This window comes from Pigmentiphaga sp. NML080357 (assembly GCF_002188465.1).
Classification (GTDB): Bacteria; Pseudomonadota; Gammaproteobacteria; order Burkholderiales; family Burkholderiaceae_B; genus Pigmentiphaga.
The window spans coordinates 1-113,750 of sequence record NZ_NINW01000025.1; the positions used below are offsets into that span (position 1 = coordinate 1).

Consider the following 113,750-nt stretch of genomic DNA (forward strand, 5'->3'; position numbering starts at 1 on the left):
CCGCCGCGCCGCCGGCCGATGCCGCGCCCCGGCCGGCGGGCGCCGGCGCCCAGGTTCCCGAACCCGCCGTCCAGCCGGTGCCGGAGGCAGCCTTGCCCCCGGCCGGGCAGGCCGCTCCCGCTGCGGTGCCGCCGGCGCCCGCCAAGTCCTCCTGGCTGGCCCGTCTCAAGAGCGGCTTGTCGCGCACCGGCCAGAACCTGACGTCGCTGTTCGTGGGCGTGAAGGTCGACGAGGACTTGTTCGAGGAGCTCGAAACCGCGCTCATCATGGCCGATACCGGCGTGGACGCTGCGCAATCGCTGCTCAAGGGGCTGCGCGAGCGCGTGCGCCAGGAACGCATCGAGGATGGCGACCGCGTGCGCCAAGTCCTGCGCGAACTGCTGGCCGAGCATCTGCGGCCGCTGGAGCGCCGTTTCGACCTGGACCGCCCCGCGCCCATCGTGACCATGATCGCGGGCGTGAACGGGGCCGGCAAGACCACGTCCATCGGCAAGCTGGCGCGCACCTTCCAGCAACAGGGCCGCCGCGTGCTGCTGGCCGCGGGCGACACCTTCCGCGCGGCCGCGCGCGAGCAACTGGTGGAATGGGGCAGGCGCAACGACGTGACGGTCATCGCCCAGGAGGGCGGCGACCCGGCCGCCGTCGCCTTCGACGCGGTCAAGTCCGGACAGGCACGCGGCATGGGCGTGGTGATGGTCGATACCGCCGGCCGCCTGCCCACGCAATTGCACCTGATGGAAGAGGTCAAGAAGATCAAGCGCGTAATCGCCAAGGCCGAGGCGTCGGCGCCGCACGAAGTGCTGCTGGTGATAGACGGCAATACCGGCCAGAACGCGCTGGCGCAGATCAAGGCTTTCGACGAGGCGCTGGGCCTGACGGGCCTCATCGTGACCAAGCTGGACGGCACCGCCAAGGGCGGCATCCTGGCCGCCGTGGCGGCCGGCGCGCAGGGCGTGCGGCCGGTGCCGGTGTACTGGATAGGCGTGGGCGAGGGCATCGACGATCTCCAGCCTTTCGTGGCCGAGGAGTTCGCCGGCGCGCTGCTGGGGAACTGAGGTCCCCGGCGGGCTGCCGAGGCAGCCCGTTCAGGCGACCCGCCGCGCCAGCCTGACCACGGTGACGCCGGGCACCAGCTGCCGCAGCGAAGGCATGACCAGCGTGCAATGATCGTACGGCGTGGTGATCGCCACGCCGTCCTGCCAGCCGATCACGGTGCCGGCCCGCTCCAGTTCCTCCAGGCCCTGCCAGGGCTGCGCGAACCGGAAATCCATGCTCTGCGCCACCACCGGCTGCGTCACTTCGATGGCCTGCTGGGTGTCCGGCCGCTCGCCGAACCATTCTCCCGGCTGGTCGCCGCTATCGACGATGCCCGAGGCCGACAGGAAGCGCGCGACCTGGTCCATCGCCACCGTCCGGCTTTCCAGCGCGCCGTGGTAGCCGCATTCGATCAGCAGCGAGCGCGTGCCGTTGTCCGCCATTTCCCCGAAGCGGCCGTAGTCGCGCATGCGCACGCCGTCCTTGTGACCGGCATCGACGATGATGTGGCGCGGCGCGCCCAGCTCACGCGCCAGCTCCAGGTTGCGCGGCTGCATGCCGGTCAGCAGCAGCGGGGCGCAGGGCTCGTGCATGGAGTGCAGGTCGAGCAGCCAGTCGGCCTGCCTGACCCAGGGCAGCAGCGCCACGGCGCGCGCGCGTTCGCGCGTGGTCGGCGCGGCGAGCTTTTCGTCGCTCCACACCCGGTTCATGTCCTCGTCGAGGTAGCGCGAGGCATCGTGGCGCGCGGCATCGAAGGTGTCGAAGGCGGCGAGGTTGCAGAAGGCCACCGTCAGCGATCCGCGCCGCGGCCTGAGGCCGGATTCGAGCAGGGTCTTGACCGCCCAGGCGCCGCACAATTCGTTGCCGTGGATCAGAGAGGTGATCAGGACGCGCCGGCCGGGCAGGCCGGAATCGAAATGCCAGACGCCTTCCACGCCGGTGTTGCCGGCGCGCACGGAGGACAGGTCGGGGACGGGTAGCAGAAAATCGTGTCCCGGCATGCTCATTCCTCGATCTTGGCGAACTCGACGATGCGCTTGTACTTCTCGGTTTCCTTGCGCTGGAACTTGGCCAGGTCGACCCCGGCCTCGGCCACGGTGGAGCCCGATTCCTGCATCTTGGCGCGGAACTCCGGCATCTGCAGGACTTCGCCGAGCGCGGTGCGCAGTTTCTTGACCACCGGCTCGGGCAGTCCGGCCGGGCCATACAGGCCGAACCAGATGTCCATGTTGACGTCCTTGAGGCCGGCTTCGGCGAAGGTGGGGATCTCCGGGGCGAGCGGCGCGCGCTCGGCCTGCATCAGGCCCAGGGGCACCAGCTTGCCGGCGCGGATGTTGGGCAGCGCGCTGGACAGCACGAACACGCCGAACTGCAATTGGCCGCCCATGATGTCGCTGGCCAGCGGCGCGACGCCGCGGTAGGGGATGTGCACCAGCTGGACGCCCGCGGCTTCTTTCAGGCTTTCGGCGGACAGGTGCAGCGCGGTGCCGACGCCCGAGGTGCCGAAGCTGAATTTGCCCGGATTGGCACGCGCCTGCGCGAGGAAATCGGGAATGTTCTTGACGGGCGAATTGGCCGAGGCCACCAGCACCATGGGCTGGCTGCTGATCATGCCTACCGGCGTGAAGTCCTTCAGGCCGTCGTACTTGACCGCCTTGTTGATCAGGCTGGCGATGGCCATTTCGTTGGACGCGCCCAGCAGCAGGGTATAGCCGTCGGCCCTGGCCTTGGCGACGCGCTGGGCGCCGATCGCGCCTCCCGCCCCGCCGACGTTCTCGACGATGACGCGTTCACCGATGCGCTTGGAAAGCGCATCGCCGAACAGCCGCGCGGTCAGGTCGGTGCTGCCGCCTGCCGGATAGCCCACCACCAGGGTGATGGGACGGCTGGGATAGTCGCCCTGGGCATGCGCCAGGGATGCCGCGCCGAGGGCACAGGCGGAGAGCGCGAGCGTCAGCGCGCGGCGCGAAAACGAAAATTTGTTCATGGATGGTTCCAGGCAGAGCAGTTGCTATGCCGCAATGCTTACGTACGATGCCCGCCGGGTGGTGCGGATGGCGCACATGGCGGTGCCGATTCTGCACTATCCGGATAAATGCCCCATTATGGGGCGGTGCGCTCGAAGCCACGCGCGTTCGCGGTGCGCGAGGGAGTGGCCGAAGCGATGCCTATGGGGAACAGGCCACGGTCTAGCGCGCGAATTCCGTCGCCGCCCACACGGCCTCGACCACGTCGGCCTGCCGTGCCCGAGGCCGGTACAGGCGGACCTCGAACGGCACTTCGTCGCTGCGGCCGCCCAGGACCACCATGTTGCGGCGCTGGCAGTCGGCCGCCACCATGGACCAGGGAAGCCAGGCCACGCCCAGGCCTTTCTTGACGAATTCGTAGACGGCGTCGGCCGAATCGCAGCGCAGGAACACGTTTACGCCGGCCAGCGGATTGCGCTCGAAATGTTCGCTCAAGAGCCGCTCCATCGACAGGCCGATGCCGTAGGCGATCAGCGGCGTTGCCTGGTTGCCGCCGATCAGACTGTAGCGTGGCCGGCCCTGCGCGTCGGCCACGCTGACCGGGACCAGCTTTTCGGTGGACAGCGTCAGGTGCCGATAACGGTGGCCGTTGAGCGGGACCGACAATGCGCGGTGCTCGTAGCAGCAGAGCATGTCGACCTTGCTCTGTTCGAGCAGCGCGGCGAGGTCGCTGGTCGCGCCGGTGATGATGTCGATCTGCGCCTTGCCGCGCAGAGGGCTGCGCGGCATGTGGGTGATGCGGGCGAGCCAGTCGGCCACCAGGGTGCGGGCCAGCGTGCGGCCGGTACCTATGCGCAGGCTCAATCCCTGGTTGGCGCCGTGGCGCTGGACCTGGGAGCGGGCATTGGCGACGCTTTCGACCGTGCGCTCGGCGGTCTTGAGCATGACTTCGCCTTCCGGGGTGAGCTGGACCGGCGTGCGATTGCGTTCCACCAGCGGTGCGCCTGCCCAGACTTCCAGCGCGCGTATGCGGCGGCCGAAGGCCGGATGCGTGACGTGCCGCAGTTCGGCGGCGCGTACGAAACTCTGCGTGCGGGCGAGCGCGATAAGGTCTTCGAAAAGTTTGAGGTCCATGAGCCCCGGATTTTACCGCCTCGGGGTGACGCGCCCGATCAGCCTTTCGCAACCGTAACAATTCGGCCCGCACGCCCGCCGCGGCCGGCTTGCGGGAAAACTGCGCCGTTCAATGCAGTATCTGGCTCAGGAACAGCTTGGTGCGGTCGTTCTGCGGCCGCGAGAAGAAGGCCTCCGGCGTGTTCTGTTCGACGATCTGGCCCTGGTCCATGAAGATCACCCGGTCCGCCACCTGGCGCGCGAATCCCATCTCGTGGGTCACGCACAGCATGGTGATGCCGGTCTCGGCGAGCGAGGTCATCACGTCCAGCACTTCCTTGACCATCTCCGGATCGAGCGCCGAGGTCGGCTCGTCGAACAGGATGATCTTGGGCGACATGCAGAGCGAGCGTGCGATGGCCACCCGCTGCTGCTGCCCGCCCGAGAGCTGCCCCGGATACTTGTGAGCCTGCTCCGGAATGCGCACGCGTTCCAGGAATCGCATGGCCGTCTCCTCGGCCTGCGCCTTGGGCTGCTTGAGCACCCATATCGGCCCCAGCGTCAGGTTCTGCAGGACCGTCAGGTGCGGGAACAGGTTGAAGTGCTGGAACACCATGCCGACCTCGCGCCGGATGGCCTCGATGTCCTTCAGGTCGCCCGTGAGCTCGATGCCGTCCACGACGATGCGGCCTTGCTGGTGTTCCTCCAGCCGGTTGATGCAGCGGATGAGGGTGGACTTGCCCGATCCCGATGGGCCGCAGATGACGATGCGTTCGCCGCGTTCCACGGCGAGGTCGATGCCGCGCAGCGCCTGGTACTTGCCGAACCATTTGCTGACGCCGTCCATCTGGATGATCGGCTGGGTGGATGGGGGCATGGCGGTATTCCTGTCAGGGGACCCGGTCTGGCGCGTGCGGGGGCTCATCGTTCCCCGCCCGTGCGCAGGCGCTTCTCCAGCGCCTGGCTGTAGCGCGACATGGCGAAGCAGAACACGAAGTAGATGGCGGCGATGAAGAGGTAGGCCTCCACCGAGAATCCCGGCCATGCGGCGTCGGCCAGCGAGGCCTTGGCCGACTGGGTCAGGTCGAAGATGCCGATGATCACCACCAGCGAGGTGTCCTTGAAGACCAGGATGAACATGCTGACCAGCGGCGCGATGATGATGCGCAGCGCCTGCGGCAGGACGATGAGGCGCATTTGCTGCCAATAGCTCAGGCCGATCGAGTCCGCGCCCTCGTACTGGCCCTTGGGGATGGCCTGCAGGCCGCCGCGCACCAGTTCCGCGAGATAGGCCGCGGCGAACATGACGATGGCGATCTGCGCGCGCAGCAGCTTGTCGATGCCGAAGCCTTCGGGCAGGAAGAGGGGCAGCATGACCGACGACATGAACAGCAGGCTGATGAGCGGCACGCCCCGGATCAGCTCGATGTAGACCACGCACAGCGCCTTGATCGCGGGCAGGCGCGAGCGGCGGCCCAGCGCCAGCAGCACGCCGAGCGGAAACGCCAGCCCCATGCCGAAGGTCGCCAGGATCAGCGTCAGCGGCAGGCCGCCCCAGCGCGTGTTTTCCACGTACTCGAGCCCCAGCACGCCGCCCCACATCAGGATGCCGGTAGCCACGAGCGCGGCGATCCATATGAGCGCCAGCCACTTGTTCCAGAAGCGCCGCAGGCAACTCGCGACCACCGCGCCGATCAGCAGCGCGCTGGCCACGAGCGGCCGCCATTGCTCGTCGTAGGGATAGAGCCCGAACAGGATCAGGCGATGCTTCTCGGCGATGAACGCCCAGCACGCCCCGCCCGCGTCGCGGCACGCCTGCGCCGACGAGGCCACGAAGGTCGCCCGCACCAGCCCCCACTCCACCAGCGCCGGCACGATCATCAGCAGCAGCCACGCGACCAGCAGCGTCAGCACCGTATTCAGCGGGGATGAGAACATGTCCCGGAACGGGCCTCCCCCTACGCGCTTCGCGCGCCCCCCGGGAGGCGGCGCCGGCGGACCGGCGGAGCCGGATCCGCTGCGCCCTGGCTCCAGGACGCCGTCGATGGTGGAAGGGCCTGGGCTCATCAGCGTTCGACCAGCGCCATGCGGCGGTTGTAGAGGTTCATGAGTACCGAAATGCTCAGGCTCACCGCCAGGTACACGGCCATGATGATGAGCACGCCTTCGATCGCCTGGCCGGTCTGGTTGAGCGTGGTGTTGGCCACGGAGACGATGTCCGGATAGCCGATCGCCACGGCGAGCGAGCTGTTCTTGGTCAGGTTCAGGTACTGGCTGGTGATGGGCGGGATGATGACGCGCAGCGCCTGCGGCAGCACCACCAGCCGCAGCACGGCGCCGCGGCGCAGGCCGAGGGATTCGGCGGCTTCCCACTGGCCGCGGTCAACCGACTGGATGCCGGCGCGCACGACTTCGGCGATGAAGGCGCCGGTATAGACCACGAGTCCGAACAGCAGCGCGGTGTATTCGGGGGTGAGCGTGGCGCCGCCGACGAAGCCGAAGCCTCGCAGGCGCGGCACGTCGAAATCCAGGGGCGCCCCGCCCGCCAGCCAGCCGGCCAGCGGCAGGCCGACCAGCAGCGCCGCGATCCAGCGGCCGATGGGGCGCACGTCGCCGCTCGCCTGCTGCCGCCGGCGCATCACGTGGGCCAGCGCGAGCGCAATCACGACCGCCAGCGCGAAGCCCGCGGCAGCCAGGTCGAACCCCAGGTGGTCGGCCGGCAGCGGCAGCTTGATGCCGCGATTGGAAATGAATACGCCGGGCAGCAGTTCGACGGCCTGGCGCGCCGCCGGCATGGTTTCGGTGATCAGCGCATACCAGAGGAAGAGCTGCAGCAGCAGCGGGGTATTGCGCATCAACTCCACATAGGCGGCCGCGAGCTTGGCCACCAGCCAGTTGCGCGACAGGCGGGCGATGCCCATCAGCGTGCCGAGGAGGGTGGCCAGCACGATGCCCACCACCGCGACGCGCACGGTGTTCAGCAGCCCCACCAGGAGGGCGCGCGCGTACGTGTCCTGCGGGCCGTAGCGTATGGGCGTCTCGCCGATGGCAAAGCCGGCCTCGCGGCCGAGGAAACCGAAGCCCGAGGCGATATTGCGCGCGGCGAGATTGGCCAGCGTGTTGGAGACCAGGAACCAGGCGAGGCCGGCGACGGCGGCCAGCGCCACGGCCTGGTACACCGCCGACCGGACCGAGGGATTGTTCCAGCTCAACCGGGACATGCGCGCGTCAGCGGATGGGCAGCGCGTACATCAGGCCGCCCTGGGTCCACAGCGCGTTGGCGCCGCGCTTCATTTTCAGCGGACTGCCCTGGCCCAGGTTGCGTTCGAAGCTCTCGCCGTAGTTGCCGACCTGCTTGACGATGTTGTAGGCCCACTTCTCGTCCACGCCCAGGTTCTTGCCCGCGCCGGGCGTCACGCCCAGGATGCGCTGCACGTTGGGGTTGGGGCTCTTCAGCATCTGGTCGACGTTCTTCGAGGTGATGCCGTATTCCTCGGCCTCGATCATGGCGTTGAGCGTCCACCGGACGATCGCCGCCCACTGTTCGTCGCCCTGACGCACCATGGGGCCGAGCGGCTCTTTCGAGATCATCTCGGGCAGCACCACGTAGTCGTCGGGATTGGAAAGCTTGGTGGTGCGGATCACGTTCAGCGCCGAGATGTCGGTGGTGTAGGCGTCGCAGCGGCCGGCGGCGAAGGCGCGCACCAGTTCGTCGAACTTGTCGATGACCACGGGCTTGAAGGTCAGCTTGTTGGCGCGGAACCAGTCGGCCAGGTTCAGTTCGGTGGTGGTGCCGGGCTGCAGGCAGATTGCCGCGCTGTCGAGCTCCTTGGCGCTCTTGACGCCCAGTTTCTTGGACACCATGATGCCCTGGCCGTCGTAGAAGTTCACGCCCACGCCGGTCAGGCCGAGCGCCGTGTCCCGCTGCAGCGTGATGGAGGTATTGCGCGGCAGGACGTCCACTTCGCCCGATTGCAGGGCCGTGAAGCGCTGCTGGGTATTGAGCGGGGTCAGCTTGAACTTGGTGGCGTCGCCGAACAGGGCGGCGGCCACGGCCTTGCACAGGTCGACGTCTATGCCGGTCCAGTTGCCTTTGCTGTCGGGATTGCTGAAGCCCGCGACGCCGGTGGAGACGCCGCATTGCACGAAGCCTTTCTTCTTGACTGCGTCCAGGGTCGGTCCGGCGTGGGCGGCATGGGCGGCGCCCATCATCAGGGCGGCTGCGAGGAGGGAGGTCAATGCTTTCATGGCGGTTCCTTGCGCGGGCGGCCCTGGACTATAAAACACCGTGGCCCCGGACCCCGTGAAATGAAGCGTACCGTAGCATGTGTTGGGTATGATGGAAACCTCGGGCCCTGTCGCAGCCCGCTTGCCCAGGTTACTATTTCGGCCTCATGATCGAATTCCAGCAAGTCTTCAAATCCTATGGCCGCGGCATCGATACGTTGGCCAACGTGACTTTCGGCATCGCCCAGGGCGAATTCGTCTTCGTGTCGGGACCCTCGGGGGCCGGCAAATCGACCCTGTTGAAGCTCATCGCGGGGCTCGACGTTCCGAGCCGCGGGACGGTGCTGGTCAACGGGCAGAACGTCGGCAAGCTGGCCGGCCGTTTCCGGCCCTATCTTCGGCGCGCCATCGGCACCATCCTGCAGGACGTGCATTTGCTCAACGACCGCAGCGCGTTCGAGAACGTGCTGCTGCCGCTGATCGTGACCGGCCATTCGCGCGCGGCCGCCTCCAAGCGGGCGCGTGCCGCCATCGAGCGGGTCGGCCTGTCGGGCAAGGACGCGCTGCGCCCCGAGGAACTGTCCGGCGGCGACCAGCAGCGGCTGGCGATCGCCCGGGCCATCGTCAACCGGCCGGGTCTCCTGATCGCCGACGAGCCCACCGCCAACCTGGACCGCGACAGCGCTCGCCGCATCGTCGAGGTCTTCCGGGATTTCAACCGCGTGGGTGTCACCACCATCCTGGCCACGCACGACGAAACCCTCATTGCCGACTACGCCACCCGTGTGCTGCTGGTCAACGCCGGCCAGGTCACCGACGGCGGCAAGCGGCAGCCGCGCCTGGGCGGGGAGGGACAGGCATGAGCCCGCTCATCCGCCAACACCGCTATGCGCTCGGCGTGACGCTGCGCCGCCTGCTGGCGCAACCCTTTTCGTCCATCGCCAACATCCTCGTCATCATGCTCGCCCTGGCCATTCCCCTGCTGGGTGCGACGGCATTGATGTCCTTGCGCCCGGTGGCCAACCACCTGGCCGCCGATCCGGAAATGACGGTCTTCATGCAGGTGGATGCGACGCCCGCCGAGACCGGCGCCGTGGCCGACCGCATCCGCCGCGACCACGCCAGCGAAATCCATGCGCTGCGGGTGATCAGCCGCGACCGGGCGCTGGCCGAGCTCAAGGCCAATCCGGCCTATGCGCAGGCGCTGGCCGTGCTGCCCGACAACCCGCTGCCCGACGCGATCGTGGTGACCCTGGAAGGGGAGGACCTCGCCAAGCGCTCGGCCAAGCTGGCCGAGATATGGAAGACCTGGGCCAAGGTGGACATGGTCCAGGTCGACAGCGCCTGGGTCCAGCGCCTGGAAGCCATCCTGCGCTTCGCCCGGGCGACCCTGCTGTTCCTGGCCCTGGTGGTGGCCGTGGCGGTATTGGCGGCTGTGTTCAACACGGTGCGCATGCAGGCGTTGTCGCAACGCGAGGAAATCGGCGTCGCCAGGCTGGTGGGGGCCACGGAATCCTTCGTGCGCCGGCCGTTCCTGTATCTGGGCGCCATCAGCTGCGGGGTGGCGGCGCTGGCCGCGATCGGGCTCGTGGCCGTGGTGCTGGATCCGCTCAATGCCGCGCTGGCCGATCTGGCGCGCAGCTACGGCACCGAGTTCGCCCTGCGCCTGCCGCAGTGGGAGTGGCTGGCGGCCTTCGTCGTGGGAGTCGCCTTGCTGGGAGCCCTGTCGGCCAGGTGGTCGGTCACCCGCAATACGCGGTTCTGAAGCGGGCTGGCCCCGGCCACGTCGACCGGCGCCGGGAGGTTCGGAGGCGCCGTCAGGCCTGCATGACGGAAAGATGACGTGTCATCGTTTTTCGGGGTGGGCAGCGCTACCATGGCGGGTCGTCCACCTCGCGGTCCGCCAGTCTTTCCCATGCTAGAACAAGAACTCAAGTTTTCCGTCCCCGCCACCTTTCGCAAAGCCGTCGCCGCCCAGTTCGCCGCGCCGCCCTCATCCGAGCGCGTGCACTTGCGGGCCCAGTATTTCGATACGCCGGACCGGCAGCTCGCCCGCCGGCGGGCGGCGATCCGGCTGCGCCTGGAAGGGCGCAAATGGGTGCAGACCTTCAAGATGGCCGGCGCTGATGCCATGTCGCGCGTCGAGCTGAATCATCCTTGCCCCGCGCGCAGACTGGACCTGTCCGTCTATGCCGGCACGCCCGCCGAGTCCGTGCTTGCCGGCCTGGATGCCGAGCTCGGCGTGCGGTACGAGACGGACGTTTGGCGCAGCGCCAAGGTGGTGCGCACGCGCGCCGGTGCGGTGGAGGTGGCGTATGACGTGGGCGTTATCCGGGCGGGCGGGCTCGAACTCCCGGTATGCGAGTTGGAGTTCGAACTCGCATCTGGCCGGCCGCCGGCCTTGTTCACCGTGGCCGGCCGGTGGCTGGCGCGGCATGGCCTGGTACTGGACCTGCGCAGCAAGGCCGAGCGCGGCGACGGCCTGGCCAACGCCGCGGCCCGTATCGAGGCGGCCGCGCTGGACCAGCGACCGGCGGTGCGCGAGGCCGAGATTGCCCGCTTCTGGGCGCCGCGTTTGGCCGAGAGGGTCGAGTTGGCGGCGCATGCTACGCCGTCCGAAGCGCTGGCGGCGATGACGGCCGAGTGTATCGAGCAGATCGCGCGCAACGCCTCGCCGCTGGCTGCTGCCGAGGCGCCTTCCGGCGTGCGACTGGGGGGGCCGGAACATGTGCACCAGCTGCGGGTGGGCATGCGCCGCCTGCGCTCGGCATGGCGCCTGTTCGAGGGCGCCGCCGAGCTGCCGCCGCAGCCCTTGCAGGAGGCCGCGCGCAAGCATTTCGCCAACTTCGGCCGGGTCAGGGACCAGGACGTCATGAGCGGAGGCGTTCTGCCGGCCTTGCTCGAGGCCGGCATGCCCCCTCTGCAGCTCGATCCTCCCACGGGCGTGGACGCCGGCGAGTTGGCTGCCGCGACGGATTTCCAGGCCTGGCTGCTGGCTTTGCTCGCCTGGAACGTGGGAGTGCGCGAGCAGCCCGCCGCGAGCGAGCCGTCCGTGGTCCGAAGTGGCCTGGCCATGCCTGCAACGCCAGCCTTTACCCAGGAAGACGCCGTCCCCGCCAAGCTCACGAACGTCGTCACCCCCCGCCTGCGCAAATGGCACACCCGCCTGGTGCGCGAAGGCAGGCATTTCGGCCGGCTCGACGACGAACGCCGCCATGCGCTGCGCAAGCTGGCCAAGCGGCTGCGCTATGGCCTGGTGTTGTCCGGATCGCTGTACCGGGACGAGCGGATACGCCGCTATCGCAAGAAGCTGTCCGCGCTGCAGGACATCCTGGGCGAGATCAACGATCTGGTCGTCGCGCGCGGGCACTACGCGGCGCTGACGGACGCGCACGGCCAGGCGTGGTTCGCGCTGGGATGGATCGCCGCCCGCATGCGGGAGCTGGAAGCGCAGGCCGAGGCGGCCTTCGTCGACCTCGCGGCGGTCAGAAAGCCCTGGAAGTAGCCGGGCCACGGTCCCGGAAGGCGCGAGGCCGCAGGCCCGCCTGGAACCAGGACACGAGGGTGCAGGCGTCGAACACGGGCAACCCGACCTCGGCCTCGATGGCCGCCGAGTGGACCGGGAAATTCGCACATTCGCTGACGATGGCGCCCACCTCGGGATGCCTGTCGACCAGGCGGCGGGCAGCCGCGACGAGCTCCCGCTCGTGCTGGGCCGGATCGATGCGCGGCCGGTTTTCCATGAGGTCGCGCACGAACGCCGACCCCGGCGGCAGGCCTTCGACAGGCGGCACGTCCGCCACCCCCACGCCCAGGAAGTGCGCGGGCGTCAGCGCCTGCGCCATCGGGGTGAGCACGCCCACTTTCCTGTCCGGCGGCAGCAGCGCCTGCACCATGGGAATCTGCAGCAGGCTGGACGTGGCGATGGGGACGGGGCAGCGCGCCGCCAGTTCGCGCTGGAGCACGGCCAGGAAGCCGCAGCTCGTCACGATGCCGTCCACGCCATGGGCGGCCAGTTCGGTCGCGGCCTGTACGAACAGGTCCAGGGTGCCGCCGGCGCCCGGGCCCGCCACCCGCGCGCCGGTGGCGCCCCTGACGACGGCATACTGCACCGGGAAGGGCCAGGTCGCCGCGTGGCCGATGTCTCCCGGGACACGCTCAAAGCCGGCATCCAGCAGGAGGATGCCGACCGCGACACCGTGTATGGGCCGGGACCGTGGCATGGTCAATCGACGAAGCAGTTGCAATGCTCGAAGGCGGCCGGAATGGGCTTGCCCAATTGGGCGAATTTCTTGCGGCTGATGAGGGCCGCATAGTCTTTCCTGCCCGGTTTGACCGGCGCCAGCTCGGAGGTCTTGCGGCCCTTGAGCAGTTCCGCCGCCAATTGCGCCGCATGCGCGCCCTGCACCTGGTAGGAGGCGGCATAAGACACCGCCACCACCCCTTTCTTGATCAACTCGGTCTCGGCGCTGAGGATGGGAATGCGATAGCGGTCGGTGACCGAGGCCAGCGCCGGCATGGAAGATTGCACGAGGCTCGATCCGATCGCGTAGACGAAGTCCACGCCGGCCAGCATCTGGGTACGCTGCTGCACGTCGATGGCCGAATCCACGCTTACCGCCTGCAGGTCCAGGCCTGCCCGCTTGGCCGCGCCTTCGATGGATTTCATCGCCACCACGTCGTTGGCTTCGCCGGGCGCGTACAGTACGCCGAACCGCCTGGCGTTGGGGAAGATCTGCCGGGCGAATTCCAGTACCGCGTCGTAGTCCATCGCGCTGGCCGATCCCACGAAGCGCGTGCCGCCCTGCTTCCAGTTCGGCACCAGGCCGGCGGCGACGGGATCGCTGATCAGCACGAACACCAGCGGAATGCGCTTGTCGGTGATGCTGGTGATGGCGGCCTGCGACACCGGCGTGGTGACGGTCAGGATGACCGACGGCTTGTTCGCCTCGATCTGGTTCAGGATCTGGGGAATCATGGCCGGCGTGAAGTTGGCGTCGCTGTAGACGAAGCGCACGTTCTTGCCGTCCACGTAGCCCAGCCTCCGCAGCTCCTCCTTGAAACCGGCCACGCTCTGGTCGAGCGCGGGATGCGGGCCGAAGTTGGCGATGCCGACGACGGTGGGTTCTTGCGCGTTGGCGGCGGCGCAGGCGGCCGCGAGGGCGGTGCCGGCCAGCAGCCGGCCGAGGGTCTTGCGGAGCACGGTAATCTCCTGCCGAGAGTGAAAGCCCGCGCGCCGCTGGACGCGCGAGCCGGGAGCGTCAGGCCTCGATCTCTGCCAACTCGGTCAACGGCTTGATGCCGCCCTCGTTGGCGATCAGCGCCCGCTTGCGCACATAGCGCAGGATGCTGGTCGCGCCGTAGCGCGAACCGCCCATGCCGGACATCTTGAAGGCCGTCTTTTCGCCGTCGAACATCATGCCTCGCTGGAGCTCCGTATCGTTGATGCTCACGCCACCGGCTTCCATGAGGGTGGCGAAGTCGCCCGCGGTGTGGGTATCGGGCCCGAACACGGCGCCCGACAGGCCGAAGACGGAATCGTTGACCAGGCGCGCGGCTTCTTCGACGGTCTTGAACTTCATGACGGGGACGACCGGGCCGAAAGTCTCCTCGGTCATGATCTTCATCGTATGGTCGACATCGGTGACGATGGTCGGATCCAGCCAGATGGCGCCGCCCACCGTCTCGACCTTGCCGCCGGACAGGATCTTGGCGCCGCGCGCGACGGCGTCCTGGAGTTGCGTCTCCACGATGGCGCCCTGGGCTTCGAAGATGAAGGGGCCGTAGTGGCCGCCGTCGCCGGCGGCGAAACTGCGCCTGAGCGTGGCGGCCTGGCGCAGCAGCTCGGCCACGAAGTCGTCGTGCACCGATGCGTCCACGTAGACGCGCTCGATCGCATAGCAGACCTGGCCGGTGTTGTAGATGGCGCTGCGCAGGATGCTGGTGGCCGCGCGGGCCAGGTCGGACCCGGCCAGCACGACGGCCGGGTCCTTGCCGCCCAGCTCCAGGAATGCCGGGATGAAGGCCTGCGCCGCGGCCACGGCGATCTTGCGGCCGGTGGCGATGCTGCCGGTGAAGACGATGGCGTCGCTGTTGGCGACCACGGCCTGGCCGGTCTCGGCCGCGCCGCGCACCAGCGTGATGATGCCGGCCAGTTCCGGCACTTCGTCGATGGAGCGCTGCAAGGGCTCGACGAAGCGAGGGGTGACTTCGCTGGGCTTGATCATGACCGCCGCGCCCGCGACCAGCGCGGGAATCGCATCGATGAACGACAGCACCAGGGGGAAGTTCCAGGGACTGATGACGCCGACCAGCGGGTAGGGAACCAGCGTGGTCTTGAAGACGATCTCGTCGTTGTGCGAGAACTTGCGGAAGGGCTGCGCCAGCACCTGCGGCGCGGCTTCGCAATACCCGTGGATGAAATGCTCGACCGCGCCCAGTTCCTCGTGCGAGATGCGCGTGCGGCCGGTATCCACGCTGAGCGCCGCGGTGATGTCGGCCGCATGGCGGCCCAGCGACTCGGCCCATTTCTTCAGGATGGCGATGCGGCGTTCCAGTCCGCCGGAGAACCAGGCGCGCTGCGCGTCGCGCGCCTTCTTCGCCTTGGCCTCGACCTCGGCCGCGCTGGTGGGGTCGAACCGGTAATCCATTTCGCCGCTGCGCGGATTCCGTACTTCCATGACTGCCATTGTTTCCTCGCTAGTGATTCCCATCGGGGATGGGGCGATCCTATGCGAAGCATCGGGCGGCCATCAGCTCGCGGCGCGCATCACTGCCGATTTCCTAGAAAAGGTATCTGTTTCCCAACGAGGCGCGAGGCTCTTTTCGGGGGGTACAGGCCCTAAGGCGTTCCCGGCGGGTTCAGCGGGTCGGCGTGGCGCGCCAGGATTTCCTCCGGGTTGCTCATGCGCCGGGCATCCTTGGGCGCGAAGCCGAAGTGCTCGCGGAACGAGGCGGTGAAGCTGGTCTGGTGCTGGTAACCGACGGCACAGGCCACTTCGTTGACCGACAGGCGATCCTGGATGAGCAGGTTCAGCGCCCGGTTCATGCGGTGGCTGTGGCCGAACTCGAATACCGTCATGCCGTAGAGGAACTTGAATCCCCGCTTGAGCTTGGAGGTATTGGTGCCCACCGCCCGCGCCAGCTCCGGGATGGTCGGCACGCGGGTCATGTCCGAGAGCATGATGTCGCGCGCCTTTTCGATGAGGCGCAGGTCGCGGGTGGAGAACACGCCGGGGGCGTTCTCGTTCTCGATGTGGTTCTGCCAGAGGTCGAGGGACGCGCACAGGATTTCGCAGGCCTTGGCCTCGGCGAACAGCAGGCGGCGGTAGCCCTGGTAGGGATTGGCGAGCAGCTTTTCGATGGCATGGATCACTTCCACGCCTACCGGCATCTGGTGGCAGGAGACCTGTTCGTTGCCGACCGCGTTGAGCTTCTTCTGGAACGAGTTGTCCGCGCCCAGCGACGCCTTGGCGAAGGCGTCGAAGTATTCCTGCGTGACGTAAAGGCTGACCGAGCGCCATGGTCCCGGACCGCAGTGCACCTGGTAGAGCATGTCGTCGCCCTGCTGCACCACCGTCAGGTTCGGCGATCCGATCTGTACCTGGCCCGATTCGGAGAACTCCACGCGGGCCGGGCCCTTGAGGATGAAGTGGAACTCGACGAAGCCTTCGGGCAACACGCTCTCGGTGCGTTCCTTGGCATAGTGGCAGCTCGTGATGACGAGGAAGATCTCGTCCCGCAGGCTGATCATCTCCCAGTAGCCTTCGGCCGGGTCGTCGGAAACGGCCACGCGCTGTCCGTAGAGCGCCGGGCCTTTCGCATGGGGCGCGGCGGCGTGCTCGGCGGTTGCCCGCAGGCAGTGGAAAGCCTCGGTGGTGCGGGCGTGCCGGCCCGCGAGCCGCGTCCTGAACAGGCCGTCGTCGCCGTGATCGGCGCGAAATGGGAAGATGCTCATCAACTCTCCGTGCGGTCGGAAACTCGCCGGGCCATACGGTACGGTGGGGCGGACCAGGGAACAATCGGGGCTAACACGCGTACGCCGCGCCGCCCGCCCGTGATGGCAAGCAGTTTCCATACCATCCGCGGATGCGCATCGCGGGGGCGGCCGTGCACCCGCGTTGTGCGCGGCAGGCGGCCGGCGCCCAAAACTTGTTCCGGAATCCTAGGTTTCGCTTCGGTCGGCACACAAGCGGGGCGTGGTGGGTTGCTATCGTCGGGTTCCTGTATCGAAAGCCCGTTATTCACCAATGAGACACTACCTCGACAAGCTGCAGGCCCGAGGAGAGCTGGTTGTCGTCCACAAGGAGGTCGATCCGCGTTTCGAGGCCGCGGCCATTGCCCGGCGGCTGCAGGACGAGTCGAAACAGGCCGTGGTGTTCACCCACGTCAAGGGCAGCGAATTGCCGGTGGTGATGAACGTCTACAGCGACCACCAGCGGCTGCGCGAAGTGATCCGCTGCGGCAGGAAGACCTTCTGCGAGCGCCTGGGCGAGGAGATCGCGCTGGCTGCCTCCATCGGGCAGGGCGGATGGGTGGAGGAAGAGGACGACCGTTCCGACTGGTGCGCCGGACGCCTGTCCGACCTGCCCATACTCACTTATCACGAACGCGATGGCGGTCCCTACATCACCTCGGGCATCTTCCTGGCCAGGCATCCGCACAGCGGCGTGCCCAACCTGTCGTTCCACCGGGCGATGAAGATCTCCGACGGCGAACTGAGGGTACGCCTGGGCAGCACGCATGACCTCGCCCGCTACCAGGAGGCGGCCGAGCGCGACGGCAAGCCGCTCGAGGCGGCGATCCTGGTCAGCGCCGCCCCGGAGCTTTTCATGGCGGCATGCGTGTCGCTGCCCCCGGAGGCCAGCGAACTCGCGCTGGCGGCGGCCATACGCGGCGGGCCGCTGCGCATGAGGCGATGCAAGACCATCGACCTGTCGGTGCCCGCGGCGGCCGACATCGTGATCGAAGGGCGCATCCTGCCCAACGTGCGGCGGCCCGAGGGCCCGTTCGGCGAATTCATGGGCTACTACGTCGAGGTCGGCGACAACCACGTCTTCGAGGTGACCCACGTCGGCTGGCGCAAGGGCGCGATCTTCCATGGGCTGATCTGCGGCTCGAAGGAAGATTTGCGGCCGCTCGAGGCGGCCACGGCCGCCCGTATCTACCAGGCGCTAAAGAGCCAGGTTCCCGGGGTGCTGGACGTGTCGTGCCAGCCCACCGTGATGAACACCATCATCAAGATCCGCAAGCAGTACGAGGGCCACGGCGCCCATGCCCTGCTGGCGGCCATGGGCGCCCACCTGGACTACAACAAGTTCTGCGTGGTGGTGGACGAGGACGTCGACATCTACGACATGGACGAGGTGGTCTGGGCGTTCGTGACGCGCGGAAGGGCGGATACGCGCAGCATGGTGGTGCCCAACGTTCCCGGGTTCTATCGCGATCCCCACAAGGACCACTGGGGCCGCCTGGCCCTGGATGCGACCCGGCCGTGGGGGCGCGAGGCCGAGTTCGCGCGCAAGCGGATACCGGGCGAGGAGGCGATCGACCTGGCCGACTACCTGGGTGCGCAGTGGGCGCCCGGATAATCCGCGCGGCTGCGCGGCGCGAGGCGCCTGGGAAATTCTTCGACATCGGTTCCCGGATCATCGAAATGGGAACTCGGTATGCAAAAAACAATTGTTTTTTTGCTGCGCCTGGCCGATGATTCCCTCCACGACCATGAAAGCGCCACCCTCCCTCCCCTTCGAACAGATCCCGCGCACCGACCCTCTTCCCGAGCGCATCTATCGCCAGATCCACGAGAAGATCGCCAACGGCGAGATCGATCCTTCGGTGCGCATGACCGAGACCCAGCTCGCGGCCATGCTCGGGGTTTCGCGCACGCCGCTGCGCGAGGCGCTCACCCGCCTGCGCCACGAAGGGCTGCTGGCGGCCGGGCGAGGCACCTCGGTGGCCTCGCTGTCGCGCACGGATCTCGAAGAGATCATGGAACTGCGGCTCTTGATCGAGCCCTACCTGGCCGCGCGCGCCGCCACGCTGGCGACGCCGCAGGGACTGCGCGCGCTGGACGAAGTCGTGCGGCGCGAAGTGGCTGCCCTGCCGCGGCCCGCCTTGCAGAAGTTCGTCATGGCCAACCACGATTTCCGCGTCGTGCTGGTCGGGTTGGCGGGCAACAAGCGGCTGGCGGAGGCGGCCAGCCGGCACGACAGCCAGATCCAGGCGCTGAGACGAGCCACCCTGGAGAAGAAGTCCAACCGCGAGACCGTCGTCCGGCATCACCAGCTGCTGGTCGCGGCGCTGGGCCGCCACGATGCGCAGGCGGCCGAGACCATCATGCGCGACCTGATGCTCCAGGCGCGCGAATCGATCCTGGCGCTGATTCCGGCGCCGCGGTCCTGAAGAGGAGAAACGTTCTTGTTGCGGTTGGGTATAGACATAGGCGGGACCTTCACCGATTTCGCCCTCGAGGCCAGCGGCGGCGGCACGACCCGGCGCTGGTTCCTGAAAGTGCTGACGACGCCGGATTCGCCGGAGCGGGCGGTGCTCGAGGGCCTGGACCGCATCCTGGCGGACGCGGGTTTCGCGCCCGCCGACCTGGATGCGGTGGTCCATGGGACCACGCTGGCGACCAACGCGGTCATCGAGCGGCGCGGCGCGCGCATCGCGTTCATCACCACCGAGGGCTTTCGCGATACCCTCGAGATGGGTACGGAAAGCCGCTACGACCACTACGATCTCTACGTCGACAAACCCGAGCCGCTGGTGCCGCGCGACCTGCGCCTGACGGTGCGCGAGCGCATGTCGGCCGCGGGCGAGGTGCTGCGGCCGCTCGACGAATCGGCGGTCGAGGCCTTGCTGCCGGTCCTGGACGCAGCAAGGGTCGAAGCGGTGGCCATCGGTTTCCTGCACAGCTACCGGAACCCCTCGCACGAGAAGCAGGCCGCGGCGGTGCTCGCGCGGCTGCGCCCCGACCTGAAAGTTTCTCTATCTTCCGAAGTCGCGCCCGAGATCCGCGAGTTCGAACGGTTCGCCACCGCCTGCGTGAACGCCTACGTGCAGCCGGTGATGGCAGGCTATCTCCAGCGCCTCGAGCAGGCATTGGCCGGACGCGGCGTGCGCGCTCCCCTGTTGCTGATGCTGTCCAACGGCGGCTTGTGCGAAGTCGACGTGGCGCGCCGCTTTCCCGTGCGCCTGCTCGAGTCGGGCCCGGCGGGCGGCGCCATCCTGGCGGCCGACGTGGCGCGCCGCCTGGGGATAGACCGGGCCTTGCTGCTGGACATCGGCGGCACGACCGCCAAGCTTTGCTTCATCGATGACGGCGCGCCGCAGACGGCGCGGTCGATGGAAGTGGCGCGGCTGGCGCGCTTCAAGGCCGGCAGCGGCATTCCGCTCCGGTTCCCCGTCGTGGAGCTGGCCGAGATCGGCGCCGGCGGCGGCTCCATTGCCCACGTCGACGCCCTCGGCCGGCTCCAGGTCGGTCCCGAGAGCGCGGGCTCGGTACCCGGGCCGGCCTGCTATATGCGAGGCGGCACGCAGCCTACGGTGACCGATGCGCACCTGGCGCTGGGGCGGCTCGATGCCGAGCACTTCGCCGGCGGGCGCATGCGGCTGGACGCCGCCGCGTCGCGCACGGCGCTGGACGGACTGGGCCGCACCCTCGGCCTGTCGGCCGACGATGCGGCATGGAGCATTTGCGAGATCATCGATGAAGGCATGGCCAATGCCGTGCATGAGCACGCGGTGGAGGTCGGCAAGGGCGTGGACGGCCGCGCCCTCATCGCCATCGGCGGCATGGCGCCGCTGCACGCCGCGCGGCTGGCCGCCAAGCTGGACCTGGACCGGGTGATCATTCCCGAAGGGGCCGGCGTGGGCTCGGCCCTGGGTTTCCTGCGCGCGCCGATCGCATTCGAGACCACGCGCAGTGTGCAGGTACGGCTCTCGGCTTTCGATGCGCATGAGGCCAATGCCATTGTCGAGGAACTGGCCGGCGAGATGCACCGCGTGGTGCGGCGGGCCGCGCCCGGCGCGGAAATCCGCGAGCAGCGCACCGCCTGGATGCGCTATCAGGGGCAGGGGCACGAAATCCGCGTCGTGCTGCCCGGGCGCCCGTTCGAGCAAGACGACGCGCGGATGCTGGCCGAGGCCTTCGAGGCCGCCTACCGTTCCTTGTACGGACGCGTCATCGCCGACGCGCAGATCGAAGTCCTGGGCTGGACGGTCCGGGTCGAAGCCCCGGTGGCCGAGGTCGCGCCCGTTGCCGCGCCGGACGCCATTGCGCGCCAGGCGGGACAGCGGCGGTTCTACGACCAGACACTGCGCGATTTCGTCAGCGGACAAGTCCTGCCGGCCGCGGCGGTGGCGCCGGGGACGACGCTGGCGGGGCCGGCCCTGCTCGTCGAGGACGAGACCACCATCGTGGTGCCCGCCGGCCTGCAGGTAAGCGCCACCGCCGAAGGCGACATCGTGCTGGATGGCGCCGCGGTGGCCGCCGGCCGGGCCGGACGCGACATGCCCGAGGAAATCAAGGCCCAGGTGCTCTGGAGCCGCCTGATCGCCGTGGTGGAAGAGCAGGCCCGCACCCTGATGCGGACGGCCTTCTCGCCCACCGTCCGCGAGGCCGGGGATCTCTCGGCCGGGCTGTTCGACCTGGAAGGACGGCTGATCGCGCAGGCCGTCACCGGCACGCCGGGCCACGTCAATTCCATGGCGGCGTGCGCCCGGCATTTCCTCGCCAAGCATCCGCCTTCCACCATGGCCGAGGGCGACCACTTCATCACCAACGACCCGTGGCTCACGTCCGGTCACCTGCACGACGTCACCGTCCTGTCGCCGGCGTTCCAGAACGGGAAGGTGGTGGGATTCTTCGCCTGCACCTGCCACCAGGTGGACATCGGCGGCCTCGGCCAGGGGCCCGACGGCCGGTCCGTGTATGAAGAGGGCCTGTACATCCCCATCCTGCGGCTGGCCCGGGGCGGGCAGTTGAACGAAGACCTGCTGGACATCGTGCGCGCCAACGTGCGCCAGCCGGAACCCGTGGTGGGCGACATCCTTTCCTATGTGACGGCGAACGAGGTCAGCGCCCGCCGGCTGGCGGCCACGCTGGACGAGTTCGGCCAGGACGGGCTGGCGCGCATCGCCGAGTTCCTGCTGGAGCGGTCGGCGGCCGGCATGCGGGCCGCCATCGAGGCCCTGCCGCAAGGGACGTTCACCTCGCACATGCGGCTCGACGGCTACGACCAGCCGGTCGACATCCATTGCGCCGTGCGGATGGACGGCAAGCGCATACGGGTGTCCTTCGACGGCACGTCGGCCGCCAGCGCCAAGGGCATCAACCTGGTGCTGAACTACACCCGCGCCTATGCCGCGTTCGGCATCCGGGCGGCGGTCGCGCCCGATGTCCCGAACAACGCCGGGTCGCTGTCGCTGGTGGAGGTGGACGCGCCGGTGGGATCCATCCTCAACGTGCAGCATCCCGCGCCGGTCTGCGCACGCCACATCATCGGCCAGTTCCTGCCGGAAGTGGCATTGGGCGCGCTGGCCGGCGCGCTGCCGGGACGCATTCCGGCGGAAGGCGCGGCGTGTAACTGGGGGCTGCAACTGCGCGGCGGCATGGAGGGCGGGGCGCCGTTCGAGATCCTGTTCTTCAACGCCGGCGGTTCCGGCGCCCGTCCGCAGGGAGACGGGCTGTCGGCCACCGCCTTTCCCAGTGGCATCCGCTCCATTCCCGTCGAGATCTGCGAAGTCGCGGCGCCTATCGTCATATGGCGCAAGGAGCTGCTGCCCGATTCGGGCGGTGCCGGCCAGTACCGGGGCGGACTGGGCCAGCGCGTGGAAGTAGCCACGCGCGACGGCGCGCCGTTCCAGGTATTCGGCATTTTCGACCGCGTCCGCAACCCCGCGCGGGGGCGGGAAGGCGGGGCCGACGGCGCGCCGGGTTGGGTGGGAACGGCGGCCGGTGCACCCATGCGCTCGATGGGCCTGCAGACGGTGCCCGCCGGCGAGATCCTGCGCATTGACGTGCCGGGCGGCGCGGGCTACGGCGAGCCGTCGCGCCGCGCGCCCGAGGCCATCCAGCGCGATCTGCGGCTCGGCTATGTGACGCCCGAGACCGCGCAACATTTTCATCCGGGCGCGGTCGGCTGACCGCGCGCACAAGCCAGAAAAGGAAAGGCACGACCATGCAACGACAGTCTGTCTCCATTCGTTTCCGCGCGCTGCTGGGCGCCGCGGTACTGGCGCTGGGCGGCACCGCCGCGGCGCAAACCCGGCTGGACATGGCCATCGCCTGGCCGCCGGGCAACTTCCACACCAAGAATGCCATGGCCTTCGCGGATGCCGTGGACAAAGCCACCGGCGGACAAGTGAAAATCACCGTCCACGCCGGCGGCGTACTGGGGCTCAAGGGGCCCGAGACCTTGCGCGCCGTGCGCGATGGCATCGTGCCCATGGCCGAATTCAACTCGCCGCAGCAAGTCGGCGATGCCCCCCTGTTCGCGCTCGAGGCCCAGCCCTACCTCGTGGCGGACTACGGCCAGCTGCGCGCGCTGCACGACATCATGCTGCCCGAGTACGACAAGCTGCTGGCGCGCTTCGGGCAGAAGCGGCTGTACATGACGCCGTGGCCGGAACAGTATCTGTTCAGCAAGAAGCCGGTGGCGGCGACCGCGGACGTCAAGAACATCAAGGTGCGGGTGACCGACCGCGTGACGTCCGAGCTGATCAAGCACGTGGGCATGTCGCCCGTGCAGATGACGTTCGCCGACATGATGCCGGCGCTGGCTTCGGGCGGGCTCGATGGCGTGACCACATCGGCCAGCACGGCCGTCGATTCCCGCTTCTGGGAGTTCATGAAGTACGCATACAAGACCAACCACGTGTGGTCGTCCAACGTGGCCACGATCAACCTCGCGGCCTGGAACAAGCTCGCGCCCGAGCAGCGCGCGGCCATCGAGAAAGTCGCGCGCGAGCTCGAGCCCGCGTTCTGGAAGGCGAGCCAGGAGGACGACGCCAAGTCCGTGGCAGTGCTGCGCCAGCACGGGATGCAGGTCGAACCCATGCCCGCCGCCGTGACCGCGGACTTGAAAAAGGCGGCTGCCGAGATGGTCGACGCCTATGGCAAGCGCACGCCGCCGGTGCCGGCCCTGCTCAAGCAATACCGCGACCGGGCAGGCGCTTCCCGATGAGATCCCTGCTCGACGGCATCGATCGATTGTCGCTATGGGGCGCGCGGCTGGCGTGCTGGCTCATCGCTGCCATGCTGGCGCTGATCCTGGCTGAAGTCCTCTCGCGCAAGCTGTTCGACGTGAGCCTGGAGTTCGCGTGGGAATACGCCAGCTACCTGCTGGCGATCTCCTTCCTGGCGGGCAGCGGGTACGTGCTGCGCGCGGGTTTCCACGTGCGGGTGCAACTGGCGCTGAACGCGCTGGCGCCCGGCCGGGCCCGTCTGCTCGACGGCATCGCGACCGCCTTTACCGCGCTGGTCGCCGGATTTTTCGCCTATGCGCTGGTGCGCCTGGCCTATGTGTCCTACGTGGACCAGACCCGCTCCTTTCTGCCCAGCAACTCCCTGCTGTGGCCGTTCCAGGCCCTGTTCGCGCTGGGCGCCGTCGTCCTGGCGCTGCAGTTCGCCGCGCGCCTGGTGCGCGTCATCCTCAACGAGCCCGCCGAGCTGGGTACAGCCGACGCCCCGCTCATCTCGACGGAATAGAACTTGCGATGACAGAAATCGCTCTCGTAGTAGCCGGCCTGCTCATCCTCCTGCTGGGGGCGGGCGTCTGGGTGGGGCTGGGGCTCATGGCGACGGGCGGGATCGGGCTGATGCTGTTCCGGTCCACTCCCGTGGAAGTATTGCTGGGCCAACTGTCGTGGAACTCTGCCACTGTGGCGGAGCTGTCGGCCTTGCCGCTGTTCGTGCTGATGGCCGAAATCCTGTTCCGGACCCGCATCGCGGCCGCGATCTTCGATGCGCTGGCTCCCTGGACCACCTGGCTGCCCGGCCGGCTGGCGCACGTCAACGTGGCGGCGTGCACCGTGTTCGCCGCGGTATCGGGGTCGTCGGCCGCCACGGCGGCAACGATAGGCCGCATCACCTTGCCCGAGCTGACGCGCCGGGGCTATGCCGGTTCGCTGGCCATGGGTTCCCTGGCGGGCGCGGGCACCATAGGTTTTCTCATTCCCCCGTCCATCGTGATGATCGTCTACAGCGTGCTGGCGCAGATCTCGCTGCTGGATCTGTTCCTGGCGGGCATTGTGCCGGGGCTGGTGCTGGCCGCCATGTTCAGCGCCACTATCGTGGTGCTGGTGCTGCTGCGCCCCGGCCTGGTGCCGGCCGGGCGCGAGACGTACTCCTGGGGCCAGCGCGTCGCCGCGCTGAAGAACCTGCTGCCCGTCCTGCTGCTGATCGCCGCCATCATCGGCTCGATGATGACCGGCATCGCCACGCCCAACGAAGCGGCCGCCGTCGGCGTGGTGGGTGCGCTGGCGATCGCCGCCGCCACCCGCGATCTGAGCCTGGCCGCCCTGCGCCAGGCCATGATGGGTACGGTATTCACCTCGTCCATGATCGGCCTCATCGTCATGGGCGCCGGCTTTCTTTCCACCGCGATGGGATACCTGGGCGTGCCGCAGGCGGTCGCGCAAATGATCGAGCCGCTGCACCTGGGGCCGGTGGGGCTCATCGTGCTGATACTGTGCCTTTACCTGGTGCTGGGATGTTTCCTGGACGGCATCTCGGCCATCGTCATGACCCTGCCCATCGTGCTGCCCTTGGTGACCGCGGCGGGCTACGACGCGGTCTGGTTCGGCATCTTCCTGGTGGTGACCGTGGAGATGGCGCAGGTGACGCCGCCGGTGGGCTTCAATCTGTTCGTGATCCAGGGCCTGACCAAGACCTCGGCCATGCAGGTGGCGCGCGCTGCCTTCCCCTTCTTCATCGCGATGGTGGTTTTCACCGGACTGATCGTCGCCTTCCCGCAAATCGTCATGTGGCTGCCCAACCTGAAGTGACCGGCCGCCTTCTGGATTCCCAACCATGAGAGACTACCTTTCCAAACTCCAGGCGCGCGGCGACCTGATCGTCATCGACCGCGAGGTGGATCCCGTCCACGAGCTGGCCGCGGTGGCGGTGCAACTGCAGCGCAAGTCCGGCAAGGCCGTGCTGTTCAACAAGGTCAAGGGCAGCGGCATGCCCGTCGCCATCAACGTCTACAGCAACCATGACCGCTTGTGCGAGATCATCCGCTGCGGCGAGAAGAACTTCTGCGAGCGGCTCGACGAACAGATCCAGGAGGCCGCCGGCGCCAAGGCCTGGCAGCGCGAGGCGCCGGAGGACGACTGGTGCAGCGGCAAGCTGAGCGACCTGCCGCTGCTGACGCACCATGGCCGCGACGGCGGCGCCTACATCACCTCCGGCATATTCGTCGCCAACGATCCCCAGACCGGCGTGCCCAACCTGTCGTTCCACCGCTCGCTCTATGTGTCGGACGACGAACTGCGCATACGCCTGGGCAGCTCGCACGACCTGTACCGCTACCAGCAGGCCGCCGAAGCCCAGGACAAGCCACTCGAGGCCGCCATCCTGGTCGGCGCCCCGCCAGAGGTATTCATGGCGGCGTGCGTATCGCTGCCGCCCGAAGGCAACGAGCTCGCGCTGGCGGCCGCCATGCGCGGCCAGCCGCTGGCCATGCGGCCGTGCAAGACCATCGGCCTGTCGGTACCCGCCGATGCCGAGATCGTCATCGAGGGACGCATCCTGCCCCATGTGCGGCGGCCGGAAGGCCCGTTCGGCGAATTCATGGGCTACTACGTGGAGGTCGGCGACAACCACGTATTCGAGGTCACGCACGTCTCCTGGCGGCGCGATGCCGTCTATCACGGCCTGGTCTGCGGTTCGCACGAAGACCTGCGCCCGCTCGAAGCCGCCACCGCCGCGCGCATCTACAAGCACCTGAAAGGCCAGGTCGCCGGCGTGCTCGACGTGACGTGCCGGCCGACGGTGATGAACACCATCGTCAAGATCAGGAAGCAATACGAAGGCCACGCCCAGCACGTGCTGCTGGCCGCGATGGGCTCGCACCTGGACTACAACAAGCTGTGCGTGGTGGTGGACGAGGACGTCGATATCTACGACATGGAGGAAGTGGTCTGGGCGTTCCTGACGCGCGGCAGGGCCGACACCCGCACCATGGTCATCAAGGATGTTCCGGGTTTCTATCGCGATCCGCACAAGGATCACTGGGGCAGGCTGGGGTTGGACGCGACCAAGCCGTGGGGGCGCGAGGCGGAGTTCGAGCGCAAGCGCATTCCGGGCGACGATGCCGGCATGGCCCTGGCCGATTATCTTGCGCCAGGCCAGCAGCTCTAGGTTTTCTTCACACGGTCTTGTGCGGCGCGCCGGGGCCGGGCGGGCGGTGGGGCGCAGCGAAGCCGGTCCCGCTGCGCGGGACTTCCCGGCGGGAACAGGGCCGGCGGGGCGGGCGCAGAACTCGGACCGGGATAGCCCACTGGGCTATCCCGACTGCCGTCCTCAAACAGCTGCGCCCTTACCTCCCCGCCGACCCTGTTCCCGCCGGCGGCTCCGAATGCGCCCCGCCGCCCGCCCGGCCCCGGCGCACCGCACAAGACCTGCACCGTTAGGCGCCTTGGCCAAATATGGGTTTCGGCACTGCCGTCTCTTTGAGTTGGGTTTGACCTCTCGCCGTATCCCGACCTGCGATCGCCACTGATCATCGCCGTAGTCCTTGGCCGGTGGGGCGGGGCGGCCCGCTCTCGGGGCGCATTCGGAGCCGCCGGAGTTGGCGCGGTCGGCGGGGAAGCAAGGGCGTGCATGTCTGAGCGCGGCAGTAGGAACAGCCCGGGGGGCTGTTCCCGCGCGAGTTCACGCCCGCCCCGCCGACCGCGCCAACTCCGGGAAGTCCCGGCGGAGCCGGGACCGGCTTCGCTGCGCCCCGAGAGCGGGCCGCCCCGCCCCACCGGCCAAGGACGGATCAAGAACTCAACTCTCCAGCAATTGAAGACTAAGCCATCTGCATGCTATCAATGTCGATTCAGCTAAGCGCCGGCCGCCCCGCATCTCATCAGGCGCTGCTGGCCCGAATCGCCCGCGACGGGCTGCGCCCGGGCTTGCGCCGCACCAGGCTGATCAGCGTCACGAGCACGAAGAGGGCCGTCACCATCTTCAGGTCCGAGGGCTGGAAACCAAAGGCCAGGACCAGCGAGATCAGCTGGAAATACACCACCGACCCGAGCACCGGCGCCGCGACCTGGCGGAAAATGGTGCGGTTGCCGATGATGGCCTCGCCCAGCAGCAGCGACGCCAGTCCATTGATGAGCGTGCCGAATCCCATATTGACGTCGGCAAAGCCCTGGTTCTGCGCCAGCAGCCCGCCGCCCAGCGCGGCGATGAGATTGGCCAGGCCAAGGCCAACCAACGTATAGGCCTTCACGTTGATGCCCTGCGCCCGCGCCATGGCCTGGCTGGAGCCGAGCGCGCGCATGGCCATGCCGTGCTGCGTGCCAAGGAACCAGAAAATCAGGCCGATGAGCACGACGTCGACCGCCGCCAGGAACACGATGCGGTTGGTCAGGCTGCCGTCGTCGCCGGGCAGGTAGGCGAACAGGTTGGGGAAGTTGAACAGCGCCGTATTGGGCTGGCCCATGACGCGGATGTCGATCGAGTACAGCATGGACAGGACCAGGATGCCGCACAGCAGCGTGTTGATCTTGACCTTCTCGTGGATGTAGGCAGTGGCACTGCCGCCGAGGAAACCCGCGAGTGCGCCGATCAGCAGCGCCGAGACCGGTTCGAGCCCGATCACCAGGCACTTGGCGGTCACGCAGGCGCCGAAGGCCAGCGTGCCTTCGCCGGTCATGTCCGCAAAGCTCAGGATGCGGAAGGGAATCATCACGGCGATGGCGATCAAGGCGTAGATGAGGCCCTGCATCATCCCCATGGGAACGAGGTTCAGAAACGTCGATAGGAAATTCATAGGGTTATGCCGCTGCGAGAAGATGGGATTCGTCGTCGAACGCGGCCACCAGGCGCTCGACGGTCATGCCGCGTTTCTGTTCGCCGGTGAGGTCGGCGATGATGCGGCCCTGCTGCATCATGATGAGTCGGTTGCCGTAGGTAATGGCATGGCTCATGTTGTGCGTCACCATGAGCGTGGTCAGCCCGGTCTCGGCCACCACGCGCGAGGTCACCTGCATCACTTTCTCGGCCGTCTTCGGGTCGAGCGCGGCGGTATGTTCGTCCAGCAGCAGCAATTGCGGTTCGCGCAGCACCGCCATCAGCAGCGACAGGGCCTGGCGCTGGCCGCCCGAGAGCAGGCCGGCCTGGGCTTTCATGCGGTTTTCCAGGCCCAGGCCGAAGGTCTCCAGCCGCGCGCGGAACTCGGCCATCATCGCCGTGGTCAGGCCGCGGCCGAAGGTGCGCTTGGCGCCGCGGCGCGCGGCGACGGCGAGGTTCTCCTCGATGCTCAGCGCCGCCGCGGTGCCCACCGAGGGATCCTGGAACACGCGGGAAATGTACTTCGCCCGCTTGTAGGTGGGCAGGCGCGTGATTTCCTGGTCGTCGATGCGGATGAAGCCCGCGTCCGGCAGGACCTCGCCGGCGAGCATGTTCAGCAGTGTCGATTTGCCGGCGCCGTTGCCGCCGACCACGACGGCGAAGTCGCCGCGCTGCAGCGTGAGCGAGACGCCGTCGATGGCGACGCGCTCGTCCGGCGTACCCGCATGGAAGATTTTCTGCAGTTGATGGACGTTTAGCATGGGGATGAAGCCCTGGTACGGAAGCACGTTCATTCGACGAAGCATGCGCAGTTGTCGAACGAAGCGGGGATGGCAAGGCCCAGTTCCTTGAACTTGGCCTTGTTGATGGTGACCACGTAGTCGTCCGGTCCGGGACGCGCGGCAGGAAGCTGCGAGGTGGGCGTGCCCTTGAGCACGCGGTCGGCCAGCACGGCCGCGTTGGTGCCTATCGATTTCAGCGACACGGCGTAGTTGGCGGCGGCCATGCCGCTTTTCACGAATTCGGTTTCCGAGCTCAGGATCGGGAACTTGAGCTGCTTGGCCGCGGCCGCCACGGCGGGGATGGCCGACTGCACCAGGTTCGAGCCGGTGATGTAGGCAAAACCCACGCCTCGTAGCAGCTGCGCGCGCTGCGGAATGTCGCCCACGGCATCGACGCTGACCGGCACGAACTTCAAGCCCGCGCGCTTGGCCGCCTCTTCCAGTTTCTGGGTGGTGACCACGTCGTTGACCTCGCCGGGGTTGTAGAGCGTGCCGAACGACGTGGCCTTAGGAAAGAGTTTCTTGCCGAAGGCGAGCGCGGCATCGAAGTCCTGCATGTCCGAGGCGCCGGTAAAGCGCGTCCCGCCTTGCTGCCAGTTCGGCACCAGGCCTGCCTTGACGGGATCGGTCACCATGGCGAACACCATGGGCGTCTTGCGGTTTGCCACCGCCGAGAGCGCCGTCTGCGAAACCGAAGTGGTGATGGTCAGGATCAGGTCGGGCGACCGCGACGATATCTGCGTGAACATCTGGGGCATCAGCGCCTGGGTGAAGTTCGCGTCGCTATAGACGTAGATGGCGTTCTTGCCTTCCACGTAGCCGCGCTTGGCCATCTCTTCCTTGAAGCCCTCGATGGTTTGCGCGATGGACGGGTGGGGACCGAGGTTGGCGATGCCGATCACGGTTTCCGACATGGCTGCGCAGGAGCAGGCGAGCATGGCTGCCGCGGCCGCGTGGAGGACGGCGGCGCGCGGGGAAAAGAGGCGGTGTTGGAGCATGGCGATGGACTCGGTGGAGGCCCCCGCGGCGGTCGCCGGCACGGGCGCTGTTGAGGGAAGAGAGCCTTGGAATGGCGAATTTTTAGCATCGAACAACGTGCCGTCCCCATGCGTAAAGGGACGAGTCCCGATCGCCTAGATGTTCTTGCTCATTTCCTAGATGGCGCATGCGACGCATGGCCCGGCCCGGCGGCGGGCCGCGCCCGCGCGGCAAATTGTGGCGATGCAACCCGGAATGCTAGGAAATCCGCACCGTGTGCGCCCGCGCTCTTGTTCGGCCGGTGCAACCTCCATAGTCTGCCCGGCGGGAAGGCGAGTCTGTGCGCCTTCCGGCGGTTCGCAAGAACCTCTCCTTCAATTCATCGAGAACACGGGGCCGCTTGGCGCGGAGAAAAGCATGAAGAAATGGTTGGTCGGGGCGGCCGCGGCGGTCGCATGGGCAGGGATTGCGCATGCGCAGTCCAACGTGACGCTTTACGGTTTCCTGTATAGCGGCCTGCGCTATGTGAACAACAGCGCCGGCCATAGCGTGACGGGCCTGGCGACGGGCCCTTCGCGCTGGGGGGCGCGGGGGACCGAGGACCTGGGCTCCGGCCGCTCGGCATTGTTCACGCTGGAGAGCGGCTTCGACATGAGCACGGGCACCTCGCGCCAGGGCGGCCGGCTGTTCGGCCGCCAGGCTTACGTGGGGCTGAACGACAACGCGCTCGGTACGGTGACCTTCGGGCGCCAGTACGACATGGTGGCCTCGTTCCTCGCTCCCTATGTGCCCACCGGCAAGTGGAACGGATACATGGCGCATCCGGGCGATGTCGACAACCTGAACTTCCAGTTCCGGCTGAACAACTCGGTGAAGTACGTGTCGCCCGTGATCAACGGCTTCCAGGCCGGCGCCGTCTACAGCTTCGGGGAAGTGGCCGGTTCGGGCAAGCAGAACAGCGCCCACAGCATGGGCCTGAAGTACAAGTCCGGCGACTTCTCGGCCGCCGCGGCCTACATGCGGGTCAACAACCCGGCCAGCGCCGTCTCCGAAGGCAACTGGAACACCATCCTGTTCCCCGCCCTGACTCCCAGCTCGCAGCGCAGCGCCGCCACCATCAGCCCGCAGTCGATGACTACCTTCGGCGTCGCGGCCGAATACCAGGCGGGCGATTTCAAGTACGCTGCCGCCTATACCCAGAGCCGCTTCGACCGGATGGGCGGGACGGTGGCGGGCCTGCCCGCGACCGACGTCAAATACCAGAACGTCGACGTGAACCTTACCTATTCCGTCAATCCCAGCTGGCAGCTCGGCGCGGGCTATACCTATACCTTCGGCAAGGTCGACGCGACCGGTTTCGAGCCCAAGTATCACCAGATCAACCTGATGACCAACTACTTCCTCTCCAAGCGCACCATCCTGCAACTGGCGGCGATCCACCAGCGCGCCGCCGGCGACGCCGAGAATGCCTACATCCTGTTCGGCAGCACCTCGGGCGCTTCGAGCACCCGCAACCAGACGATGCTGCTGGCTGGCATCTTCCACTTGTTCTGAACCCGTCCCGCCGCAGTGCGCCCGCCTCGCGGGCGCTTTTCCGCTCATGACCCTTCCGACTTCCTCCCGCACCGGCGCCGACATCCTGACCGACACACTCCATGGCTTTGGCGTGCGCCACGTCTTCCACATACCCGGCGAAGGCATCCTCGAGATGGTCGATGCCCTCGCGGCGCGCCATGCCGACATCCGGCTCACCAGCTTCCGCCACGAAGGAGGCATGGCCTATGCCGCCCAGGCGCTGGGCCAGGTGACGGGCCAGCCGGGGGTGTGCCTGGCTGCCAGGGCGCCGGGGGCGCTCAATACGCTGCTGGCCTTGCATACGGCCGAGACCGATGCCGCGCCCCTGCTCCTCATCGTCGGCCAGGCCGCCGCCGGGCAGGCGGGACGCGACCCGCTGGGCGGACCGGACCTGGGCGAAGTGTTCCGGCCGGTGGTCAAGAGCGTGCTGCAGGTGGGGGAGGCGGCGCGGGTGCCGGAAGTCCTGGCCCGGGCGTGGCAGGCGGCGATGTCGGGCCGCCAAGGCCCGGTCGTCGTGGTGGTGCCCGAGAACGTCATGCACGAGAACGCGTGCGTGGCGGACCTTCAGGCCCCCCGGCCCGTGCGCCCGGCGCCGCCGGCGGACGACATGGCCCGGCTGCAGGGCTTGTGCGCCGGTGCGCGCAAGCCCTTGCTGCTGCTGGGAGGCAGCGGCTGGGACGCCGCGGCGCTCGACCGGATGGCCGCGTTTGCCGCCCGTTGCGGCTGGCCGGTGGCGACGGCCTATCGGCGGGGCGACCTGGTCGATCATGCCGATCCCCACTTCGCCGGCGAGACCGGCATAGGCATCGATCCGGTGCTGGCCGAAGGGATTGCCCAGGCGGATCTCGTGCTGGCCGTGAACGTGCGCCTGGGCGAGATCAACACGTTCGGCGCCGGCGGCTTCGGGGGATTCAGGCTGCTCGACGCGCCCCGGCCACGTCAGGCGCTGGTGCACGTGCATGCCGAGGCCGGCGAATTGAACCGGGTGTACCAGGCCGACCTGGCGATCCAGGCGGATCCCTGCGAATTCGCGGCCGCCCTGCAGGCCCTGCCCGTGCAGGCCAGGCCGGACGAGGGCTGGCTGGCGGGCATGCGCGCGGCCAGGGAGCGCTTCGTGGGCAGCGGCGCCTGCGACGCTCCGATCGATCTGCGCAAGGTGTTCGAGCAATTGCGCGAACGGCTGCCGGCGCAGGCCGTGGTGACGGTGGGCGCCGGCGCCTATGCCGTCTGGCTGCATCGCTACTTCGCCTTGCGGCGCGGAGGGCGCATGCTCGGACCGAAGAGCGGCGCGATGGGGTACGGATTGCCGGCGGCCATCGGCGCGGCCCTGGCCGATGCCGCGCGCCCCGTGGTGGCGGTGGCCGGCGACGGCTGTTTCCTCATGCATGCCGAGGAGCTGGCCACTGCCGTGCAGCACGGCCTGCGGATCGTGATCGTCGTCGTGAACAACGGGGGGTACGGCGCCATACGCGGCAGCCAGTTGCGGCTGTTCGGCCGCGCGGTGGGGACCGACCTGCACAACCCGTCCTTCGCCGACTATGCGCGGGCGTTCGGCGCGCATGCCGAGCGCATCGAAGAGACCGGCGCCTTCCTGCCGGCGCTCGAGCGGGCGCTGGATGCGGCGGGGCCGTCCCTGCTGGAACTGGTCCTGCCCGCCACCGTGGGGAAGCCGCAATGAGCCGGTCCGTCATCGTCGTGGGCGCCGGCATTGCCGGCCTGACCGCCGCTTTCCGCCTGCAGCAGCGGGGCTTCCAGGTAAAGGTGCTCGAGGCGGACGACCAGCCCGGCGGGCGTGTGGCGCAGGGTCGGGCGGGGCCGATTCCGTACAACACGGGCGCCCGGCTGCTCTATCCCTTCGGCAGTGAACTGCAGGCCCTGATCGACGAGCTGGGCTTGCGCGATACCCTGGTCCCGCTCAGGAATCTCGGTGCGGATTGCCGCACGGACGACGCGACATACCGGATAGACCTGATGCCGGGCTTCGCGGCACTGCGCACGCCCGGACTGGGGTGGCGCGACCGGGCGGGGCTGCTGCGCTCGGGGCTGCACCTGGCCTGGCTGCGCGGACGCACCGATCCCGATCATGCGGCGTCGGCGCTGGCCTATGACGACGTAACGCTTGCGGACTACATCCGGAAGGTGGCCGGTCGGCGCGTGCTGGAGCGCCTGGTCGAGCCCGTGTTCCGGGGGACGCGCAGCTGGAATCCGGAGGACATCTCCGCCTCGTTCTACCTGAGCACCACCCCCAGCCTGTTGGGCCTCGATACGGTCCACGTGCCGCGGGGAGGCATGGGACGGCTGACCGCCGCGCTGGCCGAGAAGCTCGCCATCGAGTACGGAGCTCGGGTGACCGGCATCATGCGCGCGGCCTCGGCGGCTTCCGTCGTCAGGTATCGCCAGGGCGCCGGCGAATTCGAGGCCGCGGCGGATATCGTCGTCTGCGCGACCCAAGGGCAATACGCGGGAAAGCTGGTTTCCGGGCAATCGGACGAGGAGCGCGCGCTGCTGGACGCCGTGCGCTACAACAGCCTGGGTATCGTCCACTATGCGCTGCGCGGCGAGCTTGCGCCCGCCCTCGAGTTCTCGCTGCGCAGCCGGTCGACCCGCATCGCGACCTGGCAGCAGATGGCGGCGCCCGCCGATGCCGGCGAGGCCAAGTCCATCCTCTATTGCCAGTTGACGCCGGAAGCCGTGCGGGAGGCCCAGGAGCAGGGTTGCACCGACGATGTCGACTGTCTCTTGCGCGCCGAGATACGCGCCCGCATACCGGGTTTCGATCGGCGCCTGGTCTACCGATACAACCAGTGGATCGCTTGCAAGCTGCCCGTCTTCTATCCGGGATATGGCCGCAAGGTCGCGCGGTTCCTGGCCTGGCAGGGCGCCGAGCGTCGCGGCGTCTATTACTGTGGCGACTACCTGGCGCAATCGCTGGTGAATGGCGCCTGCCGCAGCGGCGCCGAGGCGGCGGCCGCCATCGCGCGGCATTGGCGATAAGGCGCGGCTATCCGGCACTGGCGGCGGTGGACAGCTGGGTTGGCCTGCTTGCGCCCGCGGGCATGGATACCCAGGCCAGGGCCAGACTGGATGCGCACCTGAACCACATCCTGCGCGATCCGGCTTTCGTCAGGCAACTGAACGAGCGCGGGTTCGACGTGCCCGCTGTCGATGCCGCGGCGTTGGCAGGGCAGGTCAAGGAAGAGCGCGGCCTGTATCGCCAGGTGATCGACAAGGCGAACATCCGGCTCGATTGAGCCGGATGCCGGCTTCGGCCCGGTTCAGGCCAGCACTTTGGCCATGGACGCGGCCACGTAGTCCAGGTTGGCCTCGAACAGTCCGGCCACGCACATGCGGCCGGACTGGATCAGGTAGACGCCGAACTCGTCGCGCAGCCGATCGACCTGCGCCGGGTTCAGTCCGGTGTAGCTGAACATGCCGCGCTGGTTGACGAAGTAATCCACGTCCAGGTCCGGACGCAGGGCGTGCAGTCGGTCGCGCAGGCCCTTGCGCATGGTATGGATGCGCGTGCGCATCTGCGCCACTTCGCCCTTCCATTCCTCGCGCAGCGCAGGGTCGTTCAGCAGGGTGCTGACCACCCGGCTGCCGAACAGCGCGGGGCTGGAGTAGTTCTTGCGCACCGTGGCCTGGAGTTGGCCCAGCACGCGGCTCGCCTCGTCGGCGGTGGGGCAGACCACCGAGAGTCCGCCCACGCGTTCGCCGTACAGCGACATGTTCTTCGAGAACGAGTTGCCCACCAGCATGGCGATGCCGCGGTTGGCCACTTCGCGCACGACCCAGGCATCCTCTTCCAGCCCATCGCCGAAGCCCTGGTAGGCCATGTCGAAGAACGGGATGGCGTTGCGGGCGACCAGCACGTCGATGATCTTGAGCCACTGCTCGCGCGACGGGTCGATACCCGTCGGGTTATGGCAGCAGGGCTGGAGCAGCACGATGCTGCGCTCGGGCAGCGTTTCGAACGTGGCCAGCATCTCGTCGAAGCGGATGCCGTTGGTGGCCGCGTCGTAGTACGGGAAGGCATGCATGGGGAAACCCGCGCCGCCCAGGATGTTGTAGTGGTTCTCCCAGGTGGGATCGCTGATCCAGATCTCGCTGCCCGGGAAATGCGCCTTCAGGAAATCGGCACCCACCTTGAGCGCACCCGAGCCGCCCAGGGTATGGATGGTCGCCACCCGGCCCTCGGCCACGGCGCGGTGGCCGGCGCCCAGCACGGTTTCCTGGATCGCCTTGCGGTACTGGGCATCGCCTTCCATCGGCAGGTAGACCGCGGGCACCGAGGTGTCGATGCGGTCGCGGGCCTGGCTCACGCTGCCGAGCACGGGCACCTTGCCTTCGCTGTCGTAGTAGAAGCCGATGCTGAGATTGACTTTGTGCTCGCGGGGATCTTTCAGGAAAGTCTGCACCAGCGACAAGATGGGATCGCCGGCATAGCGGGGAACGTGCTCGAACATGGAACAATTTTCCTTGGAACTATCGATCGATTATAGAGCGGCGCCTTTCAAGCGCCGCTCTACCCAGGGCACAGCGGATCCGGCTCCGCCGGTCCGCCAGTGCCGCCCCCTGGGGGGCGCGCGTCAGCGCGTAGGGGGGGTTACAAATTCGTTCTCATCTGCCAGAGCTCTGGGAACAGCACGACCTCCAGCATCTTGCGCAGGTAGCTGACCCCGGCCGTGCCGCCGGTCCCGCGCTTGAAGCCGATCACGCGCTCCACCGTCGTCACGTGGCGGAAGCGCCATTGGCGGAAGGCGTCCTCCAGGTCCACGAGTTTCTCCGCCAGCGCATACAGATCCCAGCAGGCATCCGGATCGGCGTAGACCTTCAGCCAGGCCGCCTCGACCGAGGCGTCGTATTGCGTGGGCAGGGTCCAGTCCCGCGCGAGGCGCTCCGGCGCGATGGCGAAGCCGCGCCGCGCCATCAGCATCAGCGCCTCGTCGTACAGCGAGGGGGCTTCCAGCGCCGCTTCCACCAGTGCCTTGCGCTCGGGGTGATGCGCATGCGGCGCCACCATCGCGGCATTCTTGTTGCCCAGCACGAACTCGATCTGCCGGTACTGGAACGACTGGAAGCCGGACGAGCTGCCCAGGTAATGGCGGAACTTGCTGTATTCCGACGGCGTCATCGTCGACAGCACCGTCCAGGCATGGACCAGCTGCTCCATGATGCGCGAGACGCGCGCCAGCATCTTCAGGGCCGGCTCCACCTCGCTGCGCTGGATACACGCGCGGGCCGCGAACAGCTCGTGCAGCATCAGCTTCATCCAAAGTTCGCTGGTCTGGTGCTGGATGATGAACAGCATCTCGTTGTGGTCGGGCGACAGCGGATGCTGGGCGCCCAGCAGCTGGTCTAGGCCGAGGTAATCGCCATAGCTCATGGACTTGGAGAAGTCCATCTGCGCGTTGTGCCACGAGGCGGGGGATGCGTCGGTGTCTTGCCGGGAGGCAGTCATGGAGGAACGTCCTGGACGATGGGTCGTTGAAACGGAAGCGGGGTGGTCAGCGCAGCGGCCGCAGCACCGCGCGCACGGGACTCGCGTCCAGCGTGGCGAAGCGCAGCGGCAGGGCAATCAATTCGTAGTCGCCCTCGGGCGCCTGGTCTAGCACCAGGCCCTCGAGGATGGCCATGCCCGCGGCATGCACCGCGCGGTGCGCGTCCATGGTCTTGGATTCCTGCGGGTCGATCGAGGGCGTGTCGATGCCGACCAGCCGCACGCCATGCCGCGCCAGGAGCGCGATGGCGGCAGGCGCGATCGCGCAAAAGCCGCTGTCCCAGTGCTCGACCGGATTGCGGGCATAGGTGCGCAGGAGCACGCGCGGCGGCAGGTCCGCCAGGGCGTGTTCGATATGGCGCGGTTCCACCCGCGGACCGGCATCCAGGCAGTGGATGACGCGGGCGGGGCCGAGGTAGGTGTCGAGTGGCACGGCGCCGATGGGTACGCCGTCGCGTGCGTAGTGCAGCGGCGCGTCGGCATGGGCGCCGGTGTGGGGCGACAGTGTCACGCGCCCGACGTTGACGGGACAGGCGCCTTCCATGCGCCAGACCTCGGCTTGCTGGAACGGGGTGTCGCCCGGCCAGACCGGGGTCGCGGGGGAAAGCGGGGGGCTGATGTCTATCAGGGGCATGGCGTCGCGGCTAGGGGGCGGCGTGCGCGGGCCGCGACGCCGTGTGTTCAAGCGGAATCTTATCGAAGCGGCCGTCGAATGTGCTGGCATTTTCGACGCCCGTGCAAGGCTGAATTCGAATAAAATTCGAAATTCAAAAAGAAAGTTGAAATCTAATGCGAATAAAATTGGACCGTCTCGACATGCGCATCGTCGAGTGCCTGCAGCGCGACGGCCGCATCAGCAACCAGGACCTGGCGGCCAAGGTCTCGCTGTCGCCATCGGCGTGCCTGCGGCGCGTGAAACTGCTGGAGGAAGCGGGCATCATCCAGGGCTACAGCTGCGTGCTGGACTACGCCAAGCTGGGCCTGGAAGTCGAGGCCGTGGTGCACGTGTCCATGCGCCACGAGGTGGAGGGGTGGCACGAAGCCTTCGTGGCCGCCATCAAGGACTGGCCGGAAGTGCTGTCCGCCCGCATCGTCACGGGCGGGGCCAACTACATGCTGGTGGTCAGGGCGCGGGACGTCAGCCACTACTCCGACTTCATCGTCAATCGGCTGTACCGCGCGCCCGGCGTGCGCGACATCGAGTCCAACATCGTGCTGGGCTACATCAAGCGCTCGGCCTCGCCCTTCGACGTGCTGGACCCGGAGTGAAACGGGCTACTTGTTGACCACCCCGAACGCCACGATCTCCACCTTCATGCCCGGCACGACCAGGGCGGCGACGGCCGCGCTGGAGCGGCTGGGGTAGGGCGCGGTGAAGAACTCGCGGTAGACCGCGTCGATGGCCTTCATGTCGTTGACGTCGGTCATGTAGATCAGCACCTGCGTGACGTCGTCCAGCGTGCCGCCCGCGGCCTCGACCGCCGATTGCAGGTTGCGGAAGGTCAGGCGGGCCTGGTCCTCGATCGGGCCGGTGTCGATGCTGCCGTCCTTGCGCACCGGACCTTGCGAGGTGAACAGGATCCCGCCGCTGCGCACCGCCCAGGAAAAAGGCTGGCCCACATCGGGCAGGCCGACGTCGATGACTTCTTTCATGCTGTTGCTCGCTTTCTGACGGAAAGCGCAGATGCTCCCATGAAATCGCGAGATTGCACAGGGCGCTAGCCCAGCGCCGCCTCGATGTCCGGCTTGATCGACTCCGGCTTGTCGGTAGGCGCGTAGCGCGCGACGGGCTCGCCCGAGCGGTCCACCAGGAACTTGGTGAAGTTCCACTTGATGGCCTCGGTGCCGAGCACGCCGGGCTTGGCGTTCTTCAGCCAGCGGTAGAGCGGGTGGGCCGACTCGCCATTGACGTCGATCTTGGCGAACATCGGGAAGGTGACGTCGTAGTTGAGTTTGCAGAAGTTGCGGATCGTCTCGTTGCTGCCCGGTTCCTGGTGGCCGAACTGGTCGCACGGGAAGCCCAGCACTTCCAGGCCGCGGTCGCGGTACGAGCGGTACAGCGCTTCCAGTCCCGCGTACTGGGGCGTGAAGCCGCATTGGGACGCGACGTTCACGATCAGCAGCACCTTGCCGCGATAGTGGTCGAGCGAGACTTCCTTGCCTTCGATGTCGCTGGCGGAAAAATCGTAGACGGTCGTCATGGCGGCTCCTGGGCTGGATGGGGTGCCGCGGCCAGGGGGGCGATGCATGGGGCCGCCGGCGCACGGGCGATATCCGGGAGGCGCGAGGCCATGTCAGGCAAGGCGCCCGTACCCGTCAGGCGGATCATCAGCGCTTCCCGGCGCGTCGTCAACTCCGCGGCGCACACGGCCGCGGAGTGGGGAAGGCTGGCGCGGCTGTGCCGGTGCCGCTTATTCGGGTTCGACGCCGGAGCGCTCGACCAGAGTTTTCCACCGTTCCATGTCGGCGCGGATGCGCGTCCCCAGTTCGTCGGGGGAACCGAGGGCCACTTCCAGGCCTTGCTGGCGCAGTGCGTCACGGACGTCGCTGGATGCGAGTGCCTGCCCGATGGCACGATGCAACCGCTCGACCACCGGGCGCGGCGTGCCCGCCGGCGCAAGCAGGCCGATCCAGGGCGCGAACGGGAAGTTGGCGTACCCCACTTCCTGCAGCGTGGGAATGGAGGGAGCCAGCGGCGAGCGGCGGTCGGCAATGACGGCGACCAGCCGCAACTTGCCCGCCGTGACATGGGGCAGCGCCACGTTCAAGGACAGCAGCGCGACCTGCACCTGCCCGCCGATCAGGTCGGTGACCAGGCCCGACATGCCCTTGTACGGCACGTGCAGCATGTCGATCTTGGCGGTCTGCTTGAACAGTTCCATCAGGAAATAGTGAGGTGTCCCAAGCCCTGGGGAGGCGTAGGACAAGCCCCCGGGGCGAGTCTTGGCCAGCTCGACGAGGTCGGCGAGGGAGTTGGCGGGCAGCGACGGCGTGACGGCAAGCGCCCACGTGCCGTTGGCTACCATGGCAATCGGTGCGAAATCTTTCGATGGCGAGAACGTGACGTGCTTGTACAGATACGGGAGCATCGTGATGGTGTCGGCGGTCGACAGCAGGGTGTGTCCGTCGGCGGGCGCCTTGGCGACTCCAGCGGTGCCGATGGTGCCGCTGGCGCCGACGCGATTCTCGACCACGACTGGCTGGCCCAGGGACCGCGCCATCTCCGGCGCCAGTTTCCGGGCGATGAGATCGCCCCCGGCCCCGGGCGTGTAGGGAACGACGATGGTGATCGGCCGCGAGGGAAACGGCTGCGCGCAAACGGTTCCCGTGATGGCGGCGAGCGCCGCGGTGCACAGTGCCAGGAAGTTCTTCATGTCAGGCCTCCTCCGTGCTGGCCGCCGCGCGTTCGCCATCCGGCTGCGGCGCGAGGCCGATCAGTCCCGCCATGTTGTCGTAGCAGATCTTGCGATGGATGTCGGGGGGCAGCGCCAGGCTTCGGATAGCCCGCAGTGTGTCGCGGATGAAGCCTGGTCCTCCTTCCGGATCGAAGGGGCAGTCGCTTGCGAACAGGACCTGATCGCCACCGAAGAAGTCGAGACCGCAGCGGATGGCCGACGCCGATCCGCCCACGGCCGTGTCGCCGTAGAACTGGCGGAAGCAGTCGACGGGGCGGGTGCCCAGCATGTCCTTGATGTAGCCGAGGTCTTCATCGGCCGTGCGCACGCCGATCTGGTCCCACAGGGTGCCGATGCGGCCCTCGAAGTAGGGAATCATCCCGCCCAGGTGGTGAGTGATGATCTTCAGGCCGGGCAGGCGCTTCAACAGTCCGGAGAACACCAGGCGCGCCATTGCCGCGCTGGTTTCGTAGGGCCAGCCGAGGACCTGCCATATCTCGAAACGCGACTTGTCTTCCGTCGGATAGTCGGCGAAGCGGCTGCCGCGATGCGGGTGCAGCCAGATGGGCACGTCGTGGAACACAGCCCGCTCGAACAGAGGCAGGAAGCGGGGATGGTCCAGCGCCACACCCTGCACATTGCTTTCTATCTGTATGCCGGCGGCGCCGAGTTTCAGCACCGCGCGGTCGAATTCCTCGAGCGCCGCTTCGATATTGTTCAAGGGCAGGCTGGCCACGAAGGCCGGAAAGTACCGGGGATGGCGGTCCACGAGTTCGGCCAGCCCATCGTTGCCCAGCCGGGCCAGGGCCGGCGACTCGTCCGGACCCACTACGTTGTCGGCCGAAGGCTGGGATAGCGAAATCACCTGCTGGTAGTTGCCGAAGCGCTTCATCATTTCGATCCGGAGCGGAACATCGTAGAGCATCGGCACTGTACCGAGGCGCTTGGCGATGTCGCGATTGGTCGAGAGCCGGGCGACCTGCTCCAGGTAGGCCGCGGGCATGAGATGGGTGTATGCGTCGAGGATGGGCAGGTCGTCCATCGGTGTCTCCTTTGTTTCTTGTGGTTTGGATGAGCGGAACGCGCGGTCAATCCGTGCGGGCGGCCCGGACATTGCCGCGGCCCCGCTGCGAGGGGCGTTCGTCCATGGTGTGGCGATCCCCTGCGCGGAAGACGTCGTCGTGCTGGAAGCCGTCGTAATGCTGGATCTCCCACCAGTTGTGGTCGAGATCTTCGAGGTAGAACGAGTACACGCCGTGCTGGTTCCTGATCGACAGGACCTGCCGGATTTCGTATTCCGCCTGTAGCGAGCGGGCGGCTTCCCAGGCGGCTTCCACCTCGCCGGGCGTGGCCACGTCCAGGCCCCAATGCTGGAACACGTTTGCAGGCCTCAGGCGCTCGCCCACCTCCAGGCAGACGATGTGGAACTTCATGCCGCAACGGATGGAGAGTCCGCGCACGGCATGGTGCACGCATTCCAGTCCCAGGAATTCTTCGTAGAAGCGCCGCGATTTCTCTATGTCGTAGCACTCGAGCGTCCCGTGCGAGAGCACGTAGGGGTGGACGATCGCGCCATCGTTGGGCGGGGCGAAGGCGGCATGGTCGATGCGTGGATGCATGGAGGGTCTCCCTCTTCGTTCGTGGTGGCGTCCCGCTATCAAGCCGGCGCGATGTCGTTGCTCAATACGCCGATGCCGCCGATTTCGACCTCGACCGTATCGCCCGGCCGCATGAAGACTTGCGGATCCCGGCCGAAGCCGACGCCCGCTGGCGTGCCGGTCAGGAGAATGTCGCCGGGCTGGAACCGGTACCACTGCGAAAAATGCGCAATCGTGTCGGCGATACCGTGAATGAGATCGCCCACACTTGCCGATTGCATGACGCGCCCATTCAGCCGGGTGACGAGTTGCAGCGACGAAGGATCGGGAACTTCGTCGCGCGTGGCCAGCACCGGTCCCATCGGGGTGAAGCCCGGAAACTGCTTGCCCATGATGTTGGTTTCCCAGCTCTGCCGCCCTTCGGCGGCCGTGCACGCGGCAAGCACGCCCGGCATCCAGTCGCGGGCCGAGACGTCGTTGGCAATCGTGTAGCCGGCGACATGGTCGAGGGCTTGCTCTGGCGCCACGCCATGGCACGTGCGTCCGAAGACCACGGCCAGTTCTCCTTCGTAGTCGACCTGCGCTGTGCGGGCCGAAACGGGAATGCGCGCACCGGGGCCCGTCACGCTGTCGGGACTCTTGAGGAAAGCGGTCGGATGCGGCGGCGAACCTCCGCCCATCTCCTGGACGTGGGAGCGATAGGCGCGCCCGGCCGCGAGAATCAATCGAGGGTCGGGAACGGGGGCCAGCAGTGGTGTCGCGTCGAGGCGGGTCAGGGCGCCGAGGCGTCGCAATCGCTCCTGCCCGTTCGCGTCCATGTTTTCCACTCGCCGGACCAGGCGATGCGCAACCTCCAGCCCTTCAGGGCCGGCGAGGAGGATGCCGCGCACGGTCGGCGGCAGCCAGGCTTCGATTGTGCCGGAAGCGGCGGCGCGGCCCAGGTGCAGAATCTCGCCGGATGCCACCATGGCGCCGGCCGTTCCTCCGGGGATTGCGTCGATCGTGACCAGCTTCATGGGGCCTCGCAGGGAAAAAGGGTATCGGGATCGCCGCCGGAAACCGCTCCAGGCGCGAGAAGGCTTTCAACGTGCGGAAATCATTGGAGCATTAAATGGTAGTTTAAACAACCTTTTCGGGCCGGCAAGAGCCCTAGGGAATTCCCCCGGGATGTATCGTCAGCGCGGTTCGGTCTTGAGCGTTGCGCGCTTGCTGACCCGACGGGCCACCGTGATCTTGCGATTCACTGCGGCCGAGGGCGAAGCGCCCGCGAGCGCGTTCTGGTAGACGGCGCGCAGCGTGCGAAATGTGGTTTCCACGTCGGCGTCCGGAATGCCGGTCAGCCATTTCCGCTGCAGCGTGCGCGTCAACGGCGAGAACTTGCGGACGATGGCCCGGCCGGCAGGCGTGATGGCCACACTCGTGGCGCGCTTGTCGCCGGGTTGCGCAGTGCGGACGACGAATCCGCGTTCTTCGGCGAGCGCCACGGTCCGCGACAGATACGACAGCTCCGCCCCGGTATGGCTGGCGAGCTCGCTCAGCGACTGATGGTCGCGATCGTTCAGCGTGGCAAGGACCCGCCAGAGGGAAAGGGAAATGTCGTCCACCTTCAGCTCGTCGCTGAAAGTGGCCTCGATGATGTGCGCGGCGCGGTGCAGCAGGTATCCCAACGAGTTTTCGAGGTGGTCGTTGGAACGGCTGTCTTTTTTTGCCATGAGTCGATGATGCTTGCGCGCGCTGGGCTTCCCGGGGAAGCGCCTAGCGCACGAGCTGGTTGATTTCGATGATGGGCATCAGCACGGCCAGGACGATCAACAGCACGAAACCCCCCATCAGAAGAATCATCAGCGGTTCCAGCAGCGCCGTCAACGCCATGGCGCGCCGCTCGACCTCGCGCGACAGCGTCTGCGCGGCGCGCTCGAGCAGTTCGGGCAGGGTACCTGTCTTCTCGCCGCTGGCGATCAGGTGCACGAGCAGCGGTGGGAAGGTTTTCTGCACCTGCAGGGCGGAGGCGAGCGATACTCCTTCGCGCACGCGCGAGGTCGCATCGTCCACGCTGGCGCGCAGCCGGTCGTTGCCCAGTGTCTGGCGGGACGCGTCAAGCGCGCGCAGCAGCGGCACGCCGCTGCCGGTGAGGATCGCGAGGGTGGAGGCGAACCGGGCGGCATCCAGCCCGAGGATGAAACGGCCGGCAAGCGGCATCTTCAACAGCCTTGTGTGCCATGCCAGTCGCGTGGCCGGCTGGCGCAGCATCATGCGCCAGCCGGTGAGGGCGGCGGCAAAGACGATCGCGACCAGCCATCCCCAACTGCGGACGAAGTCGCTCAGGCCCAGCATGACGCGCGTCAGCATCGGCAGTTCCTGCCTGGCCTGGGAAAAGGCGCTGACCACCTGGGGCACGACGTAGCCCAGCAGGAAGATGACGATGCCCACCGACACCAGGGCCACCACGGCCGGGTAGATGAAGGCGGTCAGGACCTTGGTGCGCAGCGCATTGCGTTCCTCGATGTAGTCCGCCAGCTTCTCCATGACGTGGGCGAGGTCGCCGGACTCTTCTCCCGCCGCGACCAGCGCGCGATAGATCTCGGGAAAATCGCGCGGCCGCGTCGCCAGCGCATCGGCCAGGCGGTGGCCCGCCCGTACATCGGCCCGCACGCTGGTCAGGACCTCGGCGATGTGCTTTTTCTCCGCCTGTTCCGCGGTGGCGGTCAGCGCCGCGTCCAGCGGCAGGCGCGCCGCGAGCAGGCTGGCGAGCTGGCGCGTGGCCCAGGCCAGCTCGGCGTCGGACATCCGGGCGCCGAACCATGCCCGCGATCCGCCGCCGCTGCGCTGCGCGCCGGCCTCTTCCACCGCGAGCGGCGTCAGCCCCCGCGCACGCAACTGCGCGCGCGCCGCGCGCGGACTGTCGGCATCGATCAGCCCGCGGTCGAGCTTGCCCAGGGCATCGGCAGCTTCGAAGCGATACGAAGGCATGTCAGTTCCTATACATCCCTGGTCACGCGTATGACTTCCTCCGGCGAGGTCTCGCCGGAGGCGATCCAGCGCTCGCCGTCCTGCCGCATGGTACGCATGCCGGCGGCTTGGGCGGCGTTGCGCAGTTCCTGTTCTCCCGCGCCCTCGTGGATCAATTGCCGTTGCGCGTCGTCCACCGTATAGAGTTCATGGATGCCGGTACGGCCGAGGTAGCCGGTATGGCTGCAGTTGGCGCAACCCACCGGCCGGTACACGGTGCGCCCGTCCGGTTCGGTATGCGGCTGCTTGCAATCGGGGCACAGGCGCCGGACCAGGCGCTGCGCCAGCACGCCCAGCAGCGAGGACGACAGCAGGAAGGGCTCCACGCCCATGTCGGTGAGACGGGTCACGGCCGACACGGAATCGTTGGTGTGCAGCGTGGCCAGCACCAGGTGGCCGGTCAGCGAGGCCTGGACCGCGATCTGCGCCGTTTCGAGGTCGCGGATCTCGCCGATCATGATCACATCGGGATCCTGCCGAAGGATGGCGCGCAGTGCGAGCGCAAAGCTCATGTTGATCTTGGCGTTGACCTGGGTCTGGCTGATGCCGGGCAGGTCGTATTCGATCGGGTCTTCCACCGTCAGGATATTGGTGGTCGAGGCATCCAGCCGTCCCAGGGCGGCATACAGCGTGGTGGTCTTGCCGCTGCCGGTGGGGCCCGTCACCAGGACGATGCCGTGAGGCTGGTGGATGAGCCGGTCCAGTTGCGCGAGCAGCCCGGCGTCCATGCCCAGGCGCGACAGCTCGAGCCGGCCCGCCTCCTTGTCTAGCAGGCGCAGCACCGCGCGCTCGCCGTGGCCGGTGGGCAGCGTCGACACCCGCACGTCGATCGGCCGGCCGCCCACGCGCAGCGCGATGCGGCCGTCCTGCGGCAGGCGCTTTTCCGAGATGTCGAGGTTGGCCATGATCTTGATGCGGGAAATCAGCGCCGCGTGCAGCGCCTTGCGCGGGCTTACCACGTCGCGCAGCGTCCCGTCCACGCGGTAGCGCACCACCGAATGGGTCTCGAAGGGCTCGATGTGGATGTCGCTCGCCCCGTCGCGCGCAGCCTGGGTGAACAGCGCGTTGATCATCCGGATCACGGGTGCGTCATCCTGCGTCTCGAGCAGGTCTTCCACTTCGGGGATGTCCTGCATCAGCCGCGCGAGGTCGATCTCGTTCTCGGCGGCCCCCACCACCGCCGCGGCATCTCCGGTGTCGGCGTACGCGGCGGTCAGCCGGGTTTCCAGCTCGGCGTCGGAAATCCGCGTGATCCGCACCGAGCCGTGGCGCCGCTGGATCTCGGCGATGGCCCATGCGGGCGTGCGCGGGCTGACCGTCAGCAGATTGCCCTCGGGCCGCATGCTGAGCAGCGCCCGCTGCGCCCGGGCCCAGGAATAAGGTAGAGGATTCATAGCCCCCCCCTACGCGCTGCCGCGCGCCCCGCAAGATGACGGCACTAGACCCAGGGCGCCGCGGATCCGGCTCCGCCGGTCCGCCAGCGCCGCCCCCTCGAGGGGGACGCGCGAAGCGCGGAGGGGGTGGGCCCTCATCGCGTCACGATCTCGGCCGCGTAGCCGAGATCCCTGAGTGCCGCCAGCGTGGAGTCCACCGTGACGCGGTCGCGCGCCACGCGCATCCGCACATCCCATCGCAGCGGATCGTCGTGTACCACGTAGGCGCTCATGCCGGCGTCGGCGATGCGGCGCGCGGCGAGTTGGGCTTCGTTCTCCGACGGTGCGCCGATGACCTGCAGCACCAGCGTCGGGTCGGTCGATTGCAGCGCCGCGATGTCGCGCGGGACGATGGTCGGCGGCACGTTGCCCGCGCCGGCGTTGCCGTTGGGGATGGGATCGCCCACGCCCGGCACGCGTGGCGGAAGCTGCGGCGCCTGCATGTCGGGCAGCAGCCAGTGCGAACCGGGTTGCGACAGTCCTTGCTGCGTGCGCATGTATTCGTAGCGGTCGATCATCAGGTTGCTGTTGGACCCGCCCTCGCGCACCACGTAGGGCCGCAGGAACACCATGAGGTTGGTTTTCGTGCGCTTGCGATTGTCGTAGCGGAACAGGGCGCCGATGCCCGGAATGTCGCCCAGGCCCGGCACTTTTTCGACTCCGCCGGTAACCTGGTCCTGGATCAGTCCGCCGATGACGATGATCTGGCCGTCGTCCACCAGGACGTTGGATTCGATCGCGCGCTTGTTGGTGATGATGCCGGCGCTGTTGCTGCGGCTGTCGTCGACGCTGCTCACTTCCTGGTAGATGGCCATCTTGACCGTTCCGCCCTCGGATACCTGCGGCTTGACCTTGAGCGTCAGGCCCACGTCCTTGCGCTCGATGGTCTGGAACGGGCTGACGGTGGAGGTGCCGGTGGTCTGGGCGTACTGGCCGGTGATGAAAGGTACGTTCTGGCCGATGATGATGCTCGCCTGCTCGTTGTCCAGCGTCAGCAGGTTGGGCGTGGAGAGGATGTTGGCGCCGGCCTGGGTTTCGAGGGCCCGGGCGAGGAAGCCCAGGTTGGTCACCTGGCCGATGCCCGGGATGTTGACCGAGCCCTTGGCGATGCCGATGCTCAGGCCCTTGCCGATGGAGCCGATGTTCTGCGCGGTGCCGATGATGTTGGAGCCGGTGCCGCCGAAGCTGGTCCCGCCCACCACCGACGTACCGTTGCCGGCGTTGAGATTGCCCAGCCCGGTCAGCCACTGGATGCCGAATTCGGCCGCCGTTTCGGCGGATACCTCCACGATCAGGCTCTCCACGAAGATCTGCGCGCGGCGCACGTCGAGCTGGTCGATGATCTCGCGCAGGCTGCGGTACAGCGGTTCCGGGGCGGTAATGATGAGCGTGTTGGTGGTGGCGTCCGCCTGCACGGTGGCGCCGCCGCCGGTGAAGACGGTGGAGCCGGCCTGCGTGGTCCCGGTACCCAGCGTGCCCGAGGAACCGCCCAGCCCGGTGGTGCCGCCCAGCGTGCCGGATGTGTTCGTATTGCTGGTGCTGGTGTTCAGGCTGTTCGCCGTGCTGTTGCCGCCCAGGCCGGTCGAGCTGCCCGCAAGCCCGCCGCTCATGCCGCTCAGGCTGCCCGTGCCGCCCAGCGTGCCGGTGCCCGACTGTCCGGTCAGCACGCCGCGCAGCACTTCCGCGAGCTTGACCGCTTCGGCGTTGCGCAGGTAGACGACGTGCATGTTGGTGGCCCGCGCCGAAGGATTGTCGAGCTTGGCGATCAGGTCGCGCGCGAGCTTGTTGCGCGCCGGGCTGCTCGCGCGCAGCAACACGCTGTTGGTGCGCGGGTCGGCCACGGCGGTGATGCGTTGCGTCGCATCGCCGCCCGTGCCCGGATCCAGCAGCTTGGTCACCATTGCCGCCACGTCCATGGCGATGCCGTTCTTGATCTCGATCAGGTCGGTGGCGATGGCCGACGGCGTGTCGACGCTGGCGATGACGTTGGCGATGCGCTGCAGGTTGTCGGCGTAGTCGGTGATGACCAGCGTGTTGTTGCCGGGGTAGGCGTTGATCGGATTGTTGGGTGCGATCATCGGCCGCAGTACCGGCACGAGGTTGGTCGCGCTTTCGTAGTTGAGCTTGAACACCCGGGTCACGAGCTGGCCGGCGTTGCCCGACGCGCCGCCGCTGGTGACGGGGCTGCCCTGCAGCTTGGCGTCCGCCTCGGGCACCACCTTGCTGACGCCGTCGACTTCCACAACCGCGAAGCCTTGCATGCGCAGCGCGCCCAGCAGCATCCGGTAGGCGGTATCGCGATTGACCGGGTTCTCGGACACCAGGGTCAGCTGGCCCTTGACCCGTGGATCGACCAGGAAGGTTTTGCCCGTGAATTGACCGAGCGCGCGCACCACGGCTTCCAGTTCGGTATTGACGAAGTTGAGCACCACGCCGTCGGCGGCCGCGACGTTGCTCGCGCCGGGAGCGGCGGCCGCGCCGGCCGGAGGCATGGCCAGCGCCAGCAGGGCCGAAGAGACCGCCGCAGCCAGTGTCCGGGCAAGGGGCGGCTGGGCCGGTCGGATTCGGAAAGAGGCTTGGTTGAGCATAGGCATGATGTTATCGGCCGATTTGCAGGATGGAGTCGTCTCCCGAGCGGCGGCCCAGCGCGGACAGCGTGCTTTGCAGCGCGGCGCGGGCCTCGGGCGAGGCATTGGAAGCGGGGCGGGCGACCCCTTTGAAGCTGAAGCCGGCGCGGGCGGTCCAGCGGCCGGTGCCCTCCATGGTCAGCGGCCCGGACAGCGTGGAAAGAGCGAGCGATACCGCGCTGCCGGCGTCCCCCGTCAGGCGTACGCGGTAATGGCCGATGGGCCGGAGCAGCGACAGCGCGGTGCCGGCGTTGCTCCATTCGGCGTCGAGGATCTCGCCGGCGGGAATGCGGCCGTTCAGGCGCAGCGAGGGCCATTTCAAGCGCAGCTCGCCGGTGGGCCGCAGGGTGTTGAAGGGCGCTCCGAGTTGCGCCAGCGTCGAGGCGGGCAGCTTCAGCGTACGTCCGGACATCAGGAGGCCGTTGGTCTGCAGTCGCAGGCTCAGCGGGCCGTCCAGCCAGGGATGGCGGATTTCCACCAAGGGGCCGCCCGCCCATTTCGTCTGCCATTCGACGGGCGTGGGCAGGGTGCTGCGGGCTTCGGGAAAGCCCAGCGCGAGCAGCGCGCTGCCGCGCCAGAGCGTTCCGGAGGCGTCGACCACGGCCAATGGCCATTGCGCGGGCAGGAGCGCGATCAGCCAGCGAGCGGGAAGCACCGCCAGGGCGGCCGCCACGGCGACCACGACGCACAGGAGTATCTTGAGCCAGGTGCGCATCAGCGGCCCTGTCCGGCCGTCGCCGGGGTAAATACCAGTATGCCGGAGGCCTTGCCGGTCAGCAGGCGGCCGTTCTCGTCTGTGGGGCGCTCGAGGTCCGCCTCGGCCAGCTGCAGGCGGGTCTGGCCCGGCACCGAGGCCAGCCATTGCATGAGACCGGCAGCCTGGACCTGGTCGAACGAGACCTGCCAGGCTTCGCCGGCCGGTCCCGATGGCGGCGACGCGGGCGTGACCTCGGCGGCGATGCCGGCGCGGTCGAGGCTGTCCGCCAGCGCCTGGCGCGTTTCTTCGGCCGTCATCCTGCCGCTGGTCACGCGTTGCAGGCTGCGCGCCTCGGCCGTCAGCGCGTCGACCCGGGCCGCCTGCGTGCGCAGCAGCGGCAGCTGTTTTTCCAGGTGGGCGTAGCGGGTCCAGGCCGGTTCCACGAACAGCAGGAACACGATGGCGGCGCCCGCCACGGCGCCGGCGATCGTGAGCAGGCGGCGCTCGCGCGGCGCCAGGCGGGCCCAGCGCCGGCTGGCGTCGGCGCCGAGCCGGACCAGCGCAGGCGGCATGGAGAGTCTGAAAGTGGGCAAGTTCATCGTGGCGGGTTGTCCTGTTGGATGCGCACGCCGGCTTGGCCTGCCGGCCGCGCGGCACCCTCCGCGCCGGCGCTCGCGGCCGACCGGATGATCCATTCGCCGTCGTCGTTGGCGACCTGCAGTCCCAGGCTCTGGGCACGCTGCGTAATGGCGGGATCGATCTCTTTCTGCGCGGCGGGCGTGGGCGCCGGCGCAGGCGATGCGGCGGGCTCCCGGCGCGGCATGAAGCGCCGCAAGCCCTGCGCTTGAGGCTGCTTGGGCTGGGCGGGCGCGGCGCCGGCCTTCTCGACCATGCCTATGCCGTCATCCACCAGCCGCAGCCGCAATTCGCCGGGCACATAGCGCAAGGCGGTCACGTTGTTCGAGGCGGCCGGCAGCAGTTGCGCGGCGGCCAGGGCCAGCGGCAGGAAGTCTGAAGAGCCGAACTCCCCGCCCGCGGCGCGCAGGGCATCGCGGCGCTGCTCCGCCTGCCGCAGCGGATCGAGCACCACCGGAATGTCCGGGAAGGCCGCCTTGACCTGCGCGGCCATGCGCTGGCGCAGGGCCGCCTCTTCGCGTCCCAGCTGCCAGGCGTGCACATTCAGGCCCAGGAGCCAGACCGCCGCCGCCGCGGCCGCCCAGGCCGCCGGCCGCCGCCACGGCGAATGGCCCCGCCGGTTCGGCTGCAGTTCGGGTAGCGCCAGCGACCAGCCCGGCGCGGGACCTTGCCATCGGGCCGCCGTGGGCAGGGCCCGGCGCTCGACGCCCGGCAGGTCGGGCCAGGCGACGGGCGGCGGGTCTATCCAGGCCACGACGGCCGGGCTTTCTTGTTCGAGCGCGGGCAGCAGCGCCGCCACCGCCGGATCGGCGTCGCTCGTGGCCAGCGGGTCGACGGCCCAGACCTGGCCGCTTTGCAGGCCCGTGCGCACCACGACGTGTTCGCCGCGCGCGAGCACCGTCCATCCCGTGTCGGTAGGCGGCAGCGCCAGCGGCGCCGGAATCAAGGCATCGGCCGGCAGGCCGCAGTCCGCCAGCAGACGCAGAGCACGCGCCAGCGGCTCGCGGGCGGTCCACGCCACGACCACGGAGCCGTCGCCGGCGCGCGGACCATGGGCGACGGCCAGGCTCTCGATGTCGCCCAGCAGCATGGGTTCGACCGCCCCGGCAACCGCGGCCGGCAGCCGATGCGCGGGCAAGGGCGGCACCGTGACCGAGGTCATGACGCTGTCCGCAGGGTGCAAGATGCCTTCGATCCGGCTCGGCGGCACCGCCGCCGCCAGTTCGGCCAGCGGCAGCTCCCCGGTGCGCTGGACCGCGTGCTGCCGATCGAGCAGCGCGAAGGCCACCCGTGAGTCGGCATGCAGCATCGGTAGCGCGGGCAGCTCTAGCCGCAACGTTGTCTTCAATTGGTCTCCCTTTTCCAGACCACGGTCGGTGAATTGGCATTGGCGCGCGATACGAGCGCCTGCATTGTGACGGCTGCGCGTTCCAGCGTCACGGTACCCGATACCATGAACCACTTGCTGGCCGTGACGATCTGCGAGTCGCTGATAGTAATGTCAGGATTGGCCAGGCGGTTGCCGAAATCGGCACGATCGTTGAACCAGGTGCCGGCGTTGCGTTGTTCGGTGATGGCGCGGGCCTGTCCCAGCGACAGGCCCGGGACGACCGCGGCGAGCACTTCGGGCGGCGCGGTATTGGCGTTGACCGCCGTGATTTCGGGAAGGACGGTGACGTAGGGCCGCAGGGCGTCGATGGTTTTCTCGTCGATGTCGGCGATGCCTTCCAAATCGTCCACCGACCGTATCATCGGCGCGCTCGGGCCCCGGCCCTGGTTCGCCTCCCCGTTCAGGCCGGTGCCCGTCTGCGTGCCCGTTCCGGTCCCGGTTGCGGTTCCCGTCCCCGCTCCTGTCTCCGTCCCGGTCCCGGACGACCCCGATGCCCCGGGCACCGCCTGCGCGCTGGCCACGCGCAGCGCGATTCGCGGCGCCAGGCTGCCCGGCAGGCCCAGCATGGCGCACAGGCGGTCCAGCACGGCGATCTCGGCGGGCTGCGGGACGCCGGCCTTGGCGAGATTGCGCAGGTTGTACTTGCCTTGTTCATCCTCGATACGCCCGGAGAACAGCGCTACCCTGTCGTCGCCCGGCCGGGTGACGCGGGTGTCGGCCACCGGCGTGGCCCAGAGTTCGCCCAGGCGGGTGGTGCTGTTGCGGCGGGCGTCCTCGCGCAGCACCAGCCGCGCCCAGTCCAGCCCCCCTTGCAGCAGCCAGCGGGCCTGGATGCGGGCCTGCTCGTTCTCGACCGCCCGCACCGCGGCCGCCTGCCGCTGGAAAAGTCCGGTCACCAGCACGGCCACGGCTGCGACGATCAGCAGGGCGCTGACCACCGCCATGCCGCGTTGCCGGGAGCGGTACGTCACCCGCGGGCGACCCAGGGCACAGCGAATCCGGCTCCGCCGGTCCGCCAGCAGAGGTCCCCCAGACTCGGATTCGGCAAGAGCCCGACGCTCCACACCGAGAAACTCTCCCAGACCCAGGGCACAGCGGATCCGGCTCCGCCGGTCCGCCAGCAGAGGTCCCCCAGACCCGGATTCGGCAAGAGCCCGACGCTCCATACCGAGAAACTCTCCCAGACCCAGGGCACAGCGGATCCGGCTCCGCCGGTCCGCCAGTGCCGCCCCCTGGGGGGCGCGCGTCAGCGCGTAGGGGGGGGACCTCATTCCAGCACCACCACGCGGCGATAACGTTCGATCCGTTCCCCGGTCCGGCGTTCGGCCGACAGTTCCAGCCCGGTGAATGCGGTGCCGGTGGCGGGGAAGGGCGGATTGATCCATCCTTGCCCGGGCATCCAGGCGCGTATGGCGAACCGCGTGATACCGGCCAGGATCGCCGCGCCGCCGCCCGCCGCGGGCAGCGGGTACTGGCGGGCCGACGCGCCGGCCGCGCGGCGCAGCACCGGTCCGTCCAGGAACCAGACGACGCGCTGCCAGGCCGCCGGATCGGCAGCGTCGCTGCGTATGATTTCCAGGGTGGCCGAGGCGTCCGGCGTTTCCTTGATCGTGATGCGCAGGCTCTGCGGCAGCGTGGACACGGGGGCCGGCTTGGAGCCGCCCTGGACGCCGCCGTCCAGCAGCGTGTCCGGTGCCCGCATGGCGAGATCGCGTTCGAGCTGGCCCAGCATGCGGATGACGTTCTCGACCTCGTCGGCGTCGCCGGCCAGCCGGCGCTGCATGGCGCTGACGTTTTCCAGTCCGCGCCACGAGATGATCGCGACCACCGCCATCAGGGCGATCGCCACCAGTACCTCGATCAAGGTGAAGCCGGCCTGCGTGCGCTTCATGGCAGGGCGCTCAGAAAGCCGTTGACCTGGGCCAGGACCCGGTCTGGGTCGCCGTCGGGATGGACGCGGATCATGACCTGGCGGATGTTGCTGTTGTCCGAATTGGTGAAGACCTGTTCGCATTGCATGGCCTGGCCCCCTTGCGGGCAGGCGACCACCTGGCGTCCGGGACTCGGCATGAGACGCGCCAGCCGCAATTCGGCGAGCTGGTTCTCGGCTTCGACCAGCGCCAGGGACTTGGCCCGCAGCGCCGCGTTGTTCTGGCCGATCATGCCGACCGCGCGCACCGAAGCAGCCAGCGCGACGCCGACGATGGCCAGGGCCACCAGCACCTCGACCAGGGTGAAGCCGGCGTCATTGGACCGCATAGCGTCCCGCCTCGTCGCGCAGGATGGTCACGATCGCGTCGGCATTGCGCAGCCGGACGACCAGCGGGCCGGGTATCCATTCGGAGGTGAACACGGGCGGGCCTGGAGGGTCCACCTGCACCGTGACCGGACCGTCGGCCCAGCGCCGCGGCCGCAGCAACTCGTCGCGGCCGAAGGTGTCCAGCGTGGAGGCGGAGGTGCCGGCGGCCAGCACGGCGCCCGGCGTCAGAGCCCGCGCACGGCGGACGAACCGGTAACCCTGCTCGTCCGCTTCCCACGTGATGCGGCGGCCGTCGGCCCGGACCTCGCCCTGGGCCACGGCAAACAGCTGCGCCAGGCGCTCGGCGTCGTCGCGCAGCAGCTTGCGGCGATCGGGAAACGCACGGATGGTGACCGCCGCGGCGGCGATGCCGATGATCACGACCACCACCATCAGCTCGATCAGCGTGAAGCCCCCGGTCCGCTTCGGCGTGGCGCGGCCGTGCCGCGCGTTGCCATGGCGCCGGGAATCAGAGGTCCCAGGAGCCAATGTCCGCATTGGCGTTTTCGCCGCCCGGCTGGCCGTCGGCGCCCAGCGAAAACACGTCGACGTCGGTACCGTGCACGCCGGGATTCAGATATTGGTACGGATTGCCCCAGGGATCGGCAGGCAGGCGGTCGAGATACTGCTTCCAGTTGGCCGGCGCCTGGCCGGTGGCGGGACGCTCGACCAGCGCGCGCAGGCCCTGCTCGGTGGTGGGGTAGCGGCCGTTGTCCAGGCGGTAGAGCTTGAGCGCCTGCATGATGCCGGAGATGTCCTGCCGCGCGGCCACCGCGCGCGCCTGATCGGGCCGGTCCAGCACCCGGGGGACGACCAGCGCCGCGAGGATGCCCAGAATGACCACGACGACCATGATTTCGATCAGGGTGAAACCCGCTTGGCGCCGAGGCCGGATAGAGTGTGACCGTGTCACAGCGTAAACTCCGTGTCGTAATTAGCGGCACTATTATCGCTGCTTTAGATGACAATTCATGATGCGGGTATCCCTGTCATATTCCTCCCGCAAAATGGAATGTTTTGATCCGCCGTGCCTGCACGGCGCTCGCCGGAGTCCCTGATGCGGGTATCCCCCAGTCTCCCCAAGTTGGCCGCCATCGTCGCGATGCTCGTTCTCGCGGCGGGCGTGGGCGTATGGGGCGCCGTCCTGCTGGCGCCGTCGCCGCCTCCCGCGCCGCCGACGGCCGTGAGCGACGGCAGCCTGCAAACGGATACCGGCCCGGTGGCGAACTGGTTCGGGACGGGAGCGGGGGCGCGCATCCAGGTGGTCGTCGCGGGATTGATCGCGGCGGGCCCGCGCGGTTCGGCGGTACTGGCGATCGACGGCCGGCCGGCCCGGGCCTATGCCGTCGGCGCGGAACTGGCCGACGGCGTCCTGCTGGCCGAGGTCCGGGGCACCGGCGTCGTGCTCGACCAGGGAGGCGAACGGGTCGAGATCGAAGCCGCCAAGCTGCCGCCCGTGGACGGCATCCGTAGCGTCGCGGCGCCGCGCTGAGGGTGCCGAACGCCGGGCGCGAGCCGCCGGCAACCTGTTAGTGCCCCGGGGCACAGCGGATCCGGCTTTACCGGTCCGCCGGTACCGCCCCTCGAGACTACAACCGGTGTTACAGCACCCCGCGGCGCATCTGGTCGAGCTCGATCGACTCGAACAGGGCCTTGAAGTTGCCTTCCCCGAAGCCTTCGTCGCCCTTGCGCTGGATGATCTCGAAGAAGATGGGGCCGATCACCGTCTGCGTGAAAATCTGCAGCAGCAGTCCGCCGCCCGGCGCGCCATCGAGCAGGATGCGGTTCCGAGCCAGGCGCGCGGCGTCTTCCCCGTGGCCCGGCAGGCGCTTGTCCAGCAACTCATAGTAGGTGTCCGGCGTGTCCAGGAACACGACGCCCGACTGCCGCAACGTTTCGACCGTGGCGTAGATGTCGTCGGTGCCTAGCGCGATGTGCTGGATGCCTTCGCCGTGATACAGGTCCAGGTATTCCTGGATCTGGCCTTTTTCGTCCTTGCCTTCCTCGTTGATGGGGATGCGGATGCGTCCGCAGGGCGAAGTCATGGCCTTGGACTTGACCCCGGTCACCTTGCCCTCGATGTCGAAATACCGGATCTCGCGGAAATTGAAGAGCCGTTCATAGAAGTCGGCCCATTCGGCCATCCGGCCGCGATGCACGTTATGCGTCAGGTGATCGATCATGGTCAGGCCGGCGCCGCGGTGGGTGGCGTCCTCGCTGGCCCGGGCCGGGTCCAGGGGCTCGAAATCCACGTCGTAGATGTCGATGTCGCCGATGCCGCCATTGCGGCCGTTCTTGCCGCGCCAGCGATCCACGAAGTAGATGAGCGAATCGCCGATGCCCTTGATGGCGGGAATATTCAGCTCCATCGGGCCGCTGCGGCCATCGAAACCCCAGGCGCCCAGCTCCAGCGCCCGCTTGTACGCCGCCGCGGCGTCGTCGACCCGGAACGCGATGGCGCAGATCGACGGGCCGTGCTGGCGCGCGAAGCGCTGCGCGAAGGAGTCGGGTTCGGCATTGACGATGAAATTGATGCCGCCCTGGCGGTAGAGCAGCACATTCTTGTGGCGGTGGCGCGCAATGGCCTTGAAACCGAGGCTCTCGAACACCTTGCCCAGGGCCGCGGGATCGGGGGCGGCGTACTCGACGAATTCGAATCCGGCGGTGCCCATGGGGTTGTCCCAGGGCTGGAAGTGGGTGGTCATGGCTGTCTCCGCTGCGGCGCTGCGCGCCTGGCCGATGAAATGATGTCAGGGAGAATTGTAGGAATTAAGCCGAGGCAAAAGATTCCAAAGATTGCCCGGATAGGCGGTATTCTGGCAATAAAATGCCAGATATGACGAATAAAAGGGGTGGAAATGGCTGAGATCGAACTCGATCGCACCGACAGGCGCATCCTGGCGGAATTGCAGCGCGATGGCCGGCTGACCAACCAGGAATTGGCCGAGCGGGTGGCGCTGTCGCCCAGTCCGTGCCTGCGGCGGGTAAGGCGGCTCGAAGAGCGGGGTGTGATCCGTCAATACATGGCCGTGATCGACGCCGAAAAGGTAGGGCTGGGTCTGCTCGCCTACGTCAGCGTGCGGCTGCAGAAGCACGTCAACGGCGGCCACGCGCCCATCGAACAATTCGCTCGCGATGTCCAGGGCTGGCCGGAGGTCGTCGCCTGCTACACCATGACGGGAGACATGGACTATCTGATGCGTGTCCAGGTGCGCGACCTCGCGCATTTCTCGAAATTCGCGATGGATACCCTCATGAAGCACCCCTCGGTGGTCGACATCAGGTCCAGCTTCGCCCTGTCCACCATCAAAGAGGCCGTAGCGGGGGTGGAGCTCCCCGCGGCGCGCTAGCCTGCGCCCGGCGCGAAGCCCGGGAGCGGGCCGCGCGAGGGCTATACCTGCAACAGCAGTTTGCCGATATGGTCGCCCGCCTCCATGTCGCGGTGAGCCTGGGCTGCCTGCGCCAGCGGATAGGTCTGCTGGATCACGGGGCGGATCGCGGTGCCCAGCAGCGGCCATACCGTCGTCCGGAGCGCCTCGGCCACCCGGATCTTCCGGTCCAGCGGCAGCGGGCGCATCATCGAACCCGTGATGCGGGCTTCCTTCTGCATGATGGTGCGCAGAGAGGCCTGCAAGGGAGCGCCCGAGCCGGCCGACAGGTGGATGATCCGGCCGCCGTAGGCCAGGGCCGCCAGGTTCTGCTCGGTATGACGGCCGCCGGACATGTCCAGCACGACGTCGGCCGACAGTCCTTCCCGTGCCATGATTTCGGCAAAGGCCTCGGTCCGGTAGTTGAACACCCGGGTGGCGCCCAGCGATCGGGCGAACGCCGATTTTTCATCGCTGCCGCTGGAGGCGTATACCGGATGCCCGAGCGCGCGCAACAACTGGATCGCGAATACCCCGATGCCGCTGGTCGCGCCGTGGATGAGCGCCGTTTCGCCGGGCTGCATGGCGGCCACCGAGAAGAAGTTGTACCAGACGGTGAATGCGGCTTCCGGCAGGCAGGCCGCCTGCTGCAGGGTCAGGCCGTCCGGCACGGGCAGCACCAGCGCCCGATGGGCTATCGCATATTGCGCGTAGCCGCCGCCATTGGTGAGCGCACACACTCGCGCCCCAGGCGCCAGATCCCGGACCTGACTGCCCACGGCCTCCACAAGGCCGGCCACTTCCAGGCCCGGCACGTCGGATTCGTGGGTGTTGGGGCCGCGGGAGCGCTGGCCGCAGTCGTGCCGGTTGACGCCGGCCCATTCGACCCGGATCAGCACGTCGTCGGGCCCCGGGGCGGGGACGGGCCGTTTTTCGGAGACGAGGACTTCCGGGCCGCCTGCGCGGCTGATGACGATGGTTTCCTGGAGCATTGCGGGAGGGTCCGATAGGGGTGGCAGGGCCGCTTGGCGCGGCGGTCGGGTTTTCGTCTATATTAGCGAACTGCCCTGGGGGCGGATACGGGATTGCCGGGAGGGTGAATTGACATTCGGTTCAAACTCCTTCATAATCTTTCGTTCCCCGGCGGAGGGGTGCCCGAGTGGTTAAAGGGGGCAGACTGTAAATCTGTTGGCCTTGCGCCTACATTGGTTCGAATCCAATCCCCTCCACCAAAGGCCTTTGCTTTCCGGTAGAAGTTTCGCGGGTTGGCCCGCGGTCGTGACCAGTGGCTTGAAGCGTGCTGTAACTCAAGCGGCTGGTCAAAATTTTGGCCGGATGGTTTGGGTTGCGGTGGGGTCCGCAGCAGTATCGGCAGTGCAAGTGGTAGGCGGGTGTAGCTCAATGGTAGAGCAGAAGCCTTCCAAGCTTACGACGAGGGTTCGATTCCCTTCACCCGCTCCAACGAGGTCGTCGCAGGCGCCCGGGCTTCCGGTGAGTGGCCGGACGGTCCGGTGGCAGTACAGAATTCGCCCATGTGGCTCAGTGGTAGAGCACTCCCTTGGTAAGGGAGAGGTCACGCGTTCGATCCGCGTCATGGGCACCAAGTTTCGCAGTTTTATCCAGTTCTAGCAGGCATCCAGAGGCGGGAGTCAGCCATGGCAAAAGGCAAGTTTGAGCGTACCAAGCCGCACGTGAACGTGGGCACGATCGGTCACGTTGACCACGGCAAGACGACGTTGACGGCGGCGATCACGACGGTTCTGTCGAACAAGTTCGGCGGAGAAGCCAAGGCGTACGACCAGATCGACGCGGCGCCGGAAGAGAAGGCGCGCGGGATCACGATCAACACGGCGCACGTGGAGTACGAGACGGAGACGCGTCACTACGCGCACGTTGACTGCCCGGGCCACGCGGACTACGTGAAGAACATGATCACGGGTGCGGCGCAGATGGACGGCGCGATCCTGGTGGTGTCGGCCGCCGACGGCCCGATGCCGCAGACGCGCGAGCACATTCTGCTGTCGCGGCAGGTAGGCGTGCCGTACATCATCGTGTTCCTGAACAAGGCGGACCTGGTGGATGACGCCGAGCTGCTGGAACTGGTGGAGATGGAAGTTCGCGAGCTGCTGTCGAAGTACGACTTCCCGGGCGACGATACGCCGATCGTCAAGGGTTCGGCGCGTCTGGCGCTCGAGGGCGACAAGGGCGAGCTGGGCGAGCAGGCGATTCTGCAGCTGGCGGCGGCGCTCGATTCGTACATCCCGACGCCTGAGCGTGCGGTGGACGGTGCGTTCCTGATGCCGGTGGAAGACGTGTTCTCGATCTCGGGTCGCGGCACGGTGGTGACGGGTCGTATCGAGCGGGGCGTGATCAAGGTCGGCGAGGAAATCGAAATCGTCGGGATCAAGGACACGGCCAAGACGACGTGCACGGGCGTGGAGATGTTCCGCAAGCTGCTGGACCAGGGTCAGGCGGGCGACAACGTGGGTATCCTGCTGCGCGGCACCAAGCGCGAGGACGTCGAGCGTGGCCAGGTTCTGGCCAAGCCGGGTTCGATCACGCCGCACACGGACTTCACGGCCGAGGTGTACGTGCTGTCCAAGGAAGAGGGCGGCCGCCACACGCCGTTCTTCAACGGCTATCGTCCGCAGTTCTACTTCCGTACGACGGACGTGACGGGCACGATCGAGCTGCCGAAGGACAAGGAAATGGTGCTGCCGGGCGACAACGTGTCGATCACGGTCAAGCTGCTGGCGCCGATCGCGATGGAAGAAGGCCTGCGCTTCGCCATCCGTGAAGGTGGCCGCACGGTCGGCGCCGGCGTCGTCGCCAAGATCATTGCTTGAGGTAGACCCCCCCATACGCGCTGACGCGCGCCCCTCAGGGGGCGAAACCGGCGGACCGGCAGAGCCGGATCCGCGGTTTCCTGGATCAGGAAGCGGCAGTGCAGGGGAGTGGTTGTAGTGCCAGATTTATAGTTTCCAGGGCCTCCCCTTAGGACTCCGGCCCTACCCAGGACGCCGCGGATCCGGCTCTGCCGGTCCGCCAGCGTTGCCCCTGGGGGAGCGCGAAGCGCAAGGGGGGGCTCCTATTAGGGGAATAGCTCAATTGGCAGAGCGTCGGTCTCCAAAACCGAAGGTTGTGGGTTCGATTCCCTCTTCCCCTGCCACTTCTCCCGGAGCTCGCGGGTTCTAGTCCGGGCTTCCGATTGAAGCCTGGTGTAGCGCCAAGCCGGCCTGGGTGTTTTGCAAGCACCGCTGGCGTCATGATTTGGCGCTTGCCCGGACGAAAAGATGTCGAATCCAAACGTCGAAACCGTAACAAGCACTGCCGACCGCATCAAGCTGGGCCTGGCCATCGCGGCGTTCGTCGCGGGCCTGGTGGGTTTCTACGCCTTGTCGAACAGTCCCACGATCGCTCGTATCGGCTCGATCATAGCCGGCGTGGTGGTTGCGCTGGTGATCGCATGGTTCAGCGAACCCGGACGTCGCCTGATCGCGTTCGGCCAGGATTCGGTCCAGGAAACGCGCAAGGTCGTCTGGCCGTCCCGCAAGGAAACCATCCAGACCACGGTCGCGGTGTTCGCCTTCGTGGTGGTCATGGCGCTGTTCCTGTGGGTTACCGACAAGACCATCGAGTGGGTGCTGTACGACCTCATCCTCGGTTGGAAATAACAGGGCGGAAGAAAGACAATGAGCAAGCGTTGGTACGTTGTCCATGTCTATTCCGGCATGGAGAAAAGCGTTCAGAAGGCGCTGACGGAGCGCATAGACCGCGCCGGCCTGCAGACTTCCTTCGGCCGCATCCTGGTGCCCACCGAAGAGGTCATCGAGGTCAAGGGCGGCCAGAAGTCGATTACCGAGCGCCGTTTCTTCCCGGGCTACGTGCTGGTCGAGATGGAATTGACCGACGAGACCTGGCACCTGGTGAAGAACACCAACAAGGTGACCGGGTTCGTCGGCGGCTCGGGCAACCGTCCCACGCCCATTCCCCAGCGCGAGGTCGACGAGATCTTGTCGCAGATGGAAGAGGGCGTCGAGAAGCCGCGGCCCAAGATCCTCTTCGAAGTGGGCGAGATGGTCCGCATCAAGGAAGGTCCGTTCACCGACTTCAACGGCAACGTCGAGGACGTGAACTACGAAAAGAGCAAGCTGCGCGTGTCGGTCACCATTTTCGGTCGGTCGACCCCGGTGGAACTCGATTTCAGTCAGGTCGAAAAGTCCTGATTCCGTATTCAGCCGGATGGCGCCCCACGGTCGGCGCCATCCGGCCTGCGGCGTTTGCGCCGCAAGCTGATCCGACCGTCAACCTCGGGGAGCAAACGAAAAGCGTTTGCGCTTGAACCCGAAAGGAGCAAAGCATGGCGAAGAAAATCGTCGGCTTCATCAAGCTGCAAGTGCCAGCTGGTAAGGCCAACCCCTCTCCCCCGATCGGCCCGGCGCTGGGTCAGCGCGGCCTGAACATCATGGAATTCTGCAAGGCGTTCAACGCCAAGACGCAGGGCATGGAGCCCGGTCTGCCGATTCCCGTGGTGATCACCGCCTATGCGGACAAGAGCTTCACCTTCGTGATGAAGTCGCCCCCGGCGACCATCCTCATCAAGAAGGCCGCCGGCGTCCAGAAGGGTTCGTCCAAGCCCCACACCGACAAGGTGGGCACCCTGACGCGCGCCCAGGTCGAGGAAATCGTCAAGACCAAGCAAGCCGACTTGACGGCTGCCGACATGGACGCCGCGGTCCGCACGATCGCTGGCAGCGCCCGCAGCATGGGCATCACGGTGGAGGGTCTGTAATCATGGCACGCTTGTCCAAACGTGTAGCCGCTCTGCGCGCCAAGATCGATCGCAGCAAGCTGTATCCCGTCGCCGAAGCGCTGGCGCTGGTGAAAGAAACCGCGACCGCCAAGTTCGATGAGTCCATCGACCTGGCCGTGCAACTGGGCATCGACGCCAAGAAGTCCGACCAGCTGGTCCGCGGCTCGGTGGTGTTGCCCGCCGGTACCGGCAAGAGCGTGCGCGTGGCCGTGTTCGCCCAGGGCGACAAGGCCGAGGCCGCCAAGGCCGCCGGCGCCGACATCGTCGGCATGGAAGACCTGGCCGAGCGCATCAAGGGCGGCCAGATCGACTTCGACGTGGTCATCGCCTCGCCCGACACGATGCGTGTCGTCGGCGCTCTGGGCCAGATCCTCGGTCCGCGCGGCCTGATGCCGAACCCCAAGGTCGGCACCGTGACCCCCGACGTCGCCACCGCCGTCAAGAACGCCAAGGCCGGCCAGGTTCAGTACCGTACCGACAAGGCCGGGATCATTCACGCCACCATCGGTCGTGCTTCGTTCAACGTCGAGCAGCTGCAGGCCAACCTGCTGGCTCTGGTCGATGCGCTGAACAAGGCTCGTCCGGCGACGGCGAAAGGTATTTACCTGCGCAAGCTGGCGGTCTCCTCCACCATGGGTGGCGGGGTCCGCGTGGACCAGGCCTCGCTGACGGCCAGCCAGCAGTAATCGCAGGACAACAGACTTTGGGCTGCACCGAGCGCGAGGCTCCGGCCGGATGCGAGGTGCTGCTGTCAAAGACCGCTGGAGTGAAACCGGGCGCCTGGCATCCAGGGATACCGGCGGATCTTAAAACCGCGACTCGCGGACAGGCATGGATTGCTGTCCGCCCAAGCACGGATCCAGCGCAGACGGCGCTCCCAGGAAGAATTCTTTATCCAAAGAAGTCGACCAGGTTCGCCGCATTCGGTTGACGCAAGGGGTGGTATCCCGAGCGTCTTATGATGGAGTGTTCAAACCGTGAGTCTCAATCGTCAAGAGAAAACGGTGGTCGTCGAAGAGATCGCGGCGCAGGTTGCCAAGGCTCAATCGATCGTTATCGCCGAGTATCGTGGTCTGGACGTCGCTTCCGTCACCGTACTGCGCAAGCAAGCGCGTGAATCGGGCGTTTACCTGCGTGTTCTGAAGAACACGCTGGCTCGCCGCGCTGTGGCCGGCACTCCCTTCGAGGGATTGTCGTCGCAGCTTACCGGTCCGCTGATCTATGGTATCAGCGCCGATCCGGTCGCGGCCGCCAAGGTGCTGTCCGACTTTGCCAAAACCAACGACAAGCTCGTTCTGAAGGGCGGCGCCATGCCGAACAGCCTGATGAACGTCGAAGGCGTGAAGGCCCTGGCCTCCCTGCCCTCGCGCGAAGAGTTGCTGGCGAAGTTGCTGGGCACCATGCAGGCACCCGTTGCACAGTTTGTGCGTACGCTCAACGAAGTTCCGACGAAGTTCGTGCGCGGCCTCGCGGCCGTGCGGGACAAGCAAGCGGCGTAGCCGCTTGCTTGCGGTGAAGGCTGGCTTGACGCACAGCGGCAAGTCGAGGCCCGAGGGGCCGGCCGGAACCGCAACGGGATGCATGGCTTGAGATAGCTCTGGTCAGCATCCCCCGGAATCTCGTGACACGAAGCGACACCCAATACCTGGTATCACATTCATTGGAGTTTTTAACAAAATGGCACTTAGCAAAGCTGAAATCATCGACGCCATCGCCGGCCTGACCGTGCTGGAACTGTCGGAACTGATCAAGGACCTGGAAGAGAAGTTCGGCGTGTCGGCTGCCGCCGCCGCTGTGGCCGTTGCCGCTCCTGCCGCCGGTGGTGGCGCTGCCGCCGCTGCTGAAGAGCAGACCGAGTTCAACGTGATCCTGGCCGACGTCGGCGCCAACAAGGTCAACGTCATCAAGGCCGTGCGCGAGCTGACCGGCCTGGGCCTGAAGGAAGCCAAGGACCTGGTCGACGGCGCTCCGAAGCCCGTCAAGGAAGGCGTTGCCAAGGCCGATGCCGAAGCCGCCAAGAAGAAGCTCGAAGAAGCCGGTGCCAAGGTCGAAGTCAAGTAATTCGACCCCTGCCGGTACCCGGTGGCCGCCCAAAAACGGCCTCCGGGTTTTTGCGTTTTTGGAAAACGGCTTTTAAAGGGCGTTTTTCAAGGCAGTACGGCCGGTTCGCGCGCCTGGCGCGCGAGGCGGCCGACGGATTTCCGGTGCGCAGGTGGGGATGATGCCGCCTGCGGACCCGAAACCCGTGCCGGGGGATCCCGGCAGAGGGGCACCGGCCATGCCGGCGGGTGGCCTCGCTGAGATTTCGAAGTCGTATTTTAGGACCATTACCCGTGGTTCACGCAACCTGAGTCGGAGTGCTCATGCCCTACTCGTTCACCGAAAAGAAGCGCATCCGCAAGAGCTTCGCCAAGCGCGAGGACGTGCAAACCGTTCCCTTCCTGTTGGCGACTCAGCTCGAGTCCTATCGTACCTTCCTGCAGTCGGACACGCCCCCCCTGCAGCGCAAGGACGAGGGCCTGCAAGCCGCATTCACCTCGATTTTTCCCATTGTCAGCCATAACCAGATGGCGCGACTGGAGTTCGTCAGCTACGTGCTGGGCGAACCCGCCTTCGACGTGCGCGAGTGCCAGCAACGCGGCCTGACCTTCGCGTCGCCCCTGCGCGCCAAGGTGCGCCTGGTCCTGCTCGACCGCGAGGCCAGCAAGCCTACCGTCAAGGAGGTGAAGGAACAGGAAGTCTACATGGGCGAGATCCCGCTCATGACGTCCACCGGATCCTTCGTCATCAACGGCACCGAGCGGGTCATCGTGTCGCAGCTGCACCGCTCGCCCGGCGTGTTCTTCGAGCACGACCGCGGCAAGACCCACAGCTCCGGCAAGCTCCTGTTCTCGGCCCGCGTGATTCCCTACCGCGGCTCGTGGCTGGACTTCGAGTTCGATCCGAAGGACATCCTGTTCTTCCGCGTCGACCGCCGCCGCAAGATGCCCGTCACCATCCTGCTCAAGGCCATCGGCATGACGCCGGAGACCATCCTGGCGCACTTCTTCTCGTTCGACAGCTTCGAGCTGCAGGGCGAGGGCGCGCTGATGGAATTCGTGCCCGACCGCTGGAAGGGCGAAGTCGCGCGCTTCGACATCAACGACAAGTCCGGCAACGTCATCGTCGCCAAGGACAAGCGCATCAACGCCAAGCACATCCGTGACCTGGTCGCGGCCGAAACCAAGCGGATCTCGGTTCCCGAGGACTTCCTGCTGGGCCGTTCGCTCGCCCGCAACGTGGTCGACCCCGAGACCGGCGAGATCGTGGCGCACGCCAACGACGAGCTGACCGAATCGGTGCTGGGCAAGCTGCGCGAGCACAACGTGCGCGAGATCCAGACGCTCTACACGAACGACCTGGACCAGGGCCCGTACATCTCGCAGACGCTGCGCGTGGACGAGACCACGGACCAGACCGCCGCCCGCGTGGCGATCTACCGCATGATGCGCCCGGGCGAGCCGCCCACCGAGGAAGCGGTCGAAGCGCTGTTCCAGCGCCTGTTCTTCAGCGAGGAAACCTACGACCTGTCGCGCGTGGGCCGCATGAAGGTCAACAGCCGCCTGGGTCGCGGCGCCGACATCACCGGCGGCATGACGCTGACCAACGAGGACATCCTCGACACCATCAAGGTGCTGGTCGAGCTGCGCAACGGCCGTGGCGAGATCGACGACATCGACCACCTGGGCAACCGCCGCGTGCGCTGCGTGGGCGAACTGGCCGAGAACCAGTTCCGCGCCGGCCTCGTGCGCGTCGAGCGCGCCGTCAAGGAGCGCCTGGGCCAGGCCGAGGCCGAAAACCTGATGCCGCATGACCTGATCAACTCCAAGCCGATCTCGGCCGCCATCAAGGAGTTCTTCGGTTCGAGCCAGCTGTCGCAGTTCATGGACCAGACCAACCCGCTGTCCGAGATCACGCACAAGCGCCGCGTCTCGGCCCTGGGGCCCGGCGGCCTGACGCGCGAACGCGCCGGCTTCGAGGTGCGCGACGTGCACCCGACGCACTACGGCCGCGTGTGCCCGATCGAGACACCCGAAGGTCCGAACATCGGCCTGATCAACTCGATGGCCCTGTACGCCCGCCTGAACGAGTACGGCTTCCTCGAGACGCCGTACCGCAAGGTCGTGGACGGCAAGGTCAGCGACCAGATCGAGTACCTGTCGGCCATCGAGGAAAGCCGCTACGTGATCGCGCAGGCCAACGCCACGCTCGACAAGGAAGGCCATTTCGTGGACGACCTGGTGGCTTGCCGCCAGGCCGGCGAGACCATGCTGACCGCGGCCGAGAACGTCCACTACATGGACGTGGCGCCGTCGCAGATCGTGTCGGTGGCCGCCTCGCTCATCCCGTTCCTGGAGCATGACGACGCGAACCGCGCGTTGATGGGCTCGAACATGCAGCGCCAGGCCGTGCCCTGCCTGCGTCCCGAGAAGCCCGTGGTCGGCACCGGCATCGAGCGCACCGTCGCGGTCGACTCCGGCACCACCGTGCAGGCGCTGCGCGGCGGCCTGGTCGACTACGTCGACGCCGAGCGTATCGTGATCCGCGTCAACGACGAGGAGAACGTCGCCGGCGAAGTGGGCGTCGACATCTACAACCTGATCAAGTACACCCGTTCCAACCAGAACACCAACATCAACCAGCGTCCGATCGTGCGCCGCGGCGACGTCATCGCCAAGGGCGACGTGCTGGCCGATGGCGCTTCCAGCGACCTGGGCGAGCTCGCCCTGGGCCAGAACATGCTGGTGGCGTTCATGCCCTGGAACGGCTACAACTTCGAGGACTCGATCCTGATGTCGGAGCGCGTGGTGGCCAACGACCGCTACACCTCCATCCACATCGAGGAACTGACGGTCGTCGCCCGCGACACCAAGCTGGGTTCCGAAGAAATCACGCGCGACATCAGCAACCTCTCGGAAGGCCAGCTGAACCGCCTGGACGAATCCGGCATCGTCTACATCGGCGCCGAGGTCGAGGCGGGCGACGTGCTGGTGGGCAAGGTCACGCCCAAGGGCGAGACCCAGCTCACTCCGGAAGAGAAGCTGCTGCGCGCCATCTTCGGCGAAAAAGCCTCCGACGTGAAGGACACCTCGCTGCGCGTGCCCTCGGGCATGGTCGGCACCGTCATCGACGTGCAGGTGTTCACGCGCGAAGGCATCGTGCGCGACAAGCGCGCCCAGTCGATCATCGACGACGAGCTCAAGCGCTACCGCCAGGACCTGAACGACCAGCTGCGTATCGTGGAAAACGATACCTTCGACCGTATCGAGAAGATGCTGATCGGCAAGGTCGTCAACGGCGGCCCGCGCAAGCTGGCCAAGGGTGCGGCGATCGCCAAGTCCTACCTGGCCGAGCTGGACCGCTGGCAGTGGTTCGACATCCGCCTGGCCGACGAAGGCGCGGCCACCGCGCTCGAGCAGGCCAAGGAGTCGATCGAGCAGAAGCGCCACCAGTTCGACCTGGCCTTCGAGGAAAAGCGCAAGAAGCTGACGCAGGGCGACGAGCTGCCTCCGGGCGTGCTGAAGATGGTCAAGGTCTACCTGGCCGTCAAGCGCCGCCTGCAGCCCGGCGACAAGATGGCCGGCCGCCACGGCAACAAGGGCGTCGTGTCCAAGATCACCCCGGTGGAAGACATGCCGCACATGGCCGACGGCACGCCCGTCGACATCGTGCTGAACCCGCTGGGCGTGCCGTCGCGGATGAACGTCGGCCAGGTGCTGGAAGTGCACCTGGGCTGGGCCGCCAAGGGCCTGGGCCAGCGCATCAACGAGATGCTGGCCGACGCCCGCAAGGTCGAGGTCGCCAAGATCCGCGACTTCCTCGGCAAGATCTACAACAAGACCGGTACGGCCGCACGCCTGGAAGAGCTGGACGACGAAGCCATCATCGAGCTGGCACAGAACCTGCGCAACGGCGTCCCGTTCGCCACGCCGGTGTTCGATGGCGCCTCGGAAGAGGACATCCGCGCCATGCTCGACCTGGCCTATCCGGACGAGCTGGCCGAGAAGCTCAAGCTGACCAACTCCAAGACCCAGGCCTATCTGTACGACGGCCGCACGGGCGAGATGTTCGAGCGCCCCGTCACGGTGGGCTACATGCACATGCTGAAGCTGCACCACCTGGTCGACGACAAGATGCACGCCCGCTCGACCGGCCCGTACTCGCTCGTCACCCAGCAGCCGCTGGGAGGCAAGGCGCAGTTCGGCGGCCAGCGCTTCGGGGAAATGGAAGTGTGGGCGCTGGAAGCCTACGGCGCATCGTATGTGCTGCAAGAAATGCTGACCGTGAAGTCCGACGACGTGAACGGCCGTACCAAGGTGTACGAGAACATCGTCAAGGGCGATCACGTGATCGACGCCGGCATGCCCGAGTCGTTCAACGTGCTGGTCAAGGAAATCCGGTCGCTCGGGATCGACATGGATCTCGAGCGTAACTGATAGGAGTCGCCATGAAAGCGCTGCTGGATCTGTTCAAGCAAGTCACGCAAGAAGAACAGTTCGACGCCATTCGCATTGGCATCGCGTCGCCGGAGAAGATCCGGTCGTGGTCGTTCGGGGAAGTCAAGAAGCCCGAGACGATCAACTATCGCACGTTCAAGCCCGAACGCGACGGGCTGTTCTGCGCCAAGATTTTCGGTCCGATCAAGGACTACGAGTGCCTGTGCGGCAAGTACAAGCGCCTCAAGCACCGCGGCGTGATCTGCGAGAAGTGCGGCGTGGAAGTCACGCTGGCCAAGGTTCGCCGTGAGCGCATGGGCCACATCGAGCTGGCCAGCCCGGTCGCTCACATCTGGTTCCTGAAGTCGCTGCCGTCGCGCCTGGGCATGGTGCTCGACATGACGCTACGCGACATCGAGCGCGTGCTCTACTTCGAAGCCTATTGCGTCATCGACCCCGGCATGACGCCGCTCAAGCGCGGCCAGATCATGTCGGAAGACGACTTCCTGGCGAAGACGGAAGAGTACGGCGACGATTTCCGCGCCGTGATGGGCGCCGAGGCCGTGCGCGAACTGCTGCGCACGATCGACATCAACCGCGAGATCGAGACGCTGCGCGCCGACCTCCAGGCCACCAGCTCGGATGCCAAGATCAAGAAGATTTCCAAGCGCCTGAAGGTGCTGGAAGGCTTCCAGAAGTCCGGCATCAAGCCCGACTGGATGATCCTGGAAGTGCTGCCCGTGCTGCCGCCCGAGTTGCGCCCGCTGGTGCCGCTGGACGGCGGCCGCTTCGCCACGTCCGACCTGAACGACCTGTACCGCCGGGTCATCAACCGCAACAACCGCCTGAAGCGCCTGCTCGAACTCAAGGCCCCCGAAATCATCGTGCGCAACGAAAAGCGCATGCTGCAGGAAGCCGTCGACTCGCTGCTGGACAACGGCCGCCGCGGCAAGGCCATGACCGGCGCCAACAAGCGTCCGCTCAAGTCGCTGGCCGACATGATCAAGGGCAAGAGCGGCCGCTTCCGCCAGAACCTGCTGGGCAAGCGCGTCGACTACTCGGGCCGTTCGGTGATCGTGGTGGGCCCCCAGCTCAAGCTGCACCAGTGCGGCCTGCCCAAGCTGATGGCGCTCGAGCTGTTCAAGCCCTTCATCTTCAACCGCCTGGAAATGATGGGCCTGGCCACGACCATCAAGGCGGCCAAGAAGCTGGTGGAAACGCAGGAACCGGTGGTGTGGGACATCCTCGAAGAGGTGATCCGCGAGCACCCGGTCATGCTGAACCGCGCCCCGACGCTGCACCGCCTGGGTATCCAGGCGTTCGAGCCGGTGCTGATCGAAGGCAAGGCCATCCAGCTGCACCCGCTGGTCTGCGCGGCGTTCAACGCCGACTTCGACGGCGACCAGATGGCCGTCCACGTCCCGCTGTCGCTGGAAGCCCAGCTGGAAGCCCGCACGCTGATGCTGGCGTCCAACAACGTCCTGTTCCCCGCGAACGGCGAGCCCTCGATCGTCCCCTCGCAGGACATCGTGCTGGGCCTGTATTACGCCACCCGCGAACGCGTGAACGGCAAGGGCGAAGGCCTGCACTTCATGGACGTGGCCGAAGTCGTGCGCGCCTACGAGAACAAGGCGGTCGAGCTGCAGTCGCGCATCACGGTGCGCCTGAACGAGTACGAGCGTGACGAGAACGGCGAATACCAGCCCGTGCTGCGCCGTTTCGAAACCACGGTCGGCCGCGCGATCCTGTCCGAGATCCTGCCCAAGGGCCTGCCTTTCGCGGTGCTGAACAAGCCGCTGAAGAAAAAGGAAATCTCGCGCCTGATCAACCAGTCGTTCCGCCGCTGCGGCCTGCGCGACACGGTGATCTTCGCCGACCAGCTGATGCAGTCGGGCTTCCGCCTGGCCACGCGCGGCGGTATCTCGATCTGCATGGACGACATGCTGATCCCGTCCGCCAAGGAAGGCATCCTGGCCGAGGCCAGCAAAGAGGTCAAGGAAATCGACAAGCAGTACTCGTCGGGCCTGGTGACCTCGCAGGAGCGCTACAACAACGTGGTGGACATCTGGGGCAAGGCCGGCGACCGCGTGGGCAAGGCGATGATGGAACAGCTCTCGACCGAGCCCGTCGTCGACCGCCACGGCAACGCCACCCGCCAGGAGTCGTTCAACTCGATCTACATGATGGCCGACTCCGGCGCCCGCGGCTCCGCGGCCCAGATCCGCCAGCTGGCCGGCATGCGGGGCCTGATGGCCAAGCCCGACGGCTCCATCATCGAGACGCCCATCACCGCGAATTTCCGCGAAGGCCTGAACGTACTGCAGTACTTCATCTCGACCCACGGCGCGCGTAAGGGCCTGGCCGACACGGCGCTGAAGACCGCGAACTCCGGCTACCTGACCCGCCGCCTGGTGGACGTGACGCAGGACCTCGTCATCACCGAGGAAGATTGCGGCACGACCTTCGGCTTTGCGATGAAGGCGCTGGTGGAAGGCGGTGAAGTCATCGAGCCGCTGCGCGACCGTATCCTCGGACGCACCGCGGCCGCGGACGTGGTCGATCCCGACACGCAGGAAACCGTGTTCGAGGCCGGCACGCTGCTGGACGAAGACGCGGTCGACGTGATCGAGCGCCTGGGCATCGACGAGGTCAAGGTCCGTTCGGCCCTGACCTGCGAAACCCGCCATGGCCTGTGCGCCGCGTGCTACGGCCGCGACCTTGGCCGCGGTTCGCTGGTCAACGTGGGCGAGGCGGTCGGCGTGATCGCCGCCCAGTCCATCGGTGAACCCGGTACCCAGCTGACGATGCGTACCTTCCACATCGGTGGCGCGGCTTCGCGTGCGGCGCTGGCCTCGGGCGTGGAAACCAAGTCCAACGGCACGGTGCGCTTCACCAGCGCCATGCGCTACGTGACCAACGCCAAGGGCGAGCAGGTCGCCATCTCGCGTTCGGGCGAAATCCTGATCGTCGACGACAACGGCCGCGAGCGCGAGCGCCACAAGGTGCCGTACGGCGCCATCCTGCTCCATGGCGACGGCACGGCCGTCAAGGCCGGCGCGCAGCTGGCGACGTGGGATCCGCTGACCCGCCCGATCATCACCGAGCACGGCGGCACGATCAAGTTCGAGAACGTCGAGGAAGGCGTCACGGTGGCTCGCCAGCTGGACGAAGTCACCGGCCTGTCGACCCTGGTCGCGATCACGCCCAAGACGCGCAGCAGCAGCAAGCAGACCGTGCGTCCGCAGGTCAAGCTGCTCGACGCCAACGGCGAGGAAGTCAAGATTGCCGGCACCGATCACTCGGTAAGCATCTCCTTCCCGGTCGGCGCCCTCATCACCGTCCGCGACGGCCAGCAGGTCGGCGTGGGCGAGGTGCTGGCGCGGATCCCGCAGGAGTCGCAGAAGACTCGCGACATTACCGGCGGTCTGCCCCGCGTGGCCGAGCTGTTCGAAGCCCGTTCGCCCAAGGATGCCGGCATGCTGGCCGACGTCACCGGCACGGTCTCGTTCGGCAAGGACACCAAGGGCAAGCAGCGCCTGGTCATCACCGACCTGGACGGCGTCAGCCACGAGTTCCTGATTCCCAAGGAAAAGCAGGTGCTGGTGCACGACGGCCAGGTGGTGAACAAGGGCGAAATGATCGTGGACGGCCCGGCCGATCCGCACGACATCCTGCGCCTGCAGGGCATCGAGCGGCTGGCGACCTACATCGTCGACGAAGTGCAGGACGTCTACCGTCTGCAGGGCGTGAAGATCAACGACAAGCACATCGAAGTGATCGTCCGCCAGATGCTGCGCCGCGTGAACATCGTCGATCCGGGCGATACGCCGTTCATCCCGGGCGAGCAGGTCGAGCGCGCCGAAATGCTCAACGAGAACGACCGCGTCAACGCCGACAACCGCCGTCCCGCCACGTACGAGAACGTGCTGCTGGGCATCACGAAGGCCTCGCTGTCGACCGACTCGTTCATCTCGGCCGCTTCGTTCCAGGAAACCACGCGTGTCCTGACCGAAGCCGCCATCATGGGCAAGCGCGACGACCTGCGCGGGCTGAAGGAAAACGTCATCGTGGGTCGCCTGATCCCCGCGGGTACCGGCATGGCCTACCACGCCGCCCGCAAGGAGAAGGAAGCCCAGGAGGCCGCCGAGCGCGAAGTGGTGTTTGCCGATGTGGGCAACACGTTCGACGAGAGCGAGATCTTCAAGACGCCCGCCGAAAGCGTCACCTCGACGCCGTCGGGAGACGAGCCCGAAGGCGGCAGCCAGGAGTAAGCGGCGTGCGGCGTGGGCCCTCGGGACCTCGCCTGGCCGGAGTGTTGAAGGCCTGGGTCCGGCATCGCGCCGGACCCAGGCCTTTTTTCTTTTGCCGCCTCATGGCGGCAGGTGGGCTTTCCTGCCCCCGTGCGGCGGCTTCCGCTCAGGTCTTCCAGCCGCCTTCGTGGGAGGCGGCCGCTTCGTCCAGCAGCGCCGGGCCGATGCATTCGATGGCCGTCGGCGAGGCGTCGAACACGTCGCGGCACGACAGTTCCGCATCGCGCTGGTCCAGTCGTTCACCGCGAAAAACGCGCAACCGCACTGCATCGATGCCGAACACCACGCGCCGGATGTTGGACCAGTAGATCGCGCCCGCGCACATCACGCAGGGTTCGCCCGAGGCGTAGATCGTCGCGCCGGCCAGTTCGTCCCGCGAATGGCGGGGGCTGGCGATGCGGATGGCTTCGGTTTCGGCATGCGCGGTGCAATCCCCTGTTTCCCCGTTGCGGTTCCAGGCTTCGGCCAGCACCGTGCCATCGGCGCCGACGATCACCGAGCCGAAGGGGCGGTTGCCGCGCGACCGGGCGACGTTCGCCAGCTCGATGGCCCGGCGCAGGTGGATGCCGTCAGCCTCATCCAGCGCCTGTTCGGCGGGCAACGCGGGTGTCATGCCGGCACCTTGCGCTGCTGGGCGGGCGGCAGCAGGCTGTCATCGAAGATCTGGCCGATCGACGGCTTGGCCGGCAGGCCGAAGACGGCGACCACTTCGTCGATCTGCCTTTGCAGCACGTCGGTCCGCACGCTGCCCAGGCCATGGGCGCGCGTCTCGTCGGTGGCGAGGTAGCGGCGCGTGATGTCCCAGCGCTCGCGTTCGACGGTAAGGTCGATGATGGCTTCGCGCGCCTTGATGGCGGCCAGAGCGGGAGCCGGGTCGGCCAGCGTCTCGGCCAGCGCCCGGTTGCTCGCGGCCAGGAAGGCCTTGATCGCCTCCGGCTTCTCGGCGATGAGGCGGCGGCTGGCCAGCACCGCGTTGCCATAGAGGCTCAGGCCCGTCCGGGCGTATTCGAGCACCGCCAGTTCCTGCCGGGGGATGCGGGCGAACAGCGAGACTGCGGAGTCGTGGAAATAGGTGGCCGCGTCCACGTCGCCGCGGACCATGACGTTGTCGCGGGTGCTGAAGTCGGTGGTGATCCACTGGAACAGGTCGGGCGCGATGCCCAGCTGGCGCGCCGCCATGGGCCAGCACCGGCGGGTCGACTCGACTGCCGCGGCGGCGACGCGCTTGCCGCGGAGGCTGGCGAAGTCGGTGGTGATGCCGCGGTCCTTGCGGCCGATGATGACGAAGGGCGCGCGGTTGTAGTACTGGTAGACGCCCTGGACCGGCGCGCCGACGTTCTGCGCGTGGAATTCCACCAGCGAGCTGATGTCGCCCAGGCCCAGGTCATAGGCGCCGCTGGCGACGCGGGTGATCGAGGCGACCGATCCCGAGCCGACGTCGATGCTCACGTCCAGCCCGGCCTCCTTGTAGTAGCCCTTGGCCAGCGCCAGGAAGAAGGGCGAGGTCTGGCTGGTGACGCGGAAGTCGAGCGTGAACTTGATCGGAGTGAGGCTGCGCGGCTGGGCGAGAACCGGGCGGGCATGTGCCCCGGCGAGGGCGGAAGCGGACAGCGTGGCGAGGAACTGGCGGCGGTTCATCTGATGGAGGTCCCGTGTCGTGGAATGGAGAATTCCCGGACATGCCTGCGGCAAGCCTGTCCGGCGCGACTCGAGCAATTTCCGGGCGCTGGCGCATGGCCGGCGCTGAACGCTTCTACTCTGCGATCGATCAAGCAAGGGGTGTGCCATCGGGAGTCGCCGGCGCGCCTTCCCCCGGGAAGGCCGGCAAGCGACGATGATCCCGGCGCGCGACGCTTCGCCGCGCCGTCCCCGTGCCGGTGTCTTCGATTGGTGCAAAAGGCCTGCCGGTGCGGCGCCCGCTGCACAAAGTTGGTGAGCGCGGCGGCGGAGCGGCACGGCACGCCAGGAGGGCACGAGCCGATGCCCCTGGATCGGTTCTTGCATGACTGCGGGCCGAAAGAGTAGAAGCGTTCAGCGCAATCGCCCGGCGCCGTCCGGTCCGATTGGCGGGTCATTGCTCTTGAAGAGGCCGCGCCGCGGGGTACGCTCCCGCGGGGCGGCCATGTCAACCTTCAAGCGCGACACGACCGCCCCGCTCGATGCCCGGTAGTGGTCGATGTCCCTTGTTCTTCGACGAGGATGTCATCATGAAAACCACGAGTGCCACGCCGTCCCTCCAGGTTCCCTCCGGCTATGGGCTGGGAGAGCTCGAAAAGGAATCCCGCATGGGGGGCATGGGGCAGGAAACCCAGCGCGAGATCCGCATCATCGACGTGGCCGATTTCGACCGCCGGCACGCCGAGATCGCCGACGAGCTCTGGCGCGCCGCGACCGAGATCGGTTTCTTCCAGGTCAAGAACCATGGCATCCCGCTGTCCGATATCGAGGCCGCGTTCGTGCGCGCCGAGCGCTTCTTCGCCCTGCCGCGCGAGACCAAGGCGCAATGGCCGCTGACCCGTAACGCCGGCTGGGAGCACAAGGCCCAGATCCGGCCGTCCACCCGTACGCCGGACCAGAAGGAGTCCTACCAGGTGACGCGTCCGCGCATGGACGGATTGTGGCCGACCGAGGACGAGCTGCCCGGCTTCAAGGAGGCCACCTTGCGGTTCGAGCGCCAGTGCTGGGAGGTCGGGATGCGGCTGCTGTCCTGCTTTGCGCTGAAGCTGGGTTTTGCGCCCGACTTCTTCACCCGCGCCCACGATCCGGCTCCCGCAACCTACCAGAGCACCTTGCGCATGCTGCACTACTTCGCCGTCGACCCCGCGCTCAAGGACGAACTGGGCCTGTGGCGCGCCGGCGCCCACACCGACTACGACTGCCTGACGCTGTTGTTCCAGCGCGCGGGCCAGGCGGGCTTGCAAGTGCTGCCGGGCAAGGACGCCGAGAGCCGCGCCTGGACACCGGTCGAGCCGGTCGAGGGGGTCATCACCTGCAATATCGGCGACATGCTGATGCGCTGGAGCGACGATGCGCTGCCGTCGAACTTCCACCGCGTGCGCAATCCGCAGCCGCACGAGTACCAGGGGGCCCGCTACAGCCTCGCGTTCTTCTGCCAGGCCAACGAGGACGTGGTGATCGAGGGGCCCGCCCGCAAGTATCCGCCGATCACCGCGGCCGAATACCTGAAGCAGCGGATCTCGGCGAATTTCTCGAACCGGTACTGAAAGGCGCGGCGCCGGGTGCCGGCGTCCGCGGGGGCCGGGTCCTGTCCTGCACAGGGCCCGGTTTTTTTCACCCGCCGCGAGCTGTGAGTTTTCCTGAAGGTCCCTAAAAATATCTCGATTGGCCGGCGCAAGGCCGGGCATGCACACTGCGCCTACAGAAGAGAAACCGCGGAGCCGGCGCGAACCGGCCCCCCCGGAGCATCCAAAGGAGCGACAGTGACCGACCTGTATTCCATCGTCCTGATGCAGACCAACCGCGTAGGCATCGACCATCGGCGCGATATCCGCAAGGCCAACCTCGACCGCATCATCGAGATATTCGGCTATGGGCCGACACGGCTCGCATTCCGCGAGTACGCGCCGCTCAAGCTGGTGGTGCTGCCGGAGGTCTTCATGCAGGGCTGGAACAACAATCCGGAACCCTATTCGAACCTGTTCACCAAGGTCGCCAAGGACATGGCGATACGGATTCCCGGAGACGAGATCGAACTCCTGGCCGAGCAGGCGCGCAAGTACAAGACCTACATCGCCGGCAGCGCGCACGAGGTGATTCCGGAGATCAGCACGGAGTTCGCGTTCAACGCCGCGTTCATCATCGACCCCAGCGGCGAGGTGATCTACAAGCGCCACAAGTACTGTCCCTACCTGCCCTACAGCGGGCGTGACGACGTAAGCCCGCACGACGTATGGGACCGCTATATCGAGGCCATGGACGGCAAGTACGGCCGCAAGAAGGGCGACGTGCTGAGCTGCATGTTCCCCGTCATCGAGACCGACATCGGCAAGTTGGGCTACCTGATCTGCAACGAGGCGTTCTACCCGGAGCATTCGCGCGCCATGGCCTTGCAGGGCTGCGAGGTCATGATCAGGTCGAGCGGCATGGCCGAGCCGGATGGGTCGCCGCCGCAAGACCTGTGGGAAGTCACCAATCGCGCCCACGCCGCGTTCAACACCATGTACGTGGCGGCCTGCGCGCCGGGCAACCTGATCGTGCGCGGCAATCCGGCCAATTCCTATCCCGGCGGCTCGATGGTGATCGATTACCACGGCGCGATCGTGCAGCACGTGAACTATCCCGGCGAGACCGTGACCGCGGCGCAGATCAGCCTCGAGGCGCTGCGCCGCCGGCGCATGGATCCGCGCCACAACTGGCTGACGCAGGTGCGCAGCGAGGCTTTCCGCCACATGTACGACAAGCCGCTGTATCCGGTCAACATGTATGCGGACCGGCTTCCCACCGACCAGGCGGACCGCTCTCGCGCGCAGCCCATCCAGCGCTTCGTCGAAGAGGGCATCTATGTCCGCCCGCGCGGCGATATCGCCTGACGGGGAGAGAAAGGGCGCACAGATGAGATTGTCGGAATTGTCATTCCGCGGCAGGACGGCCGTCGTGACGGGCGGGGGCAGCGGCATAGGCCGGGCGATCGCCCTGGGCCTGGCGCGGCTGGGCGGCAGGGTCTGCGTGGCGGACATGGACCCGGACCGGGCGGAGTCGGTCGGCGCCGAGATCCGCGCTCTCGGGGGGGAGGCGGTTGCCGTCCAGGTCGACGTCACGCGCACCGAGGCGGTCGAGCGCATGACGCGAACCGCGCGCGATGCGTTCGGCCGCATCGACGTGCTGGTCAACAACGCCGGCGGCGCAAGCGGGCCGACCTTCAGGATAGGACGCGTCTGCAAGCTGGGCGAGCGGGACTGGGACGACACCTTCGCGGCCAACGTGAAGAGCGTCTTCCTGTGCACGCGATCGGTGGCGCCGCTGATGCTCGAGCAGCGACATGGCTGCATCGTCAACATGGCGTCGCTGACAGGGCAGTTTCCCTTCCCCGGGATGCCGGCGTACTCGGCGGCCAAGGCCGCGGTCATCAGCCTGACGCGGTCGCTGGCCATGGAGCTGGCGCCGCACGTGCGGGTCAACGCGCTGGCCCCGGGCCTGATCGAGACGCCGCGCACCTCGTTGAACCGGCGGCCCGAACAACTGGAGCAATTGCTGTCCAACGTGCCGCTGGCGCGCATGGGTACCACCGACGAGGTGGCCGACATGGCGCTTTACCTGGCCTCGGACGCCGCCGCCTTCGTCAATGGAACGGTGATGGACTGCGCCGGCGGCCAGATGTGGATGACGCGGGATGGCCGGCCCGCCTTTCGAGACCTCGCCGGCGCCGGCTGACGCGCTGCGCGAACCCGTTTCATGATGGAATGGAGCCACTCATGCTGCTGTATTCGAAGGTCGCCCTCATCACCGGTGCCGCCACGGGCATCGGGCGGGCCAGTGCATTGCTTTTCGCGCGCGAGGGGGCCCGGATCGCCATTGCCGACATCAACCGGCCCGATGCCGAACGCACCGTGGCGGACATAGAAAAAGAGGGCGGCCAGGCCTGCTTCGTGGAATGCGACCTGCGCCAGACCGGACGGATCGCCGACGCCGTGGACGAGACGGTCCGCCGCTATGGCCGCCTGGACGTGTTCTTCCACAATGCCGGCGTGGCCGGGCCCGGCCTGCTCGAGCATACGACGGAAGCGCAGTACGACCAGGTCATGGACATACACCTGAAGGCAGGGTTCTTCGGCGCCAAGTACGCGCTGCCGCATTTGCGCCGCGCGGGAGGCGGGTCCATTCTCTTCACGGCATCAGGCCTGGGATTGCGGCCGTCCCGGCAGTCCCCGGCGTACTCGGCGTCGAAGGCCGGCCTGCTGATGCTGGCGCGGGCGCTGGCCGTGGCGCATGCCGAGGACGGCATCCGGGTGAACGCGATTTGTCCCGGCCCAATCGACAGCACCCCTCTCTGGCAGGGCGTGCTGGCGCGCAACCCCGACATCGTCGCCGATTCCTATGCCGAGATGAACCGGCAGGTACGGCCGATCAAGCGACTCGGGAATCCCGAGGAAATGGCGCGGGCGGCACTCTTTCTGGTGGCGCCCGAGAATTCGTACATAACCGGCGTGGCGCTGCCCGTCGATGGCGGAGGCGCGATGAGCTGACCCGGCCACCGCCGGCACGAACCGGGACGACCACCGGGGCCGGACGCATAACTACACCGTTGGAGACGATCATGAATGGCAACCGGCGATGGACAGGCGCTTGCGGCGTGCTGGCGCTTTGCGTGACGACGGCGGCTTGGGCGGCCGGCCAGGACTACCCGAACAAACCCGTGACGCTGGTGATAGGTTTCGCGCCCGGCGGCGGCAACGACGTCATGGGAAGGCTGCTTGCCGAGCACCTGCGGGCCGAACTGGGCCAGCCCGTGGTGGTCGAGAACAAGGCGGGGGCCGACGGTGCCATTGCGGCGCAGTTCGTGGCCAAGGCGGTTCCCGACGGCTACACGCTGTTGAGCGGTTCGAGCGGCATGATGGCCTACAACCCGGGCCTGAAGCCGGCACTGGCCTACGACCCGACGAAGGACTTCGTGCCGATCACGATGATCGGGTACAGCCAGTTGCTGTTCTCGGTGCCCCAGGGCCTGCCCGTCCATTCCCTGGCCGATCTCGTCAAGCTCGCCAAGTCCAAGCCGGGCCGCCTCTTCTATGCGTCGCCTTCGTCGCCGCATCAGGTGGCGTTCGAGGCTTTCAAGCAGAAGACCGGAATCGACATCCAGCAGGTGCCCTACAAGGGGTCCGGCCCGGCCATTCTCGCCGCGGTCTCGGGCGAGGTCCAGGTCCTGGTATCTTCGGTGTCGGATGCGTTGCCGCAGATCCGGGCCGGCAAGCTGCGCCCGCTGGCCGTGACGGGCAAGGAGCGCAGCGGTTTCGTCAAGGACGTTCCCACGGTGATCGAGCAAGGCGTGGATTTCGAAAGCGCATCGTGGATCGGCCTCTACGCCCCCGCCGGGACGCCCGCCGCCGTTGCCGACAGGCTGTATCGCGCCGTCTCCAAGGTGCTGGCGTCGGAGAAGTTCAAGGAGGGCTGCGTGGCGGTCGGCTACGAAATGAGCCCACTCATGCCGCCGGCCGAGTTCGCCGCCTTTCAGCGCGAGGAGCTGTCCCGCTGGACCAAGGTGATCAATGACCTGAACCTGCGGATAGGCAATTGATCCGCCGGGATCCCCTGGCCGGCCGTATCGCGGGCGCGGGGCCGGGGAAGGCGCCAGGATAGGCGATGACGCCGATTGGCTGCGGCGGCCGCTCATGGCAATATCCGGCGACCATGAGAAAATTGCCTCCGATGAATGCCGTCAGGGTGTTCGAGGTTGCCGCACGGCATGTCAATTTCACCAAGGCGGCCGAAGAATTGCACGTCACGCATGGCGCGGTCAGCCGGCAGGTGGCGCTGCTCGAGGCCTGGCTGGGGGTGCCGCTTTTCTTGCGGTCGGCATCGCAACTGGCATTGACCGAGGCCGGCCGGGACTACCTCGAGCAGGTGACGATGGGGCTGGACCTGATCGCCGTGGCATCGATGCAGGCCCGGCAGCGGTCGGCCAGGGCCGGCCTGCGCATCAATGCGCCGCCTACTTTCATGATGCGCTGGCTGATTCCCAGGCTCTCGCGCTTCCAGCGGCGGCGGCCGGAAATCGACGTGCGCCTGACCACGTCGATCGCGCCGGTCAATTTCCAGGAGCACGGCTACGACCTCGCCATACGCAGCGCCTACGCGCCGCTGCCCAATTGCAATTCGATACCCGTGGTCAGCGAGATGGTCGTGCCCGTCTGCCACGTCGACCTGCTGGAATGGCCGGGGCTGGAGCGGCCGGAAGACCTGGCGCGGCATACCTTGCTGAGCTATGCCACGGAGTCGTACTCCTGGTCGGAATGGCTGCATGGAGTGGGGTGCAACCACGTCCGGCCGGCGAGCATCCTGAGCTTCGAGCAGATGTATTTCTCGCTGCAGGCGACCATGGAAGGCCTGGGCGTCATGCTGGTGCCGCTGTTCCTCGTCATCGACGACATCATCGCGGGCAGGCTGGCGGTGCCGCTCGATACGCCGCCGATCAAGCGGCGCACCTACTATGCCAGTCATCCCCACCTTCCCGCGGAGAGCCGGGCGGTGCGCACCTTCTGCGACTGGCTGGCCGGCGAGGGAGCCGATACCGAGCAGTCGCTGGCGGCGTGGATGCGGTCGCGAGGCTGGAGCACCTGACCGGCGCCGCAGTCAGGCTCTTCCCGGGCGCGAGCGACGCCGGGCCGGCGCGCCGGCGCCGTGGACTTCCAGCTGCGAGCGGTAAGCCTCCTGCAGTTCCTGCTTCTTGACCTTTCCCAGCGGCGTGCGGGGCAGGCCGTCCACGAACATGAACTGGCCCGGAACCTGGCCGGCCGGCAGGCGGCCACGGCAGAACTCCGCGATGGCGGGCAGGGGCGGCGCAAGGCCGTCGGGGACCAGCACGGCCAGCAGCGCCTCTCCGGATACGGGATCGGGCACGCCCACCACCGCGGCCTCGGCAATGCCGGGGCACTGGCACAGGATGTCCTCGACCGTCTTCGTATAGACGTTCATGCCGCGCGCGGCGACCACTTCCACCTTGCGGTCCAGGATGTAGAGAAAGCCGTCGTCGTCGATGCGGCCGATATCGCCGGTATGGAATGCTGCCTGGCGGAAAACCCGGGTCTCCTCCTCGGGAAGGCCGAGATAGCCGTCGGCGACCTGCGGTCCCGACACGACGATCTCGCCGGTCCCACCGGCCGGCACCTCGTTGCCGGCATCGTCGAGCAGCGTGAGCCGCGTGCCGGGCAGGACCCTGCCGGCCGCCTTGAGCAACTCGGGGCGATCCGTCACGGCCCGGCGGTGCGCCGCCTCGTCCAGGATGGCAATGTAGGGCGAGGTCTCCGTCAGGCCATAGCACTGGTGGAAACCGGCGTGCGGGAAGGCGGCCATCGCGGCGCGCAGGGTGGGCTCGTCCAGCGGCGAGGTGCCATAGCTGATCAGGCGCAGGCTGCGCAGGTCGTAGCGGTCGACGGAGGCTTCCCTGAGGATGCGGACGATCATGCCAGGCAGCAGGCTCGCGATGGTGACGCCGTGGCGCTCGATGGCATCGAGCACGTCCTCGGGGGAGGCGTCCTTCAGGTAGACGTGCGCGCCTCCGAACATGCTGACCACGGTCGCCTTGAGATCCGTCGAGTGATACATGGGCGAGACATGGAGATAGATGTCCTCCGGCGCGGGTGCCATCACGCGGGCGAGCTGCAGCGCGTTGGCGACGATGTTGCGGTGGGTGAGCCGGACTCCCTTGCCGCGGCCGGTGGTGCCGCCGGTATAGAGACACAACGCAAGATCGCCTTCCCGTACCGGATGCGGCGCGGCCGGTCGCGCCTCGGCCAGCAGGGCGTCCGTGCTTGGAATGCCGGAGGCGTCGGGAGCGGCGCCCACGCAGACGGCTCGCCCGCGCCATGGGGCAAGCTGCGCCTGGTCCAGCAGGTAGGCGAGTTCCTCGTCCACCATCAGCATCCGGCAGCCCGACTGCTCGAGCATCCAGGCGATGTCGCCGCCGGTGAGCCGGAAATTCATGGGAATCGGCACGATGCCGGACCAGTACCCGCCCAGCAGCAACTGGGCGTGCGAGACGGAGTTCCGGCAAAGCGTGGCGAACCGCTCGCCCGGATGCAGCCCCAGCGACCGAAGCATGCCGGCGTTGCGTGCGACGCGCTCGATGAGCTGCCTCCAGCTGAGGCTGCCGGCCGACGCATGGATCGCCGCCCGGTGCCCATGCGCCCGGGCCGTGCTCTGCAAGAGGTCGGGAAGCGTCAGCAAGCGTGGACTCCCGTCACGTCGAGGTACATCGAATGAAAGCCTGCGCGTAAGCGCGCAGGAGGTCTATGCCTCGCGCCACGAGCCGGGGGCAATGTCCGATCTTACCGCCTCGACGTCGACCGCATCGCTTCCCGGCACGCCGATGCGCAGGAACTGTTCCGGCGGGGCGTCGACCGGCTTGGTGGCGTCCAGTCCCAGCTTGGATCCGATCCCGCCCCGCGACGTGGGGTCCAGCCTGGAGGCCCGGCAGTTGCCCACGACGACCAGGTCCCGGTCCGCCTGGAAGCGCGTGGCGACCGCCCATTCGACCTCCTGCGGATCATAGATGTCTATGTCCTCGTCCACCACGATGACCTGCTTGACGTCGTGATGCATGGCGAAGGCGCTGAAGATGACGTTCTTGGCGCTGCCTTCGTGCAGCTTCTTCATTTGCACGTACAAATGGTAGCGGCCGACCCCGCCGGGGGCCAGGTGCACGTTCGTCACGTTGGGAAAGATGCGCTGCATGGTCGTGAGGAAACTGGCTTCCCGCGCGACCGCGCCAAGCAGGATGTGCTCCGTGCCGCCGCCTATGATGGTGTGGAATAGCGGCGATCGCCGGTGGGTCACGGCATCGATCTCGATGACGAAGCGGTCGCCTCGCGGCCCGTAGTACTGCGTGAATTCCCCGAACGGACCCTCGGGCTCGCGCACGTTGGGCAGGATGCGTCCCTCGAGCACGATCTCGGCCTCGGCCGGAACGCGCAGCTCATTGGTCAGGCACTTGACGACGCGCACCGGCTCGCCCCGCAGCGCGCCGGCGACCTCGAGCTCGTCCTGGTCCATGGCCACGATGGCCTGCGACGCCATGAGCGTGAGCGGATCCACGCCGATGGCGATCGCGATCGGCAAGGGCTTGCCGGCTTTCTCGCAGAGACTCAGGAAGGTGCCGGTGTCGCGCGAAGAGACCGAGACGCCCATCCGGTTTCCGCCCTTCAGGTGGCACCGGTTGATCGACACGTTCTGCCGGCCGGTGTTGGGATTGCTGCTGATCAGCAGGCCCGCGGTGAGATAGGCGCCTCCGTCGTGCTCGTTGTGTATCGGGGCGGGGAGCAGCCTGCCGATGTCGATATCGCCGCGATGGATGACCTCCTGCACCGGCGCCTCGCCCACTTCTTCGCAAGGCATCGGGTTGCCCACCGCCTGCTGATAGCGCTTGAGCAGGCCGGCGGGGGCCACGCCCATCGCGTCGGCGATCCACTCGCGCCGCGACACGATGCCCGAGAGCACGGGGATGCGATGGCCTTCCGGGGAAGGAAAGAACGTCGCCTGGCGGCCGTCCAGCTTCGAGGCGATGGCGGCAATTTCAAACCGCAGGGACTTGCCTGCCTGGATGAGCGCCAGCCTGTCGTTGGCGGCCAGGCGGTCCAGCCATCCGCGCAGCGTCGTGACGGGCGGGGAGCCGTTGCGTGGTCCGGTGTGTGCGGCATCTGCCATGGAGCACTCCTGAGGGCGAGAGAAAAGGAACTAGAAGTGGGAGGTTTGCACGACGAGGCGGGTGGTCTGGTAGGCTTCGAGACCTTCGGTGGCCCCCTCGCTGCCGTAGCCGCTTTCCTTGACACCGCCCCACGGCGTTTCCGGCCCGTTGATGAAAAACGTGTTCAGGCCCAGCATGCCCGTGTCCATCCTCTCGGAAAGCCGCAACTGCCGGCTGCCGTCGCGAGTGAAGGCGTAGGCCGCCAATCCGTAGGGAAGCGCGTTCGCCTGTTCGATGACGGCTTCTTCGTCGCGAAAGGGCAGCAGCAAGGCGATGGGGCCGAAGGGCTCTTCGCGCATGGCGCGGGCCTGGGCCGGCACGTCCGAGAACACCGTGGGGGCGAAGAAGTTTCCTGCCCGGTCGAGACGCTCGCCGCCCGCGACCAGCCGGGCGCCGGCGTATTTCAGGTCGGCCACCGCGTTCTCGATCGCCGCCAGCCGTCGCGTGTTCGCCAGCGGTCCCATCTGCGTTCCCTCGTCCAGGCCGGGGCCGATCTTCAGCCCCGCGGCCGCCTGGGCGAAGGCGCCGGCGAAGTGTTCATAGATGCGCTCGTGCACGTAGAAGCGGGTCGGCGATACGCACACCTGGCCGGCGTTGCGGTATTTGCTGGCGACGCACAGGCGCACGACCGCGTCCACGTCGACATCGTCGAAAACCAGGACCGGAGCATGGCCGCCCAGCTCCATGGTGATGGGCTTGATCGCTGCGGCGGCCAGCCCAGCCAGCTGGCGTCCGACCGCGGTCGAGCCGGTGAAGGACACCTTGCGGACGACAGGCGATGCGATGAGGTGGCTGGAAATCTCGGCCGGCACGCCGCATACCAGGTTGATCACGCCGCGGGGCACGCCGGCTTCGGCGAATGCGCGGACCATCTCGATCGCCGTGGCCGGCGCCTCTTCGGGAGCCTTGAGTATGCAGCAGCATCCCGCCGCCAGGGATGCCCCCAGCTTGCGGGCCGGCGTGGTTGCCGGGAAGTTCCAGGGCGAGAAGGCGGCGGCCACGCCTATCGGGCGTTTCAGGACGTTCTGCCGGATGCCGGCGGGTCCGCCGACGATGCGCCCGTAGCCTCGCCGTCCCTCCTCGGCCATCCATTCGATGTGCGCGGCGGCGCCGTCGACCTCGACGAGGGCCTCGGCAAGCGGCTTGCCTTCCTCGCGCGTCAGGAGACGCGCGATGCGGTCCCGGCGGCCGCGCATCAGTTCTGCGGCGCGCCGCAGGATGCGGCCGCGTTCCACTGCCGGGGTCGTGCTCCAGCCCGGCCAGGCCGCGGCCGCCGACTGCAGCGCCCGGTCCAGGTCCGCCGGCGTGGCCGAGGGGAGCTCTCCCATGGGCTGCCCGGTGGCCGGGTCGACGACCGGGATGGTGTCGCGGCCCTCGCCGCCTATCCATTGGCCGTCGATGTAGAGTTTCAGATCCGGATGTTCGATGGACATGCATGCCTCTCTGGGGACGCGGTCCGGAAAGCCGTCAGAGCTTGCGCTCTTTGGCGTTCCAGTTCTTTTCGAGGTTGTTGATGAGGTCTTCGCTCAGGTGGCAGAAGGCCTGCTCCCGCGCGTAGGTGACGAGGTATTGCCGAAGGACCTCCATGGGCTCGGCCTGGGCGCGCAGCGCCTTGCGGTTCGCGCTGATGCTGACCATGCCGGCGCCCAGCGCGTTGGCCGCGCAGCGTTCGACCGCCTGTTCGATTTCCCCGGGCGGCACCACTTCGCTGACGAGCGTGCGGCCCTCGGGAGTCTCCACCTTGAACAGCTTGTCGAACATGATGGCCTGGCGCGCCAGCGCCTCGCCCGTGAAGCGCGGCAGCCGCAGGTTGGCGAGGCCGGGAATGATTCCTTCCTTGCGCGCAGGCAGGCTGAAGAAGGAGCCGGATTCCGCGATCACGTAATCGGCCACGAGCAGCAATTGGCACCCGCCGCCTATCGCGAACGTTTCGATGACCGCCACCCACGGTTTCTCGACGGTGGATTCGGGCTCGTCCAGCGGTGCGTCCAGGCTGTCCGGCCCGGGGGGCAGGATGCCGCGGTGGACCTTGTTGAAGAAGCCCATGTTCTTGGTCAGGAAACCCAGGTACGATTTCTTGCCGCGATAGATGTGGGTCAGGTTGATGCCGGCCGAGAACACGCGCCGGCCGGCATACTTCGGGTGGTCGACCACGCCCCCGCGCATGACGCCCAGCCGCAGGTCGGGATGCATGAGGATGAGGTCGGTCGCCATCTCAAAGGGCACCATGGTGGTGTCGTCCTCGGCATTCAGGTAGCGCAGGTTCTGGAACGTCAGGAATCCGGCCTGGGCCTTGGCCTCGACCAATGCCTTGTCCAGCTGGACGCGCCCGGTCTTGCGGAATTCGTCCAGGTATTCGAACGACTGCGGCAAGGGCCTGAGCATGGTTCGTATCAGGTGCGAGCCGATGGCCCGGTCGGTAAAGAGGTGGCTGAAGAAAAGGCCCTGGTTGATTTCCAGCCCGTCCTTGTCCTTTTGCAGCAGTTCGCTTTCCGCCCGCAGTTCCTCTTCGCTGGGCAGGATGCCGGGCAGCCGCGCCGCGGCTTGCCAGGCCAGTTCATCCACTCGCAGCGGCCGCGTCCCGTTGTTCGTCAGGTCCCGGTAAAGGGGGTGGGCATGGTGCCGGAAGAAGCGCCACGCTGCGTCGGCCATCAGGTGGAAGATCACGTGCGCCACGTCCTTCTGCGTGGCGTCGCGGGCCGATTTGAGCGGAAGGCGGCTCAGCAGCTGCCGTCCCTGGCGGCACACGGATCGGACCAGGGCCGAGTCCTCATCCAGCGTCGACGGCGCCGGCCGTTCCTCCCATGCCCGGGCGGCTTGCAGGAACTGCGAGGTCGCGTCCCGCGGCAACCCCGACGCGTCGATCCGTTGCTGGCGTTCGTTCAGGGGAATGTGTTCGATCATGTCATGCTCCGTTCATGCAATGGATGGGACCGCGGGGTGCGCCGGACGAGGGGCCGCATCTCAGCGGTGTCGTTCGCTTCGGGCGCGCAGCTCGCTCAGCGTCGTGCGCGGCGTGATGGCCTCGGGGTCGATGCGCAGTTCGATCAAGGCCCCGTGCGGGGCGGCGAGCGCACGGTCGAAGCTCGCCGCGAAGTCTTCCGTCTTTTCCACCGTGTAGCCGGCGATGCCATAGGCGGCCGCCAGCGCGGCGAAGTCCGGATTTTCCAGCGTCGTGCCGAAGACCCGGCCGGGATAGTGGATCTCCTGGTGCATGCGTATGCTGCCGTACATGCCGTTGTTGACGACGATGAAGATCACGCGCAAGCCGTACTGCTTCGCGGTCGCCAGTTCCTGGCTGTTCATCAGGAAGCAGCCGTCGCCGGCAAAGCAGACCACTCGCCGGTCCGGGTGGATGGCCGCCGCGGCGCAGGCGGCCGGAATCCCGTAGCCCATGACGCCGCTGGCGGGCGCGAGCTGGGTGCGAAAGCCGCGGTATTGGAAGAAGCGGTGGACCCAGCCGGTGTAGTTGCCCGCGCCATTGGTGACGATCGCGTCGGCGGGCAGCCGGTCGCGCACGTGCCGGACGACTTGGGCCAGGTTCAAGCTCCCCGGCATGGAAGGGGGGACGAGCGTCGCGCAATAGTCTGCATTGGCGGAGCGCGTCCAGTCGGCCCACGCCGGGTGCCGTGGTGGCTCGAGGCTCGCCGCGGCGAGCGCGAATTCGGCCATGCCCGCATTGATGGCCAGGTCGGGCCGATAGACCTTGCCGAGTTCGCCGATATCGGGATGGACATGGACGAACCGGGCCTCCATCGAGGGGACGCCGAGCAAGGTGTACCCCGCGGTCGTGGTTTCGCCCAGGCGCGCGCCTACCGCGAGGATCAGGTCGGCCTGGCGAACCCGCTGCGCCAGCGATTCGGCAATCCCGACCCCGATGTCGCCGGCATAGCCGGGATGCGCATTGTCGAACAGGTCTTGCCGGCGAAAGGCCGTGCCGACGGGCAGCTGGAAGGCCTGCGCGAAAGCCTGGATGGCCGCGCAGGCTTCGGCGCTCCATCCGCCTCCGCCCAATATCATGAGCGGGCGCCGTGCCAGCTCGACCAGTTCGCGCAGGCGTGCCAGGTCGGCAACGCCGGGCTGCGGTTGTACCGGCACGAAGGGCCGGCTGTCGGGCAGGTCCAGGTGCCGGTAGAGCACGTCCTCGGGCAAGCCGACGACGACGGGGCCCGGGCGGCCCGAGACGGCGGCCTGGAACGCCCGGTTCATCATCTCGGGCAAGCGTTCCAGGTGGTCGACCTGCGTGACCCATTTCGCCAGCGAGCCGAATACGCTGCGCAGGTCGATCTCCTGCCAGGCCTGGCGCTCCAGCAGCCGGGTGCCCACCTGCCCCACGAGCAGGACCATGGGCGTCGAGTCCTGGCTTGCGGTGTGCACGCCGATGCTGGCATTGGTCGCGCCCGGTCCGCGGGTGACCAGGCAGACGCCGGGCTTGCCGGTCAGTTTTCCGTAGGCCTCCGCCATGTGCGCCGCCGCGCCCTCCTGGCGGCAGACGATCGTCCTGATGGCGTCGCTGGACGCGTGCAGCGCGTCCAATGCGGGCAGGAAACTCTCGCCGGGTACGCAGAAGGCGTGGTCGACGCCGTGTATCTTGAGCGCATCGACGAGGATCTGGCCGCCGGTTCGCAGGGAAGGGACTTGCAACATCGGATGCTCCGGATGCGGATGGATGGAGATGGCGGGTCAGTCGGCGGTCGCGCCGGATTCCTTGATGACCTTCGACCAGCGCCGGGCCTCGGCGCGCACGTGCGCCGCCATTTCCTCCGGTGTGCTGGGGTTGGCTTCCAGGCTGACTTCCTTGAGCTTCTCCACGAAGGACGGGTCGGTCAGGACGGTGTTGAGCGCCTGGTTCATGCGGGCGACGACGTGCCTGGGCAGGCTGGCCTGCCCGACCATGCCGAACCAGACGCTGGTGGTGAGGTTCGGATAGCCCGCCTCGGTAACCGTGGGAACGTCGGGAAGCTGGAACCAGCGCTGCTTGGAGGTCACGGCAATGGGGCGGACCTTGCCGGCCTGGATCTGCGGCAGCAGCTGCGGAAGGTTGTCGGTGTTGAACTGGACCTCGCCCGCCAGCAGGGCCTGCATGGCCGGGCCGTTGCCGCGGTAGGGAACGTGCAGGATTTCGATCTTGGCCAGCGTCTTGATCAATTCGTTCAGCAGATGGCCCGTGCTGCCTATGCCGGCGCTGGAGTACGCCACCTTGCCGGGATGGGCCCTGGCATGCTCGATGAGCTCGCTGAGCGAAGTCACCTTCAGCGACGGCGAGACCACGATGGCGTTCGGCGTCTGGGTCGCGAGCCCGATCGAAACAAAGTCCTTTTCGGCGTCGTAGCCCAGGTCCGTCTTGTACAGATAGGGATTGATCGACAACTGGGACGGCGTGATCATCATGAAGAAATGATCGTCGGGCGACGATTTGGCGAAATACGCCGCTCCCACCGAACCGGCGGCGCCGCCCCGGTTCTCGACCACCACCGGCTGGCCCAGGGTTTGCGACAGTCTCTGCGCGATGAGGCGGCTCGCGATGTCGGTCGAGCCGCCGGCGGCGTAGGGAACCAGCAGCCGGATCGGCCTTTGCGGCCAGGCCGGTTCTGCGGCCTGGGACGACGCCGGGACGAGCAGTGCCAGCAGGATGCCGGCCCACCAGGTGCGTTGACGGAATCGGTGCATGGAAGTCTCCTCGTTATCGATTTCTTCGGGCGGCATGGCGCCCATGCCGGCGGTCGGCCGGCGTGTCAGCGGGTTTCCCTGGTCTCGAGATACGCTCGCCGCAACTCGTCCTTGCGGACCTTGCCGAGCGACGATCGGGGCAGCGCGTCGACGAACATGAATTGCCGCGGGATCTTGTATCCGCCGAGATGGCGCCGGCAGAACTCGATGATCTCCGCCGGCGCCGGGCGCGCCGCCGAAGGCACGACGACCGCCAGCAGCGCCTCGCCGTACTTGGTGTCCGGTATGCCGACGACGGCGGCATCGGCCACGTCCGGATGCAGGGCCAGCACGGATTCCACTTCCCGCGTGTAGACGTTCTCGCCGCCTGTGATCACCATGTCTTTCTTGCGGTCGAGAACGTGCAGGTAGCCGTCCTCGTCCAGGCGGCCGATGTCGCCCGTGTGCAGCCAGCCGTCCCGGAAGGTCGCCGCGTTTTCCTGCGGCCGGTTGTGATAGCCGGCCGCCACCTGCGGCCCGGACACGGCGATCTCGCCCGGCTGGCCGGGCGCGGCCTCGTTGCCGTCATCGTCGAGAAACCGGATGGAGGTGGCGGGCAGCAGCCGGCCGGCGGACTTCAGGAGTTCGGGCCGTTCGCGCAGCGCGAACCGATGGGTCGCCTCGTCGAGGATCGCCAGGTAGGGAGACGTTTCCGTCAGGCCATAGCACTGGTGGAAGCCGACGTGAGCGAAGCGGTCCATGGCCTTGCGCAGCGATTGTTCGTCCATGGGCGCGGTGCCGTAGCTGATCAGCCGCAGCCGGGACAGGTCGTGGCGGTCCACGCCGGCTTCCTTGAGAATGCCGATGATCATGGTGGGCACCAGGCTGGCGATCGTGACGCCGCGCTGCTCGATGGCCTCGAGCACGCCCCGGGGCGAGAATTCGCTCAGGTAGGTATGGCCGCCTCCGAACATCGTGACGACGGTGGCCTTCAGGTCGGTGGAGTGGAACATCGGCGAGACGTGCAGGTAGACGTCGTCCGGGCAAGGCGACATCACGCGGGCCAGCTGCAGCGCGTTGGCGACGATGTTGCGATGCGTGAGCCTGACGCCCTTGCCGCGCCCGGTGGTGCCGCCGGTATAGAGCAACAGTGCCTCGTCGCCTTCCTGGCAGCCATGGGCGGATGCGCGCGGGCTGGCACGGAGCAGGTCCGCCATGGTCGCAAGCTCCGCCGACCCGCCCCGCAACCGGACGCGAATGGCCCGCGACCGCCACGAGGCCAGCGGCGGCTGCTCCAGGAGCGGCATGAAGTCGTCGTCCAGCATGACGGCCTTGCACTGCGCATCTTCCAGCATGGCGGCGATCTCGGCGGGAGCCAGGCGGAAATTCAGCGGCGCCGGTACGACGCCCGACCAGAAGCCCGCCAGCAGCAACTGGGCATGGTCCACCGAATTGCGGCACAGCGTGGCGAACCGATCGCCGGGGTTCAGGCCCAGTTCCCGGAGCATGCCGGCGGTGCGGGCCACGCGGTCGAGATAGTCGTTCCAGCTCAGGTCGCCCGACGGATCGATGATCGCCTTGCGCCGGCCGTAGGCCTGGACGGTGTTTTTCAGTAGATGGGGAAGGGTCAGCACGCCTGCATCTGCCGGTGGGAAACGATGCAGAAAATGATAGAGAGGGGGGCTTGCCGAGACCCTACCGCCCAGTCCTGCGACCTACCCCGGAGTCGGATTTTTTCTAGAGGGCCAGATTCAGTGTCTTGATGAGCCGGCTGAATTTTCCCTGTTCTTCCTCGAGAAATGCCCCGGGCGAGCCCGTGTCCGGGATATCGATGCCCTCCTTGGCCATCGCGGCCTGGAACCCGGGATCGCGCAGGACTTCGCGGACCTTGCCGCTCAACAATGACAGTATCGGCGCCGGCGTGCCGCGCGGGGCGAACAGGCCGCTCCAGTTGGAAAGAACGAAGTCGTCCAGGCCGGCTTCCTTCAAAGTCGGGACATTGGGCAGCGTGGGCGACCGGGTGGCGCTGGTTACCGCATAGGCCTTGATTTCGCCGGCATCGATCAGGGCCTTGGACGGGAGGATCCCCGAGAAGTACAGGTCCAGGTGCCCGCCCGCCACGTCGTTGGCCGCTTGCGCGCCGCCTTTGTAGGGCACGTGCTTGATGTCGAGCGCCGTGGATCGCTTGAGCCATTCGCCCGCGAGGTGGGCCGGGCTGCCGACCGCGCCGCCGAAATTGTAGTTACCCGGCTGGCGGGCGATCTCTTCGCGCAAGGCCTGGAAGTCGGCGGCCTTGAAGCTCTTCCGGCCGATGAGCACCAGGGGCGTCGAACCGACGATTGCAATCGGCTCGAAGTCACCGGGCTGGTACGACACCTTGCGCACCTGCGGAATGATGACCATCTCCGTATTCAGCCCCAGCAGCAGCGTGTAGCCATCCGGCGCCGCGCGCGCGACCGACATGACGCCTATCGTGCCGCTGGCGCCCGGCCGGTTGACGACCACCACCGTCTGTCCCAGCTTGCGTTCCAGTCCCACTGCGAGATTGCGCGCGGCAAAATCGGTCGATCCGCCGGGCCCGTAGGGCACGATGATCTGGATGGGCTTCGACGGGTAGCTATCGCCGGCTTCCGAGCCGGGCGGGCAGGCGAGCAGCGCCGCCGCCGCGAGCAATGCAACCGTCGTTCGCCGTGTCTGGCTATTCATGATGATCTCCTTGAAGTCAGATCCGTACGACCTTGGCATGCAGGACGGCGGAGCGTCCCGTCTTGACCGCCTGGATGCATCGATCGAGTGCGGCGCCGACCTGCGCCGGGTCGTCGACGCGTTCGCCATGGGCGCCGAACGCCTCCCCCAGCTTGGCGAAGTCCGCGTTGCCCGGCAGTTCGGCCTCGTAGGCGTCCTGCCGTCTTGCACTGCCGTCCGGATAGACGCGCAAGGTCGACTCCTTGACCGCGGACCATCCGGCGTTGTCGACGACGAGCGTCAGGATGGGCAGTCCATAGAAACTCGAGACGGCCAGGACGGAGCTCGGGATGTTGAAGTAGAGACTGCCGTCTCCCACCACCTGCACCGCCATCAGGTCCGGATCGGCCAGCCGTGCGCCCAGGGCCATGGCCCCGGAGGCGCCGAGCCCGCCGCCGCCGACTCGCACCAGGGTGCCGGGCAGAGGACGGGTGAGCTGTTCCATGAGGGCGGGGGAGTTGCGCACGGCTTCGTTGAAGACCATGTCTTCGGGCCGCAGGCGCTTGCCGAGTTCCGCGAACAGGAAGTGAGGATTGATCTGGCCCGGCGTGCCCGGATCGGCGGCCTTGTCCCGCGCCTTGTGCCGGCGCTGCTCGTTCTCGGCGGCGATGCGCGCGTTGCGCGCATCGACCGCACCGGCGAATGCCGGCGTGGACCTTGCCTCGAGCGCCTCGGCCAATTGTTCGAGGATGCGCGCGCTGTCGCCCTGGATCCGGGCGTTCGCGGGAAAGCTCCACATCGGCGAGGCCGCCTTCAGCGCGTCGACGTCGACCTGCGCCCAGAACGTGCGGGCGTGCGGCCGGACGTCGCGCGAGAACCAGGGCACGTCCGTGTCCACGAGCAGTCCGACGTCGGCAGCCTGGATCGAGCCGCCCGGCTGGAACCCGCAGAAATTCGGGCCTTCATGCGATATGTTGTTGACCGGATTCGATTCGAAGACGCGTATGCCGGCCAGGCGCGCCAGGCGCTCGATGGCCGCCGAGGTACGGCGATTGCGGCCGCCGAACGAGGTGATCAGGATAGGGTGCTCGGCCGCCAGGAGGCGTTCGGCCACGGTGTCGAGCTGGCGCGGATCGGCGCCAGTGGGAGCGATGGCGCCGAATTGCGCCTCCGGATAGGACTTGACGCGGTCTATCGGCCAGGGTTCGGCCAGCGTTTCGCGCGGCAGCATCAAGTACACGGGACCGCGGGGCTCGCTCTGCATGAGGGCCTGGGCACGGCGCAGCGCTTCTTTCACCACGATGCCGGAAGGCAAGGTCCATTCCCACTTGACGAAGGGGCGGACGAGGCTGCCTTGGTCGAACGGCTCCTGGATGTAGTGCACGTAGTTGTCGCGCGTGCCCGGCAGCTCTCCCGCCGAGGTGAAGGGTGCCTTGCCGGCCATCAGGAGAACGGGCAGGCGGCTGCGGAAGAGGTTGTGCATGGCCATCGAGGCGTTGGCCGTGCCGACGTCGACGTGGACCAGCACCCCCTGGCCTCGGCCTGTCACCAGGGCGTAGCCCGCGGCCATGTGCGCGGCCGTGTTCTCGTGCGGGCAGCGGATCACCTGCGGCGCCTTTTCGCCCTGTTCGCGCCGGCGCGCCAGTTCTTCGATGATGGGCGCGTGGTCGGTCCCCATGTTGCAAAACAGGTAATCGACGCCGATCTCCGTCAGGCCTTCCAGCAGGAAGCCGGCGGTGGTGCGCGTATCGTCTGTGAGAGCGTGCTGCATGAGTTGGACGCCACCTCCGGGGCATGGGCTGGTCTCGTGGCGGGATGATAGGAAGCGCCCCCGGGGAGGGGCCATACCATCCAGTCGGATATTGGCGTGCGGCACGGGATCCGCGGCGTGGCAGGCTTCGGGATTGCCCGGGGGAGAGGCACGCGCATGCCCCGTTCGCGACAGGAAAAATCACCGTGGAGGCGTGGCTCGTGAAAAAAACTGACACGGCCTTCCCACGGCGGCGCGCATGGCTGGATCGGCGCTTTTTTTCTGGATATTCTCAAGACCCCGACCAAGGGGCGCAGCGCCGCGCGGCGCTGCCGCGCGGACAAGAACAGGCCGGGAAACGCGACTCGGACAGCGGAGGCAGGAATGACCAAGGCCGTCAGGCTCTATCAAGGCGCTTTCGGGCGTGCGTCCATGCTCGATTCCGACCATGACCTGGTCACCCACGCTCATCCGCAATGCCACGTGCTGGTGAAGGTCGCCGGCGCGGACGCCTTCTACAGAGTGCGAGGCGAAACCGTACGGCTATCCGAGGACTCGCTGGTTCTGGTCAACGCCTGGGAGCCGCATTCCAAGCTGCAGCCGCGGGAGGGCGAGCGCACCACCGTCCTGATCCTCTGCATGGAACCGGCCTGGCTGGCGGAACACGACCCCCTGCTCTCGGGTAGCGGCATGCCGGACTTCTTTCCCTCTGCCCAGGTGCGGGTGCCGCTGTCCATCCGCAAACTCGTGGACCGGCTGGTGCTCGAAGTGCTCGGCTCGTCTCCCACCGGCCTGCCCAACCGGGCGGTCGAAGCGGCGCTGTCGGACTTCATGCTCGCGATCACGCACCTCTTCGCGGTGCGGCGCAACTGGATCGACACCTACAGGCTGAAGATGCGCCATCGTCCGGATGCGCGCATCGCACGGGCAATCCAGTACATCGGGGACCACCTGGACCAGACCATTACCTGCGAAGAGCTGGCCGGCCTGCACAGCCTGTCGCGCCAGCATTTCTTCTCGCTCTTCCGCCAGTACACGAACATGTCTCCCATCCTGTACATGAACACGCTGCGCATGGAGAGCGCGTTCAAGACACTGACCGAATGCTCGACCTCGGTGAACGTGCTGGCCGACGACCTGGGGTTTTCCGAACCGCATCATTTCACGCGTTTCTTCCGCCGCAATCTCGGCATTCCTCCCAGCCAGTACCGGCGGGGCGTCGCGCTGATTGCCTGATTCCCGCGCATGGACGGGCTCATAAATAAACCGACGCTGGGGTAGGTTTCCGCACTTGCGGGTAGGGTGCCGCAACACGCGCGTGCCTATATTTTCGTCCAGGCCTGCATGCCGTCCGGCATGCGGCGACATCATCGAACGGGACAGCGCCTTCCCGCGAAGGCTTCGAGAGCCCGAGACATGGAGACGACGACAATGCACGCGATGCGCATGCTCATGATGGCGGGCGCCCTGGCTATCCCCGCCGTGCCGGCTGCCGCGGCCGAGTTCCCGGCCAGGCCCATCCGCCTGGTGGTGCCTTTCGAGGCGGGCGGAACCATCGACACGCTGGGCCGCGTGGTCGCCGCCCAGATCGACAAGCAGTCCGAATGGGGCATCGTGGTCGATAACAAGGCGGGCGCGAATGCCTTGATCGGCACCGCCGATGCGGCCAAGGCCGCGCCCGATGGCTATACCATCCTGCACACGTCGCCGTCGATCGTCATCAACACGTTCATACACAAGAAGACGCCCTACGACCTGTCCAGGACGTTCGTGCCCGTTACCAACCTGGCCGTCGGAACCGGCTACCTGCTGGTCGTGCGGCAAGGGCTGCCGGTCCATGACGTTGCAGGGCTGATCGAGCTGGCGCGCAAGAAGGAGCTCACGTACGGATCCCCGGGCATCGGCAATGCCCTGCACCTGGCGGCGGCGGGGTTCGCCAAGAAGGCCCGCGTCGACATGCTGCACATCCCGTTCAAGGGCAGCGCGAGCTCGCTCAATGCCATCGCCGCCGGGCAGGTGGACGTCATGATGCTGTCCCCGCCCACGGTGACGCCGTACGTCCAGTCGGGCAAGATCCGCCCCATCGCGTTCACCGGCGAAAGCCGGTCCAAGGAATTTCCCGATATCCCGACTATGAAAGAAGCGGGTATCGACGACTTCGTCGTCATGGGGACCTGGGCGGGGTGGTTCGCGCCGGCCGGCACCCCGCCCGAGGTGGTGAACAGGATCGCCGCCGAGGTCGCCAAGGCGCTCAAGGCGCCCGAAGTCGCGAGCGTGCTGGAGAAGGGAGGCTTCGAGCCGGACGGCCGTCCGCCCCAGGCATTCGCGGAATTCGTGCGCCAGGAAACCCGGCGCTACGGACAGATCGTCAAGGACGCCGGCATCACGCCGCAGTAGGCCTGAAATCCAGCGGCGTTCAAAACGTCCACCCTTGGCTCGCCGCCCAGGCCGTGATCGATTGCTCGGTGTCGCGGCCTTCCTGCTGCAGCCAGTCGCAGAAGTCGCCGGTCAGCGTCTGCGCCTTGAGCGTCGCGGCGCTGTTGGCGTAGTACGTGCGCCGCTTCACGCCCAGGGGACCGAAGGGCACGCACAGTCGGCCGGCGAGGATCTCGTCGATGGCCAGGAACAGCGGGACCATGGCCAGCCCGAGCCCCTCGGAGGCCGCCTGCAGGGCGAAGTACATCTGTTCGAAGCCCAGCGTATTGGCGGGCTTCAGGCCCGGAACGCCGGCGGCTTCCAGCCATTCGCTCCACGCGTAGGGTTCCGTGGCATAGCTGATGAGGGTATGCGCTTCGAGGTCGCGCGGGTGCGCGAGCCTCAGGCTCTCCTGCAGGTCGACGTGACAGATGGGGGCGATGATCTCCGTCATGAAGGGAATGGACCGGCAATCGTCCAGCGGCCCGTGCTGCCCCCGGATGGCAATGTCGTAGGTGTTCTCCTGGAAATTCGGCGGCGCCAGCGAAGTGGTCAGGCGGACCTCGACGTCCGGACGCCTGCGCTGGAATACGGACATGCGCGCGATCAGCCAGCGCATGGTGAAGGTGGGCGGGGCATTGACGCGCAGCACGATGGGCGCCGCCTGCTGCATGACATACATCGATGCCGTGGCCAGGCGGTCGAACACCGCCGAGACCTCGTTGAGATAGCCGCGGCCGGCCTCGGTGAGCGTCAGCTGCGAGGGCGCGCGGTGAAAGAGCGCGACGCCCAGCCACTCCTCGAGCAGGGCCACCTGGCGGCTGACTGCGCCGTGCGTGACGTTCAGTTCCGCCGCGGCCTTGGTAAAGCTCACGTGGCGCGCGGCCACCTCGAACGCCCGCACGGCGTTGAGCGGGGGCAGCTTTCTCATGAAGTCTCCTGTTGCTGCTCTGGCCGGCGTGACTATAACTCACGCCACGTGAAGATTATTACTTTGCCGCGAGAGCGGCCCGCCTTCACACTGCAGCCCATGCAAAACGAATCCAGCACGCCGGCGGAGCCGGCCTGCGCCAACCCCGCCGGGCCCTCAGGTTTTCTCTCGCTCGGCCACCCATACATACTATCGTGAAAGCCGCTCCTTTCGACTATGTGCGTGCCGAGGGCCTGGACCACGCGCTCGAACTCCTGCACCAGCATGGGTACGAGGCCAAGCTGCTGGCCGGAGGCCAGAGCCTGGTGCCGATGATGGCCATGCGCCTGGCGCGCCCCGCGCTGCTGGTGGACATTCACCGGGTGTCCGCCCTGCAGTCGCTGGACGTTTCGGACACTGCCGTGGTGACCGGCGCCGTGGTGCGCCAGCGCACCCTGGAGGACGAGGTCTCGCTGCATGCGCACATCCCCTTGGTCGCCGCCGCGTTGCGCTGGGTGGGGCACGGCCAGACGCGCAACCGTGGCACCGTGGGCGGCAGCCTGGTGCATGCCGACCCGTCCGCCGAGCTGCCGCTGGCCGCCCTCGTGCTGGACGCGAGACTGCGCCTGACAAGCCAGGACGAAGGCGAACGCAGTGTCGCCGCCGGCGAGTTTTTCCTGGGGCCCATGTTTACCGACACGCGCGACACGGAGTGCCTGACCGCCATCGAGTGGCCCGTGTGGGACGCGCGCGGCACCGGTTGTGCATTCGACGAGATCGCGATACGGCACGGAGACTTCGCCATGGCTTCGGCTGCGGCGCAGGTCCGTGTCGATGCGTCGGGCGTCTGCCGGCGCGCCGCGTTCGGCCTCGGCGGCGTGGATGGCGTTCCCCGCAGTTTTCCCGAGCTGGCGCAGCGCCTGGAAGGGCAGCGGCTGGACGATGATCTGCTGCGTGACGTGGCCGAGGATGCGGCCGCGGCATGCGAGCCAGGCAGCGACCTGCACGCGACCGCCGAATACCGGCGCCACCTGGCGGCCGTCCTGGCGGTACGCGTCCTGCGCCGGGCCGCGCAATCGGCCCAGTCTTCGGTACGGAGCGTGTAGCCATGGCATTTTCCCGACTCATGAACATTTCCATCAATGTGAATGGCGTCGTGCGGCAGGCCCAGGTCGAGCCGCGCACCACCCTGGTGGACTTCCTGCGCGACACGCTCAAGCTGACCGGTACCCATATCGGCTGTGAGCACGGTGTCTGCGGCGCGTGTTCGGTCCTGCTGGACGGAGAACCCGTCAGGTCCTGCTGCATGTTCGCGGTCCAGGCCGACGGCCTTTCGGTAACGACCGTGGAGGGGCTGGCGCCGGAACGGGGGCGGCTGTCCGCGATCCAGGACGCCTTCTGCGAAAAGCATGCGCTGCAGTGCGGTTATTGCACGCCAGGCATGCTGGTCGCGTGCCACGCGCTCGTGGCGCGCCACCCCCGTCCGGACGAGGCGCAGATCCGCGAGGCCATCAGCGGCAACCTGTGCCGGTGCACCGGTTATCAACAGATCGTGGACGCCGTCCAGCATGCGACGGCACAGGAGTCGTCGCATGACTGATCCGGGGAAATTCCGCTATATCGGCAAGCACCGCCGCGCCGTCGAGCACCGCCGTTTCGTGACCGGGCAAGGGCGCTACGCCGCCGACATACAACTGCCCGACGTGCTGCACGTGGCCATCGTCGCGAGCCCGCATGCGCATGCCAGGATACGGTCCATCGACGCCTCCGGGGCGCTGGCCATGCCTGGCGTGCATGCCGTCCTGACTGGCGAGGAGCTTTGCGCGCATACCGATGCCATGCTGCCCGGCGTCGACGCGCCGCAGGTGAAGCGGTTTCCGCTCGCCCACGGCGTGGCCCGCTACGCCGGGGAGTGGGTGGCCGCGGTCGTGGCCGATACCCGCGCCTTGGCCGAAGACGCGGCCGAGGCGGTGATTGTCGAGTACGAACCCATCGATCACGTCGTCGATCCGCTGGCCGCGATGGAGCCCGGCGCTCCCCAGGTGCATCCGCTGCATGGGTCCAACGTGATCTTCCGCCGCGTCTTCAATTGGGGCGAGGTGGACGAGCATTTCGCCCAGGCTCCCCACAAGCTGTCGTATCGCGTGCACTGGGCGCGCAGCGCCACCGTGCCCATCGAGACGTTCGCGGTCAGCGCCTGGTGGAACGACGCGACCGGCATCCTCGACGTCTGGGCGTCCATCCAGATGCCGAAGTATCCCGATCTGCTGGCCCGGGCGTTGCGCCTGCCGGGCAACGCTGTGCGCGTGCACTACGACGTGGACGTCGGCGGCAGCTATGGGGTCAAGCGCGGCATCAAGCATTCGGTGCTGGTGGGCTACCTGGCGAGAAAACTGGGCCGCCCCGTCCGGTTCATCGAGGACCGGCTGGAGAACATGCGCGGCGGCGACATGCAGGGGCCGGACCGCGTCTTCGACGTGACGCTGGCGTTCGACGGCGACGGCATCGTCAAGTCCATGCGGATGCGCGCGGTGGACGATATCGGCGCCTATTCGGGCCGGGCGCCGCTGCAGCTGGGCAAGCCGGTGGGCGCGATCGTCGGCCCGTACCGGATCGCCAGCGTGGAATACGACGCCGTATCGGTGATGACCAACAAGACCCCCCAGGAGGCGGTACGCGGGTTCGGCCAATCCCCGACCAACTATGCCATCGAGACCGGCATGGACAAGGTGGCGCGTTTCCTGGGGCTGGACCGCGTCGAGCTGCGCCGCCGCAACCTCATCGGCAAGGATGAATTCCCCTATCTGATACCCAGCGGCACCACCTACGATTCGGGAGACTACGCGACGGTCCTCGGCAAGGCGCTGGATGCGGCCTCGCTCGAGCAGATCCAGCGGCAGCGCGACGAGTTGCGCAAGCGCGGATTGCTGGCCGGCATCGGCGTCTCGACCTGCCTCGAACCCTCGGGAGGCAACTCGGCCTTCGAACCGTTGTTCAATCCCAAGAACACGACGACCACGTGGATGGACTCCTGCCTGGTGCGCATCGACCTGTCCGGTTCGGTGACGGCGCTGATGGGAACGTCGACCTCGGGCCAGGCGCACGAGACCCTGGTCTCCACCGTGGTGGGGGAGATCCTGCAGCGCGAGCCGGACGGCATCCGCGTCCTGCACGCCGACTCGCTCAATGCCTTGCCGTCGAATAGTCCGGTCGGCAGCCGCATGGCCATCATGCTGGGCGGGGCGGCGGCCGGCGCCGCCAAGAAGCTGCGCGCCAAGTTGCTGCGCATTGCCGCGCACAATCTCGGATTGCCGGAAGAGCAATTGTCGTACGACGGCGGCGACGTCGTAGCGAAGTCCGATTCCCAGCGGCGCATGTCCTGGGACAACCTGGTGGAGATTGCGCACCGCATGTTCCACAAGCTTCCCGAGGGCACCGAGCCGGGGCTGCAGGAGAAGTTCGTCTGGGAGGTGCCCACGGGCGGAAAGATGCCCACCGAGGATGGCCGGGTGCAGATGTATCCCTGCCATTCGTTCGAGTCGCACGTCGTGCTGGTCAGCATCGATCCGGATACCGGCAAGGCGACTTTCCACCGCTACGTGTGCGGACACGATTGCGGCGTGATGATCAGCCCGGACGTGGTCCATGGGATGACCTACGGCGGGATCGCGCACGGATTGGGGGCGGCGATGATGGAGAAGTTCGTCTTTTCGGAGGAGGGCCAGCTGCTTGCCGGCACCTTCATGGACTACCTGCTGCCGAGCGCGCTGGAGGTTCCCGCCGTCACCATCGTCGACCATTGCACGCCGTCGCCGCTGACGGAGTTCGGCCAGAAGGGATCGGGAGAGGCGGGCTATCTGGGCAGCCCGGCGGCGATCGCCAGCGCGATCAACGACGCGCTGGCCCCGGTGGGGGCCAGCATCGACGCCCTGCCCATGACGCCGCAGGCGATCTGGAACGCGTTGCGGCGTGCCTCGGGCGGACAGCGGGTATCGCCCGCGCACTCCGAAATTCCGGAAATGGAGAAGGCGTGATGGCAAAGTCGGACAACGCCGCGAAGGCGCGGCGCGAAACGCTGCGGGTGGCCGGTCCGGCGGGCGAGATCGCCGTTCTGGTCGAGGGCGACCCGGCGGGAGCACCCGTATTCATGACCCACTCCATCCTGTCGTCCAGCATGATGTGGGACAGCGAGGCAGCCTTGCTGGCGGCGCGGGGGTACCGGGTGATCCGGGCCGATACGCGCGGGCACGGGGATACCCAGCCGCCTGCCGGACCTTGCACCATGGACGAGCTGGCGGACGATACGATCGCGGTGCTCGACGCACTGGGCATCGAGCGCGTCCATTATGTGGGGCTCTCGCTGGGTGGCATGAGCGGATTCGGCCTGGGCATCCGGCATGCAGGCCGGCTGTCGAGCCTTTGCCTGTGCGACGCACGGGCCGATACGCCGCCGGACCTGCAACCGGTCTGGGCCGAGCGCATCGCCGTTGCGCGCGAGCGGGGCACCGCCGCGCTCGCGGATTCCACGATCGAGCGCTGGTTCGGCCGGTCCTTCGTGGGCGCGCATCCCGAAATTGCCGGGCGTTTCCGGCGTCAGGCGGCCGCCACCTCGGTCGCCGGGTTCGTCGGGTGCGCACAGGCGATCCAGGGGCTGGACTATCTGGGCGATGTCGGCGGCATCGCGGTGCCGACGACGCTGCTGGTGGGGGCCAACGACGGCCCCCTGCCCGATGCCATGCGGCATTTGCAGACGCTTATCCACGGGGCCGGAATTGAGGTGATTCCCGACGCCGGCCATTTGCCCAATATCGACCAGCCCGCCGCATTCCAGGACGCATTGTTGCGCCATCTCGATCGCGTCCGCATCGGCCATTGAGCCCACCCGGCGGTCGACCAATTTCCTTTCCACCTCAGGAGGCAGTACATGAGCGAACAACTCTCGATAGAGCAGGACGGCCGTATTCTTCGCATTACCTTCAACCGCCCGCAGGACAACGGAGTGACGGACGCGATGGCAGTGGCGTTCGCCGATGCCATTCTCAACGCGCATCACACCTCGGATGCCGTCGTGCTGCGCAGCGCGGGGCCGGACTTCTGCACCGGGCGCGCCCGCGACCCGGGATCCCCCGCGCCGTCTCCCGAGGCCTATGCGCGCCGCCCGGAGTACGACGCGATCTTCAACAGCTACAAGGCCATACGCAACGCGCAGGTGCCGGTCATTGCCGCCATCGAAGGCCGGGCGATGGGGTTCGGCACCGCCATCGCGGCGCTTTGCGACGTTTCGTTCGCCAGCGATACCGCGACCTTCAATATCCCCGAGATCGCGCACAACGTGATGCCGACCATGGTCATGTCGGCGCTGTACGACCGCGTCAATCGCAACGCCATCCTCTGGATGGCCTATTCCGCCGATTTCATCGACGCCCATCGCGCCATGGCCTACGGACTGGTCAGCACCGTCGTTCCCGCCGACAAACTCGACGCCGAACTCGCCCGCTTCTGCGAAGTGCTGACGAGCCGTCCCCGGCCGGCCATCCTGGGGCTGAAGGAGTATCTGCACGTCGCGCCCCGCATGGACGAGCTTGGCGCCATCGAGTACGCGCGGGCCCTTCACTCCATGGTCAATACGGCGGCGGCCATGAAGCGCAAGCACGGCTGACATCGAGGCGTTCATGGAAATCACCGGTACCCAAGTCATCGCCGCTCCCCGCGCCGACGTCTGGAAGGCCTTGAACGATCCCGGCACGCTCAAGCGCTGCCTTCCGGGATGCGAGTCGGTCGAGCAGGCGGGCCCCGATGAGTTTCGCATCGTGATCACCGCCGCCATCGGGCCGCTCCGGCCGCGTTTCAACGGCTCGCTGCGCCTGACCGAAGCCGTGCCTCCCGCTTCCTGCGTCATGGTATTCGAGGGGCAGGGTGGCGCGATGGGGTTCGGCAAGGGATCGGCCTCGGTCGATCTGAAGGAGGCCGGCGCCGGTACGGAGCTGACCTACGCGGCGCAGGCGCAGGTCGGCGGGAAGCTGGCGCAAGTGGGCGCGCGCCTGATCGACAGCGTGGCCAGGAAGATTTCCGACGATTTCTTCAAGGCCTTCCGCAAGCAGTTCGCACCGGAGGAGCCGGCCGCGCCGGCCGGAAGCGGTGCTCCCGGGAAGCGCAGCCCGGCGGGCCGGGCCACCGCCGATGCCGGACCCGCGAGTACGGCGGACCCGGTCCGGGCGGCGCCCGTGCCGCCGCGGGCCGAGCCGGATGGGGCGACGCGCGTTCCCGGCTGGTGGCTGATCGTGGCCTTCGCCCTTGGCGTGGCGGCAACGCTGGCCGGGGCGGTGGTCATCTCATAGTCGAAACAAGAATGAGGGAACATCCATGGAGACTACGCAAGCAGGGCGCCGAAGATTTCTGCTGGCCAGCGCGGCATCGGTGCTTTTGAGCGACGCCTACGCGCAGGCGCCATCGACCGGCAAGACGGTAAGGATACTGGTGGGCTTCCCGCCGGGCCAGGCCACCGACATCGTGGCGCGCATGCTGGCCGAGAAGCTCGCGGCCGCGACCGGCGACAACTACATCGTGGAGAACAAGCCGGGCCAGGGGGGAAGCCTGGGCCTGGGCTATCTCGCCAAGGCCCCCAACGACGGCAGCGTAATGATGCTGGCCCACATGTCGGCAGTGGCGACCAATCCGCACATGTACAAGAGCGTCGCCTACGATTCCACCAAGGACTTCGAGGCCATCGGCCTGGTCGGCGATCTGCCGTTCGTCCTGGTGGCCAATCCCGCCGTGCCCGCCAGGAACGTCGCCGAACTCATCACCTATGCGAAGGCGAACCCCGGCAAGCTGACCAATGCGTCGTCGGGCAACGGCACCGTGTCGCACCTGGCGATGGAGGAGTTCAAGCGCTATGCGGGCGTGGACATCGTTCACGTGCCGTACCAGGGCAGTTCGCGTGGACTGACCGACGTCATGGCGGGAACGGTGTCGATCGCCCTGGAGACCGCGGCGGCCACCAAGCCGTTGGTCGAGTCCGGCAAGCTGCGTGTGCTGGGCGCGGGCAGCGCGCAGCGCCTGGATGGCGTGCTGGCCGCCCCCACGCTGATGGAGCAAGGCATTCCCAAGTTCACCGCGGTGACCTGGTTGATGCTCATGTATCCCGCCGGCGTGCCGAAGAAGCTGGTCGACCGCAACTTCGAGGCCCTGCGCCAGATTGGGCAGACCCAGGATTTCAAGGACCGCCTGCGCGCCATAGGCGCGTTGCCGCGCAGCAGCCAGAGCCCGCAGGAAGCCAACGAGTACGTGCGCAGCGAGTATCGCTATTGGGGGGAAGTCGTCAAACGCAGCGGCGTCAACCTGGGGTGACAGCCGTCCTGGCTCCGGCCGGCGATGGGGCGGCGGGCGCCAGCGTGCCCGCCGTCACTGCCTCGATGTGCTGCATCAGCTTCTCGCACAAGAGGGAAGGCTGCGCATCGCGCCGCAGGATGAAGCCGATCTCGCGGCCGGTATGGGGAAGCTCGACGTCCAGCACCTTGACGGCGCCCGAGGCAATCTCGTAGCTCAGGTATTCGGGCGAGACCGCCGACACCACATCGCTATGCTGCAGGAGGCCCCGCAACAAGCCGAGGTCTCCCGCCTGCACCGCCACGTGCGGCGCTTCGATCCCCAGCTGCCGGAACAAGTCGTTCAGCAACTCGCGCGTCGGCGCGCCGCGATCCCGCAGCACCCAGGGGTAGCGCACCAGGTCGGCAATCTCGACGCGTTCCCGCGCGCACAGCGGATGGCCCGCGCGGGCGACCACGACCAGGCGGTCGCGGCCGATCACGCGAATCAGGAAATCCCGATGCGAGTAGTTGGCATTGAGGCCGGTCAGGATGAAATCGATCTCGCCGGAGTGCACGCCCGCGAACAGGATCTCGAAGGGTGCGTCCACCATGGAGATCTGGACATTCGGATGCTTGCCGACCAATGCCGCGATGGCTTGGGGAAGCACCCGCGTCCGCATGGAAGGCAATGCCGCGAACATGACGCGGCCGGCCATTTCGCCGCGCTGCTGAGCGATGTCGGCCTCCAGGTGCCGCAGTTCGGCCAGCACCCGCCTGACGCGGAACAGCAGCAGCTCGCCCGCTTCGGTGACGGCCATGCCCTTGGCGGCGCGGCGGAACAGGCGCAGCTTGAGCGAGGCTTCTGCCTGCCTGAGCAGGGCGCTGACCGCGGGTTGCGTCAAGCCCATCACCGCCGCCACGCTGGGCATGTGGCCCATCTCGCGCAAACGGACCAGCGCGGTCAATTGACGCTCCCCGACCAGCATGGCGAACAGCGGGGCATTGACGGATACCCGGTAGGGCGCGAGTTCCGCGGCGGCCAGCTGCAATTCGGCCTCGATGCGGCACGCGCGCCGGTAGGCCGCCTGTCCGAACGGCGTAGGCGCCATGCCTGCTGACTGGCGCTCGAACAGCGTGGCATCGAAGCTCGTCTCGAGCTGTCGGATGGAGCTGGCCACCGCCGACGGCGTGCGCAGCAACCGCTGCGCGGCGCGGGCAATGCTGCCTTCCTCCACCACCGCGATCAGCGCCCGCAGGTGCCGCATATGGTTCTTGTCTTGCATGGCCGGGTAGCGCTCGATTCCTGGGCGGGGAAATCCGTCCGATAAGAAAAATTGCTGTCCACGCAAGCATAACTTGCTCCTTTCCGCAGCGGCAAGATCCTACAATCCGGCATGACGGAGCAATGACTATCCTAGGGAGGACCGCGTCATGAACATCTTGGTGAGAACGCTCTGCTGTGCCGCTTTATCCTTGTGTTTCCTGGGCTCGGCAGCCAGCCGCGCGGAAGTCGTGACCATCAGGGTGGGACATGGCTCCTCGGCCGAGGAGCCTCTCTGGACCATGAAGGCTTCGCCGGCCGTCACGCCCGGGCAGGGCCGGGACTACAAGCTCGAATACACGCTTTTCAGAGGCACCGATAAACGTTTTCAAGCATTCGAGGCGGGCGAGCTGGACGTCGCCACCGGATCGGCGCACAGCGTCATGATGGCCGCGGCCCAGGGCATCAAGTTCAAGATCGTCGCGTCGCTGTCCCGCGAGGGCGGCGCGCAAGGCTTCGCCACCCAGTACATGGTGCTCGACAGCTCGCCCATCAAGACCATCGCCGATCTCAAGGGCAAGACCGTGGGCATCAACGGCGCGCGCTCGTCGGCGGAGATCTGGGCCCGGCTGGCGCTCAAGAAGCACGGACTGAACCCGCAGCGGGACGTCAAGTGGGTGGCCATGCCGTTTCCCAGCCAAGGGGAGGCCGTACGGGCCGGCAAGCTGGACATCGGCGCCTTCCCGCAGCCTTTCGCTGCCTTCGAGGAAAAGCGAGGCGGACTGCGCACCGTCTTCACCTCCACTGACGGCATCGGGCAGCAGGAAGACCTGATGCTGCTCCTGGTCAAAGAGGAATTCGCCGCCAAGCATCCCGCTGCCCTGCGCGCCTTCCTGGCCGACCTGGTCAAGGCCGCCGACTTCTACGTGAATCGCCCGCGCGAAAGCCACCAGCAATTGATCGACGCGAAGTTCGTCAACATTCCGCTGGACGTGTCGCTGGGCATGCGCAAATACCTGCATCCGCTCGACGGCAAGGTCGACATGGACTCCATGCGCAGGATGGTGGCCGAACTGAAGACCTTCGGTTATCTGGACAATCTGGACCCCGCCAAGGTCGTGGACATGAGCTACCTGCCGAAATGAACGCCAGCGCCAGCACTACCGCCTACCTGCAGGCCAGGGGCGTCGGCAAGCGCTTCCTGCGCAACGGCCAGGCCGTGACCGCGCTGGAGGATTTCGACCTGTCCATCGCCGAGGGCGAATTCGTCAGCATCGTCGGGCCCTCGGGCTGCGGCAAGAGCACCTTCCTGCACATGGTGGGCGGGTTCGAGCCGCGCACCAGCGGCACGATCAGCCTGGCCGGGCGCCCGGTCTCGGAGCCGGGGCCCGACCGGGGCATGCTGTTCCAGGACTATGCGCTCTTTCCCTGGCGCACCGTGCTGGGCAACGTGGCCTGGTCGCTGGAAGTGCAGGGCCTGCCCAAGGCGCGGCGCCTGGAGATCGCGCGCAAGTACATCGCCATGGTCGGGCTCGCCAGGTTCGAGAATGCCTATCCGGGCGAGCTGTCCGGCGGCATGCGGCAGCGCGTGGCGCTGGCGCGCACGCTGGCCTACGAACCCAAGATGCTGCTGATGGACGAGCCGTTCGGCGCCCTGGACGCGCAGACGCGCGAACTCATGCAGGAAGAGCTGACCGACATCTGGCAGCAGGACCGCCGCACCGTGCTGTTCGTCACGCACGACATCGAAGAGGCCATCTACCTGAGCGACCGGATCATCGTCTTCACGGCGCGCCCGGGACGCATCAAGGCCGACCTGCGCGTCGAGCTGCCGCGCCCGCGCGACGCCTCCATCCGCAAGTCGCCCGAGTTCATGGACTACCACGCCAGGATCTGGGACATGCTGCGCGACGAGGTCCTGCGCGCCCGGGACGCGTCATGAGCGGCGTGCGGAACGCGACGGCCGCCGGACATCTCCCGCTGCGCTGGCTCGCGGGCTGGACGCTGCCTGTGGCGCTGCTGGTCGCCATGCAACTGGCGGCAGGCCAGCCGGGCGCGCCCCGCTACGTCGTGGCGCCGACCGACATCGCCGCGACGACCTGGGAACTGCTTGCAAGCGGCGAGCTCATCCGCGATGCGATGGCTTCAGGCATGCGTTCCTATAGCGGCTTCTTCATGGGAGCTGCGCTGGGAGTGGCCATCGGCCTCCTCAGCGCGGTGTGGCGGCCGGCTCGCGCCTTCTTCGATCCTCTCGTCTCCACCCTGTATCCCGTGCCCAAGGTCGCGCTGCTGCCCGTCATCATCACCTGGCTGGGTTTCGGCGACGTCTCGAAGATCGCGCTCATCACACTGGCCGTGTTCTTTCCCACCTTCATCAATACCTTGTATGGCGCGCGCGCCACGCCCGTGTCGCTGATCTGGGCCGCGCGCAACATGGGCGCGGGCGGCGCCTGCGTCTTCCGGCGCGTCATCTTCCCGGCCGCGCTGCCGCAGATCTTCACGGGCCTGCGCTCCGGCCTCGCGCTCTCGTTCATCGTGTTGTTCGCCGCCGAGATGGTAGGGTCACACGACGGCCTGGGCGACATGGTGGTCCGCGCCGAGGAAGCCATGCGCTACGACTGGATGTACGCGGCCATCCTGGCCATCGGCCTGATGGGTTTCGTCAGCGACCGCATCCTGCTGGCCATCCGGCGGCGCCTGCTGGCGGACAAGTATCCCGGGGAGGCTCGTCATGCTTGAGCATTCGCGCGCCTTCGCCCGGCAGCTCATGGCGCCGCTGTACCCGCTGGCCGTCCTGGCGGCGGCCTGGGAACTATTGTCCCGCTCGGGATGGGTATCGCCCCGGCTCATGCCTTCGATCGCCAAGGTGGGGCGGGCCTTCATGGAAGGGCTGGCCAACGGCGACCTCGTCTATCACGCGTCCATCTCGTTCACGCGCGCCCTGAGCGGCTTTGGCCTGGCCATCGTCATCGGCGTGCTGCTCGGGGTTTTCATGGCGCGCAGCCGCTGGTTCGAATGGATGGTGGAACCCATCTTCTCGTTCGGCTACCCGGTTCCCAAGATCGCGTTGTACCCGGTCTTCATCCTGCTGCTGGGCTTCGGCTCGCCGTCGAAGATCGCGCTGATCGCGCTGGAGTGCACCTTCCCCATCGCGGTCAACACCTATTTCGGCATCCGCGCCGTGGCGCCGCGCCTGGTCTGGAGCGCCCGCAACATGGGGGCGGGGAACGTGCGCGTCTTCCTGCGCGTGCTGCTGCCGGCGGCGCTGCCCGCCATCATGTCGGGCATACGGGTCGCGCTGCCCCTGTCCATGGTGGTCGTGATCATCACCGAAATGATCGGCGACAGCACCGGGCTGGGCTACTACATCGCCTACGCGTCGGCTTCCTTTATGTATGCCGAGTCCTACGCCGGCGTGATCGCCGTGGCGCTGATCGGCTTCACCCTCGACCGCCTGCTCGTTGCGCTGCGCAATCGGGTCATCTTCTGGGAGCCCGACGGCGCGGCCCAGGCCTCCCGACCATCCCATTGAGGTTTCCGCGATGTCACTCGAAGAACAACTGGACCAACTGGCGACGGCCTGCCGCATCCTCGAGATGGAGGGCCACGGCGACATGACGCTGGGCCATCTGTCGCTGCGCGATCCGCAGGGGCGCGGCTTCTGGCTCAAGCGCAACGCCCGCGGCCTGGGCGAGATCCTGTCGGCCCGCGATTTCGTGCTGGTCGGCCATGATGGCGCCAAGCTGGCCGGGGAAGGCGGCCGCCACTCGGAATGGCCCATCCATTCCGAGATCCTGAAGGCGCGTCCCGACGTCCACGTGGTCGCCCACACCCATCCCTTCCACGCCAGCATCCTGTCGTCCTTCGGCACCTCGCTCGCGCCTTTCACGCTGGACGCCGACTATTTCGACGAGCTGCCCTGCCACCGGGACGAAGCGGCGCTGCTCAGGACCGAGGAGGAGGGCGCCGCCCTGGCCCGGACCCTGGGGCCGCATTTCGCGGTGCTGATGGCCAACCACGGCGTCACTTTCTGCGGCACGTCCATCGCCCATGCCGTCTGCGTGGGCGTATTCCTGGAACGCGCCGCGCGCATCCACGTGCTGGGCTCGCAGATGCGGACGGAGGCGACCTTTCCCATGCCGCCCGTGCGACGCCGCCGGCGCGAGCAGATCATGACCCCGATCCACGTCGAGCACTCGTGGAACTATTTCGTCCGCAAGCTCGCGTGGCAGGAAAAGGCGCGCGGCGACGCCGTGCTCTTCGCTTAGGGGAATCCTGGACATGGCCACGCTCGAATCCTTGTATTCGCACCTGACGCCTCGCGACCGCGAGATCATCGAGTTGTCGGGCTACGGCGCCCGCATGGGATTCGGCGAGCGTCCGGCGCTGGTGGTCGTGGACGCCACCTATGGCTTCTGCGGCGACCGGCGCGAACCCATCGTCGACTCCATCCGCCGCTGGCCCAACTCCTGCGGCGAGGCCAGCTGGGACGCCATCGAGCGCATCCGCGCGCTTCTGGCCGCCTTCCGCGCGCAGCGGCGGCCCGTCATCTACACGCGGGGGGCCTACCGGGACGACAAATGGGACATGGGCTCCTGGCTCTGGAAGCACGCCCGGTCGCGGCCGCAGGAGGCGCCGCAGCCCCTGTCCGACCTGCACCATGACGAGATCGTCCGCGAGATCGCGCCGCAGCCCAGCGACCTCGTCATCGGCAAGCAGAAGCCGTCGGCTTTTTTCGCGACGCCGCTGCAGTCCTATCTGACCCTGCTGGGCGCGGATTCGCTGGTCGTGGCGGGCGGCAGCACCTCGGGCTGCGTGCGCGCCACGGTCGTGGACGGCTTCAGCGCCAACTACCGCATCGCCGTCGCCGCCGACGCCTGCTTCGACCGCCTGCAATCCAGCCATGCGATGAGCCTGCTGGACATGCATGCCAAGTACGCGGACGTGCTGGACACGGCGGACATCCTGGCGCATTTCGGCGCGCCGGCCTGACCGGTTCTTCAGTCCAGCGCGATGTTCAGCCGCTTGAGCACCTGCCCGAAGCGCCGGGTCTCGTCGGCCAGTTCTTTCACGTACTCGGCGCGTTCCAGCGCGTAGGGTTCATAGAACATCGCGTCATAGCGCTTCAGGACCTCCGGATCGCGCAATACCTGCGCCACGTCGCGCTGGACCTTGTCGGCGACCGCCACGGGCGTGCCCTTGGGCGCCAGCAGCGCCACGGACCCCGCCAGATCGAAGCCGGCCGGTCCGCCCGATTCGGCGACGGTGGGGACGTCCGGGAAGCCGGCCAGGCGCCGGGGAGCCGATACCGCCAGGTAGCGCACCTTGCCGGCCCGCTGCAGCGGGCCGGCGCTGCCGCCGCTGCCGAAGGCCCAGGTCAGCTCCTTGTTCGCCACCGCCGCATAAAGCTGGCCCATTTCCTTGTAGGGGACGTGCATCATCTCCACCCCTGCTTCCTGCTCCAGCATGGCGCCGCCGATGTGTCCAGGGCTGCCCACGAACCAGGAACCGTAGGTGACCGAGCCCGGCCTGGCGCGCGCCGCCTGGAGCAGGTCGCCCATGCCGCGGAACGGGCTGTCCATGGGCACGACCACGAAGAAATAATTGCGCAGCATGGGCGTGATCGGCTCGAAGTCGCGCATCAGGTCGTAGGGCAGCTTCTTGAACAGATAGGGGTGGGCGCTGGTCTGCGCGTTATCCATCTGGAGCAGGGTATAGCCGTCGGCGGGGCTGCGCTTGACGGCCTCGATCGCGATGAAGCCGTTGCCGCCCGGCTTGTTCTCGACCATCACCGATTGCCCCCATTTCCCGGACAACCGGTCGGCGACCAGGCGCAGCGCGACGTCCGGGCCGCTGCCCACGGGGAAGGTCGAGACTATCCGCACGGGCTTGGCGGGGTAGTCCTGGGCATGGGCGGGAGATGCGCCGCAGAGCGCCAGCGCGATCGCCGCAAGCATGGAATGGATTATTGGCGTTTTCATGATCCGGAGTCCCGAGGGTTGAGCAAGGCCGCCGCGCCGTGGGGGGGGGGGGCGGTCCCGCCACTGTGCCATCGCCGGTTCGGGGTGTGGCGGCGCATAAGCGCTTTCGGGATCGGCAGAAGCATTTTGATGGCCGCCGGGCGAAGCATAAGTTTTTTCGTCCCAGGCAGAAGCGATGCCGGCTGGCGCGGGCGCTGCGCCCGGCCGAGAATGGGGGGAATCATTACCAGGACATAGCGATGAAACTGTTTCCCTCCCTGCAGCTTCCCATGCCGCAAATCGACCTGCAGGAAATCATGGAGCATCTGCGGCACAACGAAGCGCGCCGGACCTATCCGCTGTGGCAGGAGGACGACTGCCTGTGCTTCATCGCGCGCGGCCGCGAATATCGCAGCGAGTTTCACCTGAATCCCAGCCACGAGATGCAGTATTCCTTGAAGGGCGATCTGCACCTGCATTACCGCACGCCGGAAGGCGTGGAGAAGGTGGCCGTGGTGCCCGAGGGGCACTGCCTGTACCAGCCGCCCATGGTGCCGCATTCGCCGCGCTTCCCGCCGGACGCGTTCCAGCTCGTGATCGAGCGCAGGCGCCGCCCGGGCGAGGTGGACCGCTTCCACTGGTTCTGCCCGTCGTGCGACAACCTGCTGCACGAGGAAACCTTCGTCGTCAGCGATTACGGCACGGATCCGGTCTCGCGCGCCTACGACAATTTCTGGGGGTCGCTGGACTTCCGGACCTGCAAGAAGTGCGGCACCATCATGCCGGACCGCTGAGCAGGGGCAGCCATGAGCAATATCCTACGCACGCTGGCCGAAAAAGTGCAGCCGCGGCATACCGCCCTGCTGGTCGTCGACATGCAGAACGATTTCTGCGCCCAGGGCGGCTATCTGCAGCGAACCCGGGCAGAGAGCGGGCGCCATCCCATCCAGGTGGACGAGAACGCGGCCATCGCGGACCGGATCGGCGTGCTGGCCGATGAGGCCAGGCGAGCGGGAGCCACCGTCGCCTGGCTGCGTTCGGTCTACGACTTCAAGTACCTGGCCGACGCCCACGTCGCCATGAGGGACGGCGAGGGCTGCTGCATGGAGGGAAGCTGGGGCGCGGACTTCTTCCGCATCCATCCGCGGGATGGGG

Annotated in this window: 101 protein-coding genes and 4 tRNA genes (1 of these 105 running past the window's edge); 54 read left to right on the forward strand and 51 right to left on the reverse strand. The window is 67.3% G+C overall.

Annotation, left to right across the window (positions count from 1 at the left end; translation table 11 throughout):
* Positions 1-1,055 (forward strand): signal recognition particle-docking protein FtsY (gene ftsY / locus CDO44_RS08930; RefSeq protein ID WP_369824585.1); only part of this gene is annotated, 1,055 nt, incomplete at its 5' end.
* A gap of 30 nt (positions 1,056-1,085) precedes the next feature.
* Here ftsY and CDO44_RS08935 read toward each other — a convergent pair.
* From CDO44_RS08935 to CDO44_RS08965, 7 genes are all read right to left on the reverse strand, one after another.
* A complete protein-coding gene (locus CDO44_RS08935) occupies positions 1,086-2,036 on the reverse strand; it encodes a succinylglutamate desuccinylase/aspartoacylase family protein (protein ID WP_087779890.1) in 951 nt (316 codons plus the stop codon).
* Positions 2,037-2,038: 2 nt separating this feature from the next.
* Positions 2,039-3,022, reverse strand: a complete 984-nt coding sequence (locus CDO44_RS08940) for a tripartite tricarboxylate transporter substrate binding protein (protein WP_087779891.1) — start codon at positions 3,020-3,022, stop codon at positions 2,039-2,041.
* A 202-nt stretch (positions 3,023-3,224) separates the two neighbouring features.
* The gene (locus CDO44_RS08945; protein WP_087779892.1) at positions 3,225-4,136 is read right to left on the reverse strand and encodes a LysR family transcriptional regulator; all 912 of its coding nucleotides are present in this window, start codon (positions 4,134-4,136) and stop codon (positions 3,225-3,227) included.
* Between the two features lie 109 nt (positions 4,137-4,245).
* Positions 4,246-4,992: an amino acid ABC transporter ATP-binding protein gene (locus CDO44_RS08950; RefSeq protein WP_087779893.1), complete on the reverse strand. Its 747-nt coding sequence runs from the start codon at positions 4,990-4,992 to the stop codon at positions 4,246-4,248.
* Positions 4,993-5,036: 44 nt separating this feature from the next.
* The gene (locus tag CDO44_RS08955; RefSeq protein ID WP_369824587.1) at positions 5,037-6,182 is read right to left on the reverse strand and encodes an amino acid ABC transporter permease; all 1,146 of its coding nucleotides are present in this window, start codon (positions 6,180-6,182) and stop codon (positions 5,037-5,039) included.
* Positions 6,182-7,336 carry an amino acid ABC transporter permease gene (locus CDO44_RS08960; RefSeq protein ID WP_087779895.1) on the reverse strand — a complete coding sequence of 385 codons (1,155 nt, stop codon included), beginning with the start codon at positions 7,334-7,336 and terminating at the stop codon, positions 6,182-6,184. Before CDO44_RS08960 ends, CDO44_RS08955 begins: the two co-directional genes overlap by 1 nt.
* 7 nt (positions 7,337-7,343) lie before the next feature.
* Positions 7,344-8,363, reverse strand: a complete 1,020-nt coding sequence (locus CDO44_RS08965) for an amino acid ABC transporter substrate-binding protein (protein ID WP_087779896.1) — start codon at positions 8,361-8,363, stop codon at positions 7,344-7,346.
* 146 nt (positions 8,364-8,509) lie between these two features.
* Between CDO44_RS08965 and CDO44_RS08970 the strand changes: the two genes are divergently transcribed.
* The 3 genes from CDO44_RS08970 (at position 8,510) to CDO44_RS08980 (ending at position 11,847) form a co-directional block, all read left to right on the forward strand.
* The gene (locus CDO44_RS08970; RefSeq protein WP_087779897.1) at positions 8,510-9,205 is read left to right on the forward strand and encodes a cell division ATP-binding protein FtsE; all 696 of its coding nucleotides are present in this window, start codon (positions 8,510-8,512) and stop codon (positions 9,203-9,205) included.
* The gene (locus CDO44_RS08975; protein ID WP_087779898.1) at positions 9,202-10,107 is read left to right on the forward strand and encodes an ABC transporter permease; all 906 of its coding nucleotides are present in this window, start codon (positions 9,202-9,204) and stop codon (positions 10,105-10,107) included. Before CDO44_RS08970 ends, CDO44_RS08975 begins: the two co-directional genes overlap by 4 nt.
* Positions 10,108-10,257: 150 nt before the next feature.
* Positions 10,258-11,847, forward strand: coding sequence for a CHAD domain-containing protein (locus CDO44_RS08980; RefSeq protein WP_087779899.1), 1,590 nt, complete (start codon positions 10,258-10,260; stop codon positions 11,845-11,847).
* On the opposite strand, the gene CDO44_RS08985 is transcribed toward CDO44_RS08980, so the two are convergent.
* The 4 genes from CDO44_RS08985 to CDO44_RS09000 all read right to left on the reverse strand — a co-directional run bounded on the left by CDO44_RS08985 (position 11,828) and on the right by CDO44_RS09000 (position 16,299).
* A complete protein-coding gene (locus CDO44_RS08985; protein ID WP_087779900.1) occupies positions 11,828-12,565 on the reverse strand; it encodes an aspartate/glutamate racemase family protein in 738 nt (245 codons plus the stop codon). The genes CDO44_RS08980 and CDO44_RS08985 overlap by 20 nt on opposite strands.
* 2 nt (positions 12,566-12,567) lie before the next feature.
* A complete protein-coding gene (locus CDO44_RS08990; RefSeq protein WP_233146097.1) occupies positions 12,568-13,545 on the reverse strand; it encodes an ABC transporter substrate-binding protein in 978 nt (325 codons plus the stop codon).
* 58 nt (positions 13,546-13,603) lie between these two features.
* Positions 13,604-15,055 carry an aldehyde dehydrogenase family protein gene (locus CDO44_RS08995; protein ID WP_255407794.1) on the reverse strand — a complete coding sequence of 484 codons (1,452 nt, stop codon included), beginning with the start codon at positions 15,053-15,055 and terminating at the stop codon, positions 13,604-13,606.
* Positions 15,056-15,183: 128 nt separating this feature from the next.
* On the reverse strand, positions 15,184-16,299 hold the full coding sequence (locus CDO44_RS09000; RefSeq protein ID WP_087779903.1) for a helix-turn-helix transcriptional regulator: 1,116 nt from the start codon (positions 16,297-16,299) through the stop codon (positions 15,184-15,186).
* A gap of 292 nt (positions 16,300-16,591) precedes the next feature.
* On the opposite strand from CDO44_RS09000, the gene CDO44_RS09005 reads away from it, so the two are divergent.
* The 7 genes from CDO44_RS09005 to CDO44_RS09035 all read left to right on the forward strand — a co-directional run bounded on the left by CDO44_RS09005 (position 16,592) and on the right by CDO44_RS09035 (position 26,709).
* Positions 16,592-17,932, forward strand: coding sequence for a UbiD family decarboxylase (locus CDO44_RS09005; RefSeq protein ID WP_087779904.1), 1,341 nt, complete (start codon positions 16,592-16,594; stop codon positions 17,930-17,932).
* Between the two features lie 133 nt (positions 17,933-18,065).
* Positions 18,066-18,746, forward strand: a complete 681-nt coding sequence (locus tag CDO44_RS09010; RefSeq protein WP_158213234.1) for a GntR family transcriptional regulator — start codon at positions 18,066-18,068, stop codon at positions 18,744-18,746.
* Between the two features lie 15 nt (positions 18,747-18,761).
* Entirely contained in the window at positions 18,762-22,490 is a 3,729-nt protein-coding gene (locus CDO44_RS28055) for a hydantoinase B/oxoprolinase family protein (RefSeq protein ID WP_087779906.1), read from the forward strand.
* 35 nt (positions 22,491-22,525) lie between these two features.
* Positions 22,526-23,530, forward strand: a complete 1,005-nt coding sequence (locus tag CDO44_RS09020) for a TRAP transporter substrate-binding protein (protein WP_087779907.1) — start codon at positions 22,526-22,528, stop codon at positions 23,528-23,530.
* Positions 23,527-24,054, forward strand: a complete 528-nt coding sequence (locus tag CDO44_RS09025) for a TRAP transporter small permease subunit (protein WP_087779908.1) — start codon at positions 23,527-23,529, stop codon at positions 24,052-24,054. Before CDO44_RS09020 ends, CDO44_RS09025 begins: the two co-directional genes overlap by 4 nt.
* Before the next feature lie 8 nt (positions 24,055-24,062).
* Positions 24,063-25,352 (forward strand): TRAP transporter large permease, encoded by a 1,290-nt coding sequence (locus tag CDO44_RS09030; protein ID WP_087779909.1) that lies wholly within the window; start codon positions 24,063-24,065, stop codon positions 25,350-25,352.
* A 25-nt stretch (positions 25,353-25,377) separates the two neighbouring features.
* Complete coding sequence (locus CDO44_RS09035; protein ID WP_087779910.1) at positions 25,378-26,709, forward strand: UbiD family decarboxylase; 1,332 nt, start codon at positions 25,378-25,380, stop codon at positions 26,707-26,709.
* Between the two features lie 712 nt (positions 26,710-27,421).
* Here CDO44_RS09035 and CDO44_RS09040 read toward each other — a convergent pair.
* Genes CDO44_RS09040 through CDO44_RS09050 form a run of 3 tightly spaced genes read right to left on the reverse strand, consistent with a single transcriptional unit; the run spans position 27,422 to position 30,133 of the window.
* Entirely contained in the window at positions 27,422-28,333 is a 912-nt protein-coding gene (locus CDO44_RS09040) for an ABC transporter permease (RefSeq protein ID WP_087779911.1), read from the reverse strand.
* A 4-nt stretch (positions 28,334-28,337) separates the two neighbouring features.
* Entirely contained in the window at positions 28,338-29,114 is a 777-nt protein-coding gene (locus tag CDO44_RS09045; protein ID WP_087780102.1) for an ABC transporter ATP-binding protein, read from the reverse strand.
* A gap of 29 nt (positions 29,115-29,143) precedes the next feature.
* Positions 29,144-30,133 carry an ABC transporter substrate-binding protein gene (locus tag CDO44_RS09050; protein ID WP_087779912.1) on the reverse strand — a complete coding sequence of 330 codons (990 nt, stop codon included), beginning with the start codon at positions 30,131-30,133 and terminating at the stop codon, positions 29,144-29,146.
* Between the two features lie 397 nt (positions 30,134-30,530).
* Here CDO44_RS09050 and CDO44_RS09055 point away from each other — a divergent pair, with 397 nt between their 5' ends.
* Genes CDO44_RS09055 through CDO44_RS09070 form a run of 4 tightly spaced genes read left to right on the forward strand, consistent with a single transcriptional unit; the run spans position 30,531 to position 34,939 of the window.
* Complete coding sequence (locus tag CDO44_RS09055) at positions 30,531-31,667, forward strand: porin (protein ID WP_087779913.1); 1,137 nt, start codon at positions 30,531-30,533, stop codon at positions 31,665-31,667.
* Between the two features lie 46 nt (positions 31,668-31,713).
* Positions 31,714-33,366, forward strand: coding sequence for a thiamine pyrophosphate-dependent enzyme (locus tag CDO44_RS09060; protein WP_158213235.1), 1,653 nt, complete (start codon positions 31,714-31,716; stop codon positions 33,364-33,366).
* Positions 33,363-34,682, forward strand: a complete 1,320-nt coding sequence (locus tag CDO44_RS09065; protein ID WP_087779915.1) for an NAD(P)/FAD-dependent oxidoreductase — start codon at positions 33,363-33,365, stop codon at positions 34,680-34,682. The genes CDO44_RS09060 and CDO44_RS09065 overlap by 4 nt, the downstream gene beginning before the upstream one ends.
* The gene (locus CDO44_RS09070; RefSeq protein WP_087779916.1) at positions 34,673-34,939 is read left to right on the forward strand and encodes a tripartite tricarboxylate transporter substrate-binding protein; all 267 of its coding nucleotides are present in this window, start codon (positions 34,673-34,675) and stop codon (positions 34,937-34,939) included. The genes CDO44_RS09065 and CDO44_RS09070 overlap by 10 nt, the downstream gene beginning before the upstream one ends.
* A 24-nt stretch (positions 34,940-34,963) precedes the next feature.
* On the opposite strand, the gene CDO44_RS09075 is transcribed toward CDO44_RS09070, so the two are convergent.
* The 3 genes from CDO44_RS09075 to kynB all read right to left on the reverse strand — a co-directional run bounded on the left by CDO44_RS09075 (position 34,964) and on the right by kynB (position 37,822).
* Positions 34,964-36,154, reverse strand: coding sequence for an amino acid aminotransferase (locus CDO44_RS09075; protein ID WP_087779917.1), 1,191 nt, complete (start codon positions 36,152-36,154; stop codon positions 34,964-34,966).
* Positions 36,155-36,294: 140 nt separating this feature from the next.
* Positions 36,295-37,149: a tryptophan 2,3-dioxygenase gene (kynA, locus tag CDO44_RS09080; protein WP_087779918.1), complete on the reverse strand. Its 855-nt coding sequence runs from the start codon at positions 37,147-37,149 to the stop codon at positions 36,295-36,297.
* A 46-nt stretch (positions 37,150-37,195) separates the two neighbouring features.
* Positions 37,196-37,822: an arylformamidase gene (gene kynB / locus CDO44_RS09085; protein ID WP_198951335.1), complete on the reverse strand. Its 627-nt coding sequence runs from the start codon at positions 37,820-37,822 to the stop codon at positions 37,196-37,198.
* A 161-nt stretch (positions 37,823-37,983) separates the two neighbouring features.
* Here kynB and CDO44_RS09090 point away from each other — a divergent pair, with 161 nt between their 5' ends.
* Complete coding sequence (locus CDO44_RS09090) at positions 37,984-38,457, forward strand: Lrp/AsnC family transcriptional regulator (RefSeq protein WP_087780103.1); 474 nt, start codon at positions 37,984-37,986, stop codon at positions 38,455-38,457.
* A 6-nt stretch (positions 38,458-38,463) separates the two neighbouring features.
* Here CDO44_RS09090 and CDO44_RS09095 read toward each other — a convergent pair whose 3' ends face one another.
* The 18 genes from CDO44_RS09095 to gspG all read right to left on the reverse strand — a co-directional run bounded on the left by CDO44_RS09095 (position 38,464) and on the right by gspG (position 55,185).
* A complete protein-coding gene (locus CDO44_RS09095) occupies positions 38,464-38,841 on the reverse strand; it encodes a RidA family protein (protein ID WP_087779920.1) in 378 nt (125 codons plus the stop codon).
* 65 nt (positions 38,842-38,906) lie between these two features.
* Positions 38,907-39,389 carry a glutathione peroxidase gene (locus CDO44_RS09100; RefSeq protein ID WP_087779921.1) on the reverse strand — a complete coding sequence of 161 codons (483 nt, stop codon included), beginning with the start codon at positions 39,387-39,389 and terminating at the stop codon, positions 38,907-38,909.
* 210 nt (positions 39,390-39,599) lie between these two features.
* On the reverse strand, positions 39,600-40,562 hold the full coding sequence (locus CDO44_RS09105; protein WP_158213236.1) for a tripartite tricarboxylate transporter substrate binding protein: 963 nt from the start codon (positions 40,560-40,562) through the stop codon (positions 39,600-39,602).
* Between the two features lies 1 nt (position 40,563).
* On the reverse strand, positions 40,564-41,625 hold the full coding sequence (locus CDO44_RS09110; RefSeq protein ID WP_233146099.1) for an amidohydrolase family protein: 1,062 nt from the start codon (positions 41,623-41,625) through the stop codon (positions 40,564-40,566).
* A 46-nt stretch (positions 41,626-41,671) separates the two neighbouring features.
* Positions 41,672-42,202, reverse strand: a complete 531-nt coding sequence (locus CDO44_RS09115) for a VOC family protein (protein ID WP_087779923.1) — start codon at positions 42,200-42,202, stop codon at positions 41,672-41,674.
* A gap of 38 nt (positions 42,203-42,240) precedes the next feature.
* Positions 42,241-43,197 (reverse strand): fumarylacetoacetate hydrolase family protein, encoded by a 957-nt coding sequence (locus tag CDO44_RS09120; RefSeq protein ID WP_087779924.1) that lies wholly within the window; start codon positions 43,195-43,197, stop codon positions 42,241-42,243.
* Positions 43,198-43,356: 159 nt separating this feature from the next.
* The gene (locus tag CDO44_RS09125) at positions 43,357-43,893 is read right to left on the reverse strand and encodes a MarR family winged helix-turn-helix transcriptional regulator (RefSeq protein ID WP_087779925.1); all 537 of its coding nucleotides are present in this window, start codon (positions 43,891-43,893) and stop codon (positions 43,357-43,359) included.
* A 43-nt stretch (positions 43,894-43,936) separates the two neighbouring features.
* Positions 43,937-45,151 (reverse strand): type II secretion system inner membrane protein GspF, encoded by a 1,215-nt coding sequence (gene gspF / locus CDO44_RS09130; RefSeq protein WP_087779926.1) that lies wholly within the window; start codon positions 45,149-45,151, stop codon positions 43,937-43,939.
* 8 nt (positions 45,152-45,159) lie between these two features.
* Entirely contained in the window at positions 45,160-46,584 is a 1,425-nt protein-coding gene (gspE, locus tag CDO44_RS09135; protein WP_087779927.1) for a type II secretion system ATPase GspE, read from the reverse strand.
* A gap of 134 nt (positions 46,585-46,718) precedes the next feature.
* A complete protein-coding gene (gene gspD, locus CDO44_RS09140) occupies positions 46,719-49,217 on the reverse strand; it encodes a type II secretion system secretin GspD (RefSeq protein WP_233146100.1) in 2,499 nt (832 codons plus the stop codon).
* A 4-nt stretch (positions 49,218-49,221) separates the two neighbouring features.
* Positions 49,222-49,965, reverse strand: a complete 744-nt coding sequence (gene gspN / locus CDO44_RS09145) for a type II secretion system protein N (protein WP_087779928.1) — start codon at positions 49,963-49,965, stop codon at positions 49,222-49,224.
* Entirely contained in the window at positions 49,965-50,546 is a 582-nt protein-coding gene (gspM, locus tag CDO44_RS09150) for a type II secretion system protein GspM (protein WP_158213237.1), read from the reverse strand. The genes gspN and gspM overlap by 1 nt, the downstream gene beginning before the upstream one ends.
* The gene (gene gspL / locus CDO44_RS09155; RefSeq protein WP_144389495.1) at positions 50,543-51,931 is read right to left on the reverse strand and encodes a type II secretion system protein GspL; all 1,389 of its coding nucleotides are present in this window, start codon (positions 51,929-51,931) and stop codon (positions 50,543-50,545) included. Before gspL ends, gspM begins: the two co-directional genes overlap by 4 nt.
* The gene (gspK, locus tag CDO44_RS09160) at positions 51,928-52,917 is read right to left on the reverse strand and encodes a type II secretion system minor pseudopilin GspK (RefSeq protein ID WP_087779931.1); all 990 of its coding nucleotides are present in this window, start codon (positions 52,915-52,917) and stop codon (positions 51,928-51,930) included. Before gspK ends, gspL begins: the two co-directional genes overlap by 4 nt.
* Positions 52,918-53,240: 323 nt before the next feature.
* On the reverse strand, positions 53,241-53,864 hold the full coding sequence (locus CDO44_RS09165; RefSeq protein WP_087779932.1) for a type II secretion system protein J: 624 nt from the start codon (positions 53,862-53,864) through the stop codon (positions 53,241-53,243).
* Positions 53,861-54,232, reverse strand: a complete 372-nt coding sequence (gene gspI, locus CDO44_RS09170; protein ID WP_087779933.1) for a type II secretion system minor pseudopilin GspI — start codon at positions 54,230-54,232, stop codon at positions 53,861-53,863. Before gspI ends, CDO44_RS09165 begins: the two co-directional genes overlap by 4 nt.
* Complete coding sequence (locus CDO44_RS09175) at positions 54,219-54,770, reverse strand: prepilin-type N-terminal cleavage/methylation domain-containing protein (protein WP_087779934.1); 552 nt, start codon at positions 54,768-54,770, stop codon at positions 54,219-54,221. Before CDO44_RS09175 ends, gspI begins: the two co-directional genes overlap by 14 nt.
* Positions 54,742-55,185, reverse strand: a complete 444-nt coding sequence (gspG, locus tag CDO44_RS09180; protein WP_158213238.1) for a type II secretion system major pseudopilin GspG — start codon at positions 55,183-55,185, stop codon at positions 54,742-54,744. Before gspG ends, CDO44_RS09175 begins: the two co-directional genes overlap by 29 nt.
* 144 nt (positions 55,186-55,329) lie before the next feature.
* On the opposite strand from gspG, the gene CDO44_RS09185 reads away from it, so the two are divergent.
* Entirely contained in the window at positions 55,330-55,764 is a 435-nt protein-coding gene (locus CDO44_RS09185; RefSeq protein WP_087779936.1) for a hypothetical protein, read from the forward strand.
* Between the two features lie 109 nt (positions 55,765-55,873).
* Here the strand turns inward: CDO44_RS09185 and hppD are convergent, their stop codons facing one another.
* Entirely contained in the window at positions 55,874-56,977 is a 1,104-nt protein-coding gene (hppD, locus tag CDO44_RS09190) for a 4-hydroxyphenylpyruvate dioxygenase (protein ID WP_087779937.1), read from the reverse strand.
* A gap of 153 nt (positions 56,978-57,130) precedes the next feature.
* Here hppD and CDO44_RS09195 point away from each other — a divergent pair, with 153 nt between their 5' ends.
* Positions 57,131-57,622, forward strand: a complete 492-nt coding sequence (locus CDO44_RS09195) for an Lrp/AsnC family transcriptional regulator (RefSeq protein WP_087780106.1) — start codon at positions 57,131-57,133, stop codon at positions 57,620-57,622.
* Positions 57,623-57,663: 41 nt separating this feature from the next.
* Here CDO44_RS09195 and CDO44_RS09200 read toward each other — a convergent pair whose 3' ends face one another.
* Positions 57,664-58,632, reverse strand: a complete 969-nt coding sequence (locus tag CDO44_RS09200) for an NAD(P)H-quinone oxidoreductase (RefSeq protein ID WP_087779938.1) — start codon at positions 58,630-58,632, stop codon at positions 57,664-57,666.
* 153 nt (positions 58,633-58,785) lie between these two features.
* On the opposite strand from CDO44_RS09200, the gene CDO44_RS09205 reads away from it, so the two are divergent.
* From CDO44_RS09205 to rpoC, 13 genes are all read left to right on the forward strand, one after another.
* A tRNA-Tyr gene (locus tag CDO44_RS09205) sits at positions 58,786-58,872 on the forward strand.
* A gap of 155 nt (positions 58,873-59,027) precedes the next feature.
* Positions 59,028-59,101: transfer RNA gene (locus CDO44_RS09210), tRNA-Gly, on the forward strand.
* Between the two features lie 67 nt (positions 59,102-59,168).
* A tRNA-Thr gene (locus tag CDO44_RS09215) sits at positions 59,169-59,243 on the forward strand.
* Between the two features lie 52 nt (positions 59,244-59,295).
* Positions 59,296-60,486, forward strand: a complete 1,191-nt coding sequence (gene tuf / locus CDO44_RS09220; protein WP_087779939.1) for an elongation factor Tu — start codon at positions 59,296-59,298, stop codon at positions 60,484-60,486.
* A 247-nt stretch (positions 60,487-60,733) separates the two neighbouring features.
* A tRNA-Trp gene (locus CDO44_RS09225) sits at positions 60,734-60,809 on the forward strand.
* Positions 60,810-60,933: 124 nt separating this feature from the next.
* Entirely contained in the window at positions 60,934-61,314 is a 381-nt protein-coding gene (secE, locus tag CDO44_RS09230) for a preprotein translocase subunit SecE (RefSeq protein WP_087779940.1), read from the forward strand.
* Positions 61,315-61,332: 18 nt separating this feature from the next.
* A complete protein-coding gene (nusG, locus tag CDO44_RS09235; protein WP_087779941.1) occupies positions 61,333-61,866 on the forward strand; it encodes a transcription termination/antitermination protein NusG in 534 nt (177 codons plus the stop codon).
* Positions 61,867-62,000: 134 nt separating this feature from the next.
* Positions 62,001-62,432, forward strand: coding sequence for a 50S ribosomal protein L11 (rplK, locus tag CDO44_RS09240; RefSeq protein ID WP_087779942.1), 432 nt, complete (start codon positions 62,001-62,003; stop codon positions 62,430-62,432).
* Between the two features lie 2 nt (positions 62,433-62,434).
* Positions 62,435-63,139, forward strand: coding sequence for a 50S ribosomal protein L1 (gene rplA, locus CDO44_RS09245; protein WP_087779943.1), 705 nt, complete (start codon positions 62,435-62,437; stop codon positions 63,137-63,139).
* A gap of 291 nt (positions 63,140-63,430) precedes the next feature.
* Entirely contained in the window at positions 63,431-63,952 is a 522-nt protein-coding gene (rplJ, locus tag CDO44_RS09250) for a 50S ribosomal protein L10 (protein ID WP_087779944.1), read from the forward strand.
* A gap of 178 nt (positions 63,953-64,130) precedes the next feature.
* Positions 64,131-64,514, forward strand: a complete 384-nt coding sequence (gene rplL / locus CDO44_RS09255; protein WP_087779945.1) for a 50S ribosomal protein L7/L12 — start codon at positions 64,131-64,133, stop codon at positions 64,512-64,514.
* 302 nt (positions 64,515-64,816) lie between these two features.
* The gene (gene rpoB, locus CDO44_RS09260; protein WP_087779946.1) at positions 64,817-68,929 is read left to right on the forward strand and encodes a DNA-directed RNA polymerase subunit beta; all 4,113 of its coding nucleotides are present in this window, start codon (positions 64,817-64,819) and stop codon (positions 68,927-68,929) included.
* Between the two features lie 11 nt (positions 68,930-68,940).
* Positions 68,941-73,200 (forward strand): DNA-directed RNA polymerase subunit beta', encoded by a 4,260-nt coding sequence (gene rpoC, locus CDO44_RS09265; RefSeq protein WP_233146101.1) that lies wholly within the window; start codon positions 68,941-68,943, stop codon positions 73,198-73,200.
* Between the two features lie 145 nt (positions 73,201-73,345).
* Here rpoC and CDO44_RS09270 read toward each other — a convergent pair whose 3' ends face one another.
* Together CDO44_RS09270 and CDO44_RS09275 are read right to left on the reverse strand one after the other, a co-directional pair.
* Positions 73,346-73,852: a nucleoside deaminase gene (locus tag CDO44_RS09270; RefSeq protein ID WP_087779947.1), complete on the reverse strand. Its 507-nt coding sequence runs from the start codon at positions 73,850-73,852 to the stop codon at positions 73,346-73,348.
* The gene (locus CDO44_RS09275; RefSeq protein ID WP_087779948.1) at positions 73,849-74,877 is read right to left on the reverse strand and encodes an ABC transporter substrate-binding protein; all 1,029 of its coding nucleotides are present in this window, start codon (positions 74,875-74,877) and stop codon (positions 73,849-73,851) included. Before CDO44_RS09275 ends, CDO44_RS09270 begins: the two co-directional genes overlap by 4 nt.
* 569 nt (positions 74,878-75,446) lie before the next feature.
* Between CDO44_RS09275 and CDO44_RS09280 the strand changes: the two genes are divergently transcribed.
* From CDO44_RS09280 to gcvA, 6 genes are all read left to right on the forward strand, one after another.
* On the forward strand, positions 75,447-76,463 hold the full coding sequence (locus CDO44_RS09280) for an isopenicillin N synthase family oxygenase (RefSeq protein WP_087780107.1): 1,017 nt from the start codon (positions 75,447-75,449) through the stop codon (positions 76,461-76,463).
* A gap of 216 nt (positions 76,464-76,679) precedes the next feature.
* On the forward strand, positions 76,680-77,789 hold the full coding sequence (locus tag CDO44_RS09285) for a nitrilase-related carbon-nitrogen hydrolase (RefSeq protein ID WP_087779949.1): 1,110 nt from the start codon (positions 76,680-76,682) through the stop codon (positions 77,787-77,789).
* A 22-nt stretch (positions 77,790-77,811) separates the two neighbouring features.
* A complete protein-coding gene (locus CDO44_RS09290) occupies positions 77,812-78,630 on the forward strand; it encodes an SDR family NAD(P)-dependent oxidoreductase (protein WP_158213239.1) in 819 nt (272 codons plus the stop codon).
* Positions 78,631-78,671: 41 nt separating this feature from the next.
* Positions 78,672-79,442, forward strand: a complete 771-nt coding sequence (locus CDO44_RS09295) for an SDR family NAD(P)-dependent oxidoreductase (protein ID WP_158213240.1) — start codon at positions 78,672-78,674, stop codon at positions 79,440-79,442.
* Between the two features lie 71 nt (positions 79,443-79,513).
* The gene (locus tag CDO44_RS09300; RefSeq protein WP_087779952.1) at positions 79,514-80,491 is read left to right on the forward strand and encodes a tripartite tricarboxylate transporter substrate binding protein; all 978 of its coding nucleotides are present in this window, start codon (positions 79,514-79,516) and stop codon (positions 80,489-80,491) included.
* 113 nt (positions 80,492-80,604) lie between these two features.
* Positions 80,605-81,534, forward strand: a complete 930-nt coding sequence (gcvA, locus tag CDO44_RS09305) for a transcriptional regulator GcvA (protein WP_255407795.1) — start codon at positions 80,605-80,607, stop codon at positions 81,532-81,534.
* A 12-nt stretch (positions 81,535-81,546) separates the two neighbouring features.
* Here gcvA and CDO44_RS09310 read toward each other — a convergent pair whose 3' ends face one another.
* The 9 genes from CDO44_RS09310 to CDO44_RS09350 all read right to left on the reverse strand — a co-directional run bounded on the left by CDO44_RS09310 (position 81,547) and on the right by CDO44_RS09350 (position 94,760).
* Positions 81,547-83,139 (reverse strand): class I adenylate-forming enzyme family protein, encoded by a 1,593-nt coding sequence (locus tag CDO44_RS09310; RefSeq protein WP_087779954.1) that lies wholly within the window; start codon positions 83,137-83,139, stop codon positions 81,547-81,549.
* A 63-nt stretch (positions 83,140-83,202) separates the two neighbouring features.
* Entirely contained in the window at positions 83,203-84,615 is a 1,413-nt protein-coding gene (locus CDO44_RS09315) for a UbiD family decarboxylase (protein WP_087779955.1), read from the reverse strand.
* Positions 84,616-84,645: 30 nt separating this feature from the next.
* Positions 84,646-86,088, reverse strand: coding sequence for an NAD-dependent succinate-semialdehyde dehydrogenase (locus tag CDO44_RS09320; RefSeq protein ID WP_087779956.1), 1,443 nt, complete (start codon positions 86,086-86,088; stop codon positions 84,646-84,648).
* Between the two features lie 34 nt (positions 86,089-86,122).
* Positions 86,123-87,559, reverse strand: coding sequence for an enoyl-CoA hydratase/isomerase family protein (locus CDO44_RS09325; protein WP_087779957.1), 1,437 nt, complete (start codon positions 87,557-87,559; stop codon positions 86,123-86,125).
* 60 nt (positions 87,560-87,619) lie between these two features.
* Positions 87,620-89,302, reverse strand: a complete 1,683-nt coding sequence (locus CDO44_RS09330) for a thiamine pyrophosphate-binding protein (protein WP_087779958.1) — start codon at positions 89,300-89,302, stop codon at positions 87,620-87,622.
* A gap of 36 nt (positions 89,303-89,338) precedes the next feature.
* Positions 89,339-90,325 (reverse strand): tripartite tricarboxylate transporter substrate binding protein, encoded by a 987-nt coding sequence (locus tag CDO44_RS09335; RefSeq protein WP_158213242.1) that lies wholly within the window; start codon positions 90,323-90,325, stop codon positions 89,339-89,341.
* A gap of 65 nt (positions 90,326-90,390) precedes the next feature.
* On the reverse strand, positions 90,391-91,938 hold the full coding sequence (locus tag CDO44_RS09340; protein WP_087779960.1) for a class I adenylate-forming enzyme family protein: 1,548 nt from the start codon (positions 91,936-91,938) through the stop codon (positions 90,391-90,393).
* Positions 91,939-92,041: 103 nt separating this feature from the next.
* Positions 92,042-93,010, reverse strand: a complete 969-nt coding sequence (locus CDO44_RS09345; RefSeq protein WP_158213243.1) for a tripartite tricarboxylate transporter substrate binding protein — start codon at positions 93,008-93,010, stop codon at positions 92,042-92,044.
* A gap of 16 nt (positions 93,011-93,026) precedes the next feature.
* Positions 93,027-94,760, reverse strand: a complete 1,734-nt coding sequence (locus CDO44_RS09350; RefSeq protein ID WP_087779962.1) for a thiamine pyrophosphate-requiring protein — start codon at positions 94,758-94,760, stop codon at positions 93,027-93,029.
* A gap of 363 nt (positions 94,761-95,123) precedes the next feature.
* On the opposite strand from CDO44_RS09350, the gene CDO44_RS09355 reads away from it, so the two are divergent.
* Both CDO44_RS09355 and CDO44_RS09360 read left to right on the forward strand, forming a co-directional pair.
* A complete protein-coding gene (locus CDO44_RS09355) occupies positions 95,124-95,975 on the forward strand; it encodes an AraC family transcriptional regulator (RefSeq protein ID WP_087779963.1) in 852 nt (283 codons plus the stop codon).
* Positions 95,976-96,155: 180 nt separating this feature from the next.
* Positions 96,156-97,136, forward strand: coding sequence for a tripartite tricarboxylate transporter substrate binding protein (locus CDO44_RS09360; RefSeq protein WP_158213244.1), 981 nt, complete (start codon positions 96,156-96,158; stop codon positions 97,134-97,136).
* Positions 97,137-97,155: 19 nt separating this feature from the next.
* On the opposite strand, the gene CDO44_RS09365 is transcribed toward CDO44_RS09360, so the two are convergent.
* Positions 97,156-98,085, reverse strand: a complete 930-nt coding sequence (locus CDO44_RS09365) for a LysR substrate-binding domain-containing protein (protein ID WP_087779965.1) — start codon at positions 98,083-98,085, stop codon at positions 97,156-97,158.
* A 194-nt stretch (positions 98,086-98,279) separates the two neighbouring features.
* On the opposite strand from CDO44_RS09365, the gene CDO44_RS09370 reads away from it, so the two are divergent.
* From CDO44_RS09370 to CDO44_RS09400, 7 genes are read left to right on the forward strand one after another with little or no spacing between them, the layout of a single operon-like run.
* On the forward strand, positions 98,280-99,170 hold the full coding sequence (locus tag CDO44_RS09370) for a xanthine dehydrogenase family protein subunit M (RefSeq protein ID WP_198951331.1): 891 nt from the start codon (positions 98,280-98,282) through the stop codon (positions 99,168-99,170).
* 2 nt (positions 99,171-99,172) lie between these two features.
* Positions 99,173-99,664 carry a (2Fe-2S)-binding protein gene (locus tag CDO44_RS09375; protein ID WP_369824589.1) on the forward strand — a complete coding sequence of 164 codons (492 nt, stop codon included), beginning with the start codon at positions 99,173-99,175 and terminating at the stop codon, positions 99,662-99,664.
* Positions 99,657-102,098: a xanthine dehydrogenase family protein molybdopterin-binding subunit gene (locus CDO44_RS09380; RefSeq protein ID WP_087779966.1), complete on the forward strand. Its 2,442-nt coding sequence runs from the start codon at positions 99,657-99,659 to the stop codon at positions 102,096-102,098. The genes CDO44_RS09375 and CDO44_RS09380 overlap by 8 nt, the downstream gene beginning before the upstream one ends.
* Positions 102,098-102,940 (forward strand): alpha/beta fold hydrolase, encoded by an 843-nt coding sequence (locus tag CDO44_RS09385; RefSeq protein WP_087779967.1) that lies wholly within the window; start codon positions 102,098-102,100, stop codon positions 102,938-102,940. Before CDO44_RS09380 ends, CDO44_RS09385 begins: the two co-directional genes overlap by 1 nt.
* A gap of 48 nt (positions 102,941-102,988) precedes the next feature.
* Positions 102,989-103,723 (forward strand): enoyl-CoA hydratase/isomerase family protein, encoded by a 735-nt coding sequence (locus tag CDO44_RS09390; protein ID WP_087779968.1) that lies wholly within the window; start codon positions 102,989-102,991, stop codon positions 103,721-103,723.
* Between the two features lie 13 nt (positions 103,724-103,736).
* Entirely contained in the window at positions 103,737-104,402 is a 666-nt protein-coding gene (locus tag CDO44_RS09395) for a carbon monoxide dehydrogenase subunit G (RefSeq protein WP_087779969.1), read from the forward strand.
* A 25-nt stretch (positions 104,403-104,427) separates the two neighbouring features.
* Positions 104,428-105,414: a tripartite tricarboxylate transporter substrate binding protein gene (locus CDO44_RS09400; RefSeq protein ID WP_087779970.1), complete on the forward strand. Its 987-nt coding sequence runs from the start codon at positions 104,428-104,430 to the stop codon at positions 105,412-105,414.
* On the opposite strand, the gene CDO44_RS09405 is transcribed toward CDO44_RS09400, so the two are convergent.
* On the reverse strand, positions 105,401-106,657 hold the full coding sequence (locus CDO44_RS09405; RefSeq protein ID WP_087779971.1) for a LysR family transcriptional regulator: 1,257 nt from the start codon (positions 106,655-106,657) through the stop codon (positions 105,401-105,403). The genes CDO44_RS09400 and CDO44_RS09405 overlap by 14 nt on opposite strands.
* Positions 106,658-106,937: 280 nt before the next feature.
* Between CDO44_RS09405 and CDO44_RS09410 the strand changes: the two genes are divergently transcribed.
* The 6 genes from CDO44_RS09410 to CDO44_RS09435 are packed head-to-tail and all read left to right on the forward strand — an operon-like array spanning position 106,938 to position 111,627.
* Positions 106,938-107,780: an ABC transporter substrate-binding protein gene (locus CDO44_RS09410; RefSeq protein WP_158213245.1), complete on the forward strand. Its 843-nt coding sequence runs from the start codon at positions 106,938-106,940 to the stop codon at positions 107,778-107,780.
* The gene (locus CDO44_RS09415; RefSeq protein ID WP_087779973.1) at positions 107,777-108,577 is read left to right on the forward strand and encodes an ABC transporter ATP-binding protein; all 801 of its coding nucleotides are present in this window, start codon (positions 107,777-107,779) and stop codon (positions 108,575-108,577) included. Before CDO44_RS09410 ends, CDO44_RS09415 begins: the two co-directional genes overlap by 4 nt.
* Positions 108,574-109,374 carry an ABC transporter permease gene (locus tag CDO44_RS09420; RefSeq protein WP_087779974.1) on the forward strand — a complete coding sequence of 267 codons (801 nt, stop codon included), beginning with the start codon at positions 108,574-108,576 and terminating at the stop codon, positions 109,372-109,374. The genes CDO44_RS09415 and CDO44_RS09420 overlap by 4 nt, the downstream gene beginning before the upstream one ends.
* Positions 109,367-110,167: an ABC transporter permease gene (locus CDO44_RS09425; RefSeq protein ID WP_087779975.1), complete on the forward strand. Its 801-nt coding sequence runs from the start codon at positions 109,367-109,369 to the stop codon at positions 110,165-110,167. The genes CDO44_RS09420 and CDO44_RS09425 overlap by 8 nt, the downstream gene beginning before the upstream one ends.
* Before the next feature lie 10 nt (positions 110,168-110,177).
* A complete protein-coding gene (locus tag CDO44_RS09430; RefSeq protein WP_087779976.1) occupies positions 110,178-110,903 on the forward strand; it encodes a class II aldolase/adducin family protein in 726 nt (241 codons plus the stop codon).
* A 13-nt stretch (positions 110,904-110,916) separates the two neighbouring features.
* Entirely contained in the window at positions 110,917-111,627 is a 711-nt protein-coding gene (locus CDO44_RS09435) for an isochorismatase family protein (protein ID WP_087779977.1), read from the forward strand.
* Between the two features lie 8 nt (positions 111,628-111,635).
* Here the strand turns inward: CDO44_RS09435 and CDO44_RS09440 are convergent, their stop codons facing one another.
* Positions 111,636-112,616, reverse strand: coding sequence for a tripartite tricarboxylate transporter substrate binding protein (locus tag CDO44_RS09440; protein WP_087779978.1), 981 nt, complete (start codon positions 112,614-112,616; stop codon positions 111,636-111,638).
* A gap of 239 nt (positions 112,617-112,855) precedes the next feature.
* On the opposite strand from CDO44_RS09440, the gene CDO44_RS09445 reads away from it, so the two are divergent.
* Together CDO44_RS09445 and CDO44_RS09450 are read left to right on the forward strand one after the other, a co-directional pair.
* Positions 112,856-113,389 carry a 3-hydroxybutyryl-CoA dehydratase gene (locus CDO44_RS09445; RefSeq protein ID WP_233146102.1) on the forward strand — a complete coding sequence of 178 codons (534 nt, stop codon included), beginning with the start codon at positions 112,856-112,858 and terminating at the stop codon, positions 113,387-113,389.
* A 12-nt stretch (positions 113,390-113,401) separates the two neighbouring features.
* A protein-coding gene (locus CDO44_RS09450) for a cysteine hydrolase family protein (RefSeq protein WP_087779979.1) crosses the window boundary here: on the forward strand, positions 113,402-113,750 show its 5' portion. 317 nt of this gene lie beyond the right edge of the window; the window shows 349 of its 666 coding nt (coding positions 1-349); its start codon is at positions 113,402-113,404; its stop codon lies off the right edge, out of view.

Bases quoted from the DNA above. Each gene is read 5' to 3' on its own strand.
- CDO44_RS08935 (WP_087779890.1), bottom strand. From the start codon at position 2,036: ATGCCGGGACACGATTTTCTGCTACCCGTCCCCGACCTGTCCTCCGTG.
- CDO44_RS08940 (WP_087779891.1), bottom strand. From the start codon at position 3,022: ATGAACAAATTTTCGTTTTCGCGCCGCGCGCTGACGCTCGCGCTCTCC.
- CDO44_RS08945 (WP_087779892.1), bottom strand. From the start codon at position 4,136: ATGGACCTCAAACTTTTCGAAGACCTTATCGCGCTCGCCCGCACGCAG.
- CDO44_RS08950 (WP_087779893.1), bottom strand. From the start codon at position 4,992: ATGCCCCCATCCACCCAGCCGATCATCCAGATGGACGGCGTCAGCAAA.
- CDO44_RS08955 (WP_369824587.1), bottom strand. From the start codon at position 6,182: ATGAGCCCAGGCCCTTCCACCATCGACGGCGTCCTGGAGCCAGGGCGC.
- CDO44_RS08960 (WP_087779895.1), bottom strand. From the start codon at position 7,336: ATGTCCCGGTTGAGCTGGAACAATCCCTCGGTCCGGTCGGCGGTGTAC.
- CDO44_RS08965 (WP_087779896.1), bottom strand. From the start codon at position 8,363: ATGAAAGCATTGACCTCCCTCCTCGCAGCCGCCCTGATGATGGGCGCC.
- CDO44_RS08970 (WP_087779897.1), top strand. From the start codon at position 8,510: ATGATCGAATTCCAGCAAGTCTTCAAATCCTATGGCCGCGGCATCGAT.
- CDO44_RS08975 (WP_087779898.1), top strand. From the start codon at position 9,202: ATGAGCCCGCTCATCCGCCAACACCGCTATGCGCTCGGCGTGACGCTG.
- CDO44_RS08980 (WP_087779899.1), top strand. From the start codon at position 10,258: ATGCTAGAACAAGAACTCAAGTTTTCCGTCCCCGCCACCTTTCGCAAA.
- CDO44_RS08985 (WP_087779900.1), bottom strand. From the start codon at position 12,565: ATGCCACGGTCCCGGCCCATACACGGTGTCGCGGTCGGCATCCTCCTG.
- CDO44_RS08995 (WP_255407794.1), bottom strand. From the start codon at position 15,055: ATGGGAATCACTAGCGAGGAAACAATGGCAGTCATGGAAGTACGGAAT.
- CDO44_RS09000 (WP_087779903.1), bottom strand. From the start codon at position 16,299: ATGAGCATCTTCCCATTTCGCGCCGATCACGGCGACGACGGCCTGTTC.
- CDO44_RS09005 (WP_087779904.1), top strand. From the start codon at position 16,592: ATGAGACACTACCTCGACAAGCTGCAGGCCCGAGGAGAGCTGGTTGTC.
- CDO44_RS09010 (WP_158213234.1), top strand. From the start codon at position 18,066: ATGAAAGCGCCACCCTCCCTCCCCTTCGAACAGATCCCGCGCACCGAC.
- CDO44_RS09020 (WP_087779907.1), top strand. From the start codon at position 22,526: ATGCAACGACAGTCTGTCTCCATTCGTTTCCGCGCGCTGCTGGGCGCC.
- CDO44_RS09025 (WP_087779908.1), top strand. From the start codon at position 23,527: ATGAGATCCCTGCTCGACGGCATCGATCGATTGTCGCTATGGGGCGCG.
- CDO44_RS09030 (WP_087779909.1), top strand. From the start codon at position 24,063: ATGACAGAAATCGCTCTCGTAGTAGCCGGCCTGCTCATCCTCCTGCTG.
- CDO44_RS09035 (WP_087779910.1), top strand. From the start codon at position 25,378: ATGAGAGACTACCTTTCCAAACTCCAGGCGCGCGGCGACCTGATCGTC.
- CDO44_RS09040 (WP_087779911.1), bottom strand. From the start codon at position 28,333: ATGAATTTCCTATCGACGTTTCTGAACCTCGTTCCCATGGGGATGATG.
- CDO44_RS09045 (WP_087780102.1), bottom strand. From the start codon at position 29,114: ATGCTAAACGTCCATCAACTGCAGAAAATCTTCCATGCGGGTACGCCG.
- CDO44_RS09050 (WP_087779912.1), bottom strand. From the start codon at position 30,133: ATGCTCCAACACCGCCTCTTTTCCCCGCGCGCCGCCGTCCTCCACGCG.
- CDO44_RS09055 (WP_087779913.1), top strand. From the start codon at position 30,531: ATGAAGAAATGGTTGGTCGGGGCGGCCGCGGCGGTCGCATGGGCAGGG.
- CDO44_RS09060 (WP_158213235.1), top strand. From the start codon at position 31,714: ATGACCCTTCCGACTTCCTCCCGCACCGGCGCCGACATCCTGACCGAC.
- CDO44_RS09065 (WP_087779915.1), top strand. From the start codon at position 33,363: ATGAGCCGGTCCGTCATCGTCGTGGGCGCCGGCATTGCCGGCCTGACC.
- CDO44_RS09075 (WP_087779917.1), bottom strand. From the start codon at position 36,154: ATGTTCGAGCACGTTCCCCGCTATGCCGGCGATCCCATCTTGTCGCTG.
- kynA (WP_087779918.1), bottom strand. From the start codon at position 37,149: ATGACTGCCTCCCGGCAAGACACCGACGCATCCCCCGCCTCGTGGCAC.
- kynB (WP_198951335.1), bottom strand. From the start codon at position 37,822: ATGCCCCTGATAGACATCAGCCCCCCGCTTTCCCCCGCGACCCCGGTC.
- CDO44_RS09095 (WP_087779920.1), bottom strand. From the start codon at position 38,841: ATGAAAGAAGTCATCGACGTCGGCCTGCCCGATGTGGGCCAGCCTTTT.
- CDO44_RS09100 (WP_087779921.1), bottom strand. From the start codon at position 39,389: ATGACGACCGTCTACGATTTTTCCGCCAGCGACATCGAAGGCAAGGAA.
- CDO44_RS09105 (WP_158213236.1), bottom strand. From the start codon at position 40,562: ATGAAGAACTTCCTGGCACTGTGCACCGCGGCGCTCGCCGCCATCACG.
- CDO44_RS09110 (WP_233146099.1), bottom strand. From the start codon at position 41,625: ATGGACGACCTGCCCATCCTCGACGCATACACCCATCTCATGCCCGCG.
- CDO44_RS09115 (WP_087779923.1), bottom strand. From the start codon at position 42,202: ATGCATCCACGCATCGACCATGCCGCCTTCGCCCCGCCCAACGATGGC.
- CDO44_RS09120 (WP_087779924.1), bottom strand. From the start codon at position 43,197: ATGAAGCTGGTCACGATCGACGCAATCCCCGGAGGAACGGCCGGCGCC.
- CDO44_RS09125 (WP_087779925.1), bottom strand. From the start codon at position 43,893: ATGGCAAAAAAAGACAGCCGTTCCAACGACCACCTCGAAAACTCGTTG.
- gspF (WP_087779926.1), bottom strand. From the start codon at position 45,151: ATGCCTTCGTATCGCTTCGAAGCTGCCGATGCCCTGGGCAAGCTCGAC.
- gspE (WP_087779927.1), bottom strand. From the start codon at position 46,584: ATGAATCCTCTACCTTATTCCTGGGCCCGGGCGCAGCGGGCGCTGCTC.
- gspD (WP_233146100.1), bottom strand. From the start codon at position 49,217: ATGCCTATGCTCAACCAAGCCTCTTTCCGAATCCGACCGGCCCAGCCG.
- gspN (WP_087779928.1), bottom strand. From the start codon at position 49,965: ATGCGCACCTGGCTCAAGATACTCCTGTGCGTCGTGGTCGCCGTGGCG.
- gspM (WP_158213237.1), bottom strand. From the start codon at position 50,546: ATGAACTTGCCCACTTTCAGACTCTCCATGCCGCCTGCGCTGGTCCGG.
- gspK (WP_087779931.1), bottom strand. From the start codon at position 52,917: ATGGCGGTGGTCAGCGCCCTGCTGATCGTCGCAGCCGTGGCCGTGCTG.
- CDO44_RS09165 (WP_087779932.1), bottom strand. From the start codon at position 53,864: ATGAAGCGCACGCAGGCCGGCTTCACCTTGATCGAGGTACTGGTGGCG.
- gspI (WP_087779933.1), bottom strand. From the start codon at position 54,232: ATGCGGTCCAATGACGCCGGCTTCACCCTGGTCGAGGTGCTGGTGGCC.
- CDO44_RS09175 (WP_087779934.1), bottom strand. From the start codon at position 54,770: ATGCGGACATTGGCTCCTGGGACCTCTGATTCCCGGCGCCATGGCAAC.
- CDO44_RS09185 (WP_087779936.1), top strand. From the start codon at position 55,330: ATGCGGGTATCCCCCAGTCTCCCCAAGTTGGCCGCCATCGTCGCGATG.
- hppD (WP_087779937.1), bottom strand. From the start codon at position 56,977: ATGACCACCCACTTCCAGCCCTGGGACAACCCCATGGGCACCGCCGGA.
- CDO44_RS09195 (WP_087780106.1), top strand. From the start codon at position 57,131: ATGGCTGAGATCGAACTCGATCGCACCGACAGGCGCATCCTGGCGGAA.
- CDO44_RS09200 (WP_087779938.1), bottom strand. From the start codon at position 58,632: ATGCTCCAGGAAACCATCGTCATCAGCCGCGCAGGCGGCCCGGAAGTC.
- tuf (WP_087779939.1), top strand. From the start codon at position 59,296: ATGGCAAAAGGCAAGTTTGAGCGTACCAAGCCGCACGTGAACGTGGGC.
- secE (WP_087779940.1), top strand. From the start codon at position 60,934: ATGTCGAATCCAAACGTCGAAACCGTAACAAGCACTGCCGACCGCATC.
- nusG (WP_087779941.1), top strand. From the start codon at position 61,333: ATGAGCAAGCGTTGGTACGTTGTCCATGTCTATTCCGGCATGGAGAAA.
- rplK (WP_087779942.1), top strand. From the start codon at position 62,001: ATGGCGAAGAAAATCGTCGGCTTCATCAAGCTGCAAGTGCCAGCTGGT.
- rplA (WP_087779943.1), top strand. From the start codon at position 62,435: ATGGCACGCTTGTCCAAACGTGTAGCCGCTCTGCGCGCCAAGATCGAT.
- rplL (WP_087779945.1), top strand. From the start codon at position 64,131: ATGGCACTTAGCAAAGCTGAAATCATCGACGCCATCGCCGGCCTGACC.
- rpoB (WP_087779946.1), top strand. From the start codon at position 64,817: ATGCCCTACTCGTTCACCGAAAAGAAGCGCATCCGCAAGAGCTTCGCC.
- rpoC (WP_233146101.1), top strand. From the start codon at position 68,941: ATGAAAGCGCTGCTGGATCTGTTCAAGCAAGTCACGCAAGAAGAACAG.
- CDO44_RS09270 (WP_087779947.1), bottom strand. From the start codon at position 73,852: ATGACACCCGCGTTGCCCGCCGAACAGGCGCTGGATGAGGCTGACGGC.
- CDO44_RS09275 (WP_087779948.1), bottom strand. From the start codon at position 74,877: ATGAACCGCCGCCAGTTCCTCGCCACGCTGTCCGCTTCCGCCCTCGCC.
- CDO44_RS09280 (WP_087780107.1), top strand. From the start codon at position 75,447: ATGAAAACCACGAGTGCCACGCCGTCCCTCCAGGTTCCCTCCGGCTAT.
- CDO44_RS09290 (WP_158213239.1), top strand. From the start codon at position 77,812: ATGAGATTGTCGGAATTGTCATTCCGCGGCAGGACGGCCGTCGTGACG.
- CDO44_RS09295 (WP_158213240.1), top strand. From the start codon at position 78,672: ATGCTGCTGTATTCGAAGGTCGCCCTCATCACCGGTGCCGCCACGGGC.
- CDO44_RS09300 (WP_087779952.1), top strand. From the start codon at position 79,514: ATGAATGGCAACCGGCGATGGACAGGCGCTTGCGGCGTGCTGGCGCTT.
- gcvA (WP_255407795.1), top strand. From the start codon at position 80,605: ATGAGAAAATTGCCTCCGATGAATGCCGTCAGGGTGTTCGAGGTTGCC.
- CDO44_RS09315 (WP_087779955.1), bottom strand. From the start codon at position 84,615: ATGGCAGATGCCGCACACACCGGACCACGCAACGGCTCCCCGCCCGTC.
- CDO44_RS09320 (WP_087779956.1), bottom strand. From the start codon at position 86,088: ATGTCCATCGAACATCCGGATCTGAAACTCTACATCGACGGCCAATGG.
- CDO44_RS09325 (WP_087779957.1), bottom strand. From the start codon at position 87,559: ATGATCGAACACATTCCCCTGAACGAACGCCAGCAACGGATCGACGCG.
- CDO44_RS09330 (WP_087779958.1), bottom strand. From the start codon at position 89,302: ATGTTGCAAGTCCCTTCCCTGCGAACCGGCGGCCAGATCCTCGTCGAT.
- CDO44_RS09335 (WP_158213242.1), bottom strand. From the start codon at position 90,325: ATGCACCGATTCCGTCAACGCACCTGGTGGGCCGGCATCCTGCTGGCA.
- CDO44_RS09345 (WP_158213243.1), bottom strand. From the start codon at position 93,010: ATGAATAGCCAGACACGGCGAACGACGGTTGCATTGCTCGCGGCGGCG.
- CDO44_RS09350 (WP_087779962.1), bottom strand. From the start codon at position 94,760: ATGCAGCACGCTCTCACAGACGATACGCGCACCACCGCCGGCTTCCTG.
- CDO44_RS09355 (WP_087779963.1), top strand. From the start codon at position 95,124: ATGACCAAGGCCGTCAGGCTCTATCAAGGCGCTTTCGGGCGTGCGTCC.
- CDO44_RS09360 (WP_158213244.1), top strand. From the start codon at position 96,156: ATGGAGACGACGACAATGCACGCGATGCGCATGCTCATGATGGCGGGC.
- CDO44_RS09365 (WP_087779965.1), bottom strand. From the start codon at position 98,085: ATGAGAAAGCTGCCCCCGCTCAACGCCGTGCGGGCGTTCGAGGTGGCC.
- CDO44_RS09375 (WP_369824589.1), top strand. From the start codon at position 99,173: ATGGCATTTTCCCGACTCATGAACATTTCCATCAATGTGAATGGCGTC.
- CDO44_RS09380 (WP_087779966.1), top strand. From the start codon at position 99,657: ATGACTGATCCGGGGAAATTCCGCTATATCGGCAAGCACCGCCGCGCC.
- CDO44_RS09385 (WP_087779967.1), top strand. From the start codon at position 102,098: ATGGCAAAGTCGGACAACGCCGCGAAGGCGCGGCGCGAAACGCTGCGG.
- CDO44_RS09390 (WP_087779968.1), top strand. From the start codon at position 102,989: ATGAGCGAACAACTCTCGATAGAGCAGGACGGCCGTATTCTTCGCATT.
- CDO44_RS09395 (WP_087779969.1), top strand. From the start codon at position 103,737: ATGGAAATCACCGGTACCCAAGTCATCGCCGCTCCCCGCGCCGACGTC.
- CDO44_RS09400 (WP_087779970.1), top strand. From the start codon at position 104,428: ATGGAGACTACGCAAGCAGGGCGCCGAAGATTTCTGCTGGCCAGCGCG.
- CDO44_RS09405 (WP_087779971.1), bottom strand. From the start codon at position 106,657: ATGCAAGACAAGAACCATATGCGGCACCTGCGGGCGCTGATCGCGGTG.
- CDO44_RS09410 (WP_158213245.1), top strand. From the start codon at position 106,938: ATGAAGGCTTCGCCGGCCGTCACGCCCGGGCAGGGCCGGGACTACAAG.
- CDO44_RS09415 (WP_087779973.1), top strand. From the start codon at position 107,777: ATGAACGCCAGCGCCAGCACTACCGCCTACCTGCAGGCCAGGGGCGTC.
- CDO44_RS09420 (WP_087779974.1), top strand. From the start codon at position 108,574: ATGAGCGGCGTGCGGAACGCGACGGCCGCCGGACATCTCCCGCTGCGC.
- CDO44_RS09425 (WP_087779975.1), top strand. From the start codon at position 109,367: ATGCTTGAGCATTCGCGCGCCTTCGCCCGGCAGCTCATGGCGCCGCTG.
- CDO44_RS09430 (WP_087779976.1), top strand. From the start codon at position 110,178: ATGTCACTCGAAGAACAACTGGACCAACTGGCGACGGCCTGCCGCATC.
- CDO44_RS09435 (WP_087779977.1), top strand. From the start codon at position 110,917: ATGGCCACGCTCGAATCCTTGTATTCGCACCTGACGCCTCGCGACCGC.
- CDO44_RS09440 (WP_087779978.1), bottom strand. From the start codon at position 112,616: ATGAAAACGCCAATAATCCATTCCATGCTTGCGGCGATCGCGCTGGCG.
- CDO44_RS09445 (WP_233146102.1), top strand. From the start codon at position 112,856: ATGAAACTGTTTCCCTCCCTGCAGCTTCCCATGCCGCAAATCGACCTG.